This is a genomic window from Pontibacter sp. H249 (genome assembly GCF_037892465.1).
Lineage (GTDB): Bacteria > Bacteroidota > Bacteroidia > Cytophagales > Hymenobacteraceae > Pontibacter.
In genome coordinates, this window is sequence record NZ_JBBKTR010000003.1 from 173015 (window position 1) to 288357 (window position 115343).

Consider the following 115343-nt stretch of genomic DNA (forward strand, 5'->3'; position numbering starts at 1 on the left):
GCTAAGTTCTATCACCTCGTAAGTTCCTTCATTATCATCCCAGGCAATGGTTTCTCCGTTACTAACTGAAAGCATGGTCTTGCCATTTTCCTGGTAGATGCTCCAGGTACTGGCTACAGGAGTTTGCGGTACACAAACGTTTTCCTGACCGCCATCAATTCCCCACATAGCACCCCCACTTTTATTTTCAAATTCGAAACCAATTAACTTAAAAGTGTATTTGTCATCTTTCATGCAGTCATTCTGACCATCAAGCGTCTGATTCCACCAGGATGACGGGGCTTCAGGTGGGCCACCGAAGTTCATCGGACCTACCGGATCAAACACCCATGTCTTGCCTTCTAAGGCATTGGCACCGCCTGTCAGGAAGTTATAATCTTCACGGTCCAGCATTAAAGCGTTGGTTTTGGCAATAGTTACTTGCTTGCTGCTGGACGCAGATCCACCACTCGTGTACATGGTGAGCGTTACAGTATATTCGCCTTTTAAAGGATAGGCACCGGTTACCTGCATTCCTGTGGCTGTTTCCCCGTTACCTAAATCCCAGACAGCTTTAAAACCCGGGGCATTTGCTTTGAAACTGATGATGTTCGGGTTTGTGGCGTCAGCCTGAGCTGTAAATTGTATTGCCTCTGAAGTAGGTGCTGGTCCTAAGCTACCTTCTTCCTCCTCACAGCTGCTGAAAGTAAACGTAAGCAGCAGGAGCGCAACGATATAGGAAAGATATCTTTTCATGATATAAGTCTTTTAAATGATTAATAACCTGCGTTTTGCTTAAGAATACCATTGGAAATAGCAATTTCGCTCTGTGGTATCGGGAAGAAGCCTTTTGTGGCAGGTTTAAATGTCACGTTAAAATCTACCTGGTCGCCCACGTACAGCGGTCCGCGTGCACCGTTAACAGTAATTTTCTGGTCGGTAACGTTTAGTCCTTGTCTTAAAAGATCCCAGTAACGATGACCTTCCAAAGCCAGTTCTACTCTTCGCTCTTTATAGATATTGTCCAGAGTGGCCGGTACAGGTGTTAAACCTACCCGACTGCGTACCATATCAAGGTATTGCTGTGCATCACCACCGGATTTTACTGCCAGTTCTGCTGCCATTAACAGTACATCGCTTAATCGTACAGAACGGTAGTTATTACCCCAGTTCAATTCCAGCTGGCCGGCTCCTGGTGCATAGTCTTTAGATGTCGTATACTTCTGGCTGAAATAACCTGTGTGTTGGTAGCCTTTATCCAGTTCACCGTTTAGCTCTGTTTGATCCAGAATAGTGGCATCTCTGCGTAGATCGTTGGTTTCAAAGGCGTTATATAAGGTCTGGGAAGCAGTTGCAAAACTCCATCCACGTTCGTAGCTCTCTACAGCCGGGCTTACAACACGCGGGCCCTGCATTTGTGGCTGCATGTTGCCTTCACCGCCCTGAATATAGCCCCAGTCCCACCAAGGGTTTTTGTCAGAATATGAGATCTCCCAAACTGACTCCAGGCTGTATTCTCCGCTCTTTTTAAAGTTATCAGCATAATCGGCCAGCAGAATATGGCCACTTTTATCGATGATATCTTTTAAATGATTAAGAGCACGCGCAGCGTCTACGGTTGTACTACCAGCTTTTAATTGTGCATTGTAAACGCCATTATAGAACAGGTAAGTACGAGCTAACAAAGCTTTGGCAGCCCATTTGGTTACACGCCCTTGATTAGTGCGAAGCGTGCTTTCCGGTAAATTTGGAATGGCTTCTTCCAGATCCTGGGCTATCTGGTTGTATACATCCTGCGGCGCAGCCTGTGGCTGGTTATACTCGCCTGGGTTTACAAGTGTGTTAAGCACAAGCGGTACATTTTCGTACATGCGTACCAGGTCAAGGTAGAAGTGCGCTCTTAGGAATTTTGCCTCAGCAGTAACTCTATCTTTAAATTCCTGGCTTGCGGTTACACCTTCAATCTTCTCCAGCAGCAGGTTAGCGCGGTAAACACCAATAAAATGCTTCTTCCACATTCCCTGAATTTCGGGGTTTGCTACTCTGATGTTGTGCATGTCCACTTCAATGATGTTCGGGGCATCCGTACGGCTGGCACCTCCTGCAAAGGCATCATCAGAGGCTATATCCATAAACATCGGGGTAGGGTGGAAGCCTACTACCGTGTTCCATTGCAGTACATCGTAAATGCTTATCAGGGCTTCCAAGGCGTCAGCTTCTGTCTGGTAGAAGTTAGACTCTACACGGGCATCTTTCGGCTGAAGGTCCAGGAAATCGTCGCAGCTTGTCGTGCTAAGAGCCAGGGTGGCTACGAAAGCAATTCTTGCAGTATTTTTGATTATATATCTCATAAAAATCTTGTCTTTAGAAAGTTGCGTTTAGACCAACTCTGAAAATGCGTGCTTGCGGGTAAATGCCTCTGTCCACGCCAATATCCAGTGTGTTACGGGCACCAATCTCAGGATCAAATCCGGTGTATTCGGTAAATGTCAGTAGGTTGTCAGCCGAAACGTACACGCGCATGTTGGAAAGGTAGATTTTAGACAGAGCGTTACTAGAGAAATTGTATCCTACCTGCAACGTCTTCAGTCGAACGTAGTCTCCGTCTTCGATGTAGATGTCTGAGATTCTAGTGTAGTTACCGTTCGCATCGTTCCAGGTAAAGCGTGGGTATTTGTCTGATGATCCTTCTCCAGTCCAGCGGTTCAGGAACTTGGTCTGCATGTTAGAAGTAACCAGGTCGTGGCGGCGTGTACCATTAAAGATCTGGTGGCCAAAAGCACCGTTAAAGAAAGCGCTAAAGTCGAAGTTTTTATACTTCAGATCCAGGTTATAGCCCAGCACCATCTTTGGTGTAGGATTGCCGATGTTGGTTCTGTCAGCGTCTGAGATTACGCCATCTCCGTTCAAGTCTCTGAAGCGGATGTCGCCTGGCTGGGCATTTGGCTGAATCAGAGCTCCTGATGAATTTTTGTAAGATGCTACTTCTTCTGCATTCTGGAAGATTCCGTCTGTTTCATATCCCCAGAAATACGCGAACGGCTGGCCCGGTATACTTCTGGACACGATGCCATAGGTTGCAAAGTTGGCACCGATCAACACACCTTCAGCGTTATTTATACTTAGTACTTCGTTGCGGTTAAAGCTACCGTTGATGGTAGTCCTGTAGCTGAAGTCGTTGATATCGCCTGTATAAGTAAGTGCAAGCTCTATACCTTTGTTTCTGACTTCGCCGCCATTTACGGTAGGTGCGTTGTTGCCTACTGTTCCTGGTATTGGTGCATCAACCAGCAAACCTTTGGTAGTCTTTATATAGTAGTCAGCTTCTAATGATAATCGGTTGTTGAAGAAATACAGATCCATACCGATATCTGTCTGCTCCGAAGTTTCCCACTCCAGGAATGGATTAGCTACTTTTACCGGCGAAGCACCGCTTGAATAGCGCTCATCACCTTCGTAGAAAGTATAACCACGGCCTACCCCGATTACAGAAGCCCAGGTATAGTTACCAATGTTCTCATTACCGTTCTGTCCCCAGGATGCGCGAAGCTTGGCAAAGTTTATGATATCTTGATTAGGGAAGAAGCTTTCGTTTGAAATGATCCAGCCAGCGGAAACAGAAGGGAAAGTAGCAAACTGACGCTCACGTCCAAACCTGGAAGATCCGTCTCTTCTTAGAATACCCGATAACAGGTACTTGTCATTGAAGTTATAGTTTACCCGGCCAAAAAAGGAAAGAAGGGCGTTTTCTCCGAAATAGCCTCCAGCCTGTGCACCAATTGCATCAGTTGCCAGGTTCAGGTAAGCCATTGCCGGGTCATTGGTTACTAAGCCGGTTTTGGAAGCAAAAACATTGTCTGCTTCGCTCTTCAGGGCTGTAGTGCCTAATGTCAAACCAAAGTCATGCTGACCAAATGCTTTCGAGTAGTTCAGTACATTTTCTGCCTGCCAGGTATAATATTTAATCGTCTCCTTAGAAACCAGGGAATTCGTATTCGTCTGGGCAGAGTTTAGGTAGTACCTTGGGTTAAAGTTGTTGTTGGTAACATAAGCGAGGTCTATACCAAAGGTAGATCTGAAAGTAAGTCCTTTCGTTAGCTCCACATCTGCGTAAGTATTGGCTACCAGTTTATCTACTTTGGTAGTTCCGTTCATCACGGCCAGCCTGGCAAGTGGGTTAACTACTTCCTGAGCCACATATGGAGAAATGCCATACACGTTGCCATCAGCATCTCTTACTATATATGGAGATGCGTACAGCGATGATCCTAGTTTGGCTGGGTCTGTTTCAAAAACCGGTGTAAGAGGGTCAAGGTTGATGGCATTGCTAAGCAGACCACCAAATTCCTGGTTAGGGTCTATAGCCCTGCGGTTAATATTAGTATAAGCTAAGTTGGTCCCTATTTTCAGGAAGCTTTTAACCTGGTTGTCCGCATTCAATCTTAAAGTATAGCGCTTGAAATTTGACTTGTCGCCACCAACTATACCGTTTTGGTCGAAGAATGAGAAATTAGTGTAGTAGCTGGTTTTGTCGTTGCCACCACTTACCGCTATCTGGTGGTTCATAATCTTTTCATTTTGGCCGAAAAGCTCATCCTGCCAGTTAGTGCTGGTTGTAAACTTATTTACATCAGGATATGGTGGTGTAACGCCTGCGTTGGCAGCGCCTTCGTTCATCATGATGGCATATTCGCGGGCATCCAGCAGGTCAAGTTTTTTCCAGGGGTTCTGCACGCCAACATAACCTTCATAGGACACATGCATTTTCCCATCTTTAGAGCCACTCTTAGTTTTAATTAGAACTACACCATTGGCAGCCCGGGCACCATAAATAGCGGCAGAAGCCGCATCTTTAAGTACCTCCATTGATTCGATGTCGTTCGGATTCAGGAAATCAATACCACCTACTGGGAATCCATCTACTATATATAAAGGAGCTGCATTACCAGAAGTACCTATACCCCTGATACGAACAGTAGGAGCATCGCCCGGCTGACCCGAAACGTTTGCTACCTGCACACCTGTTACGCGGCCCTGTAAAGCCTGCTCTACGCGTAGTACGGGTGTTTCAGTAATATCTTCTGGTCTAACAGAGCTTATAGCCCCTGTAAGTTCGCTTCGGCGCTGCGTACCGTAGCCAACCACCACCACTTCTTCCAGTAGCTTTGTATTTTCTGCCAGTTTAATGTCGATCACTGACCTGTTGTTAATAGGTACATCTTGTGAGATATAGCCTACAAAGGAAAAACGCAGTATTTTTCCGGTTTCCGGCACACTGAGTGAGAATTTCCCCTCCGCATCAGTTGTGGTGCCTACTGACATGTCTTTTACTACGATACTTACTCCTGGCAGTGGAATGCCTTCTTTAGCGGTTGTTACCCGCCCAGTAACAGTAGTTTGTGCGTATGCTACTCCGTAAAGTTGAAGCAACAATAAGAGTATTATTTTCCTCATAATAAACGCTTATAGGTGAGTGATCATTTATTTGCTTGAAGTACTTGAATTCTTCCTGTAATAACCAGAAAAGAGCTACATCAAGAATACATCAACCGGCATTTTTTAATACATCAAGAATACATCAAAATCACGAAAAAGCTTATTTAAAGCCTGTGGATAGGAAAATAAGATTTCATTTGTGCGAGTTTTATTCTAAATTGAATACATCAATCTAAAATTGATAGCTTTATGTTATAAGATAGGTAATTATGAAGTCTGTTGTACAGTTTGCCCTTATTTATTCAGTTTTGTTTGTGCTGTCATCTGGTTTTTCATCGATGGCACAGTCACGCTATTGGGGCAATCCGTTTGTCAGGAACTTCAGTACAGAAGACTTCAAAGGGGGGATACAAAGCTGGGGCGTTGCACAAGATGAACGTGAAGTTGTCTATATCGCCAATAACTTCGGGCTTCTGGAGTATGATGGGGCTGAGTGGAACAGGTACCCAGTTAACAACGGTACGAAAGTCAGGTCGCTGTATACTTCCAAATCGCAGGGCAGAGTATACGTAGGAAGTCAATCAGACTTCGGATACTTTGAACCTGATAAGCTGGGAAGCCTGCAGTATTTCTCTTTAAAGAAACTCATTCCTGAGAAGCACAGAAATTTTGATGAAGTATGGCGCATTTACGAGATCGACGGAAAGATCTGCTTTACTACTTTCAAGAACATCTATATATATACTCCTGATAAGCAGATAACTGTTGTCTCGCCTAAAAACCCAATAGAGTTCTCCTTTAAAGTAAAAAATAAACTTTATACCATGGAGTGGGGGGTTGGACTGACAGAGCTTGAGAACGGCAAGCTGAAACTCTTGCCCGGCGGTGAAAAATTTGCCCAAAGCCGTATTGCTTCCATACTTCCCTTTGACCAGGCCAACCTGCTTATTTTCACAGTGCAAGACGGAGTGTATCTTTATAATGGCATAAACCCTGTTTTGATGAAGATGGATGATGCAAATGTGTTGCAGCATCTTGTCATCAACCAGGCAGTGTTGTTAAAGGATGGCAGCTATGCCATAGGAACACAGAACGATGGGTTGTACATCATGAATAAGCAAGGTGCTCTGCTACTGCACTTAACAAAAGCTGACGGGCTTTACGATAACACTATTCATACGCTTTACCAGGACGCTCATGAAAACCTCTGGTTAGGTTTAAATAATGGCTTATCGTTAGTAGAGATTAGTTCACCTTTTAGCAGGATTGACGGTGCTATGGGCGTATCCGGGGCCGGTTATGCTGCCCTTAAAATAAATAACAAAGTATACCTGGGCACCACAAGTAGTTTGTATGAAGCCGAGATAGGGCAACACCACAACTATAAACCGGTGCCGAACTCCACAGGGCAGGTTTACAAGCTGCGTAACTATCACGATAAACTGCTGATGGGGCACCATACCGGGCCATATATGATAAAAAATGGGCAGGCTCAGAAGTTTGCAGATGGTAACGGGTCATGGGATTATATCCCGGTTCCTGATAAACCGGGGTATTTTATACTTGGCTCTTATGATGGTATCAGTCTTTTAAAGGAAGATAGAGATGGTTTTCAGCTAGTGCGAAAGTATAAAGGTTTTGAGGAGTCATCGAGGGTGCTGGAGTTTGATGAACAGGGAAACCTTTGGATAGCCCACGGATACAAAGGAGTGTTTCGTATCAGGTTTGAGCCAGATTATAGCAAGATAAAGGCTATTGGTTTCTTTAATTCAAAAAATGGCTTGCCCTCAGACCAACTCGTAAACATGGAGCGCTTGCAGGGAAAACTATACTTTCCTGCGCTTACCGGAATCTACAGGTTTGATTACAGCAAGAATGTATTTGTGATAGACAGCGTGTTTTCTTCATACTTCAACCCGGATGAGCACATTGCAGAAATGGAAGAAGATGTACAGGGAAACATTTACTTTATATCTGACCAGCGTGTAGGCATTCTGACCTTAAACAAATTTGGAGAGCCGGAGATAAAGAGCAAAGAGTTTAATGCCATTAGTGACAGGTTAAACGATGACCTGCCTTACATTAAGATACTTGACCTGAACCACGTGCTACTTGGGGCTAAAGACGGCTTTATACATTACGATGGCTTAAAGAACAAAACGCTTTATCCTTTTAATACTCGTATTACAAAAGTTGTCAATACGTCTTTTGAGCAAGACTCCCTGTTGTTCTCTGAGCGTGCTGTTATTGGTGACGATAGGTTACACCTGCCTTATAAGCAAAACTCACTCAGCTTTACCTATTCCAGCTCGTTTTATGAACGTCCGGAAAAAACGCAGTATCAATACTACTTAGAGAACTTCGACGAAGGGTGGTCTAACTGGACATCAAAAACCGAAAAAGAATATACTAATTTGCCGGAAGGTAGCTATGTATTCCATGTTCGTGCCCTTAATATCCATGGCAATATCAGTGAAGCAGAAAGTTTTGCTTTTTCCGTTGCGCCGCCTTTTTACCGTAGCAGACTGGCCATTGTAGTCTATATCATTCTAGGGTTATTCTTACTAGGTGCTTTGCTATACTACCTTGAGAAGCGGTACCGAAGAGAAAAGTTAAAGATCATAGAAGATAAGGAGCGTGCGCTCAGCGAAAAGGACAGTGAAGTAAAAGAGGTAGCTAAACTAAGCGAGAAAAAGATTTTACGCTTAAAACACGAGAAACAGCAGTCTGAGATCGAACACATGAACCGCGAACTGGCTTCCTCAACCTTTCACCTGATCAATAAGAATGAGTTATTAAATAACGTGAAGCTGGAATTGCAGTCAATTGTAAAACAAGGTGAACTGCAACAGCATGGCGAAGAAGTAAAGCGGATTATTAAGAACATTGAACAGAACATAACCAGTGATTCAGACTGGAAGCAGTTTGAGCTCCATTTTAACCATGTGCACGGAGACTTTACCAAACGCCTGCAGGACAGTTATCCGGAAATGACACCGCAGGAAGTAAAGCTGAGCACGTACCTTCGGCTCAACCTAAGCACAAAAGAAATTGCACAGCTTTTAAGTATATCAGTACGCGGTGTTGAAATTAGCCGTTACCGTTTACGAAAGCGACTTAATCTGGAGCGAAATGATAATTTAACCGACTACATTCTCAGGTTTTGAGGCTAGAAAAGCTATCATCCTCTCTGCACCAAAAACACAATATAGCCAATGTACACCAGCAGGAATAGAATGCCGTTCCAGCGGTCTATAGTGTTTTTCTTACCAACAGGCATGGTAATGATTAGTAAAGTGCTAGCCACGATCATCATCACAATGTCAGAGTTGCTTACTACATCAAATGGGAGTGGATTTATCAATGCACTTATACCAAGTATCCAGAGCAGATTGAATATATTGGACCCTACTACGTTACCTACTGCAATATCAATGTTGCGGCGGTAAGCAGCCATAGCCGATGTAACTAATTCCGGTAACGAAGTGCCGATGGCTACGATGGTTAATCCGATAAAAGACTCACTCAAACCAAAGTTCTGGGCAATGTCAACTGCTCCGTCAACAACCCATTTACCTCCTAAAAACAGGCCAATTACACCCAGTACAATATACACAATAGCTTTACCTAAAGGTATTTCCTCTTCCAGTTCTTCCGGTAATACCTCATCTTTGTTAGTGCGTGCAATATTATAAATGTAGGCCATAAACAGTACAAAGAAGAAAAGCAGTATACCGCCATCAGTACGGCTAATGTATAGTTCTTCCCGGTTGTCAATGAGTGCTGCATTAGCCAGAAAACCTACTAGCAAAGTGGCTATCAGCGAAAATGGTATTTCTGTTAATATAGTATTCCGCTTAATGGGCAGCGGACAGATGAGTGCTGTTATACCTAAGATTAGCAGCAGGTTAGCTACATTGCTTCCAAAAACGTTTCCGATTGCCAACTCAGACTGTCCCTGTAAACTAGAAAGGATGTTAATGATAAGCTCTGGTAATGAAGTGCCGAATGATACAATCGTAAGACCCACTACCATATCCGATAAACCGTAGCGCTTCGCAATAGATGAAGCACCAGAAACCAGAATGTCAGCACCTTTTATCAGGAAAACAAAACCTACTATAAACAGAAAGTATAATAGCATAAAAGTGGAGTATTTAAAAATTTGTACTGTGATACGAAGATTTGGCCTTACAGGCTATAAAAGAATATGGCTGCCCCTTGTAGAGCAGCCATATGTTATACTTTATGCAGGAAATTAAGCCATGTTGTGGTAAACAGCCTGCACATCATCGTCTTCTTCAAAGCGCTCAATTAGGCTTAGCACTTCTTCTTCCTGCTCCTCAGTAAGCTCTGTTCTGGTAGTAGGAATCCGCTGAACCTCTGCACTTATTACATTCAAGCCTTTTTCTTCCAGACCCTTCTGCATGTTGCCGAATTCTGTGAAAGCCGTTTCGATGATGATTTCGCCTTCGTGCTCGTATATGTCTTCTGCTCCAAAGTCGATCAGTTCCAGTTCAAGGTCTTCCAGGTTTACACCTTCCGACGAAATCTTGAAAATGCCTTTCCTATCGAACATAAAATCCAGTGAGCCAGTTTTGCCCAGCGATCCGCCGCCTTTAGAGAAATGCATACGCACGTTAGCTACAGTACGGTTTAAGTTATCGGTGGCACATTCCACTACTACTGCAATGCCGTGTGGTGCGTAGCCTTCGTATACTATTTCTTCGTAATCTTTTTCCTCTTTAGAAGATGCTCTTTTAATGGCAGCTTCTATACGATCCTTTGGCATGTTCACGCCTTTGGCGTTCTGGACAGCCGTACGTAAACGAGAGTTTGTTTCAGTGTTTGGTCCGCTTTCTTTAACGGCCATGGCTATCTCTTTGCCGAGGCGGGTAAAAGCCTTCGACATTTTATCCCAGCGTTTAAACTTGCGGGCTTTTCTAAATTCAAATGCGCGTCCCATAGTATGTCTTATGTGGATTACAAAGTTAGGGAGCTTCTACTTAATTTGGTAGTTGTTTAAGTGCTAAATTGTTTATTTGTTGATTGCTGAATGTACGCAAAGTATAAAAGGCAGGCGCTGCCAGTATTTATACTTTGTTCAAGCTTTCAAGATTATACTTTGAAGGACTCAGTAGTAAACTTGTAACCAGTTACGGGCAACGATTAACGAACTCTAGGAGTTACGTGGAAATCAGAGATACGCAGATGGTGTTCGCAGAAGGCATATTCGTGCTGGATATTCGATCCTACAATAATCAGTCGGCCGTTTTTGTTTTGTTCTACGTGTTCCTGATACCATGCTACGCCTTCCTGATCCAGGTTAGTGGTAGGCTCGTCTAACAATAGAAGTTGGGTGTCAGAGTATAAAGCCAAACCGAGTTTAAGGCGCTGCTTCATCCCCGAAGAGAAATCTTTTACAAACTTGTTTTTGGACCGTTGCAGCCCCATTCGGTCCACCAGCTGCTGGTTTGTCAGGCTGTGGCGGAGTTGCTTAAAGCGTGTATGAAAGTCCAGCATCTCTAACAGAGTGAACTCCTCTACCAGTTCTAAATATGGGGCAGTAAGCGAGAGGTGGCGATAGGCTTCGTCGGGGGCAATAGTTTTTTCCGCCTGCGTATATGTAATATTGCCTTCGCTGTGCAGGTTATGGCCTGCAATAATAGTAAGAAGAGTGGATTTTCCGGAACCGTTATGCCCAAGTATGGCATAAGAGGTGCCTGACTCGAAATTATAAGTCAGGTTCCTGAAAATCCACTCGTAATTGTATCGTTTACCTAAATTGCTTAGGTTAATTTGCATCTTTTGAGAAATAACTTCTGATGATACCACGGCCAGAGTTACGCAGAAAATTAACAACTTCGTCGCGCTCTTTGCTTGGTGGCAGCTCCAGTTCAATTTTATCTAGTGCCTGAGAATTGTTAAGGCCGCTGATGAACAGTATGCGGTAAATCTGCTGTATCTCGTTTATCTGCTCGCTTGTAAACCCTCTGCGGCGCAAACCCACCGAGTTTATACCTGCATACGAAAGCGGCTCACGGGCAGCCTTCACAAACGGCGGAACATCCTTCAGTACCAGGGAGCCTCCGGAAATCATAGCGTGAATACCGATTTTTGCGAACTGGTGCACCAGCGTAGCTGCACTGATAATGGCATGGTCACCAACTTCTACGTGGCCTGCCATCTGTACAGCGTTACCAATTATACAGTTGTCGCCAACAATACAGTCGTGGGCAACGTGCGCATAGGCCATTACAAGGCAGTTGCTGCCAATTACGGTCTTCATCTTATCAATGGTGCCGCGGCTTACGGTAACGCACTCTCTGATAACAGTATTGTCTCCGATATGAGTAGTAGTTACTTCACCGGCAAACTTAAGGTCTTGTGGTACAGAGGATACTACTGCTCCAGGAAATATCTTGCAGTTTTTGCCAATACGGGCACCTTCCATGATCACGGCATTGGGGCCAATCCAGGTACCTTCACCTATCTCCACGTTCTTGTGGATGCTGGCAAATGGCTCAACTACAACGTTCTGTGCAATTTTAGCCTCTGGGTGTATGTATGCTAATGGCTGGTTCATGCGTCTTTCTTTACAATACTTGCCGACATTTCAGCTTCCATCACCAGCTGTCCGGCAACAAAAGCCTGACCGCTCATTTTGGCAATTCCACGTTTAATAGGAGCCAGCAGTTCACATTTAAAAATTATTGTATCGCCAGGTATAACCTTGCGCTTAAAGCGGCATTTGTCTATGCCCAAAAAGTATGTCCAGTAATCTTCAGGGTTCTCTACAGTGTTTAGTACCAGAATACCACCCGTTTGGGCCATGGCCTCTATCTGGATCACACCCGGCAACACGGGGTTACCCGGGAAATGGCCCTGGAAGAATGGCTCGTTCATGGTTACGTTCTTAACGCCTGTAACCGTAGTTTCGTCTAAATGTATGATTTTATCTATCAGCAGAAATGGATACCGGTGCGGCAACGTAGCCGAGATCTGGTTTATATCCATTACCGGTTTTTTCTTCGGATCGTAAGTAGGCACGTTCTTGATCGTAGCCTCGTGGATCATTCTCTTTACCTTTTTGGCAAAGGCAACATTGGCAGCGTGTCCTGGTCTTGCAGCTAGTATCTGGCCTTTTATTGGGCGTCCGATCAGGGCAAGGTCACCCATCAGGTCTAGCAGCTTATGGCGGGCAGGCTCGTTTTTAAAGCGAAGTTCTGTGTTATTGAGGATTCCTTCTTCCTTTACCTCCACTTTTGGCTTCTTCAGCAGGTCAGACAGGTAGTTCAGTTCCTCGTCCTGCACTACACGGTCTACAATAACGATGGCATTATCTAAGTCACCGCCTTTGATCAGGTTTTGCTTAAAAAGCGCCTCTAGTTCGTGTAGAAACACAAATGTGCGGCACGGGGCAATTTCATCCACAAACTGATCTATGTTGGTGATAGAAGCATGTTGGCTGCCAAGTATAGGGGAGTTATAATCCACCATGGCTGTCAGGCGGTAATCGTCTAAAGGTAAAGCAGCAATCTCTACGCCACGTGCATCATCTTTATAGCTAAGGCCTTTGGTTATCTCGAAGTAGTTGCGAAGGGCGTTCTGTTCCTCCAGGCCCACTTCAAGCAGTGGTTTCACAAACTGTATAGAAGAACCATCCATAATTGGAGGCTCAGGTCCATCCAGTTCAATCAGGACGTTGTCGATCTGTAAACCTACTAGAGCAGCTAAAGTATGCTCTATGGTATGTATTCTTGCTCCGTTCTGCTCAATAGTAGTGCCCCGCGAAAGGTCTACCACATTGTCAACATCAGCAGCTACAACAGGCTGACCGGGTAAATCAATGCGCTGAAACTTGTAGCCATGATTTATGGGCGCAGGCTTAAACGTCATGTTGGATACTACACCTGTATGTAGTCCTATACCGGTTACAGTTACCGGGGCCTTAATTGTATGCTGTTTATCGTTCATTCACGTATCTGTAGTCGTATTTAGCTTCTGTTAACGGGAGCAGGCAGCATAAACAGGCAGTTACCATAATCTGTAATAGCCTGAGTTTAACCTTTTGCCGCTGCAAACTTAAGACATAATATACCACCTTGCCAATTTATTTTAATGGGCAATAGGAGTTTGTAAAGTATAAAAGGGCTATACTTTCTCTTTTAGTAGTTCTAAGTCTCGCTGCAATTCTGGCAGTTTGCGGAAAACCGTCATGGCACGCAGGTTTTGCTTATAGTCAAAAGCAGGAGAACCCTGAATGATGTTTCCTGATTCTTTTACTGATTTTGAAACACCGGACTGTGCGCCTATGGTGGTTTTATCGGCAATAGTAATATGGCCTACAATGCCTACCTGGCCTGCAATAACGCAATGATTACCTACTTTAGTAGATCCGGAGATGCCTGTTTGTGAGGCTACTACAGTGTGTTTGCCAATTTCAACGTTATGCGCGATCTGCACCAGGTTGTCGATTTTGGTACCTGAGCGGATAATGGTAGAACCCATGGTGGCGCAGTCTATGGCCGTGTTAGCACCGATAGAGATATCGTCTTCCAGCACTACATTGCCAATCTGAGGGACAGCTTTATAAGTGCCATCAGCCTGCGGAGCCCAACCAAATCCATCGCTGCCTAGTACGGCGCCGCTATGTATAGTACAATTGTTGCCCACCACGGTATTGGTGTAAAGTTTAGCACCGGCAAAAATGGTAGTGTTATCGCCAATCGTAACGTTATCACCAATATACACTTGCGGGAATATCTTTACATTAGAGCCTATTTTGCAGTTTGCTCCTATATAAGAAAAGGCGCCACGGTAATGATTGTCGCCGATAGCTGAGCCCTGACCTATAAAACAAGGTTCTTCCACTCCTGATTTAGAAGCTAAGAGGGCTGTCTGGTAATACTGTAGTAAAGTAGAAAAGCTTGTATAGGGATCTTCTACACGAATAAGAGCAGCCGTAGTAGGTTGTTTAAGCTCCAGAGTGTTGGCAACTATAACTGCACTTGCTTGCGTGGTATAAAGAAATGGTTCGTATTTCAGGTTTGATAAAAAAGCAAGAGCACCTTTTGTGGCCTCTTCTATTTTAGCTAGTGTGCTGACCTTTATGGTATTGTCTCCTTCTACTTTTCCCTGCAGTAGGTCAGCAATCTGTTGTACAGTAAACTCCATTGTGTAAAATTATAGCAAAAACTTAAAAGTGCTAATGCTTCCGGGGTGCAAACTTAACAAAAAAGTAAACGTGGCTATACTTTAAAGTATGAACTTATTGCTATAGTGCCAATCATTATTTGATAGGTAATCAAAAGGAACAGGGTGGGGCAGGAGTGACTACTGCAAGTGTGTCCTTGCTAAGATCAAGAAGGCTTTTAGAATACTCCGCTGTTTCGGGTTTAAAAATCCGAAACAGCGAAACTATACTTTAATGTGCCACCTCTTTCGGATAGCACACATAATACTTCTCCACTTTATTACTCAGCGCTCTGATATTTGGCAGATCAGATGCCTCGGCTACATCTACCACATAACCTGATTTAGTGAGCATATCAATAGTTTGGCCTTCTACATCGTAGGCGTTATTGCCAATCTTGCCAGCAATCATAAGGTATTTAACATCATCAGCAGTGATTTTGAAATGTGCCTGCACCAGCTCACTTATACCTAACTGCAGCTCCGGGTCTATTGGTTTGTTGGCGATAACTACTTTAAACAATTTACGGCTAAGTATGCTATTGGCCAGGTAAGAGAGAATTCTGTCCGGATGATCGGCCCACATTTTAATGCCGCACCAAATGTCATGGTCATCCAGGCTAACAAATTGCTTTAAAATGCTGCTATCCTGCTGGAAATCCTGCATGGTGAGGTCGTTGGTCAGGAAGAACTTCAGGCAAGGGCTGCAAGGCACATCTACGCCCTGCTGCACCAACTCCCTGGCACGTTGTACTACCCGCAGCACCATGTTTTCGGCGCTAACCACTGTTTTGTGCAAGTATACTTGCCAGTACATTAGGCGGCGGCTCACCAGGAAGTTCTCTATACTATACACGCCTTTCTCTTCCACTACCAACTTATCATTGGCTACATCCAGCATTTTTATAATACGGTCTGCCCCAATTTTGCCTTCATAAACACCGGTATAGAAACTGTCACGGTTTAGATAGTCCAGTCTGTCTACATCTAATTGGCTAGAAACCAGTTGGTGGAAAAACTTACGGTGGTACTTACCTGTAAATATATCTATAGCCATACTAAGCCTGTCTCCGAAAGCTTCGTTAAGCAAGTGCATGATGTGCAGCGAAAGGTGCTCGTGGTGCACATTTTTAAAGATAGCTGTTTCCAGGGCATGCGAAAATGGGCCATGGCCGATGTCGTGCAGCAGAATGGCAATAAGTGAGGCCTCAAATTCTTTGTCAGAAATTTCGTTATTTTTACTCTTTAAAGTATTTAAGGCGGTATTCATCAGGTGCATGGCACCCAGCGCATGATGAAAACGCGTATGCAAGGCACCCGGATAAACCATCTCAGTTAAACCGAGTTGTTTAATGCGGCGCAAACGCTGAAAGTATGGGTGATCGATGATGTCGAAAATAAGATCAGTTGGAACGGTGATAAAGCCGTAAACAGGATCGTTGAAGATTTTCTTCTTATTCACAGAACAGAGGGTTGAGTTGTTTGATTGTTTAACTGTTAATTTTCGTAAATGTTAGGCACCCAAAGTATACTTTTATCGCCTGTAGCCACTTTTAAAACTTGAGAAGCCTTTGCTCCTGCAAAAAAATACACGATAGTATAAATGATGGTTAAGGATTAAAGTAACTTAACTTATACTATACAGTAAATCTATTCGTGTATACAGGTAGGGTTCGGGTGATTTGGGCGCGGGTACTTTAAAAATTTGACAATTAACAGTCTAACAGTGAAGCCATTTAGCAATTTATTCAGATAAAACTATGCAAAGATATAACATTTTATGGGCCGATGATGAGATCGACCTCCTTAAGCCACACATTCTTTTCCTGGAGGATAAAGGCTACGATATTACTCCGGTAAACAGTGGTGCTGATGCCATTGAGGAATTTAGAGAGAAGAATTTTGATATCGTTTTTCTAGATGAAAACATGCCAGGCATCAGTGGACTGGAAACCCTGAACGAATTAAAAATTATCCGACCTTCTGTGCCTGTAATCATGATTACCAAAAGTGAGGAAGAGCACATTATGGAGGAGGCTATCGGTTCTAAAATCACCGATTACCTGATAAAGCCACTCAATCCTAACCAAATACTGCTTTCTGTTAAAAAGGTACTGGACAACAAACGCCTGGTGTCTGAAAAGACTAATATGAGTTACCAGCGCGACTTCAGACAATTGGGTATGGCTTTTGGCGAGCGACTTAGTCCGGGAGAGTGGGCTGATATTTATAAAAAGTTGGTGTTCTGGGAGCTAGAGATAGACGAGACAGAGAATAAAAGTATGGCCGATGTGATAAACATGCAGAAAGACGAGGCAAACTCTAATTTTGCGAGTTTTATCATGGATAACTACGAAGAGTGGATAAACGGCGATAGCGACGATGCCCCGCTTATGTCGCACCAGTTGTTTAAGCAGCGTGTGTTTCCAATGATGAAAGAAACCGAGCGCCCTGTATACTTTGTACTAATTGATAACCTGCGCTATGACCAGTGGAAGATTCTGGAGCCGCTTATTTCGGAATACTTTACTGTAGACTCGGAAGAGATGTTCTATTCTATACTTCCGACTACCACAGCCTATGCCCGAAATGCCATTTTCTCAGGTATGCTGCCAACCGAGATTGCTAAAAAATACCCTAACATGTGGGTAAGCGACGATGAAGAAGAAGGTAAAAACCTGCATGAAGCCGATTTCCTGGACATTCAGTTTCAGCAGAACAAAGTCACAGACAAGCATAGCTACCATAAAATTACCAATGTGCAGGCCGGCCGTGACCTGCTAAACAAGTTCAGTAATCTGGATAGCAATAAGCTGAACGTGATCGTTTACAACTTTGTGGATATGCTTTCGCATGCCCGTACCGACAGCAACATGGTTCGTGAGCTGGCTCCTGATGAATCGGCATACCGTTCTATTACCCGTTCGTGGTTCCTGCACTCGCCGCTGTACGACACGTTAAAAATGATAGCAGATAAGAAAGGTAAGCTTATCATTACCACAGACCATGGTACTATTCGGGTAAAAAGGCCATTTAAGATAATAGGGGATAGAAATACCAATACTAACCTAAGGTATAAGCATGGTAAAAACCTGGGCTACACCGATAAGGATGTATTTACAGTGCGTAAGCCGGAGAGATTTTTCTTGCCAAAAGCAAACGTTTCTACTACGTTTGTGTTCGCAATAGAAGATTACTTTTTTGCATATCCTAACAACTATAATTACTACGTTAATTATTACAAAGACACGTTCCAGCACGGAGGTGTATCGTTGGAGGAATGCATTATACCGTATATAACGCTTACACCTAAGAATGTATAATACAGGAGTAGAGAGAAAACAGATTACGATGTCGTCGTTGGCTGATTTGCCGGCGGCGGCTTCTGTGCTTATAGAGGAGGCCAAAGAAGAGCCTGTTATACTTTTTGAAGGACCGATGGGTGCCGGCAAAACAACTTTAATAAAAGAAGTATGCTACCAATTGGGTGTAAAAGACAATGTTAGCAGTCCTACTTTCTCGCTTGTAAATGAGTATGCAGGTGCAAACGGGAAACTAATTTACCATTTTGACTTTTATAGGTTAAACGAGGAGCGCGAGGCAGTGGATATAGGGGCATTAGAATATTTCGACTCAGGCAGGACCTGTTTGATTGAATGGCCATCTATGATCCCGAATTTACTACCTGAGCACTACCTGCTTGTAACGTTGCAGCCTGATGCAGAGGGCCAGGTGCGCACCATGACCATAAACCAAGTATAAGCATGACGCAGAAGTTTGCCGTTGATCTGGGAAAGCTTGCTACAAGCCCTGCTCTTTATCCCAAAGAGTCGATGATGGCCGTAGAAGAACGCCGCCGAAGCCTTTTTATAGGAATACCAAAAGAGTCGTCTTTCCAGGAAAACAGGATCGGGTTAACTCCTGACGCTGTAAAGCAACTTACCGACCATGGCCATCGCATTCGTATAGAGGCTGGTGCTGGTGGACCTTCCAAGTTCTCAGACAACGAATACTCCGAGGCTGGCGCCAAGATCGTTTACTCTATTGAAGAGGTTTACGAAGCAGATGTTATCCTTAAAATAGCGCCACCTACTTACGATGAGATAGAACATTTCCGACCGGGACAGACGCTTATTTCTGCATTGCAGTTTGGCAGCCTAACGGCAGATTTTGTGAATGCGCTACTCCGAAAAAAGATTAATGCTATCTCTTTTGAGTTGATTCGGGATAAATCGGAGTCGAAGCCGGTGGTGCGGGCCATGAGCGAAATTGCGGGCAGTACGGTCATGCTTATCGCCGCAGAGTACCTGAGCAGCAGCAACGAGGGCAAAGGCGTTATACTTGGCGGAATAACAGGCGTGGCCCCAAGCAAAGTAGTAATTATGGGGGCAGGTACCGTGGCCGAATATGCTGCCAGGGCCGCATTGGGCTTGGGTGCTGAAGTAAAGGTGTTTGATAACCACATCTACAAGCTTCGCCGCTTGAAACACAATGTTGGTGCGCCACTTTTTACCTCTACACTGGATAAGGCTGTGCTGTACCAGGAAATCAGGCATGCCGATGTAGTCATTGGTGCACTTGTGGCCGACGAAGGTTATATGCCCTGCATGGTGGAGGAGAACGTGGTGGCACATATGAACCCGGGTTCTATAATTATTGATGTGTGCATAGACCAGGGCGGCTGCTTCGAAACATCTGAAATGACTACCCATACAAGACCTGTGTTCCGAAAGTATGATATCATTCATTATTGTGTTCCGAACATAGCCTCCAGGGTGCCACGTACAGCTTCGCAGGCACTTAGCAATATCTTCACTCCAATCTTTAACGAGTTCTCCAAGTATGGCGGCATCAACGAGGTGCTGTTCATGAACGAGCATTACCGCAGTGGGGTGTATATCTATAAAGGCAGCCTTACCAATTCCCAGATCGCCAAGAAGTTCGGAATGCGTTATAAAGAATTAGGCTTGATGATCGCAGTGCGTAACTAAGACCCGTTATTAAAAGGACTTGCTTAAGAGTATAAGATTTATGTAGAGACGCAATGTTTTGCGTCTCTTTCTCTTTTGTCTAAATCAGGATTCTCAGGATTTTTTAAAGATTGGCAGGATTACAACAGTAGACCTCGCAGCGTGCGAAGCTCCTGCAAGCGTACGGTATTTAAGCAGTTCCAGGTCCAATCACCTCTAACCTCTCCTTTTCCAAGGCGGGGAGCTTTTTCTGCTACTTCTGCTGTCATCACACTAGTTCATACCATTTCACTTTGTTCTCTTGTGAAGTTCTTCGTAGAAATAAGCTTAAGCAGAAACTACAGGGCTTATACATTGGCTATAGTTCCTCGCCTCAAACAAGAAGGGGTTAGAAGTAGTTGGATCTCATTTATACTTTACCGCTCAGCAACAGTACCTTCCAGGCCTCCTGTATCTGGTTATTCTCCAGAAGTTTTTTGCCTAACAATTCCATCTCTTCTTTCTGCTTTAACTTATCAGTGCTGAACTTATTATAAGTATAAGCTACGATAGGGTCAGTTTTAAAAGCTTCTGCTTCTTCATCAGTTGGAATATTTTCTGAGTTGCCAAGTCTTGCTAAGTTATTACCAGTAAGTATAGAGCTATTTCGGATAAACTCAGGCAGCTGGTCTAAACCAATACCTTTGTTACGTATTGGTTTCGGAAGCTCAAAAATGCAGTCGCCATTGGCACGTAGGTAATAGTCGCCTCCCATCCTGGCTACAGCATCTAGTCTGAATGGATCTATTTTCCCATTCTCATCCAGTATACTTTCGTTGATGTGCATCAGCAGCACTTCGCAGATCACCAGATTGCCGGCGCCACCTTCTAGACCCAAGCTGATGATGTCATTAACTTTACATTCGAGTGCCACAGGAGCCTCTTTTACCCGTGGAGGTTTAACTAACACCGATGCCTCTGGTGTTAAACCCGCTTTAATGAATTCATTTATACCCTTGTCATACTCTGTGCTGGCCAACGACATCTGTTCTACAATATCAAAGTTGGCAATGTTAATCACTACTTCTTTTGTCAGCTCTACATTTTCCAGAGTGTGTTTGCTGGTATTATCACGAACACGGCGTGCAGGTGAGAAAACCACAATAGGAGGCTTTGCACTAAACACATTAAAAAAGCTAAAAGGGCTCAGGTTTACGTTACCCTCTAGGTCGGTGGTACTGGCAAATGCAATAGGTCTGGGGGCGATGGCACCTAGTAGCAAGGCATGTACCTCCGCTGTCTTAATTTCTTTGGGATCTATCGTTTTAATAGACATAGCTTCAGGATAAAGTATTTGTAATGTCAGTTAGAATGACAAGTTAGTTTATTATTTAGTAAACATTCTTACTTAGAAGGTTCAGAGTCGAACAAATCAATGACGAACTACTCTCTACAATTAATCTTTTGTGTATGCTAAAGTATGGTAGTTGTAGCTTCTGTATCTGTTTATATCTTAGTTTAAATATTGCGGGTTTATGAGTTCCTAGTGCATGTTTATGCCAGTATGTCGAAAACTTACATGGATTTTTAGTTTAAGTTACTGTATTAATAAGGCTTATAACATTAAAAGTATTATTAGAAAAATAATATAATTAAAGTTGATAAAAGACGCTTTGAAGGAATCTTTTGCTTGAAATTTGAGTTGTGGACTCAACATAAATCAAAAGTATGAAGTAGAGTGTCACACTTTTTTCATAATTTTGAAAATCCATAGTAGCTGAAATACTAAGGAGACTCCTTTTGAAGTTAAGTATAAATCAAAGTTGAAAGGTGGCTTACATTTGATGTCCCGGAAATGAACAATAGACTCTTTTTATTTGTGGCAGGGCTGCTCTTCTTTGCTTCCTGCAGCTCGCCCAGAAACCTTGCCTATTTTGATAACCTCAGAGAAGAAAGCGTTATTACTGAGAAAATAGCCAACGCTGCCGAAGCCAAAATCCAGCCCGGCGACCGCTTAAGTATAAACGTTACAAGCCTTAACCCAGAATCTAATGTATTGTTTAACAGAGGCGCCTTACCTGCTGCCAGCAATGCAAATGTAGGAGGTGTGGCCTATGTGCAGGAAACAGAAGGTTATCTGGTAGATAAGGAAGGGAATGTTGTACTGCCTATACTCGGTAAAGTAAAGCTAGAAAACCTGACAAGGGAAGAAGCTGAAAACCAGTTGACAAACAGCCTTCAAACATACCTGAAGGAGCCTGTGGTTAATGTTCGTTTCAGAAATTTTAAAGTAACCGTAATCGGTGAAGTGACAAGGCCTTCTACTTACCAGGTGCCGGACGGTAATGTGAACATCCTGGAAGCCCTTGGAATGGCAGGTGACATGACAGCCTATGGTAAGAGAGAAAATGTGTTGGTGATACGTGAAACGAAGGACGAAAGAAGTATGGTAAGGTTAAATCTGAATGACAAGGATATCCTGAAGTCGCCTTTCTTCAATCTCCAGCAAAACGACATCGTGTACGTAGAGCCTCATAAGGCAAGGGCTGCCCAAGCAAGTACAAATGCAAGAAATATATCACTGATTCTTGGAGCTATTTCAGTTGTTACAGTTGTTGTTTCAAGATTATTATAACTCCAGATGAGCATGTCAGATAAAGAGACTTTAATGATCGAGTCGGAGCAGATCGATATAAAAAATATACTTGCGAAGTACCTACGCTATTGGTATTGGTTTGCCATTGGTGTAGTGCTCAGTATGGTAGTGGCTTTTTTATACCTGCGATATACTACCCCAGAATACAGTATTAGCAGCACGCTTTTGATAAAAGATGATAAGAAGAGCCCTGATTTATTAAGTAATGCAGCCTTTAGTGATTTAGAGGTCTTTCAGGCAAGCAGAAGCCTTGATAACCAGATACAGATACTCAAATCAAAAAGCCTGATGCAACGGGTTTTAACGGATTTATCGTTGTATACCAGTTTTTATACTGAGGGAAGAGTTAAAACAACTGAGGTTTTTGGCCGCTCACAGCCTATTAAAGTTATCGTAAACGATCTTGATTCTGCTGCTTTCAATAAAACCATTTTTGTAAACCTGAAAGATAACAACAGCTTTGAGATAGAAGACGGCGAAAAGAAAACAGCGCACCAGTTTGGCCAACAGATCAAAACGGATTATGCTACTTTTACCGTAGTGGCAGCGCCTGGTTTAGCAAAAAAAGAAGGTGGCCAGGTAGCAGTTAAGTTTCATGATATCCGGAAGCTGGCAAACAGCTATAACCAGCGCTTGACAGTAGCTCCGGTTAACAAAGAGGCAAGTGTGCTCACGATCAGCCTTACAGATGTGGTACCAGAGAAGGGCGTAACCATCATCAATAAGTTAATTGAAGTATACAACAAAGAAGCTGTAGAGGATAAAAACCAGATCGCAGCAAACACCATCCAGTTTATTGACGACAGGCTAAAATACCTGACAGAGGAATTATCTACCGTTGAAAAAGACGTAGAAGCATACAAACGCCAGAATGAGTTGACTGATGTGAGCTCGGAGGCGAAAATGTACCTGGAGCGCGCCAGCGAGTATAACAGGCAACTATCCGAGCTGGAAATTCAGATCGATGTCCTTAACTCGATTGAGACCTACCTTAAAAATCAGAAGAACCAGTTTGAGCTTGTACCAAGCACCTTAAGTATACAGGATGCTACTTTGCTCAACCTGATCGGGAAGTTTAACGAGTTGCAATTAGAGCGCCAACGCCTGTTGCGCACGACGCAGGCAAGTAACCCGATTGTGCAGAATGTAAACGAGCAACTGGCAAACCTGAAGGTTAACATCCTGGAGAACCTGGGCAATATCAAAGGCAGCCTGGCTATCACGCGCAATAACCTGCGCGCTAATTCCTCACAGTTTGCCTCCAGGATACAAAAAGTGCCTGCTATAGAGCGTGAATTGCTGGAGATAAACAGGCAGCAAGGCATCAAGGAAGGTTTATACCTGTACCTGCTGCAAAAGCGCGAAGAATCTGCTTTGTCCTTAGCCGCTACAGTATCTAACTCCAGAGTAATTGACTCTGCCGTAGCAGGTGATTTGCCAGTAAAACCTAAAAAGCAGCTTATTTACCTGTTGGCTTTCCTGATTGGACTTGGGGTACCGTTTGCCTTTATCTATGTGCGCGATATGCTGAATGATAAGGTGAATGATACGAAAGATGTAGAGAGCGCCACTAAAACACCTATCCTTGGTGAAATCGCGCATAATCACACCGGAGAAACCTTGGTAGTAACAAGCGATAGCCGTGGGCCTGTGTCAGAATTGTTCCGGTTGATCAGGGCCAACCTGCAGTTCGCTACGGTTGGCAAAGAGAACAGGGTGATATTGATTACCTCCAGCATGAGCGGCGAAGGCAAGACTTTCTTTAGTATAAACCTGGCAGCTAGCTTGGTGCTTACTGGCAAAAAGGTAGTAGTAATAGGTTTTGACCTTCGCAGACCAAGACTATCCCAAAGTTTGGACATATCAAATGAGATAGGGGTATCGAATTATCTTGTATCTGACTATTTGCCTGTGGAGGACATTATCAAGCCGGTACCGGGTCTGGATGGGCTGGATATTATCGGCTCAGGGCCTATACCACCAAACCCTACGGAACTAATGCTGTTGTCTAAGGTAGATAAGCTGATTAAGGAGTTAAAGCAGATGTATGATTATATTATCATCGATACTTCTCCGGTAGGGCAGGTGGCAGATGCGCTTGCATTAGCACCTCATATCGATTCCAGTATTTACCTGGTGCGCTATAATTATACTCATAAAAACCAGATCAGCATCATTGATGATATCTTCAAAAGCCGCAAATTGATTCACCCAATGATCGTGCTAAACGATGCGAAGAAGGAGAACGGTTATGGGTATGGATACGGCTATGGGTATGGGTATGGAGAAGAAGTTACAAACCCAGGCAAGAAAAAGAAGAAAACAACCCTTGGAGTATAAATAAGCTCTAGATAGTATAGATAACTAAAGAATTAAATAAAGAGACTGAAATGGCTCAGCATACGATGTTAGAAGACCCAAAAATAGCTGTAATTGGCTTAGGCTATGTAGGATTACCTTTAGCGGTAGAGTTCGCAAAGCAATTTAAGACCATCGGATTCGATATAAATGAGGCGAGAGTTAGCCAACTAAGCCAGGGGCATGACCATACGTTGGAGGTGGAGGATGATAAATTGAAAGCTGTTTTAACAGACAATTTCTCTACTTCAAAAGGCTTGTATTGTACAAACGACCTGGCAAAGATCGAAAACTGTAACTTCTATATTATTACGGTACCTACACCTGTTGATAAGTATAACCGACCTGTGCTCACACCTTTATACAAGGCAAGCGAAACAGTTGGCAAAGTGCTGAAACGTGGAGATATTGTGGTTTATGAATCAACTGTTTATCCTGGTGTGACAGAAGATGAGTGTGTGCCTGTACTGGAACGTGTATCAGGTCTTAAGTTTAATGTTGATTTCTTTGCAGGCTATTCACCGGAGCGTATCAACCCGGGCGATAAAGAACATACAGTAGCCAAGATTTTAAAAATTACTTCTGGCTCTACACCAGAGGCAGCCGAGAAAGTTGACCAGCTTTACAAGTCCGTGATTATTGCCGGTACGCACAAAGCAGCCTCTATCAAAGTTGCAGAGGCAGCCAAGGTAATCGAGAACGCACAGCGTGATATCAACATTGCTTTTGTAAACGAACTGGCAAAAATCTTTAACCGCCTGGATATTGATACGGATGAAGTACTGCAGGCAGCTGGTACTAAATGGAACTTCCTGAAGTTTAAGCCAGGTTTAGTTGGTGGCCATTGCATTGGCGTTGACCCATACTACCTGGCACAAAAAGCGCAGGAAGTAGGCTATCACCCGGAAATCATTCTGGCTGGCCGCAGACTAAACGATGGCATGGGCGAATATGTAGCGCATGAGGTAATTAAACTGATGGTAAAGAAAGATATTCCAGTAAAAGGCGCAAACATCTTAGTGCTTGGTATTACCTTCAAAGAGAACTGCCCGGATGTACGCAATACTAAAGTAGTAGATATTCTGCACACCCTAAAAGGTTACGATACCAACATCACGATATATGACCCATGGGCTGAGCCAGCGGAGGTGAAGCATGAGTATGGTTGGGATTCTGTAAAAGAACTTAACAATACCAGCGATTGCGACGCCATCATACTTGCTGTTTCTCACTATGAATTCAAAGCCTTAGATCTAAACAAACTCTGCAAAGAGAACGCTGTGATCTATGATGTGAAAGGCGTACTGCCAAAAGAATCAGTAGACGCTAGATTATAAACTAAATGTCATTTCGAGCAGCGCGAGAAATCTGGAATAGTTCAAGACCATGAGAAACTCAAGCTATACCACTCATGCTGCTCAAGATGGCATACAAGAAACTCCCCTCCTTGGTTAAGGAGGGGCAGGGGTGGTTTGTTTTTCACTCCTGCCATTCATAATTCATACTTCATCATTCATAATTCTCTTCCAACCGTGTACGAAACTCCCTACCATACCGAAAACCTAAGCCAATACAGCTTCCTAGTTACCGGTGGTGCCGGTTTTATAGGTTCTAACATAGTAGAGTACCTGCTAAAATATGGCGCAGGCAAAGTAAGAGTGCTGGATAACTTTGCAACTGGCTCTCATGCGAACATAGAAGAGTTTAAGGCTAATCCTGCCTTTGAACTGATAGAGGGAGATATTCGTGATCTAGAAACATGCAAAAGGGCACTGGAGAGAATTGATTACGTTAGCCACCAGGCAGCACTTGGTTCCGTGCCTCGTTCCATTAACGATCCTATCACCAGTAATGATGTGAATGTGAGCGGTTTCCTGAATATGCTGGTAGCTGCTCGTGATGCAGGAGTAAAACGAATGGTATATGCAGCCAGTTCCAGCACCTACGGCGATCATCCTGGTTTGCCTAAAGTGGAAGATAAAATTGGTAAGCCTCTTTCTCCTTATGCTATTACAAAATACGTGAATGAATTGTATGGAGATGTGTTTTCTAAAACATATGACTTCCATACGATAGGTCTCCGTTACTTTAATGTATTTGGACCAAAGCAAAACCCGAAGGGACCTTATGCTGCTGTAATACCTTTATTTATTGAGTCAGCATTGAAGGGTGAAGCAACTTTTATAAATGGTGATGGTGAAACTAGCCGTGACTTTACTTTTGTGGATAATGCGGTGCAGGCAAATGTGAAGGCGATGCTATCTATGAATATAACTCAGCATGAAGTGATGAATGTTGCTTTTGGAGAGCGGACTACATTGAATCAACTCTGGAGCAGGATAAATGAAATTGCTGGAGTTAATATAACGGCACAATATCAGGAAGAACGAAAAGGGGATGTAAAGCATAGCTTAGCTGATATCTCTAAAGCACATAATTTAATACAATACAATCCTCAGTTTTCTGTAAATGAAGGCCTAAAAGTAGCTCTTGACTGGTACAGATATAAATTAGCTCTGAAAGAATAAAATAAAGGCTACTTCTTGAAAAGTCAGTAAAAGTTAGGTCAATAGTTTAAATGATGACTAAAGCACAAAGTAATACTACGCAAGCTATATGGATTGGAATGGGTAGCATAAGTACCTTTGCATTAGCTATTATAAGTGCTGCAATTCTTTCAAGATACCTAAGCAAAATTGAGTATGGAACATACAGACAGATACTTTATATATATAGCAGCTTATTGGTAATATTTACTGCTGGTCTGCCTAAAGTATTTTCATATTTTTTACCCAGATATACTAAATCTAAGGGTAAAGACATTGTTTGGAGAGTAACAAGAGTCCTATTTTTATTAGGATTGATTTTCTCAACCTTTCTCTTTCTGCTATCTGATTTCATTGCAGATGTATTAAATAACCCCGAATTGAAAGTTGGGTTAAAATATTTTTCACCCATTCCTATGTTTTTGTTACCGACATTAGGCATAGAGGGTATATTTTCAACTTATAAACAGACAATCCATATTGCTATATACAATACTATAAGCAGGTTTATGATGTTATTGTTTATAGTACTACCAGTTGTTATTTTCGACGGGTCTTATTTAGACGCAATTAAAGGATGGTTAATCGTTTCTATAATTACACTATTTATAGCATTTTATTTCAAATCAATCCCATTTAAAGGTATCAATAAAGAAAGTTCAGATCTTAGCTACAAGGAAATTCTAAAATACAGTTTCCCATTAGTACTCGCAAGTCTTGCAGGTATGGCAATTAAAGCGGCGGATCAATTTTATATAAGTAAGTATTTCGGACCAGAAGTATTTGCGGAGTTTGCAAATGGTTTTATTGAGCTCCCCTTTGTTGGAATGGTAACAGGGGCAACTTCGATGATACTAATGCCAATTTTTTCAAAGTTAATTCATGACAAGAGTAGTACACAAAATATAATCTCACTCTGGAGGAATGCCTTGTTGAAATCGGTATATATCATTTATCCCATGGTTTTATTTTTTATTTCTCATGCCAAAGAAGTTGTTTCAATTCTATATTCTGCGTCATATAAAGATTCAGCAATATATTTTCAGATTGCAATGGTATTAAATTTTTTTAATATTATCCTTTTTGCTCCGTTGTTACTTGCAATGGGGAAAACGAAATTTTATTTTACTCTTCATGCTATTTTAGCGATAGCAACCTGGTGTTTAGGATATATAATTATTGGTGTCTTCAATTCGCCGATTGCTATCGCAATATTGTCTGTGAGTTTAGCAATTATTAAAGTTATTATATTTATGAAATACATTGCTAACATATTTGAAATTGCATTGCTAGACCTAGTGCCAATAAGGATGATTGTTTCAGTTGTTATGCATTCATTATTGTTGCTGTGGATTATTAATCTATTAATAAATTATGCAGAATTAGATTTAAGTGTGGTCATAAAACTACTATTAGAGGCAATACTATATTCTATTCTTTTGATAGGTACAGGTAAGGCTTTTAGAATAGATTATTTGAATGTTGTGCGTCCGGTTTTAGGAAAGTACATCAAAATTTGATTAGTAAGCAGATAAATACAAAAAATGAAGATTACTATAATTGCTGGTGCGCGTCCTAACTTCATGAAAATAGCTCCAATTATCCATGCTATTCAGAAAGTTAAGAATAATGGTTCAAAAATGTCATATCGCCTTATTCATACGGGGCAACATTATGATAAGAGAATGAGCGATACTTTCTTTGAAGAGCTTAATATACCCCAACCGGATAGTAATCTGGAATGTGGTGGAGGTACGCAAGCCGAGCAAACTGCTGCTATTATGATAGCCTTTGAGAAAGAACTTTTAGATAATCCATCAGATTTAGTGTTAGTGGTTGGGGATGTTACATCTACTATGGCATGTTCGATAGTGGCGAAAAAGCTTCAAATTAAAGTAGCGCATGTAGAAGCTGGTATCAGATCTAATGACAGGGCAATGCCTGAAGAAATAAATAGATTAGTAACTGATAGTATCACAGACTATTATTTTACAACGAGTGAGATAGCTAACCAAAACTTAAGAAATGAAGGCGTAGCAGAGGAAAAGATTTTCTTTGTTGGAAATGTAATGATTGACACTCTTTTAAAGAACCAAGAGAGATTTGCTAAACCTTCATTCTTTGTTGAGAAAGGGCTGCAAAAGAATAATTACATTGTGTTAACTATGCACCGCCCTGCTAATGTTGATCAAGCTGATAATTTAATATCATTGATGGATGAGATAATAGCAAATAGCCAGAGTTTGCCAATAATTTTTCCCATTCATCCACGGACAGCTAAAATATTTAATGATCTGGATATTGCAGCACCTAATTTACATATTGTTGAGCCTCTTGGTTATCTAGAATTTAATTACCTAGTGCAAAACGCTAAAGCTGTTATAACTGATTCAGGAGGAATAACAGAAGAAACAACAGTAATGGGGGTGCCTTGTATTACCCTTAGAGATAATACTGAAAGACCAGAAACCGTAAATGTAGGGACTAATGAATTAATTGGAACCAATCCTAAAATGATTGAACCTACACTTGAAAAACTATTTAGAAATGATTGGAAAAAAGGTGGAATACCGGAAAAGTGGGATGGGAAAGCAGCATCAAGAATTGTAGCAACACTTCTGAACATAAATTCAAAAAATAGAGAATTTTAGAATCTTTGGTGTTTGATTTAGTTTACAAGTCTAATCTCTTAAATAGTATTAATTAAATGAGGTATTTATTCATATATCCTAATAACCTAGGTCGGCCAGGTTATTATATACAGTTAGAGCCAATTATTACATATTTAGTTGGCAAAGGGCATGAGTGCTATGTTTATTTTGGAGCCTCAGAGGATAAGCAGGTACCTTTAAAGTCCGGCATTAATCTCTATACAAAAAATGATTTTGAGCAAAAATTAACTGAAGTTGATTATATATATACACGAAATGTATATGACTTTATGCCAATATTTTCAAAAAAATTATTCGGCAGAAAAATTAAGGCAAAGTTAATTTACAATTTTAGAGGATTTGCTTCATACGAAAGCTATTATGGCCAAAGAAACGCTCTGAAGTTCTTGTTTTTTTATATTCTTGAATTCTTTGCATATAAATTTAGTAACAAAGTATCAGTAGTTTCTTCAGTATTTAAAAATGAACTTCAGAAGCACTATGGTTACAAACAAGATGTTTCAGTGATACCTTGTTGTATAAATGAAGTATATAAAAAGGATAAAAGGGAGACAGATGAAATAAGGTTTGTTTATTCAGGATCAACCTTGAAATGGCAAAAGTTTGAAGAAACTATAAATCTGTATCTTCAAATAAGTAAAAAATTAAATAAGACGAAACTTACCCTATTTACTAAAGATACAACAAAGGCAGATGAGTATATTAAAAAAATAAATATACCCAATGTTGATGTCAAATATTTGAGCCATAATGATTTACTACTAGAATTAAGGAATCATGATTTTGGTTTTTTAATTCGAGATAATGTTATGTTAAATAATGTTGCATCTCCTGTAAAGTTTGCTGAATATTTGGCTTGTGGGCTAATACCAATAGTTAGTCCCGGAGTAGGAGATTATTCTGAATTAGTAAGAGATAAAAGAATTGGAATAGTTGTAGATAAGGATCATAAATTCAACTATAATGAAATTAATAAACTTTTATTAGATGATAATTTGTTTAGTCGAATTTACAATACTGCCTTAGACTTAACTTGGGAAAAAAATCTAAAATATTTCCCTCAATAAATAACTATATTAGTTTATTTGTTTACTATGATAAAATTATAATATATTGGTTTTAGCAGTTGTTTTTAAAGTTGTTTCAGGAATATTAAGAATTTATTATTCTTTTATAGGTCTTAAAATTGCAAAAGATGTTTTCATTAATGGTTTTCCTATAATTAAGAAAGTTAAATCTGCTGAAATAATTATTGGGAGAAATGTTACTATCAACTCCAGAAACAGAGGCTATCATTTAAATATGCATTCACCCTGTAAGTTAGTTGTTGATAAACCTAATTCAGTAATAACAATAGGTGAAAATACTAGAATTCATGGTACTTGTATTCATGCATTTCAAAGTATAAGAATTGGTAAAAACTGCTTAATTGCTGCAAATTCCCAAATTATAGATGCTAATGGGCATATGTTATCATTTGATAATCCTGCAAATAGATTTCTTACTAAAGATGAAGGTAAACCTGTCGTGATTGAGGATAATGTATGGATTGCAACAAATTGCATTATTCTTGGAGGTACAACTATTGGACAAGGTAGTATTATTGTGGCTAATAGTGTTGTAAAAGGCAATGTGCCTCCTAACTGTATATATGGAGGAAATCCTGCTAAACTTATCAAACAATATTCCTAATATGAAATTAGCAATTCATCATAGAGAAGAAAGCTTTTCAACACGTTGGATTAGTTATTGTGAGAGAGAAGGTATCGAATATCTACTTGTCGATTGCTTTGATACAGACATTATCTCTAAACTCCTTAAGCATCAAGTAACACATCTAATGTGGCATTTTAACCATGCTTCATCTAGAGACTTGCAAGTGTTTCCCTACGTATTTAATTCAGTTAAGAATTTAAATATAAAAACATATCCTAACTTCGAAACTAGATGGCATTTTGATGATAAAATAGCTCAAAAATACCTATTAGAAAGCATTGGTGCACCATTGGTTAAAAGTACAGTGTTTTACAATCAAGCAAAAGCTCGGTTATATGTTGATAGTGCAAGATATCCTATAGTAGCTAAGTTAAGAAGAGGTGCTGGGGCTGCTAATGTAGAATTGCTTAATAATAGAAAAGAGGCTAACGAATATATAAAAAAAATGTTTACTAGTGGCCGAAATCCAATCTCTGGTAATCTGGAAAATTTAGATCAAAAACTAAGAATCGCAAAAAGAATAAAGAATCCAATTATTTTGTTACAGAAAATCAGCAAATACTTAGTAAAAAATAGAAGAGAAAGGAACATTACTAATTTAGAAATTGGTTATGTTTATTTCCAAGAATTTCTTTCTATGAATGATTTTGATACTAGAATTATTGTAATTGGAGATATTGCTTTTGGGATCAGACGTTTTAATAGGAAAGATGATTTTCGTGCTTCAGGAAGTGGCAAGTTAGATTTTAATGCTAGTGCAATTGATACAAATATGGTAAGTATTGCATTTGATGTCTCTCAAAAATTGAAAGCGCAATGTTTAGCTTATGATTTTGTCTACAAAGATAGACAGCCGCAAATTATTGAAGTATGTTTTGGATTCTCTATGCTAGCCTATGATGCGTGCGAAGGTTACTGGGATAAAGATTTAAACTTTATTAAAGGTCCATTTAATCCACAAGATTTTATGATAAGAGAATTCATTGGTAATCGTAATAAGGAGATACCTTTTAATTAAAGAATAAATTTTAATAGAAATAATTGACACTATAGACAATGATTGCCGATATTTTTTATGTTATAGTGTTTTTATTTATTGGATTACAATTTCCCAAAGTTTTAAGTCTAAGGAATAAGGATATAAATAGATTAAAATGGCTATGGTTTTATCACCTTATTTTTGGAATAGCTTATTATCTATATGTATCCTCACAAGGAGGAAGTGATTCACTCAAATATTGGAACGGTGCTAAGAAGATTTCATTAAGTGAGGCATTGATGAGTTTGTTTGAATATCAAGGAACTCAGGCAATGTATGCTATCAATTTTATCCCGTCAGGAGTTTTTGATATGTCCTTTTTTAGTGGTACAATTTTGTATTGTTTTATCGGATTCGTAGGGATATCATTATTTTATAAAATTGCAGTTGATGCCGTTCCGCTTAATTATAAAATTTCTAATGTCCTTTTATTTCCAACCATCTTTTATTTACCAAATTTACATTTTTGGTCCTCAGCAATAGGTAAAGATACAATTCTGTTTTTCTGTGTTGCTTTATTTACCTATGCCTTAGTTAATTTAAAGAACAGACTTCCTTTACTAATATTTAGTTCTTTCTTAGCCTATCTTGTAAGGCCTCATATTATATTATTTTTATTTATAGGCTTTGCTTTAGCATTCAGTATGAATAAAAACATAGCAAGCTATAAACGGTATGTTCTGTTCTTGCTGATGCTAAGTGTTGGAGCTTACATGCTGCCGTCAGTTATGGAGTATGCACAAGTAGAGGAGTTATCAATTGATAGTTATGAGGAGTTTTCTGATACGAAGGTTAGCAATTTAAGTCGTTCTCATACTGGTTCAAGTGTTGATGTCTCTAATTACCCTTTCCCTTTAAAAGTATTAACTTTTTTATATAGACCAACTTTTATTGATATCAATGGGATACCAGCACTTCTTGCAGCCATCGAAAATTTTATATTATTTCTTCTAACTATTGCTGTTATTAAAAGAAGGCCAGTAGAAACATTTAAAAAAGCCCCTTTTATTATAAAAGGGTTGTTTTTCTTTCTTCTAATAGGAACAATTGCATTCTCAATGTCTTTAGGGAACCTAGGAATAATGTTAAGAATGAGGAATATGTTTTTACCAGGAATGCTGATCTATATATGTTGGAGCTACTCCTACTACTTACAGTTGAAAATCAATAAGATTAATCTTCAAAAAAAGGCAGTTCAGGCAACGAGTTAACCTACAAGAAATAACTATCCTTTTATATCCTAAGTAATTTTGAAAGTAAAAACTAATATCTGTATTCTGGTTCCTTGCCTGGGGTATGGTGGAGCTGAAAAGCAAATATCATTGATAGCTCCATATCTTAAGCAAAAAGGTTATAAAGTTTCCGTTATTTCAATGATACCAGCAGTTGCCTATTTTGATGTATTGAAAGAGAATGATATTAAGCTGTACAATAGCTCATTTTCACTTGGCAAGTTTTCTTATAATGCTATCGTTGAAGTTAGAACCATCATTAAGGAAACAAATGTTGATGTACTAATAACTTTTAATTATCCAGCAAATATTTTAGGTAGAATATTAAAGTTATCGTTTTTGGGATTAAAGATTATCAGTTCATATAGGAGCGTTAATTTTGGAAGTGACTTCAGGGAGAAGTTGATCAAATTGACTGCAGCATTGGATAATAAAACAATACCTAATTCTGAATATGCTGCCCGAACTTTTATGAATAAAGGTGTAATAACTGAAAAAAAATGTAAGGTGATCCCAAATGCATTGGATCTTACTTCTTTGAACGATTCTATATTTAGTTTACTTGATAAATCAGGATTACCCGAGAAATGCGATAGTGAGTTTAAATGGATAATAGTAGGACGGTTTGAAGTAGCTAAGGATTATCCGACACTTATATACGCAATAAAAATCCTTAAAACCCAATACAAAATATCTAATTTTAAACTATACATAATTGGCGATGGAAGGCTCTTTGATGAAATTAGACAACTTGTAAATAATTTACAGTTAAATGCTGAAATTAAGTTCTTAGGGAATAAACCATATGTAGCCCCTTATCTTGTGCAAGCAGATGCTTTCGTATTATCTTCAGCTTGGGAAGGTATGCCTAATGCTGTAATGGAAGCAATGGTATGTGGTTTACCAGTTGTTAGTACATTAGCTGGTGGAGTAGTAGATCTGATTACTCATGGAGAGAATGGGTTTTTAGTTCCGACCAAAAATCCTGATAATTTAGCTAAAGCTATGCTTAATATGATGAGTTTGTCAGGTAAAGAGAGAAACATTATTGGCAAGCGAAACAAGAATAAAATGACCTTAAATCATGGTTTAGATTGTGTCGGGAAACAATGGGAGGAAGCTATCAACTCAGTTGTTAAGTAAAGTATAATAATCTAACTTATGCCAAAGATAATCAGAGTTACTACTGTTCCAATATCATTAAGGAAGCTTTTAAAAGGCCAGCTTAAATTCATGATTGAACATGGGTACAAAGTATGTGCTGTATCTACTCCTGGCAAAATGCTTAATGATGTGTATGTTCATGAAGGAGCAAGTATAAAGGGAATCCCTATGACACGCAAGATAACTCCTTTCAAAGATTTGGTGTCTTTATTAAGTTTAGTTAATTATATGCTGAACGAGAAGCCTCAAATAGTGCATACACATACCCCAAAAGCAGGTTTACTAGGAATGTTAGCGGCATGGTTAGTAGGAATTCCAAATCGGCTACATACAGTAGCAGGATTACCTTTGTTAGAGTCTAAGGGAGCAAAAAGAAAGTTATTAGAGGTAACGGAGTGGCTTACTTATGCATGTTCAACTAAAGTTTATCCTAACTCGCAAGTCTTGAAGAATATTATACATGAAAGTAATTTGTGCGGTTTAGATAAACTCAAAGTGATAGGAAATGGAAGTTCCAATGGAATAGATACTAACTTTTTTGCCCCTAACTTATTTGATGAAGTTTTTCAAGCATCATTTAGAGCAAAACTAGGTATTGAAAAGTCAGATAAAGTGCTGTGTTTTATTGGCCGCGTCGTTACTGACAAAGGTGTTAAAGAACTGGTAAATTCATTTTCAAGAGTTATGTCCAGGCACATTAATGCAAAGTTACTTTTAGTTGGGCCATTTGAAGAAGAACTTGATCCTCTGGATGAACAAACTAAAAAGACTATCTTATCTCATCCCAATATCAAGTTTTTAGATTATCAGGATGATGTAAGGCCTTATTTGGCAATTAGTGATTTGTTTGTTTTTCCTAGCTATAGAGAGGGGTTTCCTAATGTAGTGATGCAAGCAGGAGCTATGGGAGTACCAACTATAGTAAGTAATATAAATGGCTGTAATGAGATTGTTGAACAAGGGGAAAATGGGTTGATAGTGCCTGTGAAAGATTCAAAGGCATTGAGCGAGGCAATTACTTATTTATTAGATAATGAAAATGTCTTGAATGAGATGTCTTCAAAGTGTCGAAAGATGATCGTAGATCGGTATGACCAGCAGTATGTGTGGGGCGAGCTTCTTAAGGAATATCAGTCTTTATGCTCTAACAGGAAAAAGCAGCGTTTAAGTTATGTATCGTAGTTCATTCAAACGGTTTACTGATTTCATACTAGCAACAACAGCATTTATTATTGCGCTACCCATTTTCGCAATAGTTACCCTGTGTCTTACAACTGCAAACCATGGCAAACCGTTTTTCCTGCAGCCTCGCCCTGGTAAGAATGGGCAAATCTTTCGTGTCATCAAGTTCAAAACGATGAATGACCTGAAAGATGCACAGGGGAATTTGTTGCCTGATGAGAAAAGACTTACAGCTATAGGTAAATTTGTTCGCAAAACATCCCTAGACGAAATTCCACAATTGCTTAATGTGATCAAAGGAGATATGAGTCTGATAGGTCCTCGTCCTTTGCTTGTGGAGTATTTGCCGCTCTACAATAAAGTACAAAGCAGACGGCATGAAGTAAGGCCAGGTATAACAGGGTGGGCACAGGTTAATGGTAGAAATGCCATCAGCTGGGAAGATAAATTTAAGTATGATGTCTGGTATGTGGACAACATATCCTTCCTTCTCGATTTGAAGATCGTTTTCCTCACAATAAAGAAGGTGTTTAAATCTGAAGGGATCAGTGCGGATGGTAATGTAACCATGCCTAAATTCCAAGGGAGTAGTAATTAGTATGTATTTATACGGAGCAAGCGGTCATGCCAAGGTAATAATGGACATACTACAAAGTATGGCTGTGCCTGTAACAGGTTTATTTGATGATAATCCTGTTGCTCAGAAGTTAAACGGTGTGCCTGTTCTAGGTAAATATAAAGGGCAAGTGCTCGATGGAGAACTTATTATAAGTATTGGTGATAACGGTATTCGTGCACGAGTAGCCTCTCAACTACAAGTACAGTTTGGAACAGCCTTAGCCAAGAGTGCTACAGTTTCATGCTCTGCAGAAATCGCAGAAGGTACAGTAGTGATGCAGGGGGCAATCATACAAGCAAGTACTAAAATTGGCAAACATGCCATCATAAACACAAGAGCAAGTATTGACCATGATTGCTGGATTGGTAACTTTGCGCATGTTTCTCCTGGGGCCGTACTTTGTGGCAATGTTCAGTTAGGAGAGGGTACGCATGTTGGTGCCGGGGCTATAATTTTACCAAATCTTAAGATAGGAAAGTGGTGCAGAATAGGCGCAGGTGCTGTTGTTATCAGAGATATTCCGGATTATTCAACTGCTGTGGGAAACCCGGCACGAATCATAAAATGCAAACCAAATGAACAATAAAATATGGCTCTCTTCCCCGCACATGGGAGGCACAGAGGAGCAGTATGTAAAAGAAGCATTCGATACCAACTGGATAGCTCCGCTGGGGCCGAATGTAGATGGTTTCGAAAAAGATCTGGAAAACTATTTAGGAAATGATGTGCATGTAGCGGCGCTAAGCTCTGGTACAGCTGCTTTGCACCTAGCTCTCATTATACTTGGTGTTAAAGCTGGTGACGAGGTTATTTGCCAGTCAATGACGTTCTCTGCGTCTGCCAACCCGATTGCCTACCAGGGAGCCACGCCTGTTTTTGTGGATAGCGAGGCCCTTACCTGGAACATGTCGCCGGAATACCTGGAGGAGGCTATCAAGGACAGGATTAGCAAAGGCAAAAAGCCTAAGGCCATCATTCTGGTACACTTATACGGGATGCCAGCTGAGATGGAACGTATCATGGCGATTGCTGATAACTATGAAATACCTGTAGTAGAAGACGCTGCTGAGGCATTAGGCTCTAGCTACAAAGGTAGGAAACTAGGTACTTTTGGTGCCATGAGCATACTTTCGTTCAATGGCAACAAGATCATCACTACTTCTGGTGGTGGTGCACTGGTATCTACGAATGAAGAGTGGATCAAGAAGGCCCGCTTCCTGGCTACTCAAGCAAGAGACAATGCACCGCACTATCAGCACTCGCACATTGGTTATAACTATCGTATGAGTAATATTTGTGCTGGTATTGGCCGAGGGCAGATGGAGGTACTGCAGGAAAGGGTAGATGCGCGTAGAGCCAACTATACTTTCTATAAAAGCGAGCTGGATGCCAACATCTTTACCTTTGCCGATGAGCCAGGAGCAGACTATTACTCCAACAGGTGGCTGACCACGGCTCTGATCAATGATGCTAAGGGAGAGATAAACCGGGAGCTTATAAGGCTGGAGCTGGAGAAGGACAACATCGAAACGCGTCCGCTCTGGAAACCAATGCACATGCAACCTGTTTTTGCTGATGCTCCATTCTATGGCGACGGCACCAGTGAAAAATTCTTTGAGTTGGGGCTTTGCTTGCCATCCGGATCAAACCTGACTGCTGAAGAAAAAGCAAGGGTAACACAGAGGATAAACGAAGTTTGTGTAGCCAACATCGAATAAACAAGAAACCCTGGTCCTGAAAGCCAGGGTTTTTTTATTGCATTTAACTACCTAGCTTTTGATTTATTAGCTTCATTTTCTTAGAATGACTGATATAATAAATATCTAGAAAATAAAGCTTGCGATTAACCTACCCCTCCAAGGAGGGGATTACATGCACGAGTTTTATTCCCCTCCTTGAAGGGGTAGGTTTACACTTTCACATTATCAATAAATCTGAGCTTGGCTTAATGAGAATAATTTAATTTATTTCAATGTCTTGCTAAACTGAGTGAATGTTTGTAATGCAATTTCTGTTGCTTGGTGGCGTTAGAGGTTTATGTTGAATTGTTACAACTGCAGTAGGTGTTTATTCACACATTAAGATTTAATAATACTTTGGTAACAAGTCTTATATGTGTATTTAAAGCTCTTGTTACTGTAGCTGTCATAAATATTACTAAACCAATATCTTACTTGTTATAACAAAGAAATTGCATAAGTAGTGAATAATTAAATTACTAGATATCAGAACTGTGCAATTTTATTCTTAATTTTAGCCGGGCGAAAGTCTTGATGAAGTTAAAATTAGAGTGCATTCTTCTTCACCCTTATATGAAAATATTCTTACTCAATAAATCATTACCTAAAAGCTTAATATTGCTTGCTGATCAAGTGATTACGACCTGGGCTTTTATCTTTTCCTACTTTATCATTGCTCACTTTGATTTTCCTCAGATGCTGAGGGGGCATTTCTTTATACATGTAGGAGTTTACGCCATTATAAGCCTGAGTACTTTTTATGCCATGCGCATCCATACGGGGCTTATCCGTTACTCCAGCACACAGGATGTAGTGAGGATATTCTCTGGTGTAATGGTAACAAGTATAATCTATGCAGCCTTAGCATTTTCTCTGCTAAACCCAGTATACAACCTGAACTCAGTGAATGTGTATGTGGTACTGCTGATCAACTTCTTTATATCTTCTTCTATTCTGGTGCTGTTGCGAATTGGTGCTAAAAACCTTTTCCACTACATTAAAAGAAATACGACAGATAAAAAAGAGCGCGTGTTGATCTATGGGGCTAACGGTTACTCTATACTTGTGAAGCATGCCCTAGAAACAAGCGGCATGGGCAGGTACGTAATCTCCGGCTTCGTAGAAGAAAATCCAAGCAAAGTAGATAAAGACATTCAGCAGAAGCGGGTTTACCATATAAATGACATCGAAAAAGTAGCGCAACGCCATAAGGTAGACAAGCTGGTAGTACTGAGCGAAGACCTGAAAACGGAAGCTAAGAAAGAGACTATTGAGCGTTGCGTGGAGCTGGGTATAAAAGTAGTAACCGTGCCACCAGCTGAGCAATGGATGTCGGGCCAGTTAAAAGCAAACCAGATCCAGGACCTAAAAATCGAAGACCTGTTGCAGCGTCCTCCGATTGTTATCGAAAATAACCGTATTTGTGCTGATCTTCGTGGTAAGCGTGTGCTCATAACAGGGGCTGCAGGTTCAATTGGCTCTGAGGTTGTGCGCCAGGTACTAGCCTATAATCCTGCATCGGTTGTGCTGTTTGATCAGGCGGAGTCGCCGTTGCATGAGCTGCAGCTGGAGGTGGAAGAGAAGTATCCAAATGCCAACATCATTGTAAGCATTGGTAACATTCAAAACTTTAACAGGATGTACACGCTCTTTAAGGAGCAGACGCCGGAGATAGTTTATCATGCTGCAGCCTATAAGCATGTGCCAATGATGGAAAATAATCCCTCGGAAGCCATACTTACAAATGTGCTTGGTACTAAGAATCTTGCAGACTTATCCATGACCTTTGATGTAGAGAAGTTTGTAATGATCTCAACAGATAAGGCCGTGAATCCTACGAACATCATGGGGGCCTCCAAGCGAATTGCTGAGATTTATACGCAGTCTCTGAACAATATTGGCAAAGAAAAGCTGCAGCGCGTATCAGCCGGTGGCGAACGTTTACCGCAGACTAAATTTATAACTACAAGATTCGGTAATGTGCTTGGTTCTAATGGTTCGGTTATTCCAAGATTTAGGGCACAGATAGAAAGAGGTGTGCCCATAACGGTTACCCATCCAGATATTACACGTTACTTCATGACAATACCAGAGGCAGTACAGCTAGTACTAGAAGCTGGTACAATGGGCAACGGCGGTGAGATCTTTATTTTTGATATGGGTGAGCCGGTTAAGATTGTAGACCTTGCCAAGAAGATGATTAAACTGGCAGGCTTAACACCGGGTGTAGATATTGATATTGTGTTTACAGGTTTAAGACCAGGGGAGAAGTTGTATGAAGAACTGCTGAACGAGGAGGAGACTACTATTCCAACGCACCACAAGAAAATAAAAGTCTCAAAAGTTAGAAACTACAGCTATAATCAGGTAGTGAACGATATCAACGAGCTGATCGCCTTGAACAAGAACAATGAGGATGTGCATGCAGTTAAAAAGATGAAAGATATTGTTCCGGAGTTCCTGAGCAAGAATTCTAAATACGAAGAACTGGATGACCTGAAGCGAATAGCTTAGTATAAAGTATAACTTGCAAAATCAAAAAGACGCTGTAAGTATACTTACAGCGTCTTTTTGATTTTGCAAGTTATACTTTACAAGGCAGGTAATACCTTAGATCTTACTTCGCCAAAGCCGATGCGGATGCCATGGCGTTCGGCATAGCCGCGCATGATTACCTCGTCATGGTCGTTGATAAATTTACGCTCAGTGCCGTCGGATAATTTTATTGGATTGGTACCGCGCCAGGTTAATTCCAGCATAGAACCGTAGGAATCTTTTTCGGAGCCACTGATGGTGCCAGAGGCATACATATCGCCAACTTGTATGTTACAACCGTTGCTGCTCTGGTGCGCCAGCTGCTGGTTCATGTTCCAGTACATATAGCGGTAGTTAGAGCGGCAAATACTGTTTTCTTCACCATCTTCAGGCTTTATAAATACCTCCAGGTTAATGTCATAGTTATGATTCCCGTGGAACTCCAGGTAAGGAAGGGGCTTAGGGTCCTGTACTGGACCTTTAACCTTAAATGGCTCCAGTGCATCTAACGTAACTACCCAAGGAGATATGGAAGAGCCAAAGCTTTTAGCCAGAAACGGGCCTAATGGCACATATTCCCACGTCTGCATGTCGCGGGCCGACCAGTCGTTGAACAGTACTAGGCCAAAAATATAATCACTTGCCTCATCAGGTGTTATACTTTCGCCAAGTTTAGTTTCTCTGCCTGTAATAAAGGCGACTTCCAGCTCAAAATCTAGCAGGCGGCTAGGGCCAAAAGTAGGAGCTTCTGCATCAGGAGCTTTAGTTTGGCCATTGGGTCTGTGCACAGGTGTGCCGGATACCACAATAGATGAGGCCCGGCCATGATACCCTATCGGAATATGCTTCCAGTTTGGTAATAGTGCATTTTTAGGATCGCGGAACATTGTGCCTACGTTAGTGGCGTGTTCAATGCTGCTATAAAAATCAGTGTAATTCGGCACCTTTACCGGCATCAGCATTTCGGCTTCGCTCTGTAGTACAAGGCACTCACGTATCAGGTCGCTATTACCGCTTATTTCTTCGTTATCGTTGCGCAGCAGGTGCGATACTCTGTTTCGTACAGCTCTCCAGACAGGCTTGCCAAGCGCAATAAAATCGTTTAAGTAAGGCCTGTGGAAAACCGTAGGATCAACATCTATAAGTTCAAAGAAGTTGTGCTGTGCTACTACACACAGGTCCAGAATATAATCACCGATAGCCACACCCACTCGTGGATCGCGGGTGGGGGTACGGAAGATGCCAAAGGGCAGGTTTTGTATCGGGAAATCGCTGGTTGCATCTATTTCTATCCAAGAGTGCAGCGTTGGATCGTTCGCTTTGATCATAGTGTGAGATTATTTGATACAGACAAATATAGGCTTTTTTATACGGAAGGTAAAGGCAGAAGGCGTGCCTGCTGAGCTAGTGTCTAGAAATAAAAAAGCGGAAGCCGCTGCTACTACAGAGGCTTCCGCTTAAAAGTATAATATGTTTTATGCTACGCTATAGGCGTTACATTTACAGCCTCTACAGCTTTAATTTCAGGTACAGCCCTTAACACGGACTGTTCTACACCTGCCTTTAGCGTCATGGCAGACATGGGGCAGGAGCCGCACGCACCTAATAACTCCAGTTTCAGCACCATTTCATCTGTTACTTCCAGCACCTTTACGTTGCCACCGTCCGCTTCCAGGTAAGGCCTGATTTGGTCGAGGGCACCCTCAATACGAAGCATGAAATCTTGATCTATGTTTACAGCTGCCATGTATAATTAGCTTTTAATTTCTACTGGTTTGGTTTTGCCTAGCGTTGCGTTTCGTACTGATACCTGTTGCGCGACAGCCTGGGCCAACTCTTTAAAAACACCGGAAGCCGGAGAATCGTTCTGTAAAACTACCGGAGTTCCTGCGTCGCCGCACTCACGTATGCTTTGCACAATCGGAACCTGCCCTAAAAGAGGTACTTCATACTTTGATGCCAAGTCACGGCCACCGCCCTCACCAAATATAAAATATTTATTTTCAGGAAGCTCGGCTGGAGTAAAGTAAGCCATGTTTTCTACAATACCCAACACCGGCACGTTTATCTGTGGCTGGCGGAACATCTGCAAGCCTCTTACAGCATCAGCTAGAGCTACTTTTTGTGGTGTAGTTACGATTACAGCACCCGTTACCGGCAATGCTTGTACCATAGTAAGGTGAATGTCTGATGTGCCCGGAGGAAGGTCGAGTAGCAGGTAATCCAGTTCACCCCACTCTACATCCGAAATAAACTGACGCAGTGCGGAGCTAGCCATTGGGCCACGCCATACTACGGCACCATCAGCGGGCGTCAGGAAACCTATCGACATCATCTTTACACCATAGTGCTCTACCGGTATAATGTAGTTTTTGCCATGGTCGCCCTGTATCATGTGCGGGCGCTCCTGCTCTACACCAAACATCGTCGGGATAGAAGGTCCTGAAATATCAGCATCAATCAAGCCTACGCGTGCACCAGACTGCGCCAGCGCAATTGCCAGGTTGCTTGTTACCGTAGATTTACCTACCCCGCCTTTACCCGATGCAATTGCGATAATGTTTTTCACGCCCCTCAATACCTCAGAAGTATCGCCACGGCCGGAGGTAACACGTGAGGTCATGTTCACTTCTACGTTTGCCTCTTTATCAACCATTGTATGAATGGCTGTAATACAGGCATTGCGGATTAGATCTTTAAGCGGACAGGCTGGTGTGGTAAGTATAACTGTGAAGCTTACGTTTTTGCCCTCTACCTGCACATCTTCAATCATGTTTAAAGTAACCAGATCTTTACCCAGGTCCGGCTCCTCAACATAGCTGAGTGCTTTTAATATATCTTCTTTTGTGATAGCCATAATATGTAATAAGGCTGCTTTTGCAGTCCGTTTCGCAAAGATACAAACAAAATAAACCAATAGCACGAAAAGCCTTTGCTAGTATAAAACAGGCTGTAGCAAGCATAGTTTAAAACTGAAGAAGTATGGCCTCGCTGATTTTACCTATATTGTAAGTATAGTAGCTACTTAAAATTTACAAAAGTATGGAAGGACCAAAACTAGAAGTTATAAAAGGTGACATTACTAAGCAGGAAGTTGATACCATTGTAAATGCTGCTAATACCAGTTTATTAGGTGGAGGTGGCGTGGATGGTGCCATTCATCGTGCAGGTGGACCGGCAATTCTGGAGGAGTGCAAGCAGATACGAGCAAAGCAAGGTGGCTGTCCAACCGGTGAAGCGGTAATTACAACAGCCGGTAAATTACCTGCCAAGTATGTTATACATACAGTAGGGCCGGTGTGGCAGGGCGGCAATCAAAACGAGCCTGAACTATTAGCCAGCTGCTACAGCAACAGCCTGCGCCTTGCTATAGAAAATGATGTTAAAAGTATAGCTTTACCTAATATCAGCACTGGCGTATATGGTTACCCAAAGGCTAAAGCGGCCGAGGTAGCCGTGCGTGCCACAAATGAGTTTCTGCAGCAACACGCTTCCTCTCTTGAAAGTATAATTTTTGTCTGTTTCGATGATGAGAACTTTATGCTCTATGAAGAGTTGTTGAAGAAGTAACAGGTCTTACAAATATTGCCACTAAGTAGAAAGAACTTTTACCTTAGACTCTTATCTTTGCCTTCTGCTTATACTTTTACCCATGTCCCTGATCCCAAAAGAAACCGTTGACCAGATTTTAGCCCAGGCCGATATAACAGAGGTTGTAGGTGATTTTGTGTCGCTGAAGAAGAAGGGGCAAAACTTGTGGGCCTGCTGTCCATTCCACCACGAAAAATCACCATCATTCTCAGTTTCGCCGGCGAAGGGCATTTACAAGTGCTTTGGTTGCGGCAAGGCGGGTAACTCGGTGCAGTTTATTATGGATGTGGAAGGCACCAGCTTTCCGGAGGCCCTGAAGTATCTGGCCAAAAAGTATAACATTGAAGTACCAGAGGATAACCCTAGCCCCGAGTATGCCAAAGAGCAGAGTGAGCGCGACAGTTTATTCATTGTTTCTGATTTTGCCAACAAGCATTTCCAGGAGAGACTAAACAACCATGAGCAAGGGGGGATTGGTCAATCATACCTGAAGCAGCGTGGACTTAGCGGTAATACCATCCGCAAATTTGAACTAGGCTATAGTTTAGATGAGTGGACTGACCTTACGGATACAGCGCTAAAGGCTGGTTACCAGCAAAAGTACCTGGAAGCAACAGGCTTGACGATTGCCAGGGAAGATGGAAAGAAGTTTGACCGCTTCCGGGGTCGTGTCATGTTTCCGATCCATAACGTATCGGGTAGAGTTATCGGCTTTGGTGCCCGTACGCTTAAATCTAACGATAAAAAGAGCCCGAAATATCTTAATTCCCCCGAGTCTGATATCTACCACAAGAGCAATGTGCTGTATGGTTTGTATCAGGCAAAGCAGGCGCTGCGCATGCAAGACATGTGCTATATGGTGGAGGGCTACCTGGATGTGCTCTCGCTGCACCAAGGAGGCATCGAAAATGTTGTTGCCTCGTCTGGTACTTCGCTCACGGAAGGGCAGATAAAGCTGATATCGCGCTATACGCAAAATATTACGGTACTTTATGATGGCGATGCGGCAGGTGTAAAAGCCTCGTTACGTGGTATCGACCTGATTCTGGAGAATGGCCTTAACGTGGATGTGGTTACTTTCCCGGAAGGAGAGGACCCCGATTCGTACATCCAGAAAGTGGGTGATACAGCTTTTAAAGCTTACTTAAAGGAGCATGCCCAGGACTTTATATCTTTCAAGACAAGCCTATACGCAGCTGAGGCGAAAGGTAACCCTGTAAAAAAAGCAGAAGCAATAAAAGAGGTAGTAGCCTCTATCTCCAAAATTCCGGACGCTATTAAGCGAACTGTTTTTTTCCGGAGCTGCAGCCTCATTTTTGATATTGATGAGCAGGTACTGATTTCGGAGTATAACAAAGTACAGCTTCAGGGCCGGCAACAGCCAAAAACCGGTAGCCCTGAATTGGATAGTATGCCGATGCCGGAGGAAGCGGAGCCTGAAAAGCCTGCAACCGATGCGGATGTGCTGCTAAGATACGAGCGGGAAATAGTACGTATGCTGCTAAACTACCCAGACCGGATGCTGGAAGAAGGTATGACTACCTGCCAATATATGCTGGAGCAGTTAGAGGATGTGGAGTTTCGCACGCCACTTTACAGCCGCTTTATGGGGCTTATTAAAGACAGGCTCTGCGATAACATTGTTCCAACTGCTGAGGACTTCATCAATTACCCTGATCAAGAGATAAGAACTGAGGCAACTAACCTGCTGTCAGACCCATATGAGCTTAGCCATAATTGGGAGACACACCAGATATTTGTTCCTACAGAATCTGACCTGTTGCCCTATGGCGCGGAGCGTGCAGTACTACGCCTGAAGTGGCGCAACGTGGAACTGCTGATGAAAACCGAGATGGAAAAGCTACGCCTCGTTACCGACCCGCAAGAGCAGGACCGCCAGTTAAGTAGTATCCTGATGCTTAAAACGCTGCACAGCCAATTAGGGGATATGCTTGGGATTGTAGTGAACAGGTAGAAGGTAGTTTTCTGCAGTACCGGGTTACATCACTCCTTTATCCCCTCTCCCGAAGCAAGTCCGGGATTTTCGACTTGTCTAGGGCGGAGAGTTTTTCTACTGCTTCGATTGCCATTGCTATGGCTCAAGCCTCTCCTTTTTGTCATCCTGTAAGGATTTTGGTAGAAGGGAGATTAAGCAATGGCTATGAAAGAGAACTTTCTTGATTTAAATGTTTCTACTCTTGTCTGGCTTTTCGCCTCGGCGGCTGGGCCCTACTTTTTGTCTTGACACAATAGACCACCCCGCCTGCACTCCCCTCCTTGAAAAAAGGAGGGGAGTGCAAAAAAAGTCAAGACGTTCCTTTCTCGAGGGGCCCTGCCCCCACTCCCTGACCGCTCAAACAGTGGATTGTCATTTACTGCACCTGGCCAAGACCGTTGCTTCTATGCAAAGTATAAAACCCACCCCTGACCCTTCCGAGGAGGGGAATCCCTGCTGTTGCTTTAGTATAAGTTTATACTTTGTAGAAGCGGCCATTGCTCGGACAGGTCGCGACCTGTCCCTTCAAATCAGAATTTATACTTTATTTCAAATTGCATAAGCCGCTTACCAAGAAGTGTCCATTTAATTCTTTGTGTAGGGGTAGAGGCCCTCGATTAAGAGCACCTTCTAGGTTTCCGGTGACAAGCGCAAGCAAGGCAGCCCGGGGCACTAAAGAGGGCCCCTAGCCCCGGCAGGAAAGATAGACAGCGCGATGCCCGAGGACGAGGCCTTGCGGCCGTGAGCACACCAAAGCCAGAGATGAAACTATAGGTACATAAGACTGAGGATGAAAAGCTAATAGATTAAAAGGCAGAATGAAGTATAAGTATAAACTATACCTCAATCCAAATTCAACCCCATATCAACTAAAACCACTTTAAAACTGTTGTTCAATTTAAAAGGGATTGCGGTATAAACTTTATACTTTTGTATCGCTTTACTAAAAATCAACAGTCCTGCTTAAAAGTATACGTTAGGTAGGCATAAAATAACTAGTATGGAAACCAATACAACTGGTGATATCAGACCATTGGATACAATAGAAGCTGCTATTGAAGACATCAGGCAGGGTAAGGTGGTTATCGTAGTAGACGATGACGACCGTGAAAACGAAGGCGACTTTGTTTGTGCCGCCGAAATGGTTACGCCAGAGATCGTAAACTTTATGGCAACGCATGGCCGTGGCCTAATTTGTGCACCTTTAACAGAAGAGCGTTGCGATGAACTGGGGCTGGAGCTAATGGTTGGTCGTAATACAGCACTGCACGCGACGCCTTTCACAGTTTCTGTAGATTTGATTGGCCATGGTTGTACAACAGGTATTTCCGCATCAGATCGTGCTAAAACGCTTCAGGCGCTTGTAGACCCTAACACGGACCCGCACTCGCTGGGCAAGCCGGGACACATATTTCCGCTTAAAGCTAAAAAAGAAGGTGTACTGCGCCGTTCAGGACACACAGAGGCATCCGTAGACTTAGCTCGCTTGGCTGGTCTTGCCCCAGCTGGTGTGCTGGTGGAGATCATGAACGAAGATGGCACCATGGCACGTTTGCCTGACCTTGTAAAGGTAGCGGAGCGTTTCGACCTGAAGCTGATCTCTATCAAAGACTTAATTGAATACCGCCTGAAGAAGGAAAGCCTGATTGAGCGTGAGATAGCCGTACAGTTACCTACCGATTTTGGCGTGTTTGACTTGTATGCTTTTACACAACGCAGCAACGAAGCTAAACACCTGGCACTTGTAAAAGGCACTTGGGAGGAAGGTGAGCCAGTACTTGTACGTGTGCATTCGTCTTGCGTAACCGGTGATATTTTTGGGTCATGCCGCTGCGATTGCGGTCCGCAATTGCATGAGGCTATGCGCATGATCGAGAAAGAAGGCAAAGGTGTAATTGTATATATGAACCAAGAAGGCCGCGGCATTGGGCTTATCAACAAACTGAAAGCTTACAAACTGCAGGAGCAGGGGCTTGATACGGTAGAGGCTAACCTGGAGCTTGGCTTCGGAATGGATGAACGCGATTATGGCGTAGGTGCCCAGATCCTGCGCGACCTGGGTGTTACTAAAATGAGGCTAATCTCTAACAACCCTAAAAAACGCACTGGCCTGATGGGCTATGGCCTTGAGGTGGTAGAGCGTGTGCCTATTGAAATAAAGCCAAACGAGCACAACCAAAAATACCTGACAACCAAGCGTGATAAGCTCGGACATGAAATTTTAAAGAGTGCTACCTTAGATAAATAACTAGTAGCATACTAAAATAAGCGCAATTTCGTTTGTGCAATTTTTTAACCCGCCTACCGAGCCGTTTTGGCCCTGTAGGCGGGTTTTTTAGTTAATTAATGTTAAAGCTAAGAAAGCAACGCAACTTTTTATTTTTAAAACAATACAAAAGTATAGGTGGTTGATTATCAAAAGAATGGGTGTGTGGTGTGAGGTAAGTAATTCTAAATTTTTAACCTATTTAAACTATGAAAACAAAACCTACTGTCTTAGTGACAATTTTTTTAACTATCATACTTAGCGGTTTCTGGCTAAATGCTGTAGAGGCACAACACCGTACTGCTATTGATGTGCAGGAATGGCCGAATGGTAAGGTTGTGCTAATTACTGGAGATACACTTTATGGTGCCCTTACTTATCACCGTACGCAAGATATTGTAAACGTCTTTCACGAAGATGGTTCTATGTCCTCTGTTTCGCCGGTAAATGTAGAGTACTTTATTACGCAGGAAATACCAAGCGGAAAATCCTCAACTTTCAGGTCGCTGCGCTGGAACATGGGCAAGTCTAACTCTGATTTTAAAAAGCCGACTTTCTTCGAAGAACTTAATCAGGGGGCACTTACACTAATTATGCGTGAAGCTTATGTAAGAGGCGACGGAGGTAACAATGGCTATTACGAAGCAACCAATTTTAATAACAGAGGGCAACTTGGCGATGAAGTAAAAAACCTGTATTACATACTTTTACCTGACGGGGACATTGTAAACCTTCGAAACCTGCGCAAAGACCTGCACATGCTCTTCGGAAGTAAGTCTAAAGAAGTAAAATCCTACATCAGGAAAAATAAACTAGAGTATGAGAAACCTCATGAGCTAGTTGCGATCATTAATTATTTTAACGCCATTACCAACTCCACCAGCCAGACATTTTAGCTCAGGTAACTGCTTCGTTATTTCCTGAAGTCAATGTTATAAGTTAAACCAACCTGCAATGTATGGTTGTGCTCAAATACAACACCGTTAGCTTTCTGTACAATATGGTTTAGGTAACCAACCTCCACAGAGGCAGCATCGTTAATCTTGTAGCCAAGCGCCAGGTAAGCCCGGTTCTGATCGAATATATTACGCTGGATGTTATTGCCAAATCCTACAAATATTTCGTCGTAGGCGGCTAAGTATGGTTCTTTAGCCTCCGTTGTGCTTCCAACTAAAGGCAAAGTAGCACGCAACATATAGCGGGCGCGGTTCAGGTAAGTATAGTCAGAAGTTACTGGCGATTGCACCCAGCGCTGCTCCAGGCGGTAACGGTGCGTAAGGCCAAGGCGTGACAGGTTTCCTTTCAGTTGTAGCTGCTGGTATATGCGGTGCTCCAAAAAGTCATCAGCAGCCGGAAATTCGCCATAAGGATACGTCTCTATAAAGCCATAGCCTAAGGTGAACATGGTGTTTTCAGTAAGATTATAATTAGCTCCTGTCCTGATAAGAAGTTGCTGCGGGTCACTTAAATAATTGTAGCGTCGTATTTGTAGTTCAGTATGTAGTCCCCACTTGTCAGATAACGCATGGTCACCAAAGTACATGTACCAGCCATTCTGATTAAAGTCTTTTATACGCTCGCTTTGTGCTAATGCGCTTTGTGGTAATAAAAGGCTTGTGCACAGCACAAACGTCAACAGGTAAAAGGATGCAGCAAAAAATCTCATACACAAAAATCGCTTAGCAGTCTTAGAAGTGCAAGGTGTACACCTAATCTTTTTTGCTACTGTATATACTATATTTAAATAATACTAAATATAGACGCTCAGCATGAGGTAAATTTTTTTTATGTATCTACACGTATAAATATAAATTATATTGTAGATTTAGGATTAGGTGATGAGTGAAACAGTGAGATCACCTGCGGTTTTATGGTCGAGATTGAAAAGGAGTATCTAAGGGTTTGGATAGACAGAAGTATAAAGTTGATGTTCTCAGAGTGGTTCCATCCTGTAAATAGTGAGGAGTACCGTGTAGGAAATCAGTTATTGCTGGACCTGTTAAATGAGTATAAAGTAGTAAACTGGATAGCAGATTCTGCGCTGCTCGGCGAAATCTCGGTAGAAGATGAGCAATGGACGTTTACATACCTTATTCCTGCTATGACAGACTCGGCACTAGAAAAGGTTGCACGTGTAAGTGGTGCCGATAAAGTCAGTTTCTCTAAGTTTGAGAAATTTGCCCAACAAGCCGAAGAAAGTTATATAGGCAAAATTGTAGTGCGGCAGTTCGAAACCTATAAGGAAGCCGCCGATTGGATTGCAGATATTCCGGCTTAGCCTGATTATACTAGGCTGGGTGCAACCTTGCTGCTTTGCACACTGTCTTTTAGCTGTTTTTTCTACTGCCTCATATACTTTAAACTATGAAACTGAAAATTACAGCTGGCTATGCAGTAGCCTTTGCAGCACTTGTTGTAGTAGTAAAAGAGTTACACGAACTCAGCCATATTGTTCCGGGCCGTCTGATTTGCGGCTGTTGGGGAGCCTTCCGCGACTTTAACCTGATCTCTTTCTGCGAACCATGCATGCAGGAAAACCCACTTATACTTTTAGCCTCTTTTGGTGGTCCGCTATTCACGTACCTGTGCATGTGGACAGGCCTTTGGTTGATGCTGAAGCCTGCAATAAATCTTAAATGGCTAGGTTTTACTTTGCTGTTTGCCAATAAACCTTTTGCCAGGTTGTTCACTGCGCTGGTGGGAGGAGGAGATGAGTTTGGAGCGCTCAGGCAAATTCTCAGTGAAAGTATAAGCCAGCAAAGTATACAGCTTATAACAGTACTGGCTATTCTGGCGATTATACTCCCACCGTTAATTGTAGCTTGCAAAAACATTGGCAACAAGTATAAACTGGTTTGGTTCACCGGCTTCTTTCTGCTGCCTATGCTATTCGATTTTGTATTTGTAATGGGTTTCCTGAATTCTCTGTTGCAGAAAGGTGTACTATCAGAGCCATTTATTTTTGCTACACCATGGCTGGTACATGTGGTGTTTTGGGCGAGTATACTTTTATTGTTTACTTTCAGGAAACACCTGCTGGTGCACCCGTTCAACTTAAAATCTGCTAAAGCTACAGCGGCAGGTGCATCAATCGCTTAAAAAAGTAGTTGCATCTTATTGCTGCCATCTGCTACAAAGCATAGCCTTCAGCAACTAAAACAGAAACTACTTGTTTAAAATGTAAAAGCCACTGCAAAGGTGGCTTTTTTGTTACCTGAGTTTAAACTTACTTTGCCGGAAGTATGATAAAAGCAGACTTAGAACGAGAAGGCTACAAAAAGGTGGAGCTAACCATGAGTGCAGCCAAAGCCAATATGTATGCCCTGTATTTTATATTTCCGATACTGGGGCTCTATCTGGCTGCTTATATACTTGTGTGGCCCGAGCAGTTTACTTTTTCCAACTTGCGTGGCCTTGTAGCTGCACACAAAACATGGCTGTTGCTTTCTCCGGCTGTTATGCTGGTGGTTTTTGTCTTGGGTGCTATAGTGCACGAAATGCTGCATGGCTTTACCTGGGCCATCTATTGCAAGCACGGACTTAAATCGATAAAGTATGGTGTTTACTGGGCTATGCTAACTCCGTATTGCCACTGTAAAGAAGTGCTGCCGCTGCGCCCTTACATCCTGGGTGGCATCATGCCGGGCCTGGTAATGGGATTACTGCCTGCTATAGCTGGTTTAATGTTGGGTAATGCGCTGGTATTTCTCTTTGGGCTGTTTTTTTCTATGGCTGCCGGCGGTGATTTATTGGTGCTCTGGATGCTGCGACATCAGAAAAGGGAAGATCTGGTGCAGGACCACCCTGAAAAAATAGGCTGCTATGTGCTGGTGAAAGAATAATATAACATGAAAGACAATTTAGATAGTATCATATTTGATTTGGACGGCACTCTTTGGGACTCTACAGAGACCATTGCTGTTGCCTGGCAACAGGCCCTGGACCAACTAGGCATGAAAGACAGGGAAATGACAGCAGAAACAGTGCGTGGTCTGGCTGGAATGCCTTATGATGCCATTTACGATAAGCTATTCCCTGAATTGGAAGGGGAGGCGCGCGAAAAGCTGAAAGAGTTGTGTGCCAGGCTGGAAATGGAAGCCCTGAAAGAGCGAGGTGGTGTGCTCTATCCGGAAGTGAAAGAAACCCTGGATTATCTGAAAGGGAAGTATAAACTAGCTATTGTGAGCAACTGCCAGAGCGGTTACATCGAAACGTTTCTGAATTACCACAACCTGCACGCCTACTTTAACGACCATGAGTGCTACGGCAACAACGGCATCTCGAAAGGGGAAAATATACTGGAAGTAATCAGCAGAAACAACCTGCAGCAGGCGGTATACATCGGCGACACCACCGGCGACTACGAAGCCAGCCAGAAAGCGCAGGTTCCGTTTATACTTGCCGCCTATGGGTTTGGTACAGTAGATGCAGTAGTAGAAAGTATAGATAAATTCTCGGACCTGAATAAGCTATAGAATTCTTTCTAGACATGCAGCTTTTAAGCAACAGCGCATTCTCATAAAGCTAGCGCATATGCTCACCAACTTTTTTACCTTCTTAAAGTTGATCGTGGAGAATTGACTTTAAAAAAATAAAGTGCAGGTATTTGTTAAACACCTGCACTTTATAATATTACCGAAGTATAAAGTTACTCCAGAGGTATCAGTTTGTAAATAACTCCAGGTTTTTCTACGGCCACATACAAGTAGCCATCTGGCCCCATCTTCACTTCCCTTACACGTCCAATATTTTTCAGGAGCTTCTCTTCTTTTACAATTTTATTGCCGTCCATCTCCAGCCTGCTCAGAAATTGGAAGCGAAGAGAACCCACCATCAGGTCGTTTTCCCAGCCTTTGTAGCGGTTACTGTTTACAAATGCCATACCCGACGGACCAATAGACGGTACCCAATACCACAGCGGCTGCTCCATGCCCTCTTTTTGAGTAAGTTTCGTAAGCACCGTACCGTTGTAGTTGATGCCGTAAGAGATAACTGGCCAGCCGTAGTTTTTAGCCTTTTCAGAAATGTTTACCTCGTCGCCACCCTTCGGGCCGTGCTCGTGCGTCCAAAGCTTACCTGTTTCAGGGTGCAAGGCCATACCCTGGATATTGCGGTGGCCAAAAGAGTAAGTACTTTCTGCTCCGGCCTTGCCTGCAAAAGGATTATCAGCTGGAATGCCGCCATCGTCTTTTATGCGGTGCACTTTACCTGGGTAACGCTCCAGGCTTTGCGGGTTCTCATCGTGGTTGCCCCGGTCGCCAACCGATAAGTATAAATAGCCGTCTCGGTCGAACTCCAGGCGTGAGCCGTAGTGGTGGCGGGTGGTGCTGTAAGGCAATGCCTCAAATAATACCTTCTGGTTTGTAAGCTTATTGCCATCCAGCGTAGCACGCATCACAGCGGTAGTAGACAAAGTTTTGCCATCTTCCTGCTTAAAGGCAGAGTAGGAGAGGTAGAGGCTGTTGTTCTGTTTAAAATTCGGGTGCAGCTCTACATCTAGCAAACCGCCCTGCCCTTGTGCCAGTACCTCCGGTGCTCCGGAAATCTGCTGCAGCTGCTTCTCTTTTGTGAGGCGGTAAAGCGTACCGCTACGCTCAGTTATCAGCATATCGCCGTTAGGTAGAAAAGCCATACCCCATGGCACATCCAAGCCTGTTGCTACCGTATCCAACCTAAAACTTAACTTTTCAGATTTTTGAATGGGAGCCAATACTTTCTCTTCGCTAAAGTCGTATTGCTTTACCTCTTTAATGCCGTTCTGTATGTAAGCTACCAGGTTGTTTATCTCCTTATCTGTAAAGGCCTCGGCAAAAGCTGGCATGCCCTCATCCGGGTAACCATGTTTGATAGCCTTAAAAAGATCTTCTGATGAGCTGCCGTGCTTCCATTTACGGTCTGTGAAGGCTTCTAGCTCTTCGCCATGGCAGCCGGAGCAGTAGCCTATATAAGCCGCTTTTGCATTTTGAAGCTGCTCGCCTGCAGAGGCAAGCGCCTGTTCTGTTTGCGTATTTGGAGTTGCGGCAGTTGGTGTGCTTGGGGTGGAATTTGTGCAGCTGTATGCGCCGCAAAGTATAGCGGCTATAACTGGCAACAAGCCTGTTTTTCTAATCATAGGGTGTAAGTAAGGATAATGTAAAGCTTATTGGTTTGCTCTCTAAAAGCAAATATAGGCATACCTGTTTGAAATATCAGAGCGGAGTAATCGCATAAGTTTATACTTAGGCATTAGTGCCAGATGTGCATCAAAGGGCCGTCTACTCCAGCTATAGGATCGTGGGTAGGCAGTGGTACTTTGGCTATGTTTCTGACTTTTGCTGCCATGTCGTCTTTTTCAGTGCAGATGTCGTAGTTTTCCTGACCTTTTGGGTAGGCACCTACTATTTTAAAATCTGAGGAGGAGCTTAAGAGGCAGTGGCCGGTACCAGCTGGTAACACTACCACATCGCCGGCTTCTAGGTTAAATAATTCACCTGATGGCCCTCCAAGTATAACTTTTGCTGAGCCAGCGGCTACTCCCAACACCTCATGCGATTTGCTGTGGTAGTGGTGGTAATCAAACACGCCATTTATCCAGGTGCCGTGCCAGTTGTTCTGCTCAAACACCTGCTTAAACTTATCTGCTAACTTACTCTCGGCTGCCATAGCTTGCGGGTAATAAAGCACAGGCAAAGTAGGGTTGTTGGGAATCTGCTGTCCTGGCTGTAGCTTGTGTTGGCTTACGTTCACTTTACTCATAGTATAAGATGTGTTGTTGTTTATACTTGTAGTGGGTAGAGGAGGTTTAGGTGTATTACTTCGTATTATTTCGCTATTTTGCAGAAGCCTGTACAGGTAAAAAATCATACTTTAACACCTATGCCAAAATTAAAACTATATCAGATAGATGCCTTCACCGAGAAGGTTTTTGGTGGCAATCCTGCTGCTGTTTGTGTACTTGATAAGTGGCTGGATGAAGCCGTTATGCAAAGTATAGCCACCGAAAACAACTTAGCAGAAACTGCTTTTGTAGTGCCCGTTGATGATGCTTATGAAATCAGGTGGTTTACGCCAACCGTAGAAGTAGACCTTTGCGGACATGCCACACTGGCAGCTGCTTATGTGCTATTTAAATACTACAACCATCCAACTGATAAGATTACACTGGAATCGCGTAACAGTGGACAATTAGCTGTTAGCAGAAACGGAGAAGAATTGACGCTCGATTTTCCGGTTGATTCGCTTTCCGAAATCGAAACGCCAGAGGTGTTAGTAGAGGCATTAGGCAAAGCACCGATAGCCGCTTTTAAAGGTAAAACAGATTTTATGCTCCTGTTTCCGGCGCATCAGGATATAGAGAAATTAAACCCGGACTTCAGGCTGATAGAAAGTGCAGGTGGCAGAGGAGTGATTGTTACAGCACCCGGAAACGAAGTAGATTTTGTATCACGGTTCTTCTGCCCGAATGTAGGTATAAACGAAGACCCGGTAACCGGATCTGCACATACTACGCTCACGCCTTACTGGAGTCAGCGATTGGGCAAAGCTATACTTACGGCTAAACAACTTTCCAAGCGGCAGGGCAATCTAACCTGCGAACTTGCCGGAGATCGGGTAAAGATTACGGGTAAGGCTGTAACTTATTTAACCGGAGAGATAGAAGTATAAAAGCAGAAGCGCCACCCGAGAGGTGGCGCTTCTGCTTCATCAAAACTTATTGTTTTTCTATTGCTTTAAATACGAGGTCTGTCAGAAACTCCTCTAGCTGGTTTTGTTTTCCATTGTTGATGTTGGTTAACGATGGCAGGTGCTGAGAGAAGAATATCTGGTAATGGGCACTTTCAGCTACCGTGGAAACCAGTGAGTCCGGGTACTTGTAATCTGGGTTTATCTCCCGGATAATGGCGGCAATTCGCCTGCAAAGGCGCTTGTAGCTCAGGAAAAACCCCTCCTGGTTATCTGCGTCCACGCCTTTGGTAAGGTATGCCTTTGCCGACTCTGCCACTACTATGCGCTGTAGTACTACTTCATCCACATGAGCAAAATCCAGGTCGTTCTCGATCTCACCCGATAAAATGTGGATGGCGATTTTTAACCTTTCCTCAGCAGACGGAATGTTGCTGGTAGCAAACACCAACTTGTACTCCAGCCAGTTCCAGTACCACGAGATCAGGTATACCAGCAGCGTGTGCTTGCTTTCGAAGTACCTGTAAATAGTAGCTTCTGTTGTCCCGATTCTCTCAGCAAGTTTCTTAAAAGTAAACGCCTCAAGGCCCAGTTCATCAATTAAAAGTATACCATGCTGGATAATCTGCTGCCCCTTTTCTGAGCTTTCAGGATCCTTCAGGTATACTTTCTCATCAACCGTTATCTTAATGTTTGCCAGCAAGCTCTTCATTGGCTGTTTCTCCCATGTTAAATGTATGGTCGTAGAACTCAACGGCACCTGCTTCTACATCATACATGCCTCCGATAATGCCGATTTCGTTCTGCTTTATCATTTCTCTAAGTATGCTGCTCTTTTCCTGGATCTCATCAAGCATACGATGCACATTGGTCTCAGCTACTTTTTCCACGAACTCAGCGTTAGAAGAATTCTTGGCTCCGTCGGTTTCAACGGCGTTAACAGATGGCTCTATCTTTTTAACTAATCCGGTCAGGTTGCCCATTTCTACGTGGTCGCAGGCACCTTTAATGGCTCCGCACTTTGTATGGCCAAGCACTACAATCAGTTTTGATCCGGCTACTTTACAGGCAAACTCCATGCTGCCCAGTATATCTTCGTTTACAATGTTGCCTGCAATTCTGGCACTGAAAATGTCGCCTAGGCCTTGGTCGAAGATAAGCTCCGCAGAGGTTCTGGAGTCGATGCAGCTCAGGATTATAGCAAATGGGTGCTGCCCCTCAGATGTTTCGTTTACCTGCTGTAACAGGTTGCGGTTTGCTTTTAAGTTGTTAACAAAACGCTTGTTACCTTCAACTAGTATTTCTATAGCTTTCTGTGGAGTAAGCTGCGACTGTGTTTCTTTGGTCTGAGTTCTCATTTGTTATAGTTTAGTTGTTTTATACTTCTGTTCTTTCCCTTATCACTTTTTCCTCCGGCAGCTCGTGTATGGTAAGCCGAATATTTTTGGTGTGGGCAGTTTCTTTAAAGTCTTCGATCAGCTCCCTTACGTCGTGGTCAATAACAGCTGATTTGGTATAATCTATCTCTAGTTCGGCGCCTTCTGGCACTCTTCTAAGGGTTCTGAGAATATTACCTTTGTTCAGGAAGGTTACTTCTTCGGCAAGCACCATATGGTATTTGTCTTTTCCTTCGCGGGTTTTCTCCTTTTGCATGAAATGAGATACTTGGTAGCTATTCTTAAGTATAAAGAAGATAGCTACAGCCATGCCTATACCGATACCAGTTAACAGGTCGGTGAACACGATAGCCAGAATGGTTACTACGAATGGCAAAAACTGCATCATGCCGTTGCGGTACATACTCTTAAACAGCTCGGGCTTGGCTAGTTTATATCCTACCATTAAAAGTATGGCTGCAAGGCTAGCCAGCGGAATCATGTTCAGGATGTTTGGTATGGCAATTACGCAGACCAGAATAAGTATACCATGAATAAAAGCGGAAAGCTTGGTGCGACCACCGGATTGGATGTTAGCCGAACTACGAACGATTACTTGTGTAATTGGCAAACCACCGATTAAGCCAGATATAATGTTACCTATACCCTGTGCCTTTAGCTCACGGTTTGCAGGGCTTATGCGCTTGTAAGGGTCAAGTTTATCGGTTGCCTCCAGGCAAAGAAGCGTCTCAAGGCTGGCAACCACAGCAAGTGTACCTGCCAAGAAAATAACTTCGTAACTGAAAATTCGGCTAAAATCCGGCGCAGTAAACTGGGTTATAAATCCGCCAATACTATCGGCTACAGGTAGGGTTACCAGGTGGTTATCGCGAAGTACAAGCTGCGGGAAAGCATTCTGGAATACGATGTTCAGGCCAATACCCAGCAGTACTACCACCAGTGGGCCCTGTATAAGCTGAAATACTTTACCCTTTTTAACCAGCACCTGATCCCATAAAATAAGGATAGCCAGAGAAAGTACACTAATGATCAGCGCGGCAGGTGTAATGTAATTCAGCATGTTAAAGATGGCAGAGAATGTAGTGCCGCCCTGTGGCTCTATAAAATGCATGCTACCTTCAAAGTTCTCATCGTAGCCGAAGGCATGCGGGATTTGCTTCAGGATAATAATTACACCGATACCAGCCAGCATACCTTTAATAACTGAGGTAGGGAAGTAGTAGCCAATGTTACCAGCCTTTAAAAAGCCTAGTGCCAACTGTATTACACCAGCCAGAACCACTGCCGAAAGAAATACCTCAAAGCTGCCTAGATCCTGAATTGCGTGAAGCACAATTACAGCCAGACCTGCCGCCGGGCCACTAACGCCTAACTGCGAGCCACTGATCAGCGAGACTACAATACCGCCTACAATACCCGCTATAATTCCAGAAAAAAGTGGGGCACCAGATGCCATTGCAATACCCAAGCAAAGCGGCACTGCAACCAGGAATACGACAAGTCCTGCTGGTAAATCGTTTTTGATTTCTTTAATGCTGATCATAGATTCATGTTAAGAGTAATATTCCTTTTAACAATAGTAATACTATAGTGTTCCAAAGTAGAGCATATTTTTTGTAATCTACAACTATTCATTAGTTAAAGTAAACGGGCATTTAGAAGAAAAGTGCTATAGTAACAGGTACAGTAAGTATTTTGTTAGTGTAATTATGGAATAAAAAAAGCCACCTGATGAGGTGGCTTTTATACTTTATAGTTATTCCTTTTACAGAGGCAGTTTTACATCTTGCATTAGCCTTCCTACAGGATACATGTTGTGTGTAAACTCGTAGTGCGGTGTGTTACGGTACACAAAGTCTAGCTGGGCACGTGCGCTTTTTGCGAACTGTGGGTCCTGCTTCTTACGTTCATCAAGGCGTTTGCGCAGCTCCGGGTCTTTTTTCAAGTACTCTGCTGCCAGGTCTTCAAATACGTAGCTAGAGAAGTACTCTTTTTGCATCAGGATGGAATCGAAGAAGTTCCAGGCAAAGTATGAGTCTACGGCCTGTGGCTCCAGGGTTTCAACTAAAAAGCGGTTAGTCGGCTGGTTTAAGTAAATAACATAGTCGCCTTGCAGAAACTGACGCTGCATGGTGCGCTTTTCCACTTTTACATCGCTGTGCAGGTAGTGACCCTCGTAGGCACGCTGTCCGGTTTTGTAGTCGGTAATATAGTAAGCTTCTACCTGTAGCGTAGTGTCACGCTTTAGTTGCTTCATTTCTACTTTATCGGTTTTGAGGTGATCAATTACTTCGCGCCAGGCAAAAGGTATAATGTAAGCAACAGGTTTTTGTACAGAGGCAGTTGGTTTAAACTCATTGTAATAGTTCAGTTTGGTGTTGTACGGCGCCTTCTGGTCGTAATACAGGCGTTCCAGACCGCTAACCTCGCTTGGTTTATACTGTGCGGCATAGCCCAAGAAAGGAATCTGTTCCACTTTTGTAGTATCCAGTTGCCAGTTCAGGTGAAAGTTCTGCTGCGTGAGCGTTTCCTGCTTTGCTTTGGCTCTTAACTTGCCAATTTCATCTGCGTCGCGGTGTACAGTCTCAATCATGTTCTCCATCAGCTTATAAGTTGCCTGCACGCGCTGATTAAAGGGCTTTAGCATGTGAGTTTCCGGTACAAAACCAATAGTGTTGTACAGCGCAGTATAACCAGTGGCATAGCGTGGCGTTTCCATAAATCCAGTAATGCCTTTCTCTGGGGTTTCGCCAATGGTATTCATGTATGGCACCATCGGGAATTTGTCTTTCTGCATACCCTCGTACAGCGTTGGCAACATCTTTTGCTTTAGGTACCCAGCCAAGGTTGGGTTAAGCTTGTTGTGCTGTGTAGCGATCAGTGTCATCACGTGCTGGTAATCGGCTCCGTTAGAAGTATGGTTATCCATAAACACATCAGGGTCCCAGTCGCGGAAAATCAGGTGGAACAGCTCTGCATTGCGGGAGTCTGTTTTGATGTAATCGCGGTTAAGGTCGAGATTGCGGGCATTACCTCTGAAACCGTATTCTTCGGGTCCGTTCTGGTTTGTACGAGTGTGGCTGTTGCGGTTAAGCGAGCCACCAATGTTGTATACTGGTATGATGGCTAGTACCACATTATCCAACTGCTTGCGCTTCTTCTTATCCTGCAGGTAGTCGCGCACCAGCAGCATCGTAGCATCTATACCTTCCGGCTCTCCGGGGTGTATACCATTCTGAATAAGCAGCACGCGCTTGTTTTTTTGCCTGATGGAAGCTGGATCAAAACCCTTGTCTGTAGATACAACCACCAGGTGTAGCAGCCTGCCGGAGTCGGTGTAGCCGTAAGGCACCATCTTTACCTCGTCGTAAACCTTGTCGAGGGTGCGGTACCAGTCGATGGCCTCTTCGTAGGTGGCAGTCTGGTTGCCGTTGCCTTTTTCGTAGGGTGTTTTAAGGTCGGGGTTGCCTTGCGCCGGTGATCCTGTGCTCAGTAATGCCGCCAGTAGTAGGGTAGTTAGCATGTTTTAATTTAGGTGTTGGTAATGAGATTGTAATGTTAATTATTTCTGAGTAGAAATGGTAATGGAATCAGGATTTGCAGGGCTTTGATAGAAGACCATGTATCTCGGTTAGGTAAGTGCCAAAGCCAGGGGTAAAATAATGGGCAAGTAAGGCTGAGGAATTAAACCAACTTGATATGGTGATAAATTTTAAAGTGCAAACACAAAAAAAGCCTCAGCTTAACGTTAAGGCTTAAAAAAATCATATAACCAATAGTAGCTAACTGTAAACTCTTCTGCTCTTTTTGTCCGGGAAAAGGACTTTATCCAGGCTATACTTACCCGGACCGATAAAGAAAAGGGAAATGAAAAGTATGGCTGCTTCCAGGGCATGAGAATATCCCCCAAAACCATCGCCGGCAGTTATGTGCTTGGTTGTAGCTACTAGCATTGTTATAAACAAGAGCACACATACAGGCCGATAAAATAAACCTAACATGAGCAATAAACCACCTACTGTTTCGGCGAAGGCAGCCATAAATCCCCAGAAAACAGGCAAAAAATCCGCTCCGAACAAAGCCATACTTTTGCCGATCATCTCCCAACGTTCTGGCCCTCCAGCCAACTTAGGCCACCCGTGTAGTATGAACATAAATCCAATACCGACGCGCAGTAGCAGCAAACCGAAATTTTTATAAGAATAGCGTGATCGTAGAATTGCCATGAGAGCAATAATACAAATTCACCTTAAATATCACAACTTTCTAATATATTAAAATGCGCTTTACCAGTGTATTGGCCGGAACAGTTTCGGGTGTGTAGCTGGCAATACGGTTCTGAGGCAGCTCTGATGTGTCCAGCACAAAAGACATACCTGCTGTGTTAGACACTGCTACAAAGCCTCCGTCGGCTAATGTTACTGTACTAATGGGGTGCTGCTGTTGAACCTCACTGTATTTGGAACCAATGCCTATGCCTCTCGTCGTTTTAAACTCCGGGTGCATTACATTGATGCGCCATATATTGCAATTAGCTGTGCAGTTTTGCTCTATTAGTATACCCTTATCTTGGTTCTGTGGCTTTAGCAAGTAAGCTGTTGATTGGTTGCCTTCTTGCATAAGTGTGGTGTCGGTAATAGTATAGCCAGCTGGTATTTGGTTAAGCAAGCTGTCGATGGGTGCGCCTATTTCCAGTTCACCAACACGGTTTTCCTGAATTACAAAGGAGGCAGGGTCAGGGTTAATTGTATTTTGAGTGGTTTCTGTCATTGGGCCTACACTAGATTCGCCTACTTCGTCTTCTACATTTTCTTCTCGCTGCGAAAGGCAAGCGGCCATCCCAACACCTAAAAGTATTGCGTAAATTATATTTCTGATCATTATCATTTGCTTTATTTTATTGTTTAACCTTGATGCGCTATGCTAGGTTGTCGTATATTAGCACGAAATAAACATTCGTTTATTTTATTATACATCAACTAAAAATAGTAGTATGGCCAGACCTGTAATTTTAGTTTCGAACGACGACGGTATAACTGCACCCGGTATAAGAACGCTTGTAGAGGTTGCAATGGAAATAGGAGAAGTGATTGTTGTTGCTCCGGATGGACCGCAATCTGGTATGGGCCACGCCATTACAATCGGTAACACCCTCCGTTTAGATAAATCTATCGCTTTTGATGATCTTGACATAGAAGCCTACGAATGCTCCGGCACGCCAGCCGACTGCGTTAAATTAGCCAAGCATCATGTATTAAAAGATCGTAATCCGGATCTGGTGGTGAGTGGTATTAACCATGGCTCCAACTCAAGTATAAGTGTGCTGTACTCGGGCACCATGTCGGCGGCAATAGAGGCAGCTATAGAAGGGCTTCCTGCTATCGGCTTCTCGCTGTGCGACTATGGCCACGAAGCTGATTTCTCTCATACCAGGCCTTTTGTAAAGCAGATTATTGAGCAGGCACTGAAGCACCGTATACCAGACAATACAGCGCTAAATGTAAACTTACCGAAGAAAAGTGAAGAGGCTATAAAAGGTATAAAAGTATGCCGCCAGGCACGCGCTAAATGGCAGGAGGAGTTTGATGAACGCCTTGATCCCCGTAACCGCAAATACTATTGGATGACAGGCAGCTTCGTAAACTTTGATAAAGGAGAGGATACTGATGAGTGGGCGCTGGTTAACAATTACATTTCAGTAGTGCCTTGCCAGTTCGACATGACTGCTCACCATGCCATTGGCATACTTAACGAAGATTGGCAGTTTTAAAGTATAATACAGAAGTATATTGAAAGAGCCGTGGTTATATCAGCCACGGCTCTTTTAGCTATTACTACTTATCGCTATACTTGATAGGGCTGCATTGCGCAAAACCTTCATCAGCGGAGAGTGTAAACCTATTTTGTTGCACAAAGAGGTTCAGGAGGCGTTTAAATTCCTTCTCCTTTCCTTCTGCTAATTGGCCTGGCGGGAAATTGTATAGAAAGTAATCTACTTCACCCTCGGAGCTGAAGTAGATCCTGTTGAAGCACATAGTTTCCTTTTCCCAGTTAAAACTGTGGTTTTTTAGGAATGTGCCAAGTTCTCTCATAAATCTACGATAGGCTATTATCAGGCTTTCTTGCTCTTCCGGTGTTTTAAAAACAGCCAACTCCAACTCAGAATGTACTGCACTCTTATAGAGGCTATCTAACCGCTGAAAAGGAATTCCAAGCTTTTCTGCTTGCTCAAAAGTCATAGCTCTATCCTGACCAGTTGCAGTAAAGGCACACGTTACTACTAGTGTTAGCCATAGAATCATTAAATTCTTCATTTCTTGAGACGCTTGAAAGAGTAGATTCAAATTTACTTATACCTTGTTACCACTACATCGGGCTTCACATCTGATGCTGCTTCAGGCTTTTTCGTGCCGTCGTTTGTTACAAAGCGGAAGGTAAGGCTTTTAGTTACTGAAACAGGCTGACCATCTACCTTACCTGGAGTCCATTTATCTTCCATCAGTTTAAAAACTCTCCTTAGCTCTTCAAAAAGCAGAAACTCATCTTCTTTGCTTATGTTCTGACCAACTATCATTAGTGGTGCTAGCAAAGAGCCATCTTCTCTTATTACAATGTTGGTTTTAAAATCTCCCTCAAAAGTCATGTCTTTTGGGTAGCGGAGGTTCTTTGCCAGAAACTTATTTAACGGACCTCCCTGAAGTGTCGGTTTAACATCAACCTCGTCTGATGTGTAAAAAGGTTTGGTATACTTTGTCATACTTGGCGCTGGTAATGCCTGTTCGGTTGCTTTGGCAGTTGCACCTAAAAATTGTACCGGCATTATAATCTCTGATGGCATAGGAGCTCCGTTTTTAAGCGCTGGCTCCCAGTTGCCGGAGGTGGCTTTTACTGCTGCAACAGCTGCCTCTGACAACTTTGCAAGTATGGCTTTATTTTGTAGGCTAAAGGTAGAGGCATCCATATAGTCAAGATCAGAGTCTGGCCCTACGGTTTTCTTTAGTTTGGTACCATCCAGCCTGATATTGGACACATTACCTTCTTTATCAACGTAAAACTTAATATTAACCCGTGCATTCAGGTTTTCCTGCTTCGCTTCGGCTGGCAATGTCAGGTGATTGCTCATGGCTTTTAGCATAGCATCCTGGCCGCCTTTATATTTAGGCATCTGATTAGCTACAGCAGCAGTTGACGCTCTTTCAGATTCGCTAAGTGCAAACCTGATTGGCAATGTATACTTTACCCGAACCGGCTTGTCATTCTGCATGCCAGCTGTCCATTTGCCGCTCATAAGCTGTACTACACGAATGGCTTCTTCATCGGTGCCCTTGCCTAGCTTCTTTAATGGCTGTACCCCTGTTATAGTACCGTCTGTCTCTACAACAAAGCTAACTACAACCAGGCCTTCCAAGCCGAAGTTACGAGCCTCAGCAGGATATTTAATGTTACTGCCAAGAAACTCCAGCAAGGCTTTATCACCACCCTGGAATTTAGGCATCTGCTCTACATACGCAAAAGGCTCCTTTTTACTTTGAGCCAGGGCAGCAGGTGCCGATGCTACGGCAAAGCTTATTAAGGCTGCTGCGGTTAGTCTGGTAAGTGTTTTATTTAGTTTCATGGTTTGTTTGTTTATAGTTTGGTAAAGGCAATACAATTCTGGTTCGGCTTTTTAAGGGCCGAAAATGGTAAGCGGTTTATTAAAAAGTATACTTAATTAATTTTTGATAGCAAAACGTACCGGCATAGTATAGCGCACTGGTACAGCTTTTCCATTCTGTATTCCTGGGTACCAGCTGCCATTCATACTTTCTACTACACGTAAGGCCTCGGCGTCTGTACTTTCATCTAATGATTTTAATACCTGAAAATCAGACAAGGAACCGTCACGGTCTACTACAAAGCTAATCACTACTAATCCTTCAGTGCCGGCATCCTGAGAAGCTTTTGGGTAGCGGATATTTTTAGCAAGGTATTTCAACATTTCCCGCTCACCACCTTTAAATCTAGGCATCCGCTCTACGTAATTAAAGGGTTTTTCAGTGTCTGTATCCATACTTTGAGCTGCTTCTGCTCGATTATCGACTGGTAGCGGGTTTTTAGCTGTAGGCTTGCGTATGTCGGCTTGCGCGGTTACAGGTTTGTCTGTAGATATGGCTGATTTAGCTTTTTCAGCTGGCGCTGGATTTTCCTTTTGTGTTAGTTGGTCTATTAAGGTGGCCTGCGCCTCTACCTGTTGTGCCGAGAAAATAAATGTTAAGCCTGCAACAAGCGGCAGTGCCAGCAGTGGCCGTACCCAACCTGGTTTGTTGTTTTGCTGTAGCATTTGCAGGCGCTTTAATACCTGTGGCTTTTGGAAGTAGTTTCCCACCGGCAATCCCATGTTCAGAAGCGCTTCTTTCGAAAGTAAAGCACTATAACTGTGTAGCTGGAATGTATGCGTTACACGGGCATCGGCTTGATACTCATGCACGTCCCTTAACTCTTGTTTTAAGAGCCAGATAACAGGGTTTGCCCAAAGTATAGCCGTTAGCAATTCATAGTATAGTACATCCCAGGTGTGCCGTAATTTTATGTGTGCCAGCTCATGGGCCATCACCTGCTCTTGGTCAGCTTTGCTAAGATGCGTGTGTTTACCCAAGAATATACTATTACCAAAGGCAAAGGTGGATAATTGCTCCGGGAGTTGGTATACTTTAACTCCGTGCTGCTTAAATTGAGCCGGTGCTGCCTCTGATTTTACTATTTGTAGCTGCCAAAGCTGCTTTGCCAGTTTAAAAAACATTAGCAGTACACCAAATGCATAAGCAAGTGAAACGTAAAGGGCAGGAGAGATGGTACTTGCTTTACTGGCCTTACCTGTGCCATAAGCTGTAACTGTAACCTCTGTAAGTTGTATAGCCTGTAAAGCCTCGCCGATAGCGTTTTCCGGAGCCAGGGCAACAGGCCATTTTAACAAAGGTAGTGCCAGCGCTATTACAGGTGCCAAAAGTATGTATAGCCTATTAAATACAAAGCTGTTTTGATTGCGCAGAAGGGCGTAGTAGAAAAGGTAAAGCACCAGCAGTACTATGACCGATTTTAAAATGTAGCTAATTGTTAGTTCCATCTTTATCCTCCTTCTTATCGGTGTTTATGTCTTTTCGTACGTGCTGCATTAGCTGGTCAAGTTCCTGCACATTCAGGTTGTTGTCTTTGGCAAAAAAAGAAACCAGCTTTTCGAAAGAACCTCCAAAGTAACCGGACATAAAGCTTTTCAGGAAATCGCTTTTATACTTGTCCTGCGGCACAAGCGGGAAATACTGGTGTGATTTACCGAAGGCCTCATGACCTACAAAGCCTTTGGTTTCTAAAATGCGGACAATGGTAGAAACTGTATTATAGGCTGGTTTGGGTTCTGGCAACTGCTCCAGTATATCGCGTACAAAAGCCCGTTCTAATTTCCACAACACTTGCATTATCTCTTCTTCCGCTCTTGTTAACTCTTTCATAGTATGGTTATTAAATTGGTAATACCAATATAAAACTAAATACTTAGTATTAAAACTAAAAGTTTAGTTTATTTTGATGATTAATAAAAAAAGCGCCTCCCAATTACTGGGAGGCGCTTTTTTTATTTAGTAAAACTATGGATTAGTATCCAGGGTTTTGAGGAGCCAGATTAGGATTTACCTCAATCTGCTGCAGTGGAATTGGCCACAGGTTACGGAACGCCTCTTCATCGCAGAAACCTAGCACTTCGCAAGTAAGGTTGTAGCGTTTCAGGTCCGTAAAGCGAAGGCCTTCGCCTATAAACTCTAAACGGCGCTGCTCCAAAATTTCTGTAAGAGCCTGAGCATTTGTTAATACAAGGAGTGGATCAAGATTAACTCTTTCTCTAATTTCGTTAATATCAGAGATAACTTGAGGAGCCGCTGGTAAAGCTGCTGCACCTTGTCTTGCTCTTGCTTCTGCACGTATCAGGTACATTTCAGCTAAACGGATGATAATCACGTTATCAGCATTGTTAGCGATGTCCTCATACTTTAAAAGTCTACGGCGTGAGCTCTGAATACGTGTAGTGGCTTCAAAACGCTCGTCGCCATTCTCTGCAGATGCCTCTAATGCAGCATAAGCATCAGCTCTTAAGTAAAACTTTTGTCCCGCAGAAGTCGGATCAGATGCTGTGCCTAAGCTATTTGCATCATTCAGTGTAAAATCCAGTTCGAAGATAGACTCTACATTAGAAATACCTTCGTTTGTGTACAGGTCACCGAAGTTATTTACTAAAGCGAATGCATCGCTCTCAATAACTTGATCTGCTTTTGCTTCAGCCTGTGCATTGTTGCCACGCTGTAGCTGTACACGCGCCTGTAGCGCAGCTGCTGCTAAACCAGATGCACGTCTTGGGTCTCTTCTAGCAGTTGTGCCAAGTAAAGACTCTGCCTGCTGCAGGTCAGCGATAACGTTATCATAAACCTGGCTAACCGGCGTTTTACCCAACACCTGTATTTCTTCTATAGTAGTAGTTGGCGTTGTAATATAAGGGATATCACCAAAAACCTTTACTAAGTCAAAATGAACCAGTCCTCTGATGAAGAGCATTTCGCCTTTAATCTGGTTACGCTGCTCATCAGTAATGTTTGTTAAACGATCAGCATCGCGGATTACAATGTTAGCGCGGTTAATAGCGCTATACATGGTTGCCCAAGTACTGGAAAGCTGAAGGTTAGATGCATTGATACGGCGTGCAGACACTTCACGATCTGTTGTAAAAGTACCTGTATGTGCTAAGTTATCTGCATAAACATCCTGATACAGCAGGTAGCGAAAACCATAATAGTTGTCAGACTGCATGATACTGTATGTACCAAGGGCAGAACGGTTAAGGGTAGTGAAGTCAATTACAGCGCCTTCTGCCTCAATGGCTGTAGTTGGCTCTACGTCAAGCACGTCGTCGCAGGCAGTAAATGAGCCCATGCTTAGTGCTGCTAATAATATAATCGAATATTTTTTCATGATTGCTTTTCCTTTTGTTCGTTAGAAACCTACGTTAACACCAAAAGTGATTGTGCGAGTCTGCGGGAAAGTATAGAAGTCAACACCTAAAGTAGTGTTTGATGTACCGGCAAAGTTAACTTCTGGGTCAAAACCTGGGTAATCTGTAAAGGTAAATAGGTTCTGAGCTTGTGCATATACACGCAGGCTTCTCATTTTCAGGCGCTCTGTAACAGATGTTGGTAGCGAGTAACCAAGAATCACGTTCTTAACACGCAGGTAAGAGCCATCGTAGATAAATCTTGAAGAGTTGCTACGGTTGTTGTTGTTCAGGTCGTCTACAGTAGCACGTGGAATGTCTGTAATGTCACCTTCCTGCTGCCAACGGTCTCTAACCAATGAAAGCATGTTGTCGTCCAGGAAGTCGTTGCCAAGGTGCTGCTGGTACTGGTGTGCAGGGTTGGCAATGTCATTGCCTTGAGAGAACTGCAGGAAGATGTTCAGATCAAAGCCTTTGTAGCGGAAGTTATTTGTTAAACCACCAACAAACTTAGGCTGTGCGCTGCCAATAATGGTCAGGTCATCATCTGTAATTGTACCGTCGTTGTTCACGTCAACAAATCTGACATCACCGGCCTGTGTACCTTGTGCTGCAATGGTGCTTGGAATCTCGTCAGTTGTGCTATACACCCCATCAGATTTGAAGCCATAGAAAGTACCGATAGGCTCGCCTTCGCGCAGTACCAGTGAGTTACCACCGAAACCGTAGAAAATGTCCTGACCTTCGTACAGTTCCAGCACTTTGTTTCTGTTAAACGCGATGTTGAAGTCTGTTGTCCAGTTAAAACCATTGTCTCTGTTATCGATGTTTACAGTGTTAATAGCTAATTCAAAACCTTTGTTCTCTACTGAGCCAATGTTAGACTGGTAGCCACCATATCCAATTTGAGTAGGTGTTGGACGGAAGAACAATAGATCATTTGTCTTTTTGATGTAATAGTCAGCAGCAATGTTTAAACGGTTATTGAAGAAACCTAAATCGGCACCTACGTTAAACTGCTGTGTTTCTTCCCACTTCAAGTCAGGGTTAGGGATCTGAGTTGGTCCGATACCGGGCTGATCCTGATAGTTAGAACCTACATACAAAGCTTGGTATGCAAAATCAGGAATACCTTGGTTACCTGTAATACCATAAGAAGCACGTAGCTTCAGTTCACTCATGAAATCAAGGCCAGACATAAAGTCCTCTTCAATAACTCTCCAACCAGCTGAAACTGATGGGAAGTAACCAAAGCGGTTTTCCTCACCAAAACGAGTAGAACCGTCGGCACGGAAGTTGATACCTAGTAAGTATCTGTCTTGGAAGTTATAGTTAACACGGCCAAAGTATGAGAGCAACGCGTTATCTACTACTGCGTTAGAACCTGAGTTTACGCGCGCAGCACTAGCTACATAACGGAAACGCTCACCAGGGAAACCAACACCTGTTACGAAAGCAGACTTTCTTCTGTCCTGCTCAGTACTTGCGCCAATTACACCTGAAATGCTGTGCACATCGTTGAAAGTTTTGTTGTAGCTGGCTGTAGTCTCTAGCAAAAGCTTGGTTACTGTAGCAGTTGCATTTGTGGCAGAACCACCTACCGATGTAGCAGAAGAGCCTGGATAATTAGTAGGAGTATAACGGCGCTCATCAACGTTAAGAGCGTCAATACCACCCTTCACCTGAATATCCAATCCTGGAAGAACTGTATAACGTGCAAATGCATTACCGATAGCACGAAGGTTCTGAGTTATATCGTCGTTTTCGGTGCCTTCTGCTACAGGGTTAGTGTAGAAGTAGTTAGGGCGTGTATACTCTTTTGTTGTCTCGTCGTAGTAAATTGGGAAGATTGGAGATGCAGCCAAAGAGTTTGCAAACGGACCATAAAGTGTGTTATCACTTACAATACGGTTGTTGTCTGAGCGGCTAAGTTGTACACTTGTACCAATCGTAAATTTATCTGAAGCCTGGTGGTCCAGGTTAAGACGAGAAGAATAACGCTCGTAACGGCTACCGATTACGATACCTTTTTGATCAAAATAGCTACCAGACAGATAGTATCTTGTTTTTGCATCGCCACCGCTTAAAGAGACTTCATAGTTGCTGATACCAGCATCTCTGGTTACGGCATCAATCCAGTCTGTATCTGTTGGCTCGAAGTCAACGCCTCCGTAATAAAAGTCTAAGAAGTCATTAAATGTGGCATCAGCTGGCAAATAACCATCATTCTTATAAGCCTCTAGCATAATTTCGCTATACTCATTAGCATTCAAGAAATCAGGCTTTTTCCACATGCTCTGGGTACCAGTGTATGCGTTAAAGTTGATTTGTGTTTTGCGTGCAGAACCACGTTTTGTAGTAATAAGAACAACACCGTTAGCTGCACGTGAACCGTAAATAGCTGCCGCTGAAGCATCTTTCAAAACGTCGATAGACTCGATGTCGTTCGGGTTCAGGTCAGAGATAGCGTTTACAGACTGGCCACCATAACCTAACTGAGAATAGTCACCTGAAGTAAGCGGAACGCCGTCAACTACATACAGTGGTTGGTTGCTGGCAGAAATTGATGATGAACCACGCACACGTACGCTGATGCCACCACCTGGCGTACCAGAGTTCTGAGAAATCTGTACACCGGCTGCACGACCTTGCAGAGCTTGGTCAACACCAACTACTGGTAAGTTTTGAATTGTTTCTGAAGTTACTTTGGATGTCGCGCCTGTTACCTCGCGGCGATCCTGTGTACCGTAACCAACTACAACAACTTCCTGCAACAGTTTCTGGTCAGCTTCAAGTGCTACGTTAATTGTAGATCTTCCACTTACAGGAACCTCCTGCGTTGTCATTCCAATAAAACGGAAAACCAATGTTGCGTTTGGTTGTACATTTAATCGGTAATCACCGTCGACGCCGGTAGTAATACCATTGGTAGTGCCTTTCTCAAGAACAGTAACGCCAGGCAAAGCTTGTCCGTTAGCTGCTGAGGTTACCCTACCCGTAACTGTTTGAGCCTGTGCCCATGCGCCGTTAACCAGCACAAAGATCAGCAGAAAGCTCAATAGTAAACCTTTCTTCATGTGTTTGTGAATTTTGGTGGATAAATGGATAAAAAAATACAACTGAGAGTTGTTATTTCTCAAAGAATAACTGCAATATAGCTATTTTGTAATACAGCTGCTGCATCTTTTGAGACTAATATATAATAAACGTGATAATGGAATGTTTAAAAAGAAGAGAAATATTTTAACATCTGCAAAGAGCCGATCGAATTTAGCTAGTATAAAATTTGCTAACATAAAGCGTACATAAGGGTTATCCTTTATACTAAAAAATTAAGTTAAAGTTGCAGTGTGTGGGTGTTAAAAGCATGTTTTTTTAATGTAATCTTAATTTAGTGTACACTAATTTAATTTAACCTACTGCTGGAACAGTGTAACAGAGAGATAGCCATGACCTTCGTCCAAGGTTTTGTGCCAGCCCATCTGCTCCAGTTCCTTCCTGATAAAATTGTTTAATAATCCGTGTGCAACAAGAACTGTAGTTTGGTTTAAGTGTGCATCAGTGGCTAAGGTTTCAGCGCATTGCCGTGCACGATGCTTTGCCTCTTTAAATGTTTCGATGTCTCTGTTGTTAAAGCCCATGAACCATAGAACCCGTGCACTCACCAGCCACAATTTGATGGGCAGCTTTATGAGTGGCAGTGAGAAAATCCTACGTTCAAATTCCCGGAAAACGTTGTCAACTTTAAGCTGTACTTTATCGCCAAAAATAGCCTTAGCTGTGAGCTGTGAGCGCGGGAGTGTGCTACAATATACTGTGTCAACATCGTTATAGGGCAGGGTTTCATGCTCCAGTATAAAGTTTTCAACGGCAGCAGCATCGTAATCTGTAATATACTGCTTCGCGGCAGCATTGCTGAAGAACCCACTTTTAGGCAGATCAGGGCGCGCGTGCCTGATTAGGAAAATGCGCTTTGGTAGTGCAGACTTATTTATAGAAGCTTCCACATGAAACAGGTAAAAAGTTTGAACACTTTATACGTATACTTTTACCGGTTTTAGTTACTTGATTTGCTGTGCAAGAAGATCTTTGAAGAAAGTATACTTTATATTTTTCCACTCAGGCCTAAGAATGCTGTAGTAGATGGTGTCGCGGCGGCGACCATCATGCATTAAAGTATGGCTGCGCAAAACACCCTCTTCAGTTGCACCTATTTTTAGCATCGCCTTTCTGGAGCGCATATTTAATACATCGGTTTTCAGCTCCACTCTTTCATACTTAAGTTTTTCGAAAGCGTACTGCAGCAGCAGAAATTTGCAATGCCTGTTCAGGCCGGTTCCTTTGTAATCTTTGCCTAGCCAGGTCCAGCCAATTTCCAGGCGTTTATCATTATCAGAGACATTGCCGTAACTGGTGCTGCCGGCTATTTTGCCACTGGCTTTGTTAACGATTATTAAAGTATAACGTGTACCTGTTTTGTAGCCCAGTTCTGCTGTTTTTTGCCAAGCCTCAAATTCCTGTTGAGTACTAACCTTAGTAGGCATCAGGCGCCAGGTATCTTCATCAAATATGATTTCGTGTAATTGCGGTGCGTCAGAAGGATGGAATTTACGGAGCAACACATGGCTGTTTTCTAGTACAATATCAGTAGTGAAATTCATAGTATATGCGATCTGGGTTATGTTGCAAATGTAAATATTTAGAACCTAGAAAATCAGTTGTACTTAGTGTAATGTTTGAGCCTGTTTGACCTTTATTTTCCATTTTAAGACACATCATAGTCTGAGTTAAATTAATAATTAGTAGAGATTTATTTAGTAGATCTGCAGCATCAACAACCCCATTTATAACTCCTACGTTGTACTTAATCAAGTATGATATAAAGTAGATTAATATTATAAATAATAGTAAAATTTTGCTTAAATGTGCAGCAACTGGAGGGGAAAAAAGCAGTAGTAAGCGGCGGCGGCTCAGGTATCGGGCAGGCTATTGTGAACAAGCTTGCAGCCTGCCAGATTAGCACCGCTATTGCTGACTTATACATACCTCCTGACCTACCATCCAACACGCACCCTTTTATCTGCGATGTAACAACAGCACCCAACATAAATGCACTCTATGCGGGAGTGCAGGAAAAGCTAGGTACACCCACTATACTTATTTGCAGCGCCGGCCGTGGAATACACGAAAAGCTAACAGAAGGCGACCCTGAAAAATGGCAACAGATAATCAACATTAACCTGATGGGCACTTTGCGTATGATTCGTGCTTTTGTGCCAGCCATGATGCAGGCTGGAGAAGGGGATGTCATATTAATTTCCTCGGTGGCTGCCGGTAAGAGCTTTGAGTATGGTGGCGTATATGCCGCTACAAAAACTGCATTGGAGGTTATCGCCGAAACCTTAAGGTTAGAGGTGATGCCGAAAGTACGGGTAACAATAGTGGCACCAGGTGTGACCGATACAGCTTTTTTTAAGAACACTGTTTCAGGATTTCATGCGGCAGAAGACATTGGCTATGGTGCGCTTTCTGCCGAGGCTGTCGCAGATGCTGTAATTTATGCTTTAAAGCAACCGCACCATGTGTCGGTAAACAATGTAACCATAAGGCCTACAACCCAGCCTTTTTAACTATAGAAAACAAACAGCTTAATTATGGAGAACAGAGTTTTGATCACAGGCGGAGCCGGCTTCATCGGCTCTCATCTAGCAGACGAATTAATTAAGCAGGGATACAGTGTCAGGGCATTTGACAACCTGAGTGAGCAGGTGCATGGGAAAGATTGTATCCGGCCAGAGTACCTGAACCCGGAGGTGGAGTTAATGATAGGTGATGTACGCAACGCAGAAGCTGTGACCCGAGCTCTGGAAGGAGTAGATTATGTGTTTCACCTGGCGGCCATGGTTGGAGTTGGGCAGAGCATGTATGAAATACGAGAGTATACTGACGTGAACAACATGGGTACAGCGGTTCTGTTGGAGGCCTTGATCAAAAACCCCGTGAAAAAACTGGTGTTAGCCAGCAGCATGAGCATCTACGGCGAAGGTCTGTACCAGACACCTGAGGGTGAACTTGCTAGTGTTCCAGAGCGCGGGCTGGAGCAATTAAAGGCTGCGGATTGGGAATTGTACAACGAGCAGGGGCAAAAACTACAGCCAGTACCTACATCAGAATCTAAAACACCATGCCTGTCTTCGGTTTACGCCCTATCCAAGTATGACCAGGAGCGCCTTTGCCTGATGGTGGGCCGAGCTTACAATATTCCTACTGTGGCGCTACGCTTCTTTAATGTGTATGGTACACGCCAGGCGCTCTCTAATCCTTATACTGGTGTGCTGGCCATTTTTGCCTCCAGTCTCCTAAACAACAACTCCCCGATGATTTTTGAAGATGGTTACCAGCAGCGCGATTTTGTGCATGTGCGTGACGTAGCTTTGGCTTGCCGATTAGCGATGGAAAAAGAGGAGGCAGCCGGAAAAGTGTTTAACGTAGGCAGCGGCAACAACTATACGATCCGGGATATTGCCAACAGGCTGGCTACCGTGATGAGTAAACCACACTTGGCGCCCGACATAACAGGCAAGTATAGAGTTGGTGATATCCGCCATTGTTACGCAGATATTTCCATGGCAAATGAAGTGCTGGGCTTTTCCCCACAGGTAGAGTTCAATGCCGGATTAGGGGAGCTGGCACAATGGCTGGAAGGGCAGATAGCCTACGATAGAGTGAGCGAAGCAAGCGCCGAACTAGCCGCACGTGGCCTCACAGTTTAATCATCTATAAAACATCAGCACCCATTTCAGACAAAGTATTTCATAACCATGAAAGAAGATATAGCTATTGATAACAAGCGACCTTTACCTGTAGTGGGGTTGGTAGAGTGGTTTAGACCCGGGGAGTATGAGCACGTAAAGCAGGTTCTGGCCGACCTGAAAGAGTTAGGCGTAGCAGAGCTGCGCACCGGTGTATCCTGGGCCGATTATTACACCACAGAAGGCAAAGACTGGTACGACTGGCTGATTCCCACGCTGGCAAAAGAGGTAAACATACTTCCCTGCTTTTTGTATACACCGCCAAGTATAGGCGAAAAACCCCGCACGTCATCTCCGCCAAAAGATAAAAAAGCCTATGCAGATTTCCTGGATGTGTTCATTGCCCGCCACGGTGAGCATTTTGAGTGGGTAGAACTCTGGAACGAACCAAACAACCAAGTAGAGTATGATTTTACCCACGACTATGGCTGGATTAAGTTTGCCCAAATGATAGGAGGGGCTGCCTACTGGTGCAAACAGCGTGGCAAGAAAACATTGCTGGGCGGCATGAGCCCAATAGACCCCAACTGGCTGCAGGTAATGTTTGAGCGGGGCGTAATGCAGCACATTGATGCCGTAGGTATACACGGCTTCCCGTATGTGTTCGACCAGATGTGGGACGGTTGGGAAGAGAATATAAAAGCTGTGCGTGAGGTGATGGACCGGCATAATTGCAAAGCAGAACTCTGGATTACAGAAGCTGGCTTTTCTACCTGGCAGCACGACGAGTATAAGCAACTACAAGAGTTTATAGAGGTGCTAAAGGCTGATGCCAGCAGGGTATACTGGTATGGCGTAACAGATCTGAACCAGAGCCTGCCAACTGTAGCCGGTTACCACCTTGATAATAGAGAGTATTATTTCGGACTCAGACGTGCCGATGGTACATCTAAACTATTGTATCGCCTGTGGGCCAAGCATGGCATCGGAAAGCTGGATCAGTTGGAATACATTAAGCGCACCATTTCAGACAATACCGAACCTTATACTTTAATAACCGGAGGCGCCGGCTTTGCAGGCACAAACCTGGCCAAGCGACTGCTGGAACAGGGCAAACGCGTAATGATATTCGATAGCCTATGCCGCGATGGTGTGGAGCAAAACCTGCAGTGGCTGCACGAGAACTACGGCGAGCTGTTGGAGGTATATATTGGCGATATTCGTGACCGGCAGGCGGTACGCATGGTGGTGAAGAAAGCGGAGCAGGTATTCCATTTTGCTGCACAAGTAGCTGTTACTACTTCGCTTGAACTTCCGATCAATGACTTTGAGATAAATGCACGTGGCATCATCAATGTGCTTGAAGCGATCAGGGAGCAGGACAGCCCGCCGCCATTGGTGTTTACTTCTACAAACAAAGTATACGGAGGCCTCAAAGACTTGAAATTTCTTTCCAACGGGTCACGCTATTCTCCTGAGGACAGCAAGATAAAAAAGTATGGCATTTCAGAAGAGCGCCATCTTGATTTCCATAGCCCGTACGGTTGCTCTAAAGGTGCCGCCGACCAGTATGTAATAGATTATGCCCGCACCTATAACCTGCCGATGACGGTGTTCCGGATGAGCTGCATTTACGGTCCGCACCAGTACGGCAACGAAGATCAGGGTTGGGTAGCACACTTTGCCATAAAGGCCATTGAAGGCAATCAGGTAAACATTTACGGCGATGGCAAGCAGGTGCGCGATATCTTATTCGTAGAGGATCTCGTAGATGCATTCCTGTTGGCCCAGAAGCACATGCCAAGTATAAAAGGGCAGGTCTTTAATATTGGCGGAGGCCCTGATAACACAGTAAGTCTGCTGGAGTTGCTTAAGACCATTAGCCGCTACCGTGGCGAATCTGTCCCGCTTAAGTTCTGCGATTGGAGACCCGGCGACCAGCATTATTATGTTTCCGACAATCGTAAATTCCAGAAGGCTACTGGCTGGTATGCCAAGCACAATGTACAGGAAGGAGTTGCCAAGCTTTATCAGTGGCTTTGCGAAAACCGAGGAGTAGAGGTGCCTGGAAGTATCCTAAAAATAGAGAAAGAATCTGAAATCCTTAACAAAGTAGCTGTAGCATAATATGCAAGACACACTTACTACAGAAGATAGAGCTGTAAACACTGCGCCACAAAATACTATGAGAGCTGCTGTAGTTGCGGCTCCTAAAAGTATAGAAGTACAGGAGGTAACTCTGCCGGAGCCCCAGAAAGGACAGGTTCGCCTGCGCCTGGAGGGCTGCGGTCTCTGTGCCTCCAGTATTCCGCTATGGGAAGGCCGCGAGTGGTTCAATTACCCGGTGGCTGCCGGTAATCCCGGTCACGAAGGTTGGGGTGTTGTGGATGCCGTAGGCGAAGGTGTTGAAAATATGAAACCAGGCGATAGAGTAGCAGCCTTATCGTATAATTCTTTTGCTGAGTATGACCTGGCAGATGCTGATAAAGTAGTAAAACTGCCAGATACGTTGGCTGGCAAACCGTTTCCGGGGGAGCCCTTGGGTTGTGCCATGAATATCTTTAAACGCAGCGATATCAGCGCCGGCCAAACAGTAGCCATACTTGGAATTGGTTTTCTGGGGGCGCTACTGGTGCAACTTGCAAAAAATGCCGGCGCAAAAGTAATTGCCATCTCACAAAGAGACTTCTCGCTGGATGTGGCTAAAGAATGCGGTGCCGATGAAGTGGTTAAAATGGATGACCATTACAAAATTATCGAAAAAGTGAAGGAACTGACCAACGGAAAGTTCTGTGAACGCGTAGTAGAGTGCACCGGAAAAGAATGGCCTTTAAACCTGGCTGGCGAGCTATGCACTGAACGCGGCAAACTCATCATCGCCGGCTTCCATCAGGATGGCATGCGACAGGTAAACATTCAACTCTGGAACTGGCGCGGGCTTGATGTGATCAATGCTCATGAGCGCGACCCTCAAATATATATACAAGGTATTAAAGATGCCGTGAAGGCAGTAGAGCAAGGCACTATCAACCCTGACAAGCTTTACACCCATACTTATACTTTAAATGACATAAATAAAGGATTCGGGCAGCTAACGCAGCGCCCCGACGGCTTCGTGAAAGCCCTGATAATATACTAAACAATGCAGGAAACTATACTTGACAATGGGGCAACTGTCTCAGCTTCTTCATCATCTACTGTTAGCAAACTAAAACTAGGCTTTCTAGGCGTAGGTTGGATTGGCCGTAACCGTATGGAGGCCATAGCGAACAAGGGAGTAGGCGAAGTAACTTTTATCTCTGATACCGCTGCACCAAATGCAGAAGAAGCTATGAAGAGTGCCCCGGCAGCAAAACAGGTTAACTCGTTGGAGGCAATGCTACAGGAGCCTGACGTAGAAGGTATAGTGATAGCTACGCCAAGTGCTTTTCATGCAGAGCAAAGTATACTTTCGTTAGAGGCCGGTAAGTCTGTTTTCTGCCAGAAGCCCCTGGGCCGCAACGTAGAAGAAACCAAACGGGTAGTTGAAGCCGCTCGTGCTCAAAATAAACTGCTGGGAGTAGACTTATCTTACAGGTTCACTGCAGCTATGCAGGAGGTATTTAAAGTAGTACAAAGCGGAGAGCTAGGACAGATTTATGCAGTTGAACTGGTTTTTCATAACGCTTATGGTCCTGATAAGGCTTGGTTTTACGAGCAGAAGCTTTCCGGGGGAGGCTGTGTGATAGACTTAGGTGTGCATTTAGTAGACCTGGCGCTTTGGAGTATGAACTTCCCGGAGGTAAAGCAGGTGCATAGCCAGCTGTTTGCAAAAGGCAAGCCCATAAGTATGGCCGAGGGCAAGGTAGAAGATTACGCTACGGCAAGTATAGAACTGGAAGGCAATACGCACATACAGTTAAGCTGCTCCTGGAATTTACCAGCCGGACAAGAAGCGATCATCAGCACTACGTTCTACGGTACTGAGGGCGGCGTAGCCTTTAAAAACATCAACGGTTCTTTTTACGACTTTGTGGCAGAGCGCTACTACGGTACTAAAACTGAGCAATTATGTGCACCTCCCGATGAGTGGATGGGCCGTGCCGGTGTAGTATGGGCAGAGCGTGTAGCCAAAGGAGATGGCTTTGATGAGAAAGCCGAGGAATTTATAAAAGTAGCAGAAGTATTAGATAAAATTTACGGAAGATAGATTATGGAAGCACATCACCCTTCAAAGATCCTGATGACGGCTGACACAGTAGGTGGCGTCTGGAATTATTCGCTGGAGCTTGTTAGAGCACTAGCCCCATTTAAAACAGAGGTAGCGTTAGCTACCATGGGCGCACCCCTTACAGAAGAGCAGCGCCGCCAGGCAGAGGATATTGATAATCTGACTGTTTACGAAAGCAGCTATAAGCTCGAGTGGATGGATAATGCCTGGGATGATGTTGAAAAAGCTGGCCAGTGGCTGCTGGAGTTAAAGGACCAGGTGCAGCCAGACCTGGTGCACTTAAACAGCATGGCGCATGGCGCATTGGAGTTTGGAGTGCCAACAGTTGTGGTGGTGCATTCGTGTGTACTCTCGTGGTGGAAAGCGGTAAAAGACGAAGAAGCCCCAAAATCATGGGATAAGTATAAGGAGCTGGTAACGCGTGGCCTTCAGGCTGCCAATATGGTAGTTGCCCCTACTCAAGCTATGATGAACCAGGCAACTACACTTTATGGGCCATTCAAGAAAAGTGCTGTAATCTACAACGGGCGCGGACAGTACGGATTTCAGTTCGGTAAAAAAGAGCCTTTCGTGTTCAGCATGGGCCGCGTATGGGACGAAGCTAAAAACATTTCGATGTTAGCCCATATTGCCTCTGAGTTAAGCTGGCCAGTATACATTGCCGGCGACGATAAGCACCCGGCTACAGGTAAAACCGTTGACCTGGAAAACGTGCATTTTCTTGGAAAACTGTCAGAAAAAGAAGTGTCAGATTGGTTGTCCAGAGCCTCTATTTATGCTTTGCCAGCCAAGTATGAACCGTTTGGCTTAACCATTTTAGAGGCTGCCATGTCGGGTTGTGCTTTAGTGGTGGGCAAGACAGATAGCCAGGCCGAAATTTGGGGTAACGCGGCTAAGTATGTTAACCCAAACAGTGCCGACGAACTGCGCGATACCATTAATAACTTGATAGATGATGAGTTTGGCAGAAACATTATGGCATGCCGCGCTGTGAAACGCTCTCATGGGTATACTTCTACTCCAATGGGCCAGGATTACGACCACATCTACCGCCAGATTATGAAACAGACAGTGACGGTGTAGTTTTAATTGAGTGGATGACTTAATTGCTGATTGCTAGGTTGTTGATTATTAAATGACAGTAAAAACCTTTATGTCATTTCGAGCAAAGTGAAAAATATGGAGTATTTCATGATTCCACACTGTATCAGATTTGTCCCGTAGGTCGAATGACAATATAGCACTTACTCAGTTGCTCATCCACTCATTTTAATCGCCACATTCACTCGATCGCTTATCCACTCATTCAGAATTAAATATGCATATAGTCCTTTTCTACCATTCCATACTTTCTGACTGGAACCATGGCAACGCACACTTTCTCAGAGGCATTGTAAAAGAACTGGAGGAAAGGGGCCACCAGGTGCAGGTGTATGAGCCGGAGAATGGCTGGAGTTTGCAAAACCTGATTGATGGTTATGGAAAGGAAAAGCTGGACGAATTGCAGCAATATTATCCGGGCATCAATACCAATTTTTATACACTGGGAAGTATAAATCTGGATGCCGCGTTGAAAGGTGCAGACCTGGTGCTGGTGCACGAATGGAACGAGCACGAGTTGGTAAAACGCATTGGCGATCACAGAGCCAGCGGCGCAAAGTATAAGCTGCTTTTCCACGACACCCACCACCGCGCCGTAACCGAGCGTGAAAGTATGGCCAAATATGACCTAACACACTACGACGGTGTGCTGGCGTTCGGTCAAAAGATACGCGATTTATACTTACAGGAGGGCTGGACTAAAAAAGCCTGGACCTGGCACGAAGCTGCTGACACCTCAGTATTCTACCCACACGAAAGGAAAAAGTATGAAGGAGACCTGGTTTGGATCGGTAACTGGGGAGATGAGGAGCGTACCGCAGAACTGCACGAATTTCTGATAAACCCGGTAAAAGAACTGGGACTGAAGGCGAAAATCTATGGAGTTCGTTACCCGGAGCATGCTCGTAAAGCCTTGGCAGATGCAGGTATCGAGTACGGTGGTTGGCTGCCAAATTATAAGGCACCGGAAGAGTTTGCCAAGTATAAAGTTACCGTGCACGTACCGCGTAGACCTTATGTAGAAGCGCTGCCGGGCATCCCGACTATTCGTCCGTTCGAGGCCATGGCCTGTGGTATTCCGCTCATTTCATCTCCTTGGGATGATGCTGAAAATCTGTTTGCACCTGGCGAGGATTTCTTAGTGGCCCGCAACGGCGAAGAGATGAAAAAGCACCTGCAAGCAATACTGAATGATCCGCAGAAAGCTTGTGAAGTATCAGGACACGGTTTCCATACTATAAACAGCCGCCATACCTGTGCCCACCGCGTGGATGAATTGGAAAAAGTATGTGAGGAGTTGGGTATTAGAGCATCAAAAATTTATCTCACCACAAAAGAGCAAGCCTTGCATGAAGAATAAAAAGCTGAACATCGCTTTCTTTGGCTCTAGCCTTGTATCGGCTTATTGGAACGGTGCAGCCACTTATTACCGCGGTATTGTGCGTGCCCTAAACGAGCGCGGCCATCATATTACATTCTATGAACCTGATGCTTATGACCGCCAGCAAAACCGCGACATGGACGACCCGGATTGGGCAACAGTAGTAGTGTATGAGGCCACAGAAGAAGCAGCCCACAAGTGTTTAGAAGCCGCAGCAGATGCCGACATGGTCGTAAAGGCCAGCGGCGTAGGTGTGTTCGATGAGTTGCTGGAGCGTGAGGTGCTTAAATTGCAGAATGATAATCGCTTAGTGGTGTTTTGGGATGTAGATGCCCCTGCGACATTGGATCGTGTGCACAACAACCCAAATGACCCTTTCTTGCAGCTGATTCCGCAATACGATATGATTCTGACTTATGGCGGTGGCGACCCAGTGGTAAACGCTTACGAAGCCTTGGGTGCTAAAAAGTGCGTGCCGATTTATAATGCCTTAGATACAGCTACGCATTTTCCGGTGGCGCCTGATGCACTCTTTGATTGCGACCTTGCCTTTTTGGGTAACCGTTTGCCAGACCGTGAGGCGCGTGTAGATGAGTTTTTCCTGAAGCCGGCAGCGCTGGAGTTAAACAAGAAGTTTATTATAGGGGGTAGCGGCTGGGGCGATAAGCAGATGTCGGAGAACGTAACCTACATCGGCCACGTGTACACCAAAGACCATAACGCCTTTAACTGCACACCAAAAGCCGTGCTCAACATCAGCCGCGAAAGTATGGCCCGTTATGGTTTTTCGCCGGCCACGCGTGTGTTTGAGGCAGCCGGAGCCGGAGTCTGCATCATCACTGATTATTGGGAGGGCATCGATTTCTTTTTTGAGCCTGATAAGGAAATTCTGGTAGCTAAAGACGGAGCCGAAGTTGCCGCCATACTTTCAGGCTTGTCAGAACAAAAAGCTAAAGCCGTAGGAGAGGCCGCTTACAAAAAAGCACTCGCCGCGCATACCTACAACCACAGGGCTGAACAGCTCGAGAAACTGCTGTACGCGAAAGTTAAACAACCAAACGAAGCATTGGCATGAACATCGTTATACTAGGTTTGTCTATCACCTCCAGTTGGGGCAACGGCCACGCCACTACCTTTCGGGGGCTGGTGCGCGAGCTGAATAATCAAGGTCATCAAATAACTTTTCTGGAGCGGGACGTGCCGTGGTATGCCAGCCATCGCGACCTAACAAACCCGGAGTACTGCCAGCTCGAGCTTTATACTTCGCTGAATGACCTGAAACAGCGTTTTACCGAGCATGTGCGTGAGGCTGACTTTGTAATGGTAGGATCGTATGTGCCGGAGGGTGTGCAGGTCGGCGAGTGGGTGATCAAAACGGCCCAAGGTATAAAATCTTTCTACGACATCGATACGCCGGTAACACTGGCAAAGCTGGAACGTGAAGACTACGAGTACCTGCACCCGAACCTGATACCAAAGTATGATCTGTACTTATCGTTTACCGGTGGGCCAACGCTGGATGTGCTGCAGAAAAAGTATGGCTCACCGATGGTAAGGCCGCTTTACTGCTCCTTCGATCCAACGTTATACTATCCGGAGTTAAGAGAAATAAAGTGGGATTTAGGTTACTTGGGCACTTACTCCGACGACCGCCAGCCTCCGCTGGAGAAGCTGATGCTGGATGCGGCCCGTGAATGGAAAGAAGGCAGGTTTGTAGTGGCTGGTCCGCAGTACCCGGAAAGTATAAAATGGCCGGAAAATACGCAGCATTTACACCACCTGCCACCGGCAGAGCACAGGCATTTTTACAACAGCCAACGCTTTACGCAAAACATAACCCGGGCCGACATGATTAAGGCTGGTTACTCACCGAGCGTGCGGTTGTTCGAGGCAGCGGCTTGCTGCACACCCATTATTTCGGACTACTGGGACGGCCTAAACAGCTTCTTTAAGATTGGAGAGGAGATCTTGGTAGCAAAATCAGCGAAAGATACCTTGTGCTACCTGCGTGAGATCTGTAAATCTGAGCGAAAGCTAATTGGTGAACGTGCTCGCCGGAAAGTGCTGAAAAACCATACCGCCGCACACAGGGCGCAGGAACTGGTAAGCTACGCAGAAAAGCTGATGACAGTGAGAAAATCTAAAATTACTGTAACCTCTGTAGCCTTTTAAGGGTAATGATAAATATCACGTGATGAAGGGTAGCCCAAACAAGGCGCCCTTTTTTCTTTTGTATCATTCATTATTGCGCCTTCGTAAGCTGATACATCTTCATACATTTTTACAATGCTTATCGAAATGCAGCAGGAGATAGCGCAGTTAGGACCCTGGTTCCACAACATACACCTACCCAACGGAGAACAAACCGCACCCAACCATACTTTAGGAGATTTTCCATACTTTAAATGGAAGGAGCTGGAGCCACACATACCTCAGGACCTAAGTGGTTGGCAAGTGCTGGATATTGGCTGCAACGCCGGGTTTTATAGTATAGAGCTGGCCAAGCGCGGTGCTAATGTGCTGGGTATTGATGTAGATCCGCATTACCTGCGTCAGGCCGAGTGGGTAGCAAAGCAGTTTGGCTTACAAGAAAAAATTGAGCTAAAGCAGATGCAGGTATACGATTTGGCCCGACTGGATCGTCAATTTGACTTGATCTGGTACATGGGAGTGCTGTACCACCTGCGTTACCCCTTGCTTTCGCTGGACATACTTTCGCAGAAGTGCCGCAACATGATGGTGTTTCAGACGCTCACTATGCCAGGTAAAGAAGTAGCCAATGTGCCCAACGATTTCGGGATAAATGACCGCAAGCGCATGCTTGATGAAGGCTGGCCTAAAATGGCATTTATCGAGAAACGCATGGCCGGAGATGTTACCAATTGGTGGGCTCCAAACCATGCCGCCATTGAAGCCATGCTGCGCTCCTGTGGGTTCAGGGTAACGTTGCAGCCGGGGCATGAGCTGTATATTTTGGAGGTAGATGAGCAACTGAAGCAGCAACAGCAATGGAACCTGTCGGAGTATCTTTCTGCTACCGGGCAGGACTGGCAGGAGGCGGTAAAGACGAAAGTAGCCGAAAAAAATACTTATATGGTTAACTCAAGCGGCCAGCAATAAAGTATAAAAGTATAAAATCCAGCATCGCCGCGCTTGCTGCAAAGTAAGTGTGGCTTTTTTTACGTCTATTCATTTAACTTGCAAGCATGTCTGCAAATAAACACACCCCAAGTACAAAGCATTGGAAAGTGCTTAAATCTGAACTTGTATTTGATGATAAATGGTACAAACTGCGCCGAGATGAGGTAGAACTACCCAATGGCATTGTGATGGATGATTATTACGTAAGCGTACGGCCCGACGTGGTTCTCACGTTTCCGGTAACTGAAAGCGGTGAGGTAATTTTTGTGCGCCAGTATAAACATGCTGCAGCTGGTATTTTTTTGGAATTGCCAGGCGGTGTGATCGATGCACATGAAAATTACCCTCAGGAGGCCGCAAAGCGTGAGTTACTCGAAGAAACCGGCTATACTTCGGATGATGTGGAATTGGTGGCGGAGGTGATTGATAACCCAACCAAAGACACAAATAAGATATACTTTTACTTGGCCAGAAACGCTTATAAAGTAGCAGAACAAGACCTGGACGAAAGCGAAAGTATAGAGGTACTAAAAGTGCCGATTGATGAGGTAGAAAGTATGGTGCTTAGTGGTAAGATCTGTGTGTCTGGTTCTGTAGCGCTTTGCCTGCTGGCTCTCAGGAAGCTGGGAGTTTAGGTATAAGTTATTCGTGTTTCGGATTGAATAGGCACAATACATTGAATAGGCACAATACTTTGCGTCTTATTTCTTCTGATGATAAAGAACTCGTAGTGTCCAAAGATACTGCGAGCGTCTGGGGTGGAATAGTTGTGCCTATAGAGGCAGGCAAATTCAGAATGAGTGGAAGAGTGAATATCTGTATACCAAACTTTTCAATTTTCTAACTTTTCAGACGCTCGCGGGTCGTAAAGACACCTCGAGGCTTTGTAGTTTTACCTTTTTCTGTAGACTCTCATTTAAAGCCTACGGCATTTCTAATTTATACTTTAGGGGTATGAGTCTAAACTTATATCGTCCCACTAAGTTTCCTTTTAAAATCTTTAGACTTAAATAGTAGGAACTCATGAAATAAAATTAATGTTATGTTTGTACATTAAATGTACGTACATTAAATTTGTGACGTTGTTGCATCGCAATATCATGAGACAACCTAAAAAAGTATAAACATGACATCAACAGAAACTAATATAGCAATTCATAACCTAATCGAGAAACGTTGGAGCCCAAGAGCGTTCGCTGATACCGCTGTAGAGCAGGAGCAAATCGATTCTCTTTTTGAGGCAGCACGCTGGGCACCATCTGCCATGAACGAGCAGCCGTGGCGCTTTATCTATGCTACTAAAGATGATAAAGAAGCTTATGACCGCCTGCTTAGCTGTCTGGTGGAGGCAAACCAGGTGTGGGCAAAAAATGCTCCGGTACTTTTTGTGTCGGTAGCTAAAAAAACGTATGACTTTAACGGAAACCCTAACGGCCATGCATGGCATGATGTAGGCATGGCAACAGCCAGTTTGGTGCTGCAGGCTACAGAGCTGGACCTGCATGTGCATTTAATGGGAGGCTATAACGCTACCAAGGCACGTGAGGTACTTGAAATTCCGGAAGGTTTTGAACCTGTAGCAATGGGTGCTGTGGGGTATGTTGGCGATCCGGAGCAATTACCGGAGCAGCTTAAGGCAAGAGAGTTAGCACCACGGCAGCGTAAGCCTTTAAACGAAATTGTATTTAACGGTAAATGGGAGCAGAAATAAGTATAAAACTATGAGCAGGAAAGTAATCCACAGAGCTAACACACGCGGCCACGCCAACCACGGCTGGCTGAATTCTTACCACAGCTTCAGCTTTGCCAGCTACTACAATCCGGAGCGCATGGGTTTTGGCCTGCTGCGTGTGCTAAACGATGATACCGTAGCACCGGGCATGGGTTTTGGCGCACATCCCCATGATAACATGGAGATTGTTTCTATACCTTTGGCAGGAGCTTTAGCACATAAAGACAGCACCGGCAATGAGAAAACCATTCGCACAAACGAGGTACAGATTATGTCGGCGGGTACAGGAATTGTACACTCAGAGTATAACTACTCTAAAACCGATCAGGTAAAGTTTCTGCAAATCTGGGTGTTTCCGAAAGAGCGTGGAATAAAACCGCGTTACGATCAAAAGTCTTTTAAGCCAGAAGACCGCCAGAACAAGCTGCAAACGGTAGTATCGCCAGAGAAAGATAACGGTGCCATCTGGATCAATCAGGATGCTTGGTTCACGCTTGGAAGCCTAAAACCTGGTTTCGCTGAGGAGTATAAGTTGCACGACGCGGCGCACGGTGTATATGCTTTTGTGTTGGAAGGGGAAGTAGAGATAGACGGTGAAAAGCTTAGCAAGCGCGATGGCATGGAAATAACTGATGCTGATAGCTTTACCATAAAGGCTGATGCCGATGCAGAACTTCTGCTGATGGAAGTACCGATGAAATAAATTTCCTTTCTGATAGTTTACGAAGGCTCTGTGGCACATGCCGCAGGGCCTTCTGCTTTTTATGCAGTAACCCGTTCAACTTAAGTAATCGCCTGTCGTTAAGTTTATTTTACACCAATAAAAAGCTATGGAACAAGAAGAAACCGTTTTACTGAAGGATTACTCCAACGAAGAGAAAGGTGCCTATCTAGGCGCTTTGGCTACTGTGGCCGCTGTAGATGGCAAGGCATCGGAAGAAGAGCTGGAGTTTTTGGGTATACTATGCGAAGCCGCAGAGATGCCTGAAAACGTGGAGCAGGAGGTGGTGCAGATTGCACAGAATCCCTCGCAGATAAACCTGCAAAAATGCCTGGATGTGCTAAAGCAGAGTCAGCTGCGATTCCCGTTTATTTCAGATATCATCGCCTTCGCGAAAGCCGATGGAAAGTATACCCCTGATGAGCAAAAGCACATACAAGAAATTGCTGACTACCTGCAGGTGGATCAGAAGCAGTACAGCATTCTGGAGCAGTATGTGAATAAGGCTGAGGATGCACAACAGCACGGCGAAGACCCAACTTCCAACGCATTCCTGAACAAAAATGGTTTTGGGGATATGTTTAAAAATGCTGGAATCTCCCCGGGCATGGTGAAAGGCATGTTAGGAGTTGTAGCGCCGCTTGTAATTGCCGGCATGATGCGGCGCGGTGGCAGGCGCAGAGGTATGATGGGTGGTATGGGAGGCATGGCTACTGGTGGTCTGTTAGGCGGCTTGTTAAGCGGAATGATGGGAGGCGGGGGCTACCGCAGATCCAGCGGAATGGGTTCTATGGCATCTATACTTGGCGGATTAAACGGCAGGCGTGGCTACGGCAGCATGGGTTCCGGAGGGTTAGGCGGCTTGCTTGGAGGCATACTTGGTGGCCGCAGAAAAGGTGGAGGCTGGTAAAAGTAAAAACCGGACTTAGGTCAGGTTTACTCTTCGGGTTCTAGGTTAGAACATGTGCAGCTAATTTCGTAGATTGAGCAGGTATACATAACCTGAAAGCTATGCTTAAAAATACTGTATTTGCTTTGGTGTTCGCCCTTGGCTTATCTGCCTGCCAGCAGCAACCACAGCAAACAACCACTACTGCACAAACCCAATCAGCATCCGAAACTAAATATTATTATCCTGAAGAAGGTGACAATTGGGAACGCAAAAATCCGGAAGAGGTAGGTATGGATCCCGCTTTGCTGCAAGAGGCTGTGGAGTGGGCGAAGATGCAGGAAACAACGCAGATCGAAAAAGATTTCTCTACCCAAAAAGAGATTTTTGGAGAACCGCTTGGCCCGCTACCAACTACACGCGCTACTACAAACGGTATCATCTTAAAAAACGGCTACATTGTAGCTGAGTGGGGAGATACCAAAGCTGTTGACCCAACTTATAGTGTTGCTAAAAGCTTCTTGTCTACTATACTTGGCCTTACCATCGACAAAGGCATGATAGAAAGTATAAACGACCCGGTGGCAAAGTATGTAAACGACGGCGGTTATGATTCGGAGCACAACCGCAAAATAACCTGGGAGCATCATGCGCGACAAACATCGGAATGGGAAGGAGAAATGTGGGGTAAAAAGCATGACTTCATAGGCAAAGAAGCCTTTGGCCGTGGAGAGCGCAAACCACGTGAGATCCAAGAACCCGGCAGCTTTTATGAGTACAACGATACCCGTATCAACCGTTTTGCTTTATCGCTGCTACGCCTGTGGGAGAAGCCATTGCCGGAAGTGCTGGAGGACGAAATTATGGACCCGATAAACGCCTCAGAAACCTGGAAGTGGGTGCCTTATAAAAACTCTATTGTAGAGATAAACGGCAAGCAAATGCCATCTGTAAGTGGCGGCACGCGCTGGGGTGGTGGCCTTTGGATAAACACCCGCGACGAAGCCCGTTTCGGTTACCTGTTCCTGCGCAATGGCCGCTGGAAAGACAAGCAGCTGGTGTCGGAGAAATGGATAAAAGAAGCAACCACACGCGGCAATGTTGGCTTAGATTACGGCTACCTGTGGTGGCTGAACACCGAAGGCAAGGCCTGGCCGGATGCCCCTACTATTAGTTACGCAGCCTTAGGCGCCGGACAGAATACTGTATGGATAGACCCGGAGCATGATATTGTGATTGTATGGCGTTGGCATGATGGAAAGCAGAATGAGTTGTTTAAGCGAGTACTGGCGGCGGTGAAGGAGTAGCTATTTGTTGCTGATTTTATTGCAGAAACCATGGCGCGAGCGTAGACGCTCGCGCCATGGTTTCTGCAAATGAGTTAGATCCGCTTTAACTGACTCTTCTGAAAAGTCCACTCAGGAGTAAGAAGTGGTCCTTTGAAGTTTGTATTGTACCACGGGCTGGTATTTGGATTCATTGGATTTTTAAGAATCTGTATTTCCTGAGCAGGCATGTAGCTTTGCGCGAGTATAAAAAGCTTCTCACCCGTTTGCTCATTTACAGCCATATCCATTACTATAACTGCATGGCCCGGACTGCCGCCTTTAATAAACACATCTCCGATTTGCAAGTTATCTATGGTGATAGCTTTCATTTCTTTCTCTAATGAAAGCGTGCCAGCGTAGGTAAAAACAATTTTCAAATACTCCCGAAACGAACTATAGCTTATAGCTGGTGCCGCCTTCTTAGTCCAGTTTACATTATTTCCTTTTACGTTTACTCTATAGCCCTGCTGCCACTTATTATAGTCTGCTTTAAAGCCGTTCGTAAAATTAAAGTGTATGTCGTTGTAGCGCTTCTGCCCATACATGTACTCTGCCCTTAAGCGCATAATGGCATCTGCACATTGCTGCAGATCATAGTTGCCCACATCAATATCCAGTACTGCATCATAGATACCATCATTCGGCTTTACTGCGCCATTATAGTAGTACACGCTAGCTCCGTGTGGCTTAAGCTTGAAGTTCTGTAGATAGGTTGCAAATGAACTTGCAGGTGGTTTAACTCTGCTGAAACCTTGTGGTGCAGGAAATCTTTCCGCTACTGTTTTACCCGATGGGTTTACTTCTGCCTTTAACTCGGCTATAGTTGCAGAAGGTCTTTCATTATTTACCTGTTCAGCATTGGTGTTACAGGAAGTAAGTAAAAACAGAAGTATAGGAGAAAGATAGCGGTTCATAAGTTTGTTTCTTTTATGGAAGATAATGTAAAACTAGTTGTAACGCAATGGTTTTAACAGACGCTCGCAGCGTGCGCAGCTTCTGCGAGCGTCTGACAATTTGAGGACCTTCTGCTTCATAAGTTAGACGCTCGCGGAACCTTCATATACCGCGAGGTATGTTAAAACAAAAAGCGGCTGCCCCACCAGGAGCAGCCGCTTTCTATACTTTATACCTATTTATGTTAATGACGGCAAGTACAATGTTCACCGGCAATACCTTCGAAGCGGGTGTCGGTACCTTCGTGCCAATCAAAAGCAGTAGCAGTACGGCTGTTTTCCCACCAGAACTTGCCTGGCTGCTTGTTATAGTTGCCCATTTCTGCCATCGTAGCGGCATCGTACAGGCGACCATTCACCATGGTATACTTCACGTGCTCGGTGTTCTGGATGTTCTCCAATGGGTTCTGGTCCAGCACGATTAAGTCAGCTAGTTTACCGGCTTCTAATGAGCCTAGTTCTTTGCCCATGCCCAGGTATTCTGCACCGTTTAAAGTAGCGGCACGAAGCGCCTCCAGGTTTGTCATGCCGCCTTGCTGCAGCATCCAAAGTTCCCAATGTGCGCCTAAGCCTTGTAGCTGACCGTGAGCACCCAAGTTTACTTTTATACCGGCATCAGTTAATTGCTTACAAGCTTCTGATGTTAGGATATGGCCGTGCTTATACTCTTCGTCTGGCACAAGCGTTACACGGCGAGAACGACCATCAATGATAGAACGTGGAGTAAACTTCAAGAGACGTTCTTTATCCCAAGCATTGGTTTTCTGATACCAGTAGTACTCACCGGAGTTACCGCCGTAGTTCACAATCAGGGTAGGAGTGTAGCCTGTTTCGGATGCTTTCCATACTTCTACCACGTCTTTGTAAAGCGGCGCAACCGGAATGTTGTGCTCAATTCCTGAGTGACCGTCCAAGATCATGCTCATGTTGTGGAAAAACGTAGAACCACCTTCCGGTACTACTGTCATGTCCAGTTCACGGGCAGCCTGAATAATTTGCTGGCGCTGCTCACGGCGTGGCTGATTGTAGCTCTTCACCGAGAAACCGCCGATTGCTTTTAAGCGGCGCAGGTGCGAACGCGCATCGTCAATACCATTTACAACGGCTTTAAAGTTACCATCGGCACCGTAAAGTATGGTACCCGTAGAGTAGATACGCGGCCCAACCATCTTTCCGGCTTTCACGGCTTCCGACTGGCTGAACACCATTTCGGTAGTGGATGATGGGTCGTGAGTGGTTGTTACACCGTAGGCCAAATTAGCGTAGTATGACCATTGCTTTTGCGGACTCATTCCCAAACGGAAAGTACCCAGGTGTGCGTGAACGTCTACAATACCCGGCATGATTGTTTTACCGGCAGCATCAATCACCTTTGCATCTTTTGGAACGTTTACACTCTTGCCGACAGCCACAATTTTGTTGCCGTCCACTACAATTGTTCCGCCTTCAATCACTTCATTGCCTTTCATGGTAATGATACGCGCATTAGTGAAAGCTACTTTGCCTTCCGGAGTGTCCGTGTTCAGTACCAGACCAATCTTCATACCAGTCGTGTCGATGGCAGGCAGTTTATCAGGAGCGCCTTCCACAAAAGTGAAGCGGTTTTTCAGGTCGTTCGAGAAATACTCGTCACCCAGCACCCAGTTTACTTTCTTGCTGTCGCCTGACCAATGCACACTAGTACCGGCGTCGCGGGTGAAGCGGGCAACCGGAACTGCTTTTGTCTCTGCGCTTAGATCCAAGCCAGAACCGTTTGCTGTAAACGGAGCCACATAGCCGTTAAACAACTCTACAAAGGCAATCCACTTGTTGTCAGGGCTTGGGTAGAATTGCTCGGTATACTTAGAAGTATAGTGCGTTTGCTCTTCTTTACCTTTCAGGTCCACACTTTTAAAAGCATACTTATCTCCGGCACGGGCCGTGAAGAAAATGCGGTCAGAAGTAGCATTGAAAAGTGGCGAAGAACCGTTTTTCTGCACAAAAGAAGGCTTGCCACCATCAGCAGACATGTAATATATACCACGATCATTGCCGTGTGCATAGCCCATATGGTTGTTTCCGCTTTCTTTATTGTAAACAATCAGTTTACTGTCTGGTGAGAACACCGGGTTGGAGTAGAATCCTTTTTCAGAAGTAAGCTTCACCGGCTTTGGGTTCTTCTTGCGGATGTCCAGCTTCATGATGTTGCTGTAGTTGTCATCGTTCCAGGTGGCGTACACGATGTGCTTACCATCCGGAGAGAAGGAAGGATAGAACTCGAAGTCTGTGCTATTAGTAATACGCTCTGGCTTACCGTTTGGCAACTCTTTCTTGTAGATATGTCCGGCTGCGTTAAATACCAGTAGTTTTCCATCAGGAGAGGTTACTGCATGGCGGATAGCCTTTGCTTCGAACTGTTTCGGCGACATACCGCCGTTCTTGCTGAAGTCATGGCGAACGGCATCGGCAATGTAATGCGTGGCAGTAGCCTCGAAAGGAATGTTTGTTACCTTCTGGTTGGCAATATCAATCTTGTTGATCTTGCCATTAGCCCAGTACACAATGCTCTTGTTGTCTGGTGTCCAGGAGAAAGACGGGTACACACCGAAGATGGCCCAGGCTTCCTGCTGGTCTTTGCTCAGCTTATCGGTTATCGGCCATTGCTCCCCGGTTTTCAAGTCCTGCACAAAAAGCACAGATTTAGTTCTTACACGACGTACAAAGGCAATATGCTTGCCATCGCGGGAGATGGTTGGGCGAACAGAACCACCGTTTCCAGTTACCACATTTTCGATCTCACCTGTGTTGCGGTCTACTCTGCGGATAACATAGATCTGGCCGTTCGGGTCTTTATTGTATTCGAAGGTAGAGCCACCGCTCATGTCCTCTGAGTAGTAAACATACTTTCCGTCCGGCGACACGAATGGCTCACCGGCATCCTGCTGATCGTTTTTGCGCTTGGTGAGCTGCACACCTGCGCCGCCTGAGCGGTGGTACATCCACATCTCGCCGGCACCCAACGAGCGGGTATTCGTAAAGTGCTTACGCGCGATCAGATACTGGCCATCCGGTGTCCAGACAGCATTGTTCAGCAAGCGGAAGTTTTCTGTCGTAATCTGCTTGGCATCAGAGCCGTCGCGTTTCATGATCCAGATGTTATCGCCACCACCTGCATCGGAAGTGAAAGAAATAAACTGGCCATCCGGGCTGAAACGTGGCTGTACTTCGTAAGGGCGACCTGTACGCAGCAGCTTTGCCTTGCCACCAGAAATCGGCATGATGTAAATATCGCCGAGCATATCGAATACGATCTCTTTGCCATCCGGACTTACGTCCAGGCTCATCCAGGTGCCTTCGTCGGTGGTAACGGTGATTTCTTTTTCTTTTCCGTGGGCAGTATCCACTTTCCACTTCTTGTCATCTTTTTTGTCCTGTGCAACTGCGGTGCCTAAAGGTAAGGCCAAAGCCGCCGCCAGAATCATACTCATATAAGTACGTTTCTTCATGGTAGGGTGAAAAAGTTAGTTTAGTTGTTCCTCAAAGATAAGCATTTAACCGCAAATTAAGAGGATTAAGTATGATTTGGGCTTTATGTACCTGGCGCCACCTTTGCGTTTACGGCAGTTATACTTATTGTAAAGACTACAAGGGGTATACTTTAGAAAGTCATACGGCCATACCGGTAAAATTCGGGCCCCATGCCGATTACGATATATTCTGTATTAGATAGCTCGTAAGCAGAGCAGGGCCTGAGGTAAAAGCCATGGTCTCGGCCAGTTTGTGTTTGGTTTAATCGTTTTATGTTTTGCTTTCCGTCCGGAAGTATACTTACCAACACTGGCGTTTTTAAAGTATACTTATGGCTAAACATAGCGATGTTATCTTGTAGCTTGTTATATTCAAAGTTAAGGTAAAGTACTCGGAGAGTATCCTGCACTATGGCAGCAAAGTATGAGCGTATGGTGTTTTGCTTATTAGTGCCGTTTTGCAGCTTATTTATACTAGTGGCAAATACAGGAGTGCCGTTCTGGCGCAGCTTTATCAGAATAATATCATTATTATGGTACACCATGGTTCCTGCTCTGTCCTCGTTAACACATACCTCGCCCAGTAAGTAAAGGCCACCACTGCTGAGCGGAATTACTTTGTCGAGGTGCAGGTTGCGTAAACGTTGGCTGTTATCGTTGTCAGGTTTAAAGCGTTTGTAATCAGATATGAATTGCCTGCTGAAAGAGGTGTAGGCGGAAAAAGGGTTCTGCATGTTGTGCTTCTCTATTCTGTAGATAAACGTGCCCACTGGTTCCGGGTGATGACTGGCCACAGAGCTCGACGGTGACATATATCCTGCTACAACTACGTTGCCATCTGGTGTAGCGGTTAGCTTTGCACTAAGAGGCCTGTAATCCATGTGCCCTAATACCAGTAGGCTCTGGGTGCCGTTCTTTTTGTTAAACTGATACAGGTAGTATGCTGTGGTTGCCGGTGCGGCGGCTGGTGCTTTAGCTAAAAGGTAAACAGTGCCATCTGGCTGCACCAGCAATTCTTCTGCGTTACCACTTATGGTCAAGTGCTGCGACCAGTTAGTGCTGAAGGAACCTGTTAGTAAGGTTACTGTACTCTTGTTACTGCCTGTTATTAATACAGCAACTGCAGCGTCATCTTCGGATGTTTCTATGATGGTTTTTTCGCCGGCTACACCCTGTGCTACAACTTTTATCTGGGAGTGGTAATTGCCATTGTGACTGATCTCTTGCGCATATACCTGTGTTTCACCGTCGCCGGTACTGCTTGAGAACAAGTATAACCTGCTTTTTATCATCTGCACGCTATGAAAGTCGGCCTTATGCCCATCAGGCGTATGAGGCAGCAATGCAGTAGTCCAAAAGCGCTTGTGCTGCGGGTCGTAATGCTCTAAGGTAATTTGTTCATTTACTGTGTAAGTAGCGTAAAAGCCATCTTCATCCACACCTATTATATCTAATTTGTCGAGCTGGCCGAATTTTCGATTTAACTTTTCTCCCCATTTAAACTGAGGCTCTTGAGAAATAACAGGTATAGCGTAAAAAAGAATAACTATATATAGTAGAACAAATCTCATATTACATTATACATTTTTATACGAGTGCAATTGTGCAGGGTATAAAAAAACAGCAACCTGTTATCAAGCTGCTGTTTAATTTGGGAGTATAAAGTAACGTTTATTGTACTTGAGACTTGTCTACTCTTGTTGGTGTTTCTTGGCCGTTTACTACACTTTTAGATGCCAATGCTATTGCTCTGATCATACTTGTCATGTGGGCCATGTCCAGCATCTCAAACTCATCATTTACGGTGTGGTAGGTTTTATCCTGATCTATCTGCACCGACGAGATAGTATGAGCCGGAACACCTAAACGAGCCAAAGTGGCATTATCAGAGCGGTAAAACAGGTTCTGCTCCGGATACGGGTCTGGGTGGATGCTATAAGTAGTGCCCTGCAGGCTGTTCTGCATCAGTTGGCCAAGGCTGGAGCGCTCAAAGCCTGTTAAGTAGGCACTGTTCGGGCCAAACCTAGAAGGCTTGCCCACCATTTCGATGTTAAACATGGCCACAATTTCATCAGGGTTTAGCTGCTCCGAAAAATGCCTTGATCCATAGCCGCCTATCTCTTCTGCTGCAAACGCTACAAAAAGAATGCTGCGCTCAGGCTTGCCCTGCTTTTTGTAATAGTTGGCTAAAGTCATCATCGCTGTTACACCAGAGGCATCGTCATCGGCACCGTTGGCAATGCTGTCGCCGTCTATTGGTTTTTGGATGCCGATGTGGTCGTAGTGGCCTGAGAAAACAACAAATTCATTTTTACGCTTGCCCTCAATCATACCGCCTACGTTGGTTAGTTGTAGTTCCTCTACATTGTTCTTAACCTCCACACTGAAATTAGAAGGCGCGGTTTTATCTGTTAGAGCAAATACTCTGCTGTGGCCTTTGCCGGTTTCTTTTAAAATGGAGCCTCTGCGTAGGTAGCGCTGGTAGTTTGCAAAGATTGGTGCATGCTTCGGATGAACCAGTACCAGTACGTCCGCATCTATTTTGCCAACCCGGCCAAATGCCTCTCTAAAGTCATCAGTCTCAGCGATAGCTACTACCTGTCTAGCGCCGCCTGACTGCCAGTTCAGGCTCTGGTGGCTGGTGCTGGCCACTACTTTTTCTGCCTCCAACTCCGAGCCGTCTATCGTTACATTTAGGGCAGACGGAGAGACACGGTATACTTTAAAAGTCTGCTTAAAATCATCCTCACCTGGCAAAGGCTTCAGCTTTGTCTTCCTGAATTCGCTGGCAATAAAGTCGGCCGCTTTCTCGCCACCCGGCGTAAAAGAAGCACGGCCCTGCATGTCGTCGGCGCTTAGCGTTTTTATAAGGCGGGTAACCTCAGGTTCTTTAATACCTTTCAGCTTTTGCGCCTGTACCACACCACCCATAAGCAAGGCAGCCAGGGCAAGAGCAGTCATTTTAAATTTTGTCATAGTAAATAAGATTTGAGGAATTTGTGTAGTTTCAGGTATAGTTAATTCTTGCTGACCCTGCAGCTAAGTATAGCGTTTAAAAACACTAATATACCCTATTTTTATGGATACCCAATCTAAAGTTGACTGGTTGAAGTTGCTCCTGGGCATTGTGCTGGTGGCGGCTATACTTTACGTTGGGAAGAGCCTGTTCATACCGCTGAGTTTTGCCTTGCTCATCAGCTTTATACTTTACCCGATTTGCAGGTGGCTGGAGATGAAAAAAGTACCTCGATGGGGGGCAATCGGTTTGTGCTTGTTTCTGTTGCTCTCGGTGGTAGGTTTGCTGGGATGGCTGTTGGTGCGGCAAATGATGCGCTTTACCAAAGAATGGCCGGGAGTAGAGGCAAAACTGATACTTACCTGGGAGAAGCTAAGTGAGCACTTGGAGCACGCCTATAACATCGACACAGACAGGCAGAAAGAGTGGTTGCAGGGGCTTGCCTCTGATGCAGCGTCGAGTGCGTTTAACATGGTGCAGGGTGTAGTTTATACTTCAACAGTTGGCTTGGTACTGCTGCTGCTGATTCCTGTTTATGTCGCCCTTATACTTTACTACCGAGAGCAACTAGTGCATGGCTTGTTTCTGCTGTTCCGGAAAGATGAGCAGAAAAAGATCCGGCTTATACTTCAGGAAACCATTATCACCTACTACAACTTTATTAAAGGCATGGCCATTGTATACCTGATTGTGGCAGTTCTTAATAGCATAGGGTTGTTGCTACTGGGTATTCCGCATGCTATATTTTTTGGTGTTGTGGCTTCCATACTTACGTTTATACCCTATGTGGGTATTACCCTTGGTGCCATACTGCCTATGGCTATTGCATGGGTCACGTATGACACGATCTGGTATCCTATCGGGGTAATAATTGTGTTTGGGATAGTGCAGTACTTAGAGGCGAATCTTATTTTCCCGTGGGCGGTAAGTTACAGGCTGCGCGTTAATATGCTGTTTACGCTTTTGGCTATTGTGGCCGGAGGTATACTTTGGGGTGCATCCGGTATGATCCTATTCATTCCTTTCCTGGCCATACTTAAACTCATTGCAGATAAGCACGAGCAGATGAGGCCTATCTCAGTACTGCTTGGCAACGGCAAAGACTAAATTTTTAAAACAGCAAACCTGGTGGAGCAGTGTACAAGAGGAAAAGCTATGCTACACTAAATAAAAAGTATGGCAGGCTACCTTTAAGCGTTTTCCATAAACGAAGCTTACGTGGCGTATGTTGGTTAAGTGTAAGTAAACTTATACTGCCATGAAAAAATGTTACCTCATACTTTCATTCCTGCTTGCCTGTCTTGTTCTACCATTATCAAGTTTGCAAGCTCAGTCCGACAGACCAAATTTTAAATTAGGCGCAAAGGCCGGTTTAAACCTTTTCTTTTTACCAGACGATGCTTACATACAAGAAGCTGATGCAGCCTTAGGTCCTGAGGTTGGGATTTTTGCCCGGATCGGGGAAAGTATCTATGTACAACCTGAGGTAAACTTTGTGAGCCACAATACCAACCTCATTACAAACGACCAACCAAGAGCAGGAGAACGCGACCAACTGGTGGTGCGTTACCTCCGGGTGCCGGTTTTGCTTGGTTACAGAACCGATTATGACGGTTTTCTGGCATCTGAGATCCGGTTTATGATCGGGCCATCGTTTGCCTATGCGTTTGATGTTAAAGACAATAACCTAAACATACAGCGCAGCGACATTACAAAGGCACAGTTTGCCCTGAACGGTGGCGTTGGCTTTGAGCTGTGGCTGCTAAACCTAGACCTGATGTACCACCACGGCTTTACGGAAATGTTTAACAGAAGCGACTCTGACAGCAGGGGCCGGGCTGTTTCGCTTACTGTAGGGGCAGCGTTCTAAAGTATAAACTTCTGCTCTTTGGCCCATTCCCAGCGCAGTAGGCTGTATACTTCCAGGTCGTGGAACTGGCCATTGCTGAGCAGCTCGCCGTCGCGTTCTATGCCCTCAAAGGTAAAATGGAGCTTTTTAGGAATGCTGTTACTATGCATATTGCCTATGCCAACTTTTATCTGCACCCTGTTCATCTGCATTTTCTCGAAGGTATACTTTAAGAGTGCGGCACAGCTACGAATCACAATGCCTTTATGCTGATGCTGTTCGGCAAGCCAGTAGCCAATTTCCAGTTTCAGGTTGGCAGGGTCTATACTTTTAAAACCGATTACCCCCACATGCTGCTCCTGGTACAGCACCACAAAAACAAGGTCAGAGGTGTTGCCAGCTGCCGTTACTGATTTAATAAATGCTTCGGTATCCGTAACGGCCTTGCTGTAGTCTACAAACGGGAGCCATTTGCGCAGAAATTCTCTGTTCGTATTTATCAGGTTAAAAACTGCAGGGGCATCGCTTAACGATATCTCACGGAGCTTAAGATCTTCAGAAACAGGTACCTCAATGGCAGTGGCTTTCATGGTTTATAGGCGTAAGTGCAAGATTAATATACTTTTGTATAAATATAATAAAGGTATATTAATTTATCTGCTTCCGGAAACCACCTCTGTCACCCGGCTTTTTGCCACCGCCCTTGCCTTTACTGCCAAAGGTTCCTGATTTTTTGGCACCGGCTGCTTTTGGCGCCTTAGCAGCTATACTTTTAAGTTGCGCAACTTCTTCTGGTGTTAGTTCGCGATACGCTCCGGGTTGCAGGTTGCCTAGTGTAAGCAGACCAATCGCCGGGCGAATCAGGCGCAGGGTCGGGTAGCCTACAGCAGCTGTCATGCGGCGTACCTGGCGGTTCATGCCCTGCGATATCTTTATTTCTACCCAAGAGGTTGGTATGTTCTTTCGGAAACGGATAGGAGTGGAGCGTTCCCATACTTGTGGCCCTTCTTCGAGCAGTTGTACTTTGGCAGGTGCCGTTTTTGTACCTTTTATCAGTACGCCGAGTCTTAAACGGGTAAGTGCCTCGTCTGTGGGTATGCCATCTACCTGTACCCAATACGTTTTTTCAACCTTAAACTGCGGGTCAGAGAGGCGGTGCTGCAGCGTTTTATCGTCGGTTAAAAGTACCATTCCTTCACTGTCGTAGTCGAGGCGGCCAACAGGATAAATGTTTGGTACAGGCACGTAGTCTTTAAGGGTGGCTCTGCCGGCTTCGTCAGTAAACTGTGTAAGTACCTCGTAAGGTTTGTTGATGATGTAGTATTTCAATAGTAGATTTTTTGAGTGTATAGACTAAGCCGGCTGCTGTTGCAGGCTCCAGGTACTTTTTAGCTGCTCATACTCCGGCAGCAACAAAGATACAAGAAGTGAGTCTTCGTTTACACCATCTACAATATAATGGCCTCTTACGATACCTTCGTCCTTAAAACCATATCGTTGCAGGAGCTTACGGGATGGCGTGTTGTATTCTGCTAACAAGGCTTCCACTCTATGCAAATGCATCTGCTCAAAACCATAGGCAAGTATAGCACCTAAGGCCTCTGTCATCAATCCTTTGCCTTTATCCTTATCGTGGAGCAGGTGGTATCCTATTTCAGCCCTTCTGTGTTTCGGAATCCAGGTATGATAACCGCATCTGCCAAGTACCCTGCCGTTCTCTTTATCCAACATAAAGAAGTTGGCAAAGGAAATAAAATAAGTTGTGTAGCCCTTTCTGTAGTTTTCTTTTTCAGTAGCTAACTCCTGGTCAGTTGTAAAGCCAAAGTATGATTTAATTTCCTGGTCAGAATAACTGGCCAGCACATGGCCATAGATTTCTGGCGACATAAGGCGCAAGTGCATACGCTTTGTCTCAAGTATTACAGGGGTAGGAGTGCTGGAAATGCTCATAGTTTTGGAGGTTGAATAATTAATTATCTCCTGCTTCGAATTTAACTCTTTTGTAAGCTAAACCTGGGCCATCGCAGGCGTTCCATGTATTATGTAGCGTGCCGTCAGACATAAAGCCTAACGTTTCTGTTGCCTCAGCTGAGGTGCAGCTGCCTATAATATCATTGGTACTGCTATAGGTTAGTGTAAGAAGCTTTTCAGTAGTTAAATTCTCAATCTTAAAGGTGCCCGATGCTGCTGTAGTTACACCGTTGCGTTCCCTGGTTTTGGTAAAAGAGCTGTTCGAGTTAAAAACATAGAACTCCTGCCATGGCATAGCTGCTCCTGTTAGTGCAGGTGCGTTGGCAATATTGCCCGTCATTTTTACAAGCTGCCACTTCTGAGGGTATTCGCCTGCAGCGAACTCAGTGGTCATGGCATCAGGCGTATCATCTTTAGAACAAGAAGTTAATACGCAAAGCAGAGCTAGGGCAAGTAGTAAGTTTTTCATACAGTGAGTGTTTTAGGTGTAACTCTATGATTCTAAAACTTATGAAACAGTTGCAAGACAGGGGTGGAAAGTATAAACTTTAATAACTACCATTATACTTTCTGATAAACCACTCCACGCAGATAAAGCCCAGCAGCAGGAAAAACAGCCACTTCAGGTCTACCAAATCTTTCAATTCTTCGGAGCTGTAGATTTTAGCTTTGTGATCAGCGGTTAACAGATCCTGCTCCAACTGCTGCAGCGTGCCTGGGTGGTAAAGCTTAGAACCGGTGTTACTGGCCAACTGGTAAAGTAGGTTATGGTCGGCAACAGAGCTAAGCGCCTCCAGTTGCAGCTCTTCCACCACAAACTCGCCTTTGTCCTGCTGCACTTGTCCGTTTATTCTGGCGGAGGCAGTATAGGTATAGCGGCCGCCTTGTAAGGTGCCTATGTTTACGCCGGCCTGGTTTTCGCCGTTGGCAAAGTTAAATCGCTTGGTCTCACCCTCGTCGTTTTTTATACTTAATGTGATGTTCTGACCATAAATTGGCTCTAGTGCCTCGTTGTAAGCCTCTGCGTTAAAGCGTATTTCATCGGAGCTGGTATACTCTGTTTGTATCGGGTATACGTTCAGTCGCTTTTTGTTGCGGGGTGCGCTGAGCAGTTGAATCAGGTTTGTCATCAGTTTATCGTATACTTCAGGCTGCTCGTTGTTGGCATTCTCCATAATGCGCCATTGCCAGATACCAGAAGCCAGCAGCGTTGCATTGCGTTTGTCTCCGGAGGTTTGCACGGCTAGCATCGGTTTATTTGTTTTTACGCGGCCTACCTGCTGGTACAGCACCACCTCGGTATTAGGGTTTACCCGCACATCGCCGAATGGCACCCTGGCAGGAGGGTATTGCTGCAGGCGCTCTGTGGTAGCTTCGGGTAAGGTAAATGTAGTAAAGTTGACATTGGCTACCGGCGTAACTTCATCAGCTTGTCCGTTGCTGCTGATGTTCAGGCCCACGTTCAGGCGGTTATAATCGTTCAGGTCGCTTTGCGGGCCAAGTATGTACAAAGTAGGTAAACCTTTCTGGCGCACCAGGTTTAAAGCAGCCTCGCCGCCGGCTACACGACCCGGCAGCTGGTGCAGCACCGCCACATCGTAATCCTGCTGCTTTAGCTGCGTGAGGCCGGGTATATACAGCTCTGTTTCATAGTTCTCATTCGACTCTATGGCAGCACGTATGGCCTTGATATCGGGGTGTGGGGCAGCGGCGGCTATGAGTATTTTTATCTTGCCTTTTACTACATCTATGTAAGCATGTTTGGTGTTGTTGAGGGTGGTAAATTCTCCCTGTAGCGGCTGCACCTCAATTTCGTAGTGGCGTTTTCCTAAACTGGATGCCAGCACCTGAAATGGCACCTGCTGCACCGGCTGGTTTGCCTGCAGCGTTACCCTTTTATTGGCGATAGCCTTGCCATTTTCTTTTAGTACAACGTTTGCCGGTCTGCCGCCGAAGCCTTCCTGCTGCAGCTCCACCTCCAGCGGAAAGCGGTTGCCGCTGTAGTTAACCTTGTTGTAGCGTAATGAGGCTACCAGTACGTCTTTCTTAGGCACCGTATCACCCACAGCTACAGGGTATAAAGTATAACCGTAGTTGGCGTAGGTAGGGGAGATGCCCTGGTTTACGATGCCATCCGACAACAGCACCACACCTGCCAGGTTCTGTTCAGTGTACTCTTCCTGTACCTGCGCCAGCAGTTGGCTAAGATTCGTGGTTTCGGAAGTATACGTTAGGTTATTTATACTTTGCCGCTGCTCGTTGGCAAGCGTTCTAACCTCAGTTCTGTAGCCGGCATCCTGTAATTTGGCAAGTATGCTTTGCAAGCCCTGCTCCGCCTGTTTTAGCTGCACCGAATCAGAGAAAAGCTGTACTGACTGCGAATTATCCAGCGCAAAAATTATAGTTGGCTCCTGGGTGGTGTTAGATACATAGCGCACCAGCGGCCCTAGCAATAGAAAACAGATAAAGCTCACCACTACAAAACGCAGCGCAGCCAAAGGATAGTTTATACTTTTAGGCCAGGGTGCGCGCTTGCTGTACAGCAGCCAGGCATACAGCAAGCCAAGAGCCAGGCAGGCAAGTATAAGCCAGGGAGAGTAGGTAGTTATGAGTCGGAAGCTGTTCAAGTTTGTGCTTATGAATTACAATTGCTTAATTAATAGTTGTGACTGTAAGATACATCTTAACGAAAAGACGTTCTGCTGAATCTGGCTTTCGAATCCAGTACATCAATGTATCTATAATGCCCTGTGGCTGAAAACTTGTGCTCAGAATAGTTTACTTTAACGAGTTCTGTTCCAAACCAGTGGTTTAGCCACCTAAAAAACTTTTTGTCAGGTTCCAGAACTGTTTGCTGTGCTGTAGCAGATTTAATCCGCATGCCATTCTGCTGCAGAATGCTCACAGCCCAGTTTTTAACACATGCCGTGTCATCAACCTCTGAAACGATAAAAGTGTACTTACGGTCGCTGTACGCTTTTGTGATTGAGTTTATCACAGGTAAGAATAAAAGTATAAAAGCAGCCGATTTTAGGTATTCTTTTATAGGTTCTCCAGCGCTAAAAATTAAATAGAAAGCCATTGCTAACACCGACATTATGAAAAGCATTAGCACCAGGGACTTCAAAAATATTCTGATATCCGGCTGATGAGAGAAGGTCTTTATATTCATGCCTGGGCCTGTGCTAATGATGTAACTCCTATAACTAAAGTTTACCTGTCTGATTATGAAAAGCTACGCGTCCGAATTTGATTTTTGTATCTACGATATCTATGTATTTAAAATTGCCTGCTACAGTTACTGCATTTTCAGTATAACTCACGGTTGCCTGCTCTGTTCCGAACCGGTTGCCAAACCATCTCAGTACACTGCTTGTTGGCTCTAGAACAGTCTGCTGAGGTTGCTCGTTTTTGATTCGCATGCCGTTCTTTTGCAGCAACTCCACAGCCCAAACAGCTGCATGGCTCGGATCATCAACTTGTCTAATTGTAAACGTATGTTTGCGGCCATTATATGCGCCAATTATCCCATTTATTAGCGGCAAAATAAAAAGTATAGGCCCGGCAGATCTTACATAATCTTTTATTTGTTCTCCCTGGTTAAGAAGCAAATAAAAAGCTGCGACCAACAGCATCATCAAAGATAGTGTCAACAGCCAGAATTTCAGGAATATAGTAAGCTTAGGGTTATGAGCGTAAAGGTGAGTTTTCATTAGCTGGGTTTAAGTATGACAGTATGTGGTGCAGTGGAGAATAAATATAAAACAAAAAGGCCAATGCTGCTAACGAATACGCCGGAGCATTGGACTTTCAGAAATGTGTGTACCACCTAAAGTTGCTTTGACGGCTGATTTTTAAAATCTACATTTCCGAACTTAATTCTTGAGTCAAGTATATCGATATACCTGAAGTTGCCTGTTGCAACCACTTCATACTCCGAAGCACTTATAGCAATTAGTTCTGTGCCAAACCAGTTGTTTAGCCACCTGAAAAATTTGTTTCCAGACTCCAGAACAGTACTGTTGCCCGTTGTAGCTTTAATGCGCATGCCTTTCTGCTGCAACAGTTCTACAGCCCAGTTGGCTACATGTATCGGGTCATCTATGCCTGAAATTATATAGTCATGTTTGCGGGTTGAAAATGCAAAGGAGGCAGCGTTAATTACAGGAATAAAAAAGTAGAGGTAGAAGAATCCTGTTAAATAATCAGTGAAGGCTTCTTCGTCTTCAAAAATCAGATAATATGTAACTATCATTACAGTAAACAGCCCAAACATTAAAGCAAAGTATATCAGGAATGATTTGAAATTAGGTTTGTAGGCTATCATTTCTGTTTTCATATTTTAAGCTCTATAAGGGTAGGGAAGTATAAGTATAAATATAAAACAAAAAGGCCAATGCTGCTAACGAATACGCCGGAGCATTGGCCTTCTGAATTACAAAGTATAAATTTAATTCATACTTTATAATCAATAATTACTAAGTAAGCATGCCGCCGTCTACCTGCAGGGTCTGGCCTGTAATGTAAGCCGACTCGTCGGATGCCAGGAACACAGCTGCTTTAGCCACATCCTCTGGTGAGCCGCCGCGCTTTAACGGAATTGCTTTTCTCCACTCGTCTACTACTTTCTGGTCAAGCTCGCCAGTCATTTCGGTTTCTATAAAGCCCGGGGCAATAGCGTTGCAACGGATGTTGCGTGAGCCCAGCTCCAGCGCCACAGACTTTGTAAAGCCAATAATACCAGCCTTAGAAGCCGCGTAGTTTGCCTGGCCAGCGTTACCTTTTATACCTACTACAGAAGTAATGTTGATAACAGAGCCAACTTTAGCACGCATCATGTGCTTGGTAGCAGCCTTTGTCACGTTAAACACAGACTTCAGGTTGGTGTTGATCACCGCGTCCCACTGCTCTTCGTTCATGCGCATCAACAGGCCGTCGCGGGTAATGCCGGCGTTGTTTACAACGATGTCGATCTTGCCGAACTCTTTTACCACGTCCTCTACCAGTTGCTCTGCCTGTGCTGTGTTAGAGGCATCAGAACGATAGCCTTTTGCAACACCGCCGTTAGCGGATAGCTCCTGCTCCAGGGCCTGGCCTTTTTCTACACTTGACAGGTAGGTGAACGCTACCTTGGCGCCAGCCTCTACAAATTTCTCTGCAATGGCGCGGCCTATTCCTTTTGATGCTCCCGTTACCAGAGCTACTTTTCCTTCTAATGCTTTCATGGAGGTCAAAGTTATAAAAAGAAATGTTTTTTGCGAAAGCAGTTTAAAAACGTTCTAAAACCTGCTTGTAAGTTGTTGTATATTAAATGATTATACTTTATATACTAAAGTAGTAATATGTACAAGAACTAAATTGGCAGCTGTTGAAGTGCTATATTGACTTTTGGTAAAACTATTGTAACATATTTATAATCTGATTATTGTATTGAAATTGGCTTTTTTTTCTATGAGTTAAAGTATATTTTCGTGGCAACTTTCCAACCAAAGGTATTTTTGTGATGTACAAACGTGGAAAAGGGATAGCCACCCTAATCGCTTTGTTGCTGCTTTGTTGCATTATTGCGGCACGACTACTAAATCTTTACTCCGATGAGGCACTTGCACTCCAAAATGATGTGAAAACCGGTATGCAACTGGTAAAGGCAAAGGAAGCACCTAAGCCGGCCCCAGTAGTGTATGGTATCCCAACCGATACATTGGTAATTGTGGAGGATGAGGTGAAAAGGGGTGAGAATATCTCAGAAATACTGGCAAAGTATAACATATCTCCAACACAGGTGTACATGCTCGCCAAAAAGGCAAAAGAGGTATACAGCGTGCGCCGTATAGCAGCCAGAAGCAACTACACCATACTTCATGCCCTTGATTCTGCTCAAACTGCCCGTTACTTTATCTATGAGCCAAACCCTGTAGAGTATGTTATCTACGACTTACGAGGCGAAACCGAGGTAACACATGTGAAGCGTGACATTGAAGTAATAGAGCGTACACTTGCTGGGGAAATTAAAAACTCTCTTTTCGAAGACATGGTGGCAGCTGGAGGCTCGGCCCAACTGGTAAATAAGTTTGCAGATATTTACGCCTGGCGCCTAAATTTAAGCCACCTGCAACATGGCGATAAGTTTAAGCTGATTTATGATGAGAAGGTAGTGAACGGCACCACTATCGGCTATGGCGAACTGAAATCTGCTGTATTTGAGCATAACGGTCAGGAAGTATACGCTATCGGCTATGACCAAGGCAACGGAATGGGATATTACGACCAGAAAGGGCAAAGCCTGAAAAGAGCCTTCCTGAAAGAGCCACTGGAGTATAGCCGTATCAGTTCACGTTTCTCTAAGCGCCGTTTCCATCCGGTGCAGAAGCGCTACAAACCGCACCTGGGCACCGACTTTGCTGCGCCTCGTGGCACGCCTATACGTACTGTAGGAGATGGAAAAGTACTAGAGGCAAGGTATACCAGGGGCAATGGCTACTATGTTAAAATCCAGCATAATAAGACGTATACAACCCAGTACCTTCATATGTCTAAATTTGCAAGAGGTGTTAAAGCAGGTGCGCGTGTAAAGCAGGGCCAAACAATTGGTTACGTAGGCAGCACCGGACTTGCTACAGGTCCTCACCTTTGCTACCGCTTCTGGAAGAATGGCAGACAAGTAGATGCACTAAGCGTGAAACTCCCAACTGCTGACCCGATAAAGAAGAAGAATTTAGAAAGTTTTACTGCCTTGAAAGAAGAAACGATGCGCAGGATGGAGGCAATCGATATGAAAGATGTGAAACAGCCATTGCTTGCTGCTGATAAAGCCAAAGAACCTACAGATGCATAGAATGTAACACTAATTTATACTTTGAAAAAGGCGCTGCTAAAGCGCCTTTTTTGGTTTTAAGTTTATTAGTAGAGACTGCTATACGCTGCAGATTACGCTATATATCAGAGTGTTTTTATAGTTTATGTATGTTTGCCGCTGTATCAGCAACGCCGGATCCAACCACCCCTAGCCCCGCTTTAGAAAAGGAGGGGCTAGGGGTGGTTGGATCCGGTCTCACGAAAAAATGGTTAGAAAGTACCTAACTTTCTAACCATTCAACTTTATAGTTTACAAACTCTAATTACTGGCAGTATTTCTTCAGATACAGATCCGCATCTTTCAAACCCAGCGACTTTGCTTTGGTCCAGTCGGAGCAAGCACCGGTTTTATCGCCTAGGTTATACTTTGGCGCGCCACGGTTATAGTATGCCTGCTCGTATTTTGGGCTTAATTCGATAGCCTTAGTATAATCTGCAATTGCGCCGCTGAAGTCTCTTAAACCATAACGAACCAGGCCCCGGTTATTATAAGCTTTGAAATCTTTGGGGTCTAACTCAATGCCCTTGTTAAAATCGAGCAAGGCGCTGCGGTAATCTTTCAGGTTATACTTGGAGAGGCCGCGGCTCAGGTAAGCCTCAGTATACTTTGGGTCGGCGGCAATGGCCTTCGTAAAGTCTTCTATGGCTTCTCTGTATTTTTGTAGCCTGTCTTTGGCAACTCCTCTGTTAGTTAAGGTAGGTGCATGTTTCGGCTCCAGTTTCAGTACCTCGTTATAGTCTTTAATGGCTTCGGTATACTTGCCGGCATTAAACTTTTCGTTTCCGCTGATAAAATAATCTTTGGCAGATTGCTGTGCCAGCGCTGAAAAAGAGACTAAAATAAAAAGTATAAAAGGTAAAATTTTTGTCATGCAACAGAGGTATCGTATATATCAATAATGCAAAGTACAGCACAATAGCACAATCTTAAAAGCTATTTCTATACTTTATACTTTTTTTAGTCTCATCGTACAATACTGTTCTTCGCTTTGTGCTATCCATAAGTATGAGCATAGCGGTTTTGCGAAGTAAGGATTATCGCTTAATTTTGCTCATCAACTTTAAATAAGATATTATGGCATCAAAATACGATTTAGTAGTGCTAGGTAGTGGCCCGGGCGGTTATGTGGCTGCAATCCGTGCCTCGCAGCTGGGTATGAAAGTAGGTGTTATCGAGCGTGAGTCGCTGGGTGGTATCTGCCTTAACTGGGGCTGTATCCCTACAAAAGCACTGCTTAAAAGCGCAAACGTATTCGAGTATATCAACCATGCGGCTGACTACGGTATTACTATAGGAGATGCTTCTGTAGATTTTAACGCTGTTGTGAAGCGTAGCCGCGGTGTTGCCGATGGCATGAGCAAAGGCATCCAGTTCCTGTTCCGCAAAAACAAGATCGATGCGATTATGGGTAATGGTAAGATCGTGGGCAAAGGTAAAATTGAGGTTACTGACGCGGAGGGTAAAAAATCTACGGTAGAGGCAGACAACATCATCATTGCAACCGGTGCCCGTTCACGTGAGCTTCCTAACCTGCCGATTGATGGCAAGAAAATTATTGGTTACCGCCAGGCTATGGCTTTAGATAAAAAGCCGGAGAGCATGGTAGTAGTAGGTTCTGGTGCTATCGGGGTGGAGTTTGCATACTTCTACAACGCAATGGGCACTAAAGTAACGATTGTAGAGTACATGCCGAACATCGTTCCTGTTGAGGATGAAGAAGTATCGCGCCAGTTATCTAAGTCATTCCGTAAGTCAGGCATCGAGATCATGACAGATTCTTCTGTAGAGTCTGTGGATACAAGCGGCGATATCTGCAAAGTGAATGTTAAAACAGCTAAAGGCGAGCAGATACTTGAAGCTGAGGTTGTACTTTCGGCGGTAGGTATCCAGACAAACCTGGAGAACATCGGCCTTGAGGAGCTTGGTATTAAAGTAGATAAAGGCCGTTTAGTGGTGGATGAGTTCTACAAAACAAACGTAGACGGCATCTACGCCATCGGTGACATTGTTCCTGGTCCGGCACTGGCACACGTTGCTTCTGCCGAGGGTATCATCTGCGTAGAAAAAATGGCGGGCCATAACCCAGAGCCATTAAACTACGGCAACATCCCTGGCTGTACGTATTGCTCTCCGGAGATTGCTTCTGTTGGCTTAACTGAGAAAGCAGCCCGTGAGCAAGGCCTGGAAATTAAAGTAGGCAAGTTTCCATTCTCTGCATCTGGTAAAGCAAGTGCAGCTGGTGCTAAAGACGGTTTCGTGAAGGTGATTTTCGACGCGAAGTACGGCGAGTTCCTGGGCGCGCACATGATTGGTGCTAACGTGACAGAGATGATCGCAGAAGTAGTGGTTGCTCGCAAATTAGAAACTACCGGTCATGAGATCATTAAGTCAGTACACCCGCACCCAACCATGAGCGAGGCTATCATGGAGGCTGCTGCAGCTGCTTACGACGAGGTAATTCACTTGTAGTCAATCCGACTCATAAGAGCTTTAAGCAAGTATACAAAGGGGTTGGTCGAAAATTCGGCCAACCCCTTTTGATTTTAGGTGCATTAGTTCTCTTTTTGGCGTTACTTTGCGCCTAGCTAAGGCTGCAATGGCCCTGGCAAGTATAGATCTAAACCTAAATACTATGAAAAAATCACTCCTGCTCGTGCTGGCAGTGCTGCTATGCACTGTATCTTATGCCCAAATTGATACGGTACGAATCACTGCTAAAGACATCCGCATAAAACAGGTAAAACCCGGTACACGCCAGTATCTGGTAACCATGCAAACACCAACAGCCCCAACAGTACTTCGGCAATCGCTATGGAATCGTAACGTAAGTTTCGAGAATTATAGGGGTAAAGAGCGGTTGATAGTTCGCCAAAACTGGATTGGAACCGACACACTTTCTAACAGAAGCATACTTACTATTTGCGAAAAAGACTTCACACCCATTTACCAAACCAGCACCTCGGCACGCGGAACGGCAGCCTTTAATTTTGAAAAAGACAGAATAGTAGGAGCAGACTCGGTGCAGAACAACGGTTTTAAAGGCTTTACTATGCCATCGCCGGAGCCTACGTTTGATTGGGAACTGGATATGGAGTTTTTTGAGAGTCTGCCGCTGAAAGCCAATACTGTTTTCATGATCAACTTTTACCATCCGGGCAGCAGAACAGGCCCACAGTACTATGCCTATAAAGTAGTAGGCTCACAAAAACTGGAAACTGTAAACAACGCCTCTACCGACTGCTGGATGCTCCGTATCGACTATAGCTCAACCAACTACGCTATTTTCTGGATTAGCAAAGAGTCTAATGAAGTCCTTAAAATGGAGGAAGAATTTAACGGTACTAAGCGCAATAAAATTAAGCTAAGCACAACAGCCGGAAAGTATATTTAAATACTATTAAAAGTAATGCAACTGTTGTACCTGTTTTTAACTCTTTAAGTTTAAAACTATATAACCTACCCACTATGAAAAAAATGTTAACGTTGGCGTTTATGGCGCTGGCATTTACCTCCTGCGATAAAGAAGACGGTGAGCTCACAGAACCTCTTACTTATGTACACAAACAGATCAATTCCTCATTTAAGTATACAGCCCCTACGCAGGTGGATGTTAACGATGACGGGAAGAATGATTTTTCTTTCGGTAATGTGTTGGTCTCTGACTCTCGTGGAGGACATAATCTGTTTTACGTAAGGGCGCTGGAGGCAAACCAGGTATTACTGAATATGCAAGAAGAAATCTCTATAGGCCATTGGAGTGCCGCGCTTCAGGTAAACGATATGGTGCAGGAAGATAACTCGAAAAATTTCCAGTGGGTAAGAGGAGCTGGGTTTTTACTTGATCAACGTAAGCCAGACGAAGTGCATACTTTTTACGAAGGCCCGCTTGCCAGTTATAATACTTTATACTTGGGCATCAGGCTTAAAGAAGGTGACACTTACAAAACAGGATGGATAAAATTAAGCTACATCATGGGCAGTGAAAAAGTAGATATAGTGGAAGCCGCATTTCACCCGTCTGCTTCTAAAGCTGTGAAAGCAGGAGAGCGGTAGGAGCACAGAAAAGATGGCTTACAAACAGAAAAGGCAGGTGGCAAACCTGCCTTTTCTGTTTGTACCTAGAAGCGTATTTAAAGCGCGAATGCTGATTTTGTCGGAACTTATGCTTAAATTGTTAGCTTTTAGTAGTGCCTGCCCATGCTTTTTATCTGAAAATATTAAAGTTTTTGTAAATTAGTTGAGGCCGATTTATATAATCCTCAAACAACACCTCATGAAGCCTAAGAGCAAAATAAAATTCGTTTCAAAAGACAAGAATATCTTCTTTGCAACGCTGCGCAAAAGAGTTGATGCATACTTTACTGAAAATAACATCTCCAAAAACGCTAACACGGAAATGGTGGTGAAGAGCGTGGTGCTGTTAGCCTGTTATGTTGTGCCATTTGTTCTCCTTCTTACTCTTCAGCCATCTTTAACTGTAAGCTTATTTTTATGGTTTATAATGGGCTTAGGCGTGGCAGGTATAGGCATGAGTGTAATGCACGATGCAAACCACGGGGCTTACTCAAACAACAAGCGTGTAAACTTTTGGATGGGGCATACTTTAAACCTGGTTGGAGGCTCGGCTTTTAACTGGAAACTGCAGCACAATATTCTGCACCATACTTACACCAACGTAGTAGATATGGACGAGGATATCCAGGACAGGCTTGTGCTCCGATTTTCGCCGCACACCAATGTTAAGTTTTACCATAAGCTGCAGTGGCTTTATGCTTTCTTCTTTTATGGGTTGTTAACCCTATACTGGGTTATCGCCAAAGATTTTGTGCAGTACTTTCTGTTTATCAAAAACGGCGTTAACTCTAACTCCGACAAAGAGAATAAAAAGATGCTGCTGAAGATCATCGCCATGAAGGTTCTATACTTCAGTATCATGCTGGTGCTGCCGGTAGTGGCGTTTGGTATTCCGTTTTTACATGTGCTGCTTGGCTTTTTGCTGATGCATTTTGTAGCGGGTATCGTGCTTACGGTAGTGTTCCAGCTGGCGCATACAGTGGAGGGCACCAGCCATCCACGGCCAGACCAGAATGGCACAATTGAGAACGACTGGGCTATACACCAGATGCACACAACTGTTAATTTCTCACGGGATAACAGGTTTATAAACTGGTATGTAGGCGGCCTGAATTACCAGATCGAGCACCACCTGTTTCCGCGCATCTGCCATGTGCACTATCCGGCTATTTCGCATATTGTAAAAGAGACTGCAGAGGAGTTTGGGATACCTTACATGGAGAATAAAACATTCTGGCAGGCTCTGCGCTCACACATTAACACGCTGCGCCGTTTTGGTAAACTGCCAAGCCTGAACGAAGCAATAGCCTAAGACTAGGATTTTAAGATTCAGGTATGGGTAGGATTCTATTTACGCAAAAGGATGCTACCCATTTATTTTGTAGGGACAGGTCGTGACCTGTCCAAAATCGTGCCCCGAAACTAAATATAGGAACTGACCATACTTACCTTTACCTTTGCACTAGTATTATCCATACTTTAATCGTTAAAAGAACCTTTGGTCTCTTTTATAGGTTAAGGGTGGAAAGGATGAGCAAGAACACACATGGTGTTGTACTTTCAGTTGAAAGCGCTTGTTCATCAGAGCTTATGCTGCGCCGGCAATAAATTTAACTGTGCGGCCAGCCTTTCATACTGAAAAATCATTTAATGACATTCGAGAATTTAAACCTGATAGAGCCTATCCTAAACGCTCTTAAAACAGAAGGATACACCAAACCAACTCCCATTCAGGCACAAGCCATCCCTTACATACTGCAGCAGCGCGACATCTTAGGATGCGCCCAAACAGGTACTGGTAAAACAGCCGCTTTCTCTATTCCGATTTTGCAGTTGCTGCACGCGCAGCCACAGAATGGGCCAAGAAAAATAAAGTCGCTTATACTTACCCCAACCCGTGAGCTGGCAATACAGATAGGAGACAGCCTTGCAGCGTATGGCAAGCATACTGGCCTTAAGCATACTGTTGTTTTTGGCGGCGTGTCGCAACATCCACAAACCGATGCTTTAAAAAGAGGCGTAGACATACTGGTGGCGACACCAGGCCGTTTGCTGGACCTGATGGCGCAGAAGTTCATTAACCTGAGCCACCTGCAGCTGTTCGTGCTGGACGAGGCAGACCGTATGCTGGACATGGGATTTGTGCATGATGTGAGAAAAGTAATACAGGTCCTGCCACCAAAGCGTCAGTCACTGTTCTTCTCAGCTACTATGGCCCCGGAAATCATGAAGCTTGCAGATACGATTCTTGTTAACCCTGCTAAGGTTGAGGTAACTCCGGTATCATCTACGGCCAATACCATACAGCAGAAAGTATACTACGTTAAAAAGTCTGATAAGAAGAACCTACTGATACACCTGTTGAAAGACGGTGAAATTGATCGTGCGCTTGTGTTTACCCGCACCAAGCATGGTGCCGATAGAGTTGCCAAAGATATGACCAAAGCCGGAGTACAGGCAGAGGCTATACATGGCAATAAATCACAGAATGCCAGGGTGCGTGCCTTAGATAATTTTAAGAGCAGCAAAACGCGTGTTTTAGTAGCCACTGATATTGCTGCACGCGGTATTGACGTGGACGACCTGAGCCATGTGATTAACTACGAACTGCCAAACGAGCCGGAAACGTATGTGCACCGCATTGGCCGTACAGGTCGTGCTGGAGCAAACGGTATTGCACTTTCGTTTTGCGATGCCGAGGAAACTGCTTACCTAGTAGGTATTCAGAAGCTGATATCGAAGTCGGTGCCGGTAGTGGAGAACCACCCATACCCGATGACAGCAAAAGACTTTGCCGAGGCAGCCAGCACTGTAAAAGAGCAGAAAAAGCGCGGTGGTAGCGGGGGTAGAAGTCGCTGGGGTAACAAGCCTTCTGGTAACGGAAATTCCAGTGGTAGCGCAAACAATAACAGGCCAGCTGGCG

The 115343-nt window shown here is 43.9% G+C and carries 99 protein-coding genes (2 of these 99 running past the window's edge); 53 read left to right on the top strand and 46 right to left on the bottom strand.

Features of this window, described 5'->3' with window-relative positions:
- The 3 genes in view from WG943_RS05565 to WG943_RS05575 are tightly spaced (at most 20 nt apart) and all read right to left on the bottom strand, a layout consistent with a single transcriptional unit that may run on beyond the window.
- On the bottom strand, positions 1-735 hold the 5' portion of the coding sequence (locus WG943_RS05565) for a PKD domain-containing protein (RefSeq protein ID WP_340407344.1). It extends 636 nt beyond the left edge of the window; the window shows 735 of its 1371 coding nt (coding positions 1-735); its start codon is at positions 733-735; its stop codon lies off the left edge, out of view.
- 20 nt (positions 736-755) lie between these two features.
- Positions 756-2330 carry a RagB/SusD family nutrient uptake outer membrane protein gene (locus WG943_RS05570; protein WP_340407346.1) on the bottom strand — a complete coding sequence of 525 codons (1575 nt, stop codon included), beginning with the start codon at positions 2328-2330 and terminating at the stop codon, positions 756-758.
- A 13-nt stretch (positions 2331-2343) separates the two neighbouring features.
- A complete protein-coding gene (locus WG943_RS05575; protein ID WP_340407348.1) occupies positions 2344-5433 on the bottom strand; it encodes a SusC/RagA family TonB-linked outer membrane protein in 3090 nt (1029 codons plus the stop codon).
- Positions 5434-5684: 251 nt separating this feature from the next.
- Between WG943_RS05575 and WG943_RS05580 the strand changes: the two genes are divergently transcribed.
- Positions 5685-8582, top strand: a complete 2898-nt coding sequence (locus WG943_RS05580) for a triple tyrosine motif-containing protein (protein WP_340407350.1) — start codon at positions 5685-5687, stop codon at positions 8580-8582.
- Positions 8583-8596: 14 nt separating this feature from the next.
- Here the strand turns inward: WG943_RS05580 and WG943_RS05585 are convergent, their stop codons facing one another.
- From WG943_RS05585 to WG943_RS05615, 7 genes are all read right to left on the bottom strand, one after another.
- Positions 8597-9559, bottom strand: coding sequence for a calcium/sodium antiporter (locus WG943_RS05585; protein WP_340407352.1), 963 nt, complete (start codon positions 9557-9559; stop codon positions 8597-8599).
- A 114-nt stretch (positions 9560-9673) separates the two neighbouring features.
- Positions 9674-10381: a YebC/PmpR family DNA-binding transcriptional regulator gene (locus WG943_RS05590; RefSeq protein WP_340407354.1), complete on the bottom strand. Its 708-nt coding sequence runs from the start codon at positions 10379-10381 to the stop codon at positions 9674-9676.
- A gap of 203 nt (positions 10382-10584) precedes the next feature.
- Positions 10585-11220 (bottom strand): ABC transporter ATP-binding protein, encoded by a 636-nt coding sequence (locus WG943_RS05595; RefSeq protein ID WP_340407356.1) that lies wholly within the window; start codon positions 11218-11220, stop codon positions 10585-10587.
- A complete protein-coding gene (gene lpxA, locus WG943_RS05600) occupies positions 11210-12001 on the bottom strand; it encodes an acyl-ACP--UDP-N-acetylglucosamine O-acyltransferase (RefSeq protein ID WP_340407358.1) in 792 nt (263 codons plus the stop codon). The genes WG943_RS05595 and lpxA overlap by 11 nt, the downstream gene beginning before the upstream one ends.
- Positions 11998-13392 (bottom strand): bifunctional UDP-3-O-[3-hydroxymyristoyl] N-acetylglucosamine deacetylase/3-hydroxyacyl-ACP dehydratase, encoded by a 1395-nt coding sequence (locus WG943_RS05605; RefSeq protein WP_340407359.1) that lies wholly within the window; start codon positions 13390-13392, stop codon positions 11998-12000. Before WG943_RS05605 ends, lpxA begins: the two co-directional genes overlap by 4 nt.
- A gap of 177 nt (positions 13393-13569) precedes the next feature.
- The gene (lpxD, locus tag WG943_RS05610; RefSeq protein WP_340407361.1) at positions 13570-14592 is read right to left on the bottom strand and encodes a UDP-3-O-(3-hydroxymyristoyl)glucosamine N-acyltransferase; all 1023 of its coding nucleotides are present in this window, start codon (positions 14590-14592) and stop codon (positions 13570-13572) included.
- Between the two features lie 250 nt (positions 14593-14842).
- Positions 14843-16072, bottom strand: coding sequence for an HD domain-containing protein (locus WG943_RS05615; protein ID WP_340407363.1), 1230 nt, complete (start codon positions 16070-16072; stop codon positions 14843-14845).
- Positions 16073-16370: 298 nt separating this feature from the next.
- Between WG943_RS05615 and porX the strand changes: the two genes are divergently transcribed.
- Genes porX through WG943_RS05630 form a run of 3 tightly spaced genes read left to right on the top strand, consistent with a single transcriptional unit; the run spans position 16371 to position 19601 of the window.
- Positions 16371-17933, top strand: a complete 1563-nt coding sequence (gene porX, locus WG943_RS05620; RefSeq protein ID WP_340407365.1) for a T9SS response regulator signal transducer PorX — start codon at positions 16371-16373, stop codon at positions 17931-17933.
- Positions 17926-18372 (top strand): tRNA (adenosine(37)-N6)-threonylcarbamoyltransferase complex ATPase subunit type 1 TsaE, encoded by a 447-nt coding sequence (tsaE, locus tag WG943_RS05625; RefSeq protein ID WP_340407366.1) that lies wholly within the window; start codon positions 17926-17928, stop codon positions 18370-18372. Before porX ends, tsaE begins: the two co-directional genes overlap by 8 nt.
- Positions 18373-18374: 2 nt before the next feature.
- The gene (locus tag WG943_RS05630) at positions 18375-19601 is read left to right on the top strand and encodes an alanine dehydrogenase (RefSeq protein ID WP_340407368.1); all 1227 of its coding nucleotides are present in this window, start codon (positions 18375-18377) and stop codon (positions 19599-19601) included.
- A 119-nt stretch (positions 19602-19720) separates the two neighbouring features.
- On the opposite strand, the gene WG943_RS05635 is transcribed toward WG943_RS05630, so the two are convergent.
- Positions 19721-19852, bottom strand: coding sequence for a hypothetical protein (locus WG943_RS05635; RefSeq protein ID WP_340407370.1), 132 nt, complete (start codon positions 19850-19852; stop codon positions 19721-19723).
- Between the two features lie 137 nt (positions 19853-19989).
- Positions 19990-20895 (bottom strand): flavin reductase family protein, encoded by a 906-nt coding sequence (locus WG943_RS05640; protein WP_445323620.1) that lies wholly within the window; start codon positions 20893-20895, stop codon positions 19990-19992.
- A gap of 519 nt (positions 20896-21414) precedes the next feature.
- Between WG943_RS05640 and WG943_RS05645 the strand changes: the two genes are divergently transcribed.
- From WG943_RS05645 to WG943_RS05720, 16 genes are all read left to right on the top strand, one after another.
- Positions 21415-22194: a polysaccharide biosynthesis/export family protein gene (locus tag WG943_RS05645; protein ID WP_340407371.1), complete on the top strand. Its 780-nt coding sequence runs from the start codon at positions 21415-21417 to the stop codon at positions 22192-22194.
- A gap of 12 nt (positions 22195-22206) precedes the next feature.
- Positions 22207-24555, top strand: a complete 2349-nt coding sequence (locus tag WG943_RS05650) for a GumC family protein (protein ID WP_340407372.1) — start codon at positions 22207-22209, stop codon at positions 24553-24555.
- Positions 24556-24605: 50 nt separating this feature from the next.
- Positions 24606-25910: a nucleotide sugar dehydrogenase gene (locus WG943_RS05655; RefSeq protein ID WP_340407373.1), complete on the top strand. Its 1305-nt coding sequence runs from the start codon at positions 24606-24608 to the stop codon at positions 25908-25910.
- Between the two features lie 195 nt (positions 25911-26105).
- The gene (locus tag WG943_RS05660) at positions 26106-27101 is read left to right on the top strand and encodes an SDR family oxidoreductase (protein WP_340407374.1); all 996 of its coding nucleotides are present in this window, start codon (positions 26106-26108) and stop codon (positions 27099-27101) included.
- Positions 27102-27151: 50 nt separating this feature from the next.
- Entirely contained in the window at positions 27152-28639 is a 1488-nt protein-coding gene (locus WG943_RS05665) for an oligosaccharide flippase family protein (RefSeq protein WP_340407376.1), read from the top strand.
- Positions 28640-28663: 24 nt separating this feature from the next.
- The gene (wecB, locus tag WG943_RS05670; protein ID WP_340407377.1) at positions 28664-29770 is read left to right on the top strand and encodes a non-hydrolyzing UDP-N-acetylglucosamine 2-epimerase; all 1107 of its coding nucleotides are present in this window, start codon (positions 28664-28666) and stop codon (positions 29768-29770) included.
- Positions 29771-29826: 56 nt separating this feature from the next.
- Positions 29827-30858: a glycosyltransferase gene (locus tag WG943_RS05675; protein ID WP_340407379.1), complete on the top strand. Its 1032-nt coding sequence runs from the start codon at positions 29827-29829 to the stop codon at positions 30856-30858.
- 46 nt (positions 30859-30904) lie between these two features.
- Positions 30905-31483, top strand: coding sequence for an acyltransferase (locus WG943_RS05680; protein WP_340407380.1), 579 nt, complete (start codon positions 30905-30907; stop codon positions 31481-31483).
- Entirely contained in the window at positions 31443-32525 is a 1083-nt protein-coding gene (locus tag WG943_RS05685; protein ID WP_340407381.1) for an ATP-grasp domain-containing protein, read from the top strand. Before WG943_RS05680 ends, WG943_RS05685 begins: the two co-directional genes overlap by 41 nt.
- 38 nt (positions 32526-32563) lie before the next feature.
- Positions 32564-33757 carry a hypothetical protein gene (locus WG943_RS05690; RefSeq protein ID WP_340407382.1) on the top strand — a complete coding sequence of 398 codons (1194 nt, stop codon included), beginning with the start codon at positions 32564-32566 and terminating at the stop codon, positions 33755-33757.
- Between the two features lie 39 nt (positions 33758-33796).
- Positions 33797-34921, top strand: a complete 1125-nt coding sequence (locus WG943_RS05695; RefSeq protein ID WP_340407383.1) for a glycosyltransferase — start codon at positions 33797-33799, stop codon at positions 34919-34921.
- Between the two features lie 18 nt (positions 34922-34939).
- Positions 34940-36124: a glycosyltransferase family 4 protein gene (locus tag WG943_RS05700; protein WP_340407384.1), complete on the top strand. Its 1185-nt coding sequence runs from the start codon at positions 34940-34942 to the stop codon at positions 36122-36124.
- The gene (locus tag WG943_RS05705) at positions 36114-36722 is read left to right on the top strand and encodes a sugar transferase (RefSeq protein WP_340407385.1); all 609 of its coding nucleotides are present in this window, start codon (positions 36114-36116) and stop codon (positions 36720-36722) included. Before WG943_RS05700 ends, WG943_RS05705 begins: the two co-directional genes overlap by 11 nt.
- Position 36723: 1 nt before the next feature.
- The gene (locus WG943_RS05710; protein WP_340407386.1) at positions 36724-37329 is read left to right on the top strand and encodes an acetyltransferase; all 606 of its coding nucleotides are present in this window, start codon (positions 36724-36726) and stop codon (positions 37327-37329) included.
- Positions 37319-38461: a DegT/DnrJ/EryC1/StrS family aminotransferase gene (locus tag WG943_RS05715; protein WP_340407387.1), complete on the top strand. Its 1143-nt coding sequence runs from the start codon at positions 37319-37321 to the stop codon at positions 38459-38461. The genes WG943_RS05710 and WG943_RS05715 overlap by 11 nt, the downstream gene beginning before the upstream one ends.
- Before the next feature lie 786 nt (positions 38462-39247).
- Positions 39248-40996 (top strand): polysaccharide biosynthesis protein, encoded by a 1749-nt coding sequence (locus WG943_RS05720; RefSeq protein ID WP_340407389.1) that lies wholly within the window; start codon positions 39248-39250, stop codon positions 40994-40996.
- 77 nt (positions 40997-41073) lie between these two features.
- Here the strand turns inward: WG943_RS05720 and fahA are convergent, their stop codons facing one another.
- The 3 genes from fahA to WG943_RS05735 all read right to left on the bottom strand — a co-directional run bounded on the left by fahA (position 41074) and on the right by WG943_RS05735 (position 43874).
- A complete protein-coding gene (fahA, locus tag WG943_RS05725; protein ID WP_340407390.1) occupies positions 41074-42345 on the bottom strand; it encodes a fumarylacetoacetase in 1272 nt (423 codons plus the stop codon).
- 152 nt (positions 42346-42497) lie between these two features.
- Positions 42498-42764, bottom strand: coding sequence for a NifU family protein (locus WG943_RS05730; RefSeq protein WP_340407391.1), 267 nt, complete (start codon positions 42762-42764; stop codon positions 42498-42500).
- Between the two features lie 6 nt (positions 42765-42770).
- Positions 42771-43874: an Mrp/NBP35 family ATP-binding protein gene (locus WG943_RS05735; protein ID WP_340407392.1), complete on the bottom strand. Its 1104-nt coding sequence runs from the start codon at positions 43872-43874 to the stop codon at positions 42771-42773.
- Positions 43875-44059: 185 nt separating this feature from the next.
- Here WG943_RS05735 and WG943_RS05740 point away from each other — a divergent pair, with 185 nt between their 5' ends.
- The 4 genes from WG943_RS05740 to WG943_RS05755 all read left to right on the top strand — a co-directional run bounded on the left by WG943_RS05740 (position 44060) and on the right by WG943_RS05755 (position 49766).
- Positions 44060-44587 carry an O-acetyl-ADP-ribose deacetylase gene (locus WG943_RS05740; RefSeq protein WP_340407393.1) on the top strand — a complete coding sequence of 176 codons (528 nt, stop codon included), beginning with the start codon at positions 44060-44062 and terminating at the stop codon, positions 44585-44587.
- Between the two features lie 82 nt (positions 44588-44669).
- Positions 44670-46583, top strand: a complete 1914-nt coding sequence (gene dnaG / locus WG943_RS05745) for a DNA primase (protein WP_340407395.1) — start codon at positions 44670-44672, stop codon at positions 46581-46583.
- Between the two features lie 1021 nt (positions 46584-47604).
- Positions 47605-48852, top strand: a complete 1248-nt coding sequence (locus tag WG943_RS05750; RefSeq protein ID WP_340407397.1) for a bifunctional 3,4-dihydroxy-2-butanone-4-phosphate synthase/GTP cyclohydrolase II — start codon at positions 47605-47607, stop codon at positions 48850-48852.
- Positions 48853-49079: 227 nt separating this feature from the next.
- On the top strand, positions 49080-49766 hold the full coding sequence (locus WG943_RS05755) for a hypothetical protein (protein WP_340407399.1): 687 nt from the start codon (positions 49080-49082) through the stop codon (positions 49764-49766).
- Positions 49767-49783: 17 nt separating this feature from the next.
- On the opposite strand, the gene WG943_RS05760 is transcribed toward WG943_RS05755, so the two are convergent.
- Entirely contained in the window at positions 49784-50536 is a 753-nt protein-coding gene (locus WG943_RS05760) for a DUF2490 domain-containing protein (RefSeq protein ID WP_340407401.1), read from the bottom strand.
- A gap of 204 nt (positions 50537-50740) precedes the next feature.
- Here WG943_RS05760 and WG943_RS05765 point away from each other — a divergent pair, with 204 nt between their 5' ends.
- From WG943_RS05765 to WG943_RS05780, 4 genes are all read left to right on the top strand, one after another.
- On the top strand, positions 50741-51148 hold the full coding sequence (locus WG943_RS05765; RefSeq protein WP_340407403.1) for a hypothetical protein: 408 nt from the start codon (positions 50741-50743) through the stop codon (positions 51146-51148).
- Positions 51149-51234: 86 nt separating this feature from the next.
- Entirely contained in the window at positions 51235-51969 is a 735-nt protein-coding gene (locus WG943_RS05770; protein WP_340407405.1) for a hypothetical protein, read from the top strand.
- A 143-nt stretch (positions 51970-52112) separates the two neighbouring features.
- Positions 52113-52712 carry a DUF3267 domain-containing protein gene (locus WG943_RS05775; protein WP_340407407.1) on the top strand — a complete coding sequence of 200 codons (600 nt, stop codon included), beginning with the start codon at positions 52113-52115 and terminating at the stop codon, positions 52710-52712.
- Positions 52713-52718: 6 nt separating this feature from the next.
- Positions 52719-53345 (top strand): HAD family hydrolase, encoded by a 627-nt coding sequence (locus WG943_RS05780; protein ID WP_340407408.1) that lies wholly within the window; start codon positions 52719-52721, stop codon positions 53343-53345.
- A 173-nt stretch (positions 53346-53518) separates the two neighbouring features.
- Here the strand turns inward: WG943_RS05780 and WG943_RS05785 are convergent, their stop codons facing one another.
- Both WG943_RS05785 and WG943_RS05790 read right to left on the bottom strand, forming a co-directional pair.
- Complete coding sequence (locus tag WG943_RS05785) at positions 53519-54982, bottom strand: PQQ-dependent sugar dehydrogenase (RefSeq protein ID WP_340407409.1); 1464 nt, start codon at positions 54980-54982, stop codon at positions 53519-53521.
- Positions 54983-55095: 113 nt separating this feature from the next.
- Positions 55096-55605, bottom strand: coding sequence for a cupin domain-containing protein (locus tag WG943_RS05790; RefSeq protein ID WP_340407410.1), 510 nt, complete (start codon positions 55603-55605; stop codon positions 55096-55098).
- Positions 55606-55725: 120 nt separating this feature from the next.
- Here WG943_RS05790 and WG943_RS05795 point away from each other — a divergent pair, with 120 nt between their 5' ends.
- Positions 55726-56514: a PhzF family phenazine biosynthesis protein gene (locus tag WG943_RS05795; protein ID WP_340407411.1), complete on the top strand. Its 789-nt coding sequence runs from the start codon at positions 55726-55728 to the stop codon at positions 56512-56514.
- Positions 56515-56560: 46 nt separating this feature from the next.
- Here the strand turns inward: WG943_RS05795 and WG943_RS05800 are convergent, their stop codons facing one another.
- The 6 genes from WG943_RS05800 to WG943_RS05825 all read right to left on the bottom strand — a co-directional run bounded on the left by WG943_RS05800 (position 56561) and on the right by WG943_RS05825 (position 62810).
- Positions 56561-57244, bottom strand: a complete 684-nt coding sequence (locus WG943_RS05800) for a TetR/AcrR family transcriptional regulator (RefSeq protein ID WP_340407412.1) — start codon at positions 57242-57244, stop codon at positions 56561-56563.
- On the bottom strand, positions 57219-57890 hold the full coding sequence (locus tag WG943_RS05805) for a carbonic anhydrase family protein (RefSeq protein ID WP_340407414.1): 672 nt from the start codon (positions 57888-57890) through the stop codon (positions 57219-57221). Before WG943_RS05805 ends, WG943_RS05800 begins: the two co-directional genes overlap by 26 nt.
- Before the next feature lie 19 nt (positions 57891-57909).
- Positions 57910-59472 (bottom strand): SulP family inorganic anion transporter, encoded by a 1563-nt coding sequence (locus WG943_RS05810; protein WP_340407415.1) that lies wholly within the window; start codon positions 59470-59472, stop codon positions 57910-57912.
- 222 nt (positions 59473-59694) lie between these two features.
- On the bottom strand, positions 59695-61452 hold the full coding sequence (locus WG943_RS05815) for a M14 family metallopeptidase (protein ID WP_340407417.1): 1758 nt from the start codon (positions 61450-61452) through the stop codon (positions 59695-59697).
- Positions 61453-61711: 259 nt separating this feature from the next.
- Positions 61712-62155: a DoxX family protein gene (locus WG943_RS05820; RefSeq protein ID WP_340407418.1), complete on the bottom strand. Its 444-nt coding sequence runs from the start codon at positions 62153-62155 to the stop codon at positions 61712-61714.
- 40 nt (positions 62156-62195) lie between these two features.
- A complete protein-coding gene (locus WG943_RS05825; RefSeq protein WP_340407420.1) occupies positions 62196-62810 on the bottom strand; it encodes a mechanosensitive ion channel protein MscS in 615 nt (204 codons plus the stop codon).
- 112 nt (positions 62811-62922) lie between these two features.
- Here WG943_RS05825 and surE point away from each other — a divergent pair, with 112 nt between their 5' ends.
- Positions 62923-63699 carry a 5'/3'-nucleotidase SurE gene (surE, locus tag WG943_RS05830; protein WP_340407422.1) on the top strand — a complete coding sequence of 259 codons (777 nt, stop codon included), beginning with the start codon at positions 62923-62925 and terminating at the stop codon, positions 63697-63699.
- Positions 63700-63763: 64 nt separating this feature from the next.
- Here surE and WG943_RS05835 read toward each other — a convergent pair whose 3' ends face one another.
- The 8 genes from WG943_RS05835 to WG943_RS05870 form a co-directional block, all read right to left on the bottom strand.
- Positions 63764-64243 carry a hypothetical protein gene (locus WG943_RS05835; RefSeq protein ID WP_340407424.1) on the bottom strand — a complete coding sequence of 160 codons (480 nt, stop codon included), beginning with the start codon at positions 64241-64243 and terminating at the stop codon, positions 63764-63766.
- Positions 64244-64275: 32 nt separating this feature from the next.
- Positions 64276-65544, bottom strand: a complete 1269-nt coding sequence (locus WG943_RS05840; protein ID WP_340407426.1) for a TonB family protein — start codon at positions 65542-65544, stop codon at positions 64276-64278.
- Between the two features lie 96 nt (positions 65545-65640).
- Entirely contained in the window at positions 65641-67032 is a 1392-nt protein-coding gene (locus tag WG943_RS05845; RefSeq protein ID WP_340407428.1) for a M56 family metallopeptidase, read from the bottom strand.
- Positions 67016-67414, bottom strand: a complete 399-nt coding sequence (locus WG943_RS05850; protein ID WP_340407430.1) for a BlaI/MecI/CopY family transcriptional regulator — start codon at positions 67412-67414, stop codon at positions 67016-67018. The genes WG943_RS05845 and WG943_RS05850 overlap by 17 nt, the downstream gene beginning before the upstream one ends.
- Positions 67415-67556: 142 nt before the next feature.
- Positions 67557-68921 (bottom strand): RagB/SusD family nutrient uptake outer membrane protein, encoded by a 1365-nt coding sequence (locus tag WG943_RS05855; protein WP_340407431.1) that lies wholly within the window; start codon positions 68919-68921, stop codon positions 67557-67559.
- 21 nt (positions 68922-68942) lie between these two features.
- Positions 68943-72017: a SusC/RagA family TonB-linked outer membrane protein gene (locus WG943_RS05860; protein ID WP_340407432.1), complete on the bottom strand. Its 3075-nt coding sequence runs from the start codon at positions 72015-72017 to the stop codon at positions 68943-68945.
- A gap of 339 nt (positions 72018-72356) precedes the next feature.
- On the bottom strand, positions 72357-72947 hold the full coding sequence (locus WG943_RS05865; RefSeq protein ID WP_340407434.1) for a histidine phosphatase family protein: 591 nt from the start codon (positions 72945-72947) through the stop codon (positions 72357-72359).
- A gap of 54 nt (positions 72948-73001) precedes the next feature.
- A complete protein-coding gene (locus tag WG943_RS05870; RefSeq protein WP_340407435.1) occupies positions 73002-73601 on the bottom strand; it encodes a GNAT family N-acetyltransferase in 600 nt (199 codons plus the stop codon).
- Between the two features lie 264 nt (positions 73602-73865).
- On the opposite strand from WG943_RS05870, the gene WG943_RS05875 reads away from it, so the two are divergent.
- The 15 genes from WG943_RS05875 (at position 73866) to WG943_RS05945 (ending at position 90174) form a co-directional block, all read left to right on the top strand.
- Positions 73866-74570 carry an SDR family oxidoreductase gene (locus WG943_RS05875; RefSeq protein WP_340407437.1) on the top strand — a complete coding sequence of 235 codons (705 nt, stop codon included), beginning with the start codon at positions 73866-73868 and terminating at the stop codon, positions 74568-74570.
- Between the two features lie 24 nt (positions 74571-74594).
- Entirely contained in the window at positions 74595-75713 is a 1119-nt protein-coding gene (locus WG943_RS05880) for an NAD-dependent epimerase/dehydratase family protein (protein WP_340407438.1), read from the top strand.
- A gap of 48 nt (positions 75714-75761) precedes the next feature.
- Positions 75762-77819, top strand: a complete 2058-nt coding sequence (locus tag WG943_RS05885) for a GDP-mannose 4,6-dehydratase (RefSeq protein ID WP_340407439.1) — start codon at positions 75762-75764, stop codon at positions 77817-77819.
- A gap of 1 nt (position 77820) precedes the next feature.
- A complete protein-coding gene (locus tag WG943_RS05890) occupies positions 77821-78831 on the top strand; it encodes an MDR/zinc-dependent alcohol dehydrogenase-like family protein (protein ID WP_340407441.1) in 1011 nt (336 codons plus the stop codon).
- 3 nt (positions 78832-78834) lie between these two features.
- Complete coding sequence (locus WG943_RS05895; protein ID WP_340407443.1) at positions 78835-79881, top strand: Gfo/Idh/MocA family protein; 1047 nt, start codon at positions 78835-78837, stop codon at positions 79879-79881.
- A gap of 3 nt (positions 79882-79884) precedes the next feature.
- On the top strand, positions 79885-80985 hold the full coding sequence (locus WG943_RS05900) for a glycosyltransferase (protein WP_340407445.1): 1101 nt from the start codon (positions 79885-79887) through the stop codon (positions 80983-80985).
- Between the two features lie 235 nt (positions 80986-81220).
- Complete coding sequence (locus WG943_RS05905; protein ID WP_340407447.1) at positions 81221-82363, top strand: CgeB family protein; 1143 nt, start codon at positions 81221-81223, stop codon at positions 82361-82363.
- Positions 82353-83459, top strand: coding sequence for a CgeB family protein (locus WG943_RS05910; protein ID WP_340407448.1), 1107 nt, complete (start codon positions 82353-82355; stop codon positions 83457-83459). The genes WG943_RS05905 and WG943_RS05910 overlap by 11 nt, the downstream gene beginning before the upstream one ends.
- Complete coding sequence (locus WG943_RS05915) at positions 83456-84556, top strand: CgeB family protein (RefSeq protein ID WP_340407450.1); 1101 nt, start codon at positions 83456-83458, stop codon at positions 84554-84556. The genes WG943_RS05910 and WG943_RS05915 overlap by 4 nt, the downstream gene beginning before the upstream one ends.
- Positions 84557-84670: 114 nt before the next feature.
- The gene (locus WG943_RS05920) at positions 84671-85504 is read left to right on the top strand and encodes a TIGR04290 family methyltransferase (protein WP_340407452.1); all 834 of its coding nucleotides are present in this window, start codon (positions 84671-84673) and stop codon (positions 85502-85504) included.
- Positions 85505-85590: 86 nt separating this feature from the next.
- The gene (locus WG943_RS05925) at positions 85591-86160 is read left to right on the top strand and encodes an NUDIX hydrolase (RefSeq protein WP_340407454.1); all 570 of its coding nucleotides are present in this window, start codon (positions 85591-85593) and stop codon (positions 86158-86160) included.
- A gap of 491 nt (positions 86161-86651) precedes the next feature.
- Positions 86652-87236, top strand: a complete 585-nt coding sequence (locus tag WG943_RS05930) for a nitroreductase family protein (protein WP_340407456.1) — start codon at positions 86652-86654, stop codon at positions 87234-87236.
- Between the two features lie 10 nt (positions 87237-87246).
- Complete coding sequence (locus WG943_RS05935; RefSeq protein WP_340407457.1) at positions 87247-87960, top strand: pirin family protein; 714 nt, start codon at positions 87247-87249, stop codon at positions 87958-87960.
- Between the two features lie 127 nt (positions 87961-88087).
- On the top strand, positions 88088-88888 hold the full coding sequence (locus tag WG943_RS05940; protein ID WP_340407458.1) for a tellurite resistance TerB family protein: 801 nt from the start codon (positions 88088-88090) through the stop codon (positions 88886-88888).
- 101 nt (positions 88889-88989) lie between these two features.
- Positions 88990-90174 carry a serine hydrolase domain-containing protein gene (locus WG943_RS05945; RefSeq protein WP_340407459.1) on the top strand — a complete coding sequence of 395 codons (1185 nt, stop codon included), beginning with the start codon at positions 88990-88992 and terminating at the stop codon, positions 90172-90174.
- 74 nt (positions 90175-90248) lie between these two features.
- On the opposite strand, the gene WG943_RS05950 is transcribed toward WG943_RS05945, so the two are convergent.
- From WG943_RS05950 to WG943_RS05965, 4 genes are all read right to left on the bottom strand, one after another.
- Complete coding sequence (locus WG943_RS05950; RefSeq protein WP_340407460.1) at positions 90249-91109, bottom strand: DUF4846 domain-containing protein; 861 nt, start codon at positions 91107-91109, stop codon at positions 90249-90251.
- 224 nt (positions 91110-91333) lie between these two features.
- On the bottom strand, positions 91334-94609 hold the full coding sequence (locus WG943_RS05955; protein ID WP_445323623.1) for an amidohydrolase family protein: 3276 nt from the start codon (positions 94607-94609) through the stop codon (positions 91334-91336).
- A gap of 176 nt (positions 94610-94785) precedes the next feature.
- Complete coding sequence (locus WG943_RS05960) at positions 94786-96225, bottom strand: hypothetical protein (protein WP_340407463.1); 1440 nt, start codon at positions 96223-96225, stop codon at positions 94786-94788.
- Positions 96226-96325: 100 nt separating this feature from the next.
- Positions 96326-97630: a M20/M25/M40 family metallo-hydrolase gene (locus WG943_RS05965; RefSeq protein ID WP_340407464.1), complete on the bottom strand. Its 1305-nt coding sequence runs from the start codon at positions 97628-97630 to the stop codon at positions 96326-96328.
- Positions 97631-97733: 103 nt separating this feature from the next.
- Between WG943_RS05965 and WG943_RS05970 the strand changes: the two genes are divergently transcribed.
- On the top strand, positions 97734-98777 hold the full coding sequence (locus WG943_RS05970; RefSeq protein WP_340407465.1) for an AI-2E family transporter: 1044 nt from the start codon (positions 97734-97736) through the stop codon (positions 98775-98777).
- A gap of 151 nt (positions 98778-98928) precedes the next feature.
- The gene (locus tag WG943_RS05975; protein ID WP_340407467.1) at positions 98929-99540 is read left to right on the top strand and encodes a porin family protein; all 612 of its coding nucleotides are present in this window, start codon (positions 98929-98931) and stop codon (positions 99538-99540) included.
- Here the strand turns inward: WG943_RS05975 and WG943_RS05980 are convergent.
- The 9 genes from WG943_RS05980 to fabG all read right to left on the bottom strand — a co-directional run bounded on the left by WG943_RS05980 (position 99537) and on the right by fabG (position 106715).
- Positions 99537-100109 carry a GNAT family N-acetyltransferase gene (locus tag WG943_RS05980; protein WP_340407468.1) on the bottom strand — a complete coding sequence of 191 codons (573 nt, stop codon included), beginning with the start codon at positions 100107-100109 and terminating at the stop codon, positions 99537-99539. The genes WG943_RS05975 and WG943_RS05980 overlap by 4 nt on opposite strands.
- Positions 100110-100167: 58 nt before the next feature.
- A complete protein-coding gene (locus WG943_RS05985) occupies positions 100168-100848 on the bottom strand; it encodes a pseudouridine synthase (protein ID WP_340407469.1) in 681 nt (226 codons plus the stop codon).
- 24 nt (positions 100849-100872) lie between these two features.
- Positions 100873-101469: a GNAT family N-acetyltransferase gene (locus tag WG943_RS05990; RefSeq protein ID WP_340407471.1), complete on the bottom strand. Its 597-nt coding sequence runs from the start codon at positions 101467-101469 to the stop codon at positions 100873-100875.
- 19 nt (positions 101470-101488) lie between these two features.
- The gene (locus WG943_RS05995) at positions 101489-101959 is read right to left on the bottom strand and encodes a hypothetical protein (protein WP_340407473.1); all 471 of its coding nucleotides are present in this window, start codon (positions 101957-101959) and stop codon (positions 101489-101491) included.
- Between the two features lie 79 nt (positions 101960-102038).
- Positions 102039-104117: a VWA domain-containing protein gene (locus tag WG943_RS06000; protein ID WP_340407474.1), complete on the bottom strand. Its 2079-nt coding sequence runs from the start codon at positions 104115-104117 to the stop codon at positions 102039-102041.
- A gap of 56 nt (positions 104118-104173) precedes the next feature.
- Positions 104174-104572: a hypothetical protein gene (locus WG943_RS06005; protein ID WP_340407475.1), complete on the bottom strand. Its 399-nt coding sequence runs from the start codon at positions 104570-104572 to the stop codon at positions 104174-104176.
- Positions 104573-104696: 124 nt separating this feature from the next.
- The gene (locus WG943_RS06010; RefSeq protein WP_340407476.1) at positions 104697-105203 is read right to left on the bottom strand and encodes a hypothetical protein; all 507 of its coding nucleotides are present in this window, start codon (positions 105201-105203) and stop codon (positions 104697-104699) included.
- A gap of 116 nt (positions 105204-105319) precedes the next feature.
- Entirely contained in the window at positions 105320-105829 is a 510-nt protein-coding gene (locus tag WG943_RS06015) for a hypothetical protein (RefSeq protein ID WP_340407479.1), read from the bottom strand.
- A gap of 139 nt (positions 105830-105968) precedes the next feature.
- Positions 105969-106715 carry a 3-oxoacyl-[acyl-carrier-protein] reductase gene (gene fabG, locus WG943_RS06020; RefSeq protein ID WP_187069034.1) on the bottom strand — a complete coding sequence of 249 codons (747 nt, stop codon included), beginning with the start codon at positions 106713-106715 and terminating at the stop codon, positions 105969-105971.
- Between the two features lie 278 nt (positions 106716-106993).
- Between fabG and WG943_RS06025 the strand changes: the two genes are divergently transcribed.
- Positions 106994-108325 (top strand): peptidoglycan DD-metalloendopeptidase family protein, encoded by a 1332-nt coding sequence (locus WG943_RS06025; RefSeq protein WP_340407480.1) that lies wholly within the window; start codon positions 106994-106996, stop codon positions 108323-108325.
- A gap of 283 nt (positions 108326-108608) precedes the next feature.
- Here the strand turns inward: WG943_RS06025 and WG943_RS06030 are convergent, their stop codons facing one another.
- The gene (locus WG943_RS06030) at positions 108609-109217 is read right to left on the bottom strand and encodes a tetratricopeptide repeat protein (RefSeq protein ID WP_340407481.1); all 609 of its coding nucleotides are present in this window, start codon (positions 109215-109217) and stop codon (positions 108609-108611) included.
- 203 nt (positions 109218-109420) lie between these two features.
- On the opposite strand from WG943_RS06030, the gene lpdA reads away from it, so the two are divergent.
- The 5 genes from lpdA to WG943_RS06055 form a co-directional block, all read left to right on the top strand.
- Positions 109421-110815 carry a dihydrolipoyl dehydrogenase gene (gene lpdA / locus WG943_RS06035; protein WP_340407483.1) on the top strand — a complete coding sequence of 465 codons (1395 nt, stop codon included), beginning with the start codon at positions 109421-109423 and terminating at the stop codon, positions 110813-110815.
- A 163-nt stretch (positions 110816-110978) separates the two neighbouring features.
- Entirely contained in the window at positions 110979-111737 is a 759-nt protein-coding gene (locus tag WG943_RS06040) for a DUF3108 domain-containing protein (RefSeq protein ID WP_340407485.1), read from the top strand.
- 74 nt (positions 111738-111811) lie between these two features.
- Entirely contained in the window at positions 111812-112399 is a 588-nt protein-coding gene (locus WG943_RS06045) for a hypothetical protein (protein ID WP_340407486.1), read from the top strand.
- A 220-nt stretch (positions 112400-112619) separates the two neighbouring features.
- Positions 112620-113732 carry a fatty acid desaturase family protein gene (locus tag WG943_RS06050; RefSeq protein ID WP_340407488.1) on the top strand — a complete coding sequence of 371 codons (1113 nt, stop codon included), beginning with the start codon at positions 112620-112622 and terminating at the stop codon, positions 113730-113732.
- A 338-nt stretch (positions 113733-114070) separates the two neighbouring features.
- A protein-coding gene (locus WG943_RS06055; RefSeq protein ID WP_340407489.1) for a DEAD/DEAH box helicase crosses the window boundary here: on the top strand, positions 114071-115343 show its 5' portion. The gene runs 74 nt beyond the window's last position; 1273 of the gene's 1347 nt are visible here — the first part of the coding sequence; it begins with the start codon at positions 114071-114073; its stop codon lies off the right edge, out of view.

Coding starts and splice junctions, on each gene's coding strand:
- WG943_RS05570 (WP_340407346.1), bottom strand. CDS start 2,330: ATGAGATATATAATCAAAAATACTGCAAGAATTGCTTTCGTAGCCACC.
- WG943_RS05575 (WP_340407348.1), bottom strand. CDS start 5,433: ATGAGGAAAATAATACTCTTATTGTTGCTTCAACTTTACGGAGTAGCA.
- WG943_RS05580 (WP_340407350.1), top strand. CDS start 5,685: ATGAAGTCTGTTGTACAGTTTGCCCTTATTTATTCAGTTTTGTTTGTG.
- WG943_RS05585 (WP_340407352.1), bottom strand. CDS start 9,559: ATGCTATTATACTTTCTGTTTATAGTAGGTTTTGTTTTCCTGATAAAA.
- WG943_RS05590 (WP_340407354.1), bottom strand. CDS start 10,381: ATGGGACGCGCATTTGAATTTAGAAAAGCCCGCAAGTTTAAACGCTGG.
- WG943_RS05595 (WP_340407356.1), bottom strand. CDS start 11,220: ATGCAAATTAACCTAAGCAATTTAGGTAAACGATACAATTACGAGTGG.
- lpxA (WP_340407358.1), bottom strand. CDS start 12,001: ATGAACCAGCCATTAGCATACATACACCCAGAGGCTAAAATTGCACAG.
- WG943_RS05605 (WP_340407359.1), bottom strand. CDS start 13,392: ATGAACGATAAACAGCATACAATTAAGGCCCCGGTAACTGTAACCGGT.
- lpxD (WP_340407361.1), bottom strand. CDS start 14,592: ATGGAGTTTACTGTACAACAGATTGCTGACCTACTGCAGGGAAAAGTA.
- porX (WP_340407365.1), top strand. CDS start 16,371: ATGCAAAGATATAACATTTTATGGGCCGATGATGAGATCGACCTCCTT.
- tsaE (WP_340407366.1), top strand. CDS start 17,926: ATGTATAATACAGGAGTAGAGAGAAAACAGATTACGATGTCGTCGTTG.
- WG943_RS05630 (WP_340407368.1), top strand. CDS start 18,375: ATGACGCAGAAGTTTGCCGTTGATCTGGGAAAGCTTGCTACAAGCCCT.
- WG943_RS05640 (WP_445323620.1), bottom strand. CDS start 20,895: ATGTCTATTAAAACGATAGATCCCAAAGAAATTAAGACAGCGGAGGTA.
- WG943_RS05645 (WP_340407371.1), top strand. CDS start 21,415: ATGAACAATAGACTCTTTTTATTTGTGGCAGGGCTGCTCTTCTTTGCT.
- WG943_RS05650 (WP_340407372.1), top strand. CDS start 22,207: ATGTCAGATAAAGAGACTTTAATGATCGAGTCGGAGCAGATCGATATA.
- WG943_RS05655 (WP_340407373.1), top strand. CDS start 24,606: ATGGCTCAGCATACGATGTTAGAAGACCCAAAAATAGCTGTAATTGGC.
- WG943_RS05665 (WP_340407376.1), top strand. CDS start 27,152: ATGATGACTAAAGCACAAAGTAATACTACGCAAGCTATATGGATTGGA.
- wecB (WP_340407377.1), top strand. CDS start 28,664: ATGAAGATTACTATAATTGCTGGTGCGCGTCCTAACTTCATGAAAATA.
- WG943_RS05675 (WP_340407379.1), top strand. CDS start 29,827: ATGAGGTATTTATTCATATATCCTAATAACCTAGGTCGGCCAGGTTAT.
- WG943_RS05685 (WP_340407381.1), top strand. CDS start 31,443: ATGGAGGAAATCCTGCTAAACTTATCAAACAATATTCCTAATATGAAA.
- WG943_RS05690 (WP_340407382.1), top strand. CDS start 32,564: ATGATTGCCGATATTTTTTATGTTATAGTGTTTTTATTTATTGGATTA.
- WG943_RS05700 (WP_340407384.1), top strand. CDS start 34,940: ATGCCAAAGATAATCAGAGTTACTACTGTTCCAATATCATTAAGGAAG.
- WG943_RS05705 (WP_340407385.1), top strand. CDS start 36,114: ATGTATCGTAGTTCATTCAAACGGTTTACTGATTTCATACTAGCAACA.
- WG943_RS05710 (WP_340407386.1), top strand. CDS start 36,724: ATGTATTTATACGGAGCAAGCGGTCATGCCAAGGTAATAATGGACATA.
- WG943_RS05715 (WP_340407387.1), top strand. CDS start 37,319: ATGAACAATAAAATATGGCTCTCTTCCCCGCACATGGGAGGCACAGAG.
- WG943_RS05720 (WP_340407389.1), top strand. CDS start 39,248: ATGCGCATCCATACGGGGCTTATCCGTTACTCCAGCACACAGGATGTA.
- fahA (WP_340407390.1), bottom strand. CDS start 42,345: ATGATCAAAGCGAACGATCCAACGCTGCACTCTTGGATAGAAATAGAT.
- WG943_RS05730 (WP_340407391.1), bottom strand. CDS start 42,764: ATGGCAGCTGTAAACATAGATCAAGATTTCATGCTTCGTATTGAGGGT.
- WG943_RS05735 (WP_340407392.1), bottom strand. CDS start 43,874: ATGGCTATCACAAAAGAAGATATATTAAAAGCACTCAGCTATGTTGAG.
- WG943_RS05740 (WP_340407393.1), top strand. CDS start 44,060: ATGGAAGGACCAAAACTAGAAGTTATAAAAGGTGACATTACTAAGCAG.
- dnaG (WP_340407395.1), top strand. CDS start 44,670: ATGTCCCTGATCCCAAAAGAAACCGTTGACCAGATTTTAGCCCAGGCC.
- WG943_RS05750 (WP_340407397.1), top strand. CDS start 47,605: ATGGAAACCAATACAACTGGTGATATCAGACCATTGGATACAATAGAA.
- WG943_RS05755 (WP_340407399.1), top strand. CDS start 49,080: ATGAAAACAAAACCTACTGTCTTAGTGACAATTTTTTTAACTATCATA.
- WG943_RS05760 (WP_340407401.1), bottom strand. CDS start 50,536: ATGAGATTTTTTGCTGCATCCTTTTACCTGTTGACGTTTGTGCTGTGC.
- WG943_RS05765 (WP_340407403.1), top strand. CDS start 50,741: ATGGTCGAGATTGAAAAGGAGTATCTAAGGGTTTGGATAGACAGAAGT.
- WG943_RS05770 (WP_340407405.1), top strand. CDS start 51,235: ATGAAACTGAAAATTACAGCTGGCTATGCAGTAGCCTTTGCAGCACTT.
- WG943_RS05775 (WP_340407407.1), top strand. CDS start 52,113: ATGATAAAAGCAGACTTAGAACGAGAAGGCTACAAAAAGGTGGAGCTA.
- WG943_RS05780 (WP_340407408.1), top strand. CDS start 52,719: ATGAAAGACAATTTAGATAGTATCATATTTGATTTGGACGGCACTCTT.
- WG943_RS05785 (WP_340407409.1), bottom strand. CDS start 54,982: ATGATTAGAAAAACAGGCTTGTTGCCAGTTATAGCCGCTATACTTTGC.
- WG943_RS05790 (WP_340407410.1), bottom strand. CDS start 55,605: ATGAGTAAAGTGAACGTAAGCCAACACAAGCTACAGCCAGGACAGCAG.
- WG943_RS05795 (WP_340407411.1), top strand. CDS start 55,726: ATGCCAAAATTAAAACTATATCAGATAGATGCCTTCACCGAGAAGGTT.
- WG943_RS05800 (WP_340407412.1), bottom strand. CDS start 57,244: ATGAAGAGCTTGCTGGCAAACATTAAGATAACGGTTGATGAGAAAGTA.
- WG943_RS05805 (WP_340407414.1), bottom strand. CDS start 57,890: ATGAGAACTCAGACCAAAGAAACACAGTCGCAGCTTACTCCACAGAAA.
- WG943_RS05810 (WP_340407415.1), bottom strand. CDS start 59,472: ATGATCAGCATTAAAGAAATCAAAAACGATTTACCAGCAGGACTTGTC.
- WG943_RS05815 (WP_340407417.1), bottom strand. CDS start 61,452: ATGCTAACTACCCTACTACTGGCGGCATTACTGAGCACAGGATCACCG.
- WG943_RS05820 (WP_340407418.1), bottom strand. CDS start 62,155: ATGGCAATTCTACGATCACGCTATTCTTATAAAAATTTCGGTTTGCTG.
- WG943_RS05825 (WP_340407420.1), bottom strand. CDS start 62,810: ATGATCAGAAATATAATTTACGCAATACTTTTAGGTGTTGGGATGGCC.
- surE (WP_340407422.1), top strand. CDS start 62,923: ATGGCCAGACCTGTAATTTTAGTTTCGAACGACGACGGTATAACTGCA.
- WG943_RS05835 (WP_340407424.1), bottom strand. CDS start 64,243: ATGAAGAATTTAATGATTCTATGGCTAACACTAGTAGTAACGTGTGCC.
- WG943_RS05840 (WP_340407426.1), bottom strand. CDS start 65,544: ATGAAACTAAATAAAACACTTACCAGACTAACCGCAGCAGCCTTAATA.
- WG943_RS05845 (WP_340407428.1), bottom strand. CDS start 67,032: ATGGAACTAACAATTAGCTACATTTTAAAATCGGTCATAGTACTGCTG.
- WG943_RS05850 (WP_340407430.1), bottom strand. CDS start 67,414: ATGAAAGAGTTAACAAGAGCGGAAGAAGAGATAATGCAAGTGTTGTGG.
- WG943_RS05855 (WP_340407431.1), bottom strand. CDS start 68,921: ATGAAAAAATATTCGATTATATTATTAGCAGCACTAAGCATGGGCTCA.
- WG943_RS05860 (WP_340407432.1), bottom strand. CDS start 72,017: ATGAAGAAAGGTTTACTATTGAGCTTTCTGCTGATCTTTGTGCTGGTT.
- WG943_RS05870 (WP_340407435.1), bottom strand. CDS start 73,601: ATGAATTTCACTACTGATATTGTACTAGAAAACAGCCATGTGTTGCTC.
- WG943_RS05880 (WP_340407438.1), top strand. CDS start 74,595: ATGGAGAACAGAGTTTTGATCACAGGCGGAGCCGGCTTCATCGGCTCT.
- WG943_RS05885 (WP_340407439.1), top strand. CDS start 75,762: ATGAAAGAAGATATAGCTATTGATAACAAGCGACCTTTACCTGTAGTG.
- WG943_RS05890 (WP_340407441.1), top strand. CDS start 77,821: ATGCAAGACACACTTACTACAGAAGATAGAGCTGTAAACACTGCGCCA.
- WG943_RS05895 (WP_340407443.1), top strand. CDS start 78,835: ATGCAGGAAACTATACTTGACAATGGGGCAACTGTCTCAGCTTCTTCA.
- WG943_RS05900 (WP_340407445.1), top strand. CDS start 79,885: ATGGAAGCACATCACCCTTCAAAGATCCTGATGACGGCTGACACAGTA.
- WG943_RS05905 (WP_340407447.1), top strand. CDS start 81,221: ATGCATATAGTCCTTTTCTACCATTCCATACTTTCTGACTGGAACCAT.
- WG943_RS05910 (WP_340407448.1), top strand. CDS start 82,353: ATGAAGAATAAAAAGCTGAACATCGCTTTCTTTGGCTCTAGCCTTGTA.
- WG943_RS05915 (WP_340407450.1), top strand. CDS start 83,456: ATGAACATCGTTATACTAGGTTTGTCTATCACCTCCAGTTGGGGCAAC.
- WG943_RS05920 (WP_340407452.1), top strand. CDS start 84,671: ATGCTTATCGAAATGCAGCAGGAGATAGCGCAGTTAGGACCCTGGTTC.
- WG943_RS05925 (WP_340407454.1), top strand. CDS start 85,591: ATGTCTGCAAATAAACACACCCCAAGTACAAAGCATTGGAAAGTGCTT.
- WG943_RS05930 (WP_340407456.1), top strand. CDS start 86,652: ATGACATCAACAGAAACTAATATAGCAATTCATAACCTAATCGAGAAA.
- WG943_RS05935 (WP_340407457.1), top strand. CDS start 87,247: ATGAGCAGGAAAGTAATCCACAGAGCTAACACACGCGGCCACGCCAAC.
- WG943_RS05940 (WP_340407458.1), top strand. CDS start 88,088: ATGGAACAAGAAGAAACCGTTTTACTGAAGGATTACTCCAACGAAGAG.
- WG943_RS05945 (WP_340407459.1), top strand. CDS start 88,990: ATGCTTAAAAATACTGTATTTGCTTTGGTGTTCGCCCTTGGCTTATCT.
- WG943_RS05950 (WP_340407460.1), bottom strand. CDS start 91,109: ATGAACCGCTATCTTTCTCCTATACTTCTGTTTTTACTTACTTCCTGT.
- WG943_RS05955 (WP_445323623.1), bottom strand. CDS start 94,609: ATGATTCTGGCGGCGGCTTTGGCCTTACCTTTAGGCACCGCAGTTGCA.
- WG943_RS05960 (WP_340407463.1), bottom strand. CDS start 96,225: ATGAGATTTGTTCTACTATATATAGTTATTCTTTTTTACGCTATACCT.
- WG943_RS05965 (WP_340407464.1), bottom strand. CDS start 97,630: ATGACAAAATTTAAAATGACTGCTCTTGCCCTGGCTGCCTTGCTTATG.
- WG943_RS05970 (WP_340407465.1), top strand. CDS start 97,734: ATGGATACCCAATCTAAAGTTGACTGGTTGAAGTTGCTCCTGGGCATT.
- WG943_RS05975 (WP_340407467.1), top strand. CDS start 98,929: ATGAAAAAATGTTACCTCATACTTTCATTCCTGCTTGCCTGTCTTGTT.
- WG943_RS05980 (WP_340407468.1), bottom strand. CDS start 100,109: ATGAAAGCCACTGCCATTGAGGTACCTGTTTCTGAAGATCTTAAGCTC.
- WG943_RS05990 (WP_340407471.1), bottom strand. CDS start 101,469: ATGAGCATTTCCAGCACTCCTACCCCTGTAATACTTGAGACAAAGCGT.
- WG943_RS05995 (WP_340407473.1), bottom strand. CDS start 101,959: ATGAAAAACTTACTACTTGCCCTAGCTCTGCTTTGCGTATTAACTTCT.
- WG943_RS06005 (WP_340407475.1), bottom strand. CDS start 104,572: ATGGCTTTCTATTTAATTTTTAGCGCTGGAGAACCTATAAAAGAATAC.
- WG943_RS06010 (WP_340407476.1), bottom strand. CDS start 105,203: ATGAAAACTCACCTTTACGCTCATAACCCTAAGCTTACTATATTCCTG.
- WG943_RS06015 (WP_340407479.1), bottom strand. CDS start 105,829: ATGAAAACAGAAATGATAGCCTACAAACCTAATTTCAAATCATTCCTG.
- fabG (WP_187069034.1), bottom strand. CDS start 106,715: ATGAAAGCATTAGAAGGAAAAGTAGCTCTGGTAACGGGAGCATCAAAA.
- WG943_RS06025 (WP_340407480.1), top strand. CDS start 106,994: ATGTACAAACGTGGAAAAGGGATAGCCACCCTAATCGCTTTGTTGCTG.
- WG943_RS06030 (WP_340407481.1), bottom strand. CDS start 109,217: ATGACAAAAATTTTACCTTTTATACTTTTTATTTTAGTCTCTTTTTCA.
- lpdA (WP_340407483.1), top strand. CDS start 109,421: ATGGCATCAAAATACGATTTAGTAGTGCTAGGTAGTGGCCCGGGCGGT.
- WG943_RS06040 (WP_340407485.1), top strand. CDS start 110,979: ATGAAAAAATCACTCCTGCTCGTGCTGGCAGTGCTGCTATGCACTGTA.
- WG943_RS06045 (WP_340407486.1), top strand. CDS start 111,812: ATGAAAAAAATGTTAACGTTGGCGTTTATGGCGCTGGCATTTACCTCC.
- WG943_RS06050 (WP_340407488.1), top strand. CDS start 112,620: ATGAAGCCTAAGAGCAAAATAAAATTCGTTTCAAAAGACAAGAATATC.